This is a genomic window from Desulfotomaculum sp., assembly GCF_982386235.1.
Genome location: NZ_CEVWQM010000011.1, coordinates 1 through 109,845, shown reverse-complemented (window position 1 = coordinate 109,845; position 109,845 = coordinate 1). Strand labels below are relative to the sequence as shown.

Here is a 109,845-nt window from a genome sequence, read left to right as displayed (position 1 = left end):
AAAAAAGAAATTCATCGTATGGAATAAAAATTTTAAAGGATAGGAATATTGAGAAAAAGCCTCAAAAACACACATTAAAGGTGGTTTTTGGGGCTTTTCTATGGTGTTTGATCATGTATATAAGAAATTTGCCAAGGTAATAATTAACCTGTAAGGACAACAAAATCCATTACCACTGGTACTGCTGGTATTCGAAACAACGTTGGGGGGCCGATAAATGCTGGTCAACAAAGTCGAGATCTGTGGCGTTAACACATCTAAATTACCTGTGCTCAAAAACACTGAGATGAGAACTTTGTTTGAAGCAATGCAGCAAGGAAATAAAGATGCCAGAAGCCAGTTGATTAATGGCAATCTCAGGTTGGTATTAAGTGTTATTCAACGATTTACCAATCGTGGTGAATACGTGGATGATTTATTTCAGGTCGGCTGTATCGGCCTAATGAAAGCCATTGACAATTTTGATTTGGGTCAAAATGTTAAATTTTCCACCTATGCGGTGCCCATGATTATTGGTGAAATTAGAAGGTATCTCAGGGATAATAATCCCATTCGGGTAAGTCGTTCCCTCAGGGATGTTGCTTATAAGGCGTTGCAGGTAAGAGATAGCCTGGTTAATAAGTATTCCAGGGAACCTTCTATCAATGAAATTGCCGGCGAATTAAAAATGCCCCGGGAGGATATTGTTTTTGCCTTAGACGCCATTCAAGAACCCATATCATTATTTGAACCCATATACCATGATGGTGGGGACCCGATCTTTGTCATGGATCAAATCAGTGATGAAAAGAGCCTTGATTTGAGCTGGCTTGAAGAAATATCCATACGAGACGCCTTAAGAAGATTAAGCGATCGGGAAAAGCATATTTTAACCCTGAGATTCTTCGAAGGTAAGACCCAAATGGAAGTTGCCGAAGAGATTGGTATTTCCCAAGCCCAAGTATCACGTTTAGAGAAAGCAGCCTTAAATCACATGAAAAAATTTGTTTAATTACAAAGCAGCTGATCACAAAAAAAGAGCCGGAGAGGCTCTTTTTTTGTGCAGAAGTCAATGAACCCTGCATATAGATTAATAATAGGATAGGGGGTGGCAGGGGTGATTAAGATTTCTGACCTGCGGGTAAGAGAAGTTGTCAATGTAGTCGATGGCAGAAGACTAGGTTTAATTAAAGATTTTGATATTGATTTGGATGCGGGTCGTATTGCCGCCATTATTTTACCAGGACAAGGTCGATTCTTAGGACTCTTTGGTCGTGAGGATGAACTAATCGTGCCCTGGGATAAAATAAAAAAAATTGGCGTTGATATTATTTTGGTTGAAGTATCACCCTATCAAACCAATCGAGAAGATTCCTATCGTTACTAGATAAAGAAGCAATCTTAAAATTAAATTGTCAGAAGAAGGTGACTTGTCTATAAAAAGATTGCATTTTAATAAAAATTCTAATATACTTTCAGTATAGTTAAAAAATTTAAAAACGAGAAAGACGGAGTATTTGTTTTAGTATAGCTTATGGTTTTTCAGTTTAAATGGTCAGACCATCATGCCAAATTACCACAAAACATTTTAAGAGGTGTAATTATGAACGCCAAAACGTCTTACGATGCCTTATACAAAGAATTTAAAGAAAAGGCAGAGGCATTAGCTGCTGAGGTTTATCGCGTTTCGAACACAGCAGAGGCTCAACAACTAATCAGTAAGTTAATCAATGATCTGAACGTAGCTAAAGCTGTCTACGCCCCGTCGGAATTAGTGAACGCTGTTAATATGCAAGAGATTGGCACCACCACGGGTGCTGTTATGACCTCTGAGAATTTACGTCAAAATGCGGCTGATGCAGGATTAGGTATTTCCCAGTTGGACTATGCAGTGGCAGAGATAGGGGCTTTGGCAGGCAATGCCACTGGCATCGAGAGTAGAATGGTATCTATTTTGCCGCCTGTTCACCTGGCGTTGGTACCTACAGCTAATCTTTTACCCAATCTAGTAGCAACCATCGCCACCTATAACAAGAACCTGGGAGAACTGCCCCGTTATTTAACCTTTGTCAGTGGCCCAAGCCGTACCTCTGATATTGAACGTGTATTGACCATTGGTGTGCACGGGCCAGGCCGATTAATTATTGTATTTATTGACTAAGGGGGCTTTAAAAGTGTCGACAGGAAATTTAAAAAAAGACATACAATCAGCACTTAATAATGATAACCTGACTGGTGCCCTTGGTCGCTTTGGCGAGGCATATATACCAGCCAGGGAAAAGGCCTATGAAGGTAAGGATTTTGAAGAATTACGTCAAAAAATAAGCAATTGTAAACGCAATGCTGCTGAAAATATGGACCGATTGGCGGAAAAATTTATTGCCCAGGCTGAAAAAAATGGTGCCATTGTATTTCGGGCCAAAACGGGTGATGAAGCAAAGGAATACATTGCCCAAGTTGTCAAAAAACATCAAGTAGAAACCATTATTAAGTCCAAATCAATGGCTTCCGAAGAAATTCACCTAAATGATTACCTACTAAAAAATACGGATGTGGCGGAAGTTACTGAAACGGACCTGGGTGAATGGATTATTCAACTTTGTGGCCAGCGTCCTTCCCATATGGTCATGCCAGCAATCCATATGACCCGCGGCGAAGTGGCAGATATCTTTGCCAAAGAAACCAACCAGAATTTAGAACCGGACATTGCTAAATTGGTTAAAGTGGCCAGGGAAAACCTGCGCGACAAGTTCCTCAAAGCGGATCTGGGTATTTCTGGAGCTAATATTGCCGTTGCCGAAACGGGTACCCTGGTTATGTGTACCAACGAAGGGAATGGCCGCTTAACAACAACCGTGCCGCCTGTCCATGTGGTACTGGTGGGCCTAGAAAAACTGGTAGAAAAGTTTGAAGATGTAGGTCCCATTTTAGAGGCATTGCCTCGCAGTGCCACCGCTCAAAAACTGACCACTTATGTAACCATGATGACGGGTCCCGCAGCAGCCATTGATCGGACTGGCAATTTAATCGAGCAGAAGGAAATGCATATTGTCTTGATGGATAACGGTCGTACCGAAATGCGTAATGACCCGATGTTTAAGCAAGCTTTACAGTGTATTCGCTGTGCCTCCTGCTTGAATGTTTGCCCTGTCTTCCAGCAGGTTGGCGGTCACGTCTACGGTGACGTTTACACAGGTGGTATTGGCACGATTTTGACTGCCTTTTTAAACAGCTTTGAAAAGGCCGGGGAACTGCAGAACCTTTGCCTGCGCTGTGAACGCTGCAAGGCTTTTTGTCCTGGTAAAATTGACATTCCAGCATTGATTGCCGAACTACGACGACGTACCGTGAAAAAAGAAGGTTTGCCCATGGGTCAAAAACTCATTTTAGAGAAGGTATTGACCAATCGTAAATTGTTTCACTCTTTAATTCGAACGGCTTCTTTAGCCCAGAAACCCTTTGTCAAAGGAAATGTGATTCGTCACCTGCCGCTTTTCTTCTCTGGCTTAACGGAGGGGCGCAGTTTACCGGCTGTTGCTGCCACACCACTCAGAGATAGGATTAGCCGCTCCGTTCCCACGGGTAAGCCTAAGGCCAAGGTTGGGTATTATGCTGGCTGCCTGGGTGACTTTGTATATCCTGAGCAGGGTGAGGCTGCCTATAAGGTTCTCAATAAAATGGGTATGGAGGTTGTCTTCCCCATGGAGCAAACCTGCTGCGGTATCCCCGCAACCCAAATGGGGGCGCCGGAGGTAGCTTTGACATTGGCTAAACAAAACATTGAAGCCTTTGAAAAAGAAGGTTTAGACTATATTGTTTCTCTTTGCCCCACTTGCGTTGAGGTATTAAAACATCACTTTGTTGATCAGTTAAAAGGTGATCCAAATTGGCAAGCCAGGGCTGAGAAATTTGCCGCTAAAGTGATCGACTTTTCATCCTTTGTGGCCAATCACGGTCAGGATTTGCAATTTAATAAACTTGGCACCAAGGTAACCTACCATGATTCCTGTCACATGAAACGGTCCTTAAAGGTATGGCAAGAACCCCGCGCACTGCTGAACAAAGCGGGAGTTGAATTAATAGAAATGAAGGGCTGCGATGATTGCTGTGGCTTCGGTGGTTCTTACTCAGTAAAAATGCCCGAAATATCCAAGGCCATCCTAGAGAAGAAGATTAACAATACCACTGCCACCGCTGCAGAAGTACTGGCCCTAGACTGTCCCGGCTGTAAAATGCAAATTGCTGGCGGCTTAGATGCAAAATCTAGCAATATCCAGGTAAAACACACGGCAGAGCTATTGGCAGAAGCCATAAAATAAGCACCAAAGCACCAACGGGGTCCGGCTTGCAAGGATTGCAAGCCGGACCCCGTTATCACGCTTTGTCTGTTTTATTTTCGTACTCAAAACGTAGCTTCTGTTCCGTACAGGGTTTGTGTGCGTCTTGACAATCACCGTAGATACAGGTGGTACCCACACAGATAAGGCATTGGGATTCATTGGGACATTTCATACAGACGTTACCTCCTTTTATCTTTATACTAAATACTCTACCTTAGCAGAAGGAAAGTATCGATCCACCATACCCTGCATAAATTCTTTAACCTCTGCCAGGTTCTCTTTGGGATAAACATACTTGCCATAGCCGAATTGGCCATATTTAAATTGCCTTGTTTCTTCGTTCATATCCAGTTGAGATTTTGGAAAGATATTTTCAATATTGCTTTTGGCCCGTTGGGTGAAGCGGTGGGTAATAAACTCAAAGGTTAGATCCTGGCGGGACAGGGGACCCAACACGCTGTTTAGTTCCTCAAAAAGCTCCAGATACCCCTGCTGCCAGCCTTCATACAGGACAATGGGTGCTACTAGAAAGCCCAGTGGATAACCAGCCTGAGCTGCCTTCCCGGCGGCCTCAACACGCTCGAACAGGGTGGGGGTATGATGCTCAAATTGCTTAATGACATAAGCTGCATTAAGGCTGAATCGAAAGCGGGTATGTCCATTATGTTTGGCATCCAACAAAGAATCTATATCCACAAATTTTGTTACAAAACGAAAACGACCCTGCTCTTGTTTGCCAAAGAATTCAATGGCTTGTTTTAGTGCACCTGTATATCTTTCCACAGGGATGGGATCCGATGTTGCTGCCCCTTCAAAAATCGTTTCCCGGGGTCGATACTGGTCAATATAGTCCTTGGCCCGTTGCAATATTTCTTCGATGTTAACGTATGCCCGGATATATGGCTTCTGCCCGAGATTTGTTAAGAGATAACAATATTCACATTTACCAGGACAACTGGTTACCAGGGGAAGCTGATAATGGGCAGAGGGCTTGCAGGTTTGAAATTCCCTGCCTTTTCGTACACCCAGCACCAGGGTTCGTTTTGATTCTAGATAGGCCTCCTGGGGTGTCTTGCCCGGTATACCTGTTACACGATTGTGAGAACCAGTTGTAGTTATGGGGATGCCCTCAGACCTAAATTGCTCCATCAGGCGTTGGCCTAATTGATACGTCAGGGTGGCTGGCTCAATAAAAACTCTTTTTGGAATAAAAATGTGACGGTCAGTTGGTTTTTCTAACAATATCTGTGTCATTTAGTGTCTTCCTTTAATATTTTTTTAGCTATTTTTGAATTTTTAATAGTATCTCCCAACCCAAGCAGCCAGTCTAAGATAAAAATTTTCCTATCCATACAGAAATCGGAGAAAAAGAAAGTTATGGACAAATCTTTCCGTGTGGATAGTCATTATAACAGATAAATGGAAATTGACTCTCAACATATGGTATTTTATAATTGTTTTCACCACAACATCCTGTATGTCGGGGTGGATTTGGTGGAAGAACCAATGTCTAAGGGGTGACGAAATGAACTGTCCCTTCTGCAATTTTCCGGAAAGCCGGGTTCTGGATTCCAGGCCAGCCGACGAAGGTAATAGCATCCGCCGCCGCAGGGAATGTGGTGAATGTGGCAAAAGGTTTACCACCTATGAGAGGGTGGATGAACGCCCACTGGTTGTGGTGAAGAAGGATGGACGACGGGAGGTTTTTGATCGAACCAAATTATTGGCAGGATTTATGAAGGCCTGTGAGAAAAGATCTGTGCCAGTCCAGAAAATTGAGGATACCGTCCATCATATTGAAAGGGAATTGCGAAGCCAGGGAGAGTTGGAGATTCCGAGCCATGCGGTGGGTGAATTAGTGATGAGCAGTTTACTGGAATTAGACCAGGTGGCATATATTCGCTTTGCTTCGGTTTATCGACAGTTTGGTGATATTTACAGTTTTCTTCATGAAGTAGAGAAGTTGTTGAAAAGTAAGGAAGGTAAAAAGGGGGCCCAATAGATGTTTACAAAGATTAAGAAAAGGGACGGCCGTGAGGTTATATTTAACGAAACTAAAATTACGGAGGCAATTTTTAGGGCGGCTAAGGCGGTGGGCGGGGAGGACCGTCAAACAGCCATGGAACTGACCCTTGAAGTCTTAAAAATGCTGAAGAAAAAATACAATGGCAATGTTTTTGGCGTTGAAGAAGTACAGGATATGGTGGAAAAGGTGCTCATTGAGTCTGGCCATGCCCGCACGGCCAAGGCCTATATCCTCTACCGTCATAAAAGAACACGTCTGCGGGACGCGAGAAGTGATTTAATGGATGCAGTGGAGGAAATCCTAGGGGAAACCAACAGGGAAAATGCCAATGTATCGAATTCCCCCTCCGCTAAGATGCTGCAAATCGCCAGTGCCGCCAGTAAAAAATATTATCTAACAAGATTAATCCCCGAAGAAATGTCCCAGGCCCACGCCCGAGGGGATTTACATATTCATGATTTGGATTTTTATGGAAAAACCCTCACTTGTATCCAAATCCCCTTAGGCAGACTGCTCAAGGAAGGTTTTAATACCGGACACGGCTATATCCGGCCGCCGAAGCGGCCCACCTCAGCCACTGCCCTGGCCGCTATTATTTTGCAGAGTTCCCAAAATGATATGCATGGCGGCCAATCCTTTGCCTTCTTTGACCGGGATATTGCTCCCTTTGTGGAAAATGCCTCCGATGAAGAGACCTATCAGGCGATGGAAGCATTGATCTATAATCTGAACAGCATGCACAGTCGGGCCGGTGCCCAGGTACCCTTTTCCAGCCTTAACCTGGGTACGGAAACCTCCGAAGAGGCCCGTAGGGTAACGAAAAACATCCTGTTGGCCTATGAGGCTGGTTTAGGCCGGGGTGAAAATCCAATTTTTCCGAACATCATCTTTAAATTGCAGGAAGGCATTAACCTAAACCCAGGTGATCCCAATTACGATTTATTCCAGTTAGCTATTCGGGTATCATCCAAACGCTTGAATCCCACTTTCAGTTTTATGGATTCCTCCTTTAACAAGGAGTATGGTGATCAGGTGGGTTATATGGGTTGTCGGACCAGGGTCATGGCCAATCGTAAAGGCCCAGCGGTCACGGATGGCAGGGGCAACCTATCCTTTACGACGCTTAACCTGCCCCGGATAGCCATCAAGGCAGAACGCAACCTGGAAAGATTTTATAGAATGTTGGACGAAACCTTAGATTTAAGCTTCCGTCAACTGTATCATCGTTTTACCGTGCAGGCGAAGCTAAAGGTCAAGGATATGCCCTTTGTAATGGGTCAGGGGCTATACCTGGGCTCCCAGGGTTTAAATCCCTGCGATACCCTTGATGAGGTCATTAAGCATGGCACGTTGTCACCTGGTTTCATTGGTTTAGCAGAGGCGTTGGTAGCCCTAACAGGGAAGCATCATGGACAAAGCGAAGAATCCCAGGCTTTGGGCTTAGAAATAATCTCCTACCTGCGGCAGAAGGTGGATGAAGCTTCTGAGAAGTATGATTTGAACTATACCCTGCTGGCTACTCCGGCGGAAAGTGTCTCCGGTAGATTTGCCAAACTGGATCGCAAGGAGTTTGGTATTATTCCCGGTGTAACAGATAAAGATTATTATACAAATTCCTTCCATCTTCCCGTGGGTCACCCCATTGGTATCTTTGAAAAGATTTCCTTGGAAGGCCCTTATCACAAATATTGCAATGCCGGCCACATCAGCTACATTGAAATGGCTTCACCGCCGCAGCATAACCCACAGGCTGTGGAGGCCATCATTAAGCATATGAAAGCCAGCGACATGGGCTATGCAGCCATTAACTTCCCGGTGGATTACTGCACTTCCTGCAGTGTAACCGGAATTATTAACGAGGATCATTGCCCACGCTGTGACTCACCGAATATCCGTCGGGTTCGCCGTATCACGGGATATCTGAGCACCGTTGATCGGTTCAATGATGCCAAGGTGGCTGAACTAAATGACAGAACAACCCACGGGGGCTTTGATCCCAGGGGTTAGATAAATTTAAGTGTTATGGGGGCGGTTCTTTTGACAGAGTGTGGATTTGTCAAGGAACCGTCCCTATGACACAAATACCGATTACCCACAAGGGCATGTCGGGGTATCGATAGCACCTTGCAAATTGGATGGGTTTATGTTTCAATCAAAGGCTTACGAAATTATTTTTGTACTACAGGTGGTGGGAAAATGAGTATAAAACTGCGTCTGGGTGGGATTACTGCCAATAGCGTGGTGGATGGTCCTGGGTTGAGAACGGTGGTCTTTCTGCAAGGCTGCCCTCGTTACTGTGCGGGTTGTCATAATGAAGAACTTCTAAAGCCCGAAGGTGGCAGGGAAGTAACCATCGAAGAGGCTGTGGAAGAAATAAAGGCTACGATTTCCCCTTTGACCCAGGGGGTTACCTTCAGCGGTGGTGACCCGCTGCTGCAGCCGGAAGCCTTAGCTTGTTTGGTTAAAGAACTAAAGGGGTACTTTCCTAGACTGGATATCTGGGTTTATACAGGCTATTGCTACGAGGAGGTAAAGGCTCTGTCCGTGTTTGAGCAAGTGGATGTGCTGGTGGATGGTCCCTTTGTTCAGGAACAAAAGGATTTGGACTTGGTCTTTCGGGGTTCTGCGAACCAGAGGCTGATTGATGTGCCCAAGACGAGGCAGACCGATCAAGTGGTAGAGTGGCAACTGCCAGGGTGGTTAAGAAGCAAGTAATGGGAAATTATAAAATATAAGATTAAGCCATCAGCCTTTGGCTCTTTATCCATGATTTGTTCAGGAGTTGCCTTAGGCTTGGTTGGCGAAAGGCTAACAGGAATGGCTTACAAGGGTAAATATGTCAATTTGAAGCAGGAATATATTTTTTTTAATTGAATATGGTATACCAGTATACCAAAATGGGAAAGGAGGGGTACTTATTCTAAGAGATCATCCTTTGCAACCGGTGGCAAGTGAGGCTTACCCTCAGATTAGGGACAAGGTCTACGAGCAGCTCCGTCAGGCTATGCTGAAGGGTTCACTGAAACCAGGGGAACGTTTGGTAGAGCGCAAACTGGCCGAACAACTTGGCGTAAGCAGGACACCCGTGAGGGAAGCCATTCGGATGTTGCAGTTAGAGGGCTTGGTGGTTCATCTACCGAGGGTAGGTTCTGTGGTGGCCCAGGTTACCGACGATGAAGTAGTGGATATTTATAGAATAAGGGCAGTCTTAGAAGGATTAGCTGCACGAATGGCGGCGGAAAAAATAAACCCGACACAACGGCAGCAATTAACAAATTTGGTGGAGACAATTGAGGAACTGGCAAAGGAGAGGGACTTCGATCGCCTGGAAAAGGTTCATCAGGAATATAACGATTTAATTTACCAGGTAGCGGGTAGTATGCGCCTTTATGGAATGATTACTACCCTGGTGGACCATATCACCCGATATGCAAGGGTTGGCTACTGTCATCCCGGGCGCATGGAGGAGGCCACCCGGGAACACAGACAATTAGTAGAAGCCATAACCATGCGGGACGGTGCCTTGGCGGAAAGGGTTGCCAGGGAACATATTGATCATTCCAGACGAGCTTATTTTAGTGAAGTTGCCATTAGAAGTAAAGTCTAGTGTTGATAGGTTGTGCAAGAGTAGTAAAAATTATAAATAGCCTAAAACCAAGATTATCTTTGGCTGACGGCGAATGATTAGTACCGGAGGTAATGCAATGACAACGAATATACTGATTGGTTTGGCAGCGGGTTTTTTTGGCGGACTGGTTGGGCTGGGCGGCGGCGTGATTATGATTCCACTGATGGTGGGGGTCCTAAAAATGAATCAGCATATGGCCCATGGTACCAGTCTTGTGGCATTGATTTTCACAGGGCTGGCAGGTGCCGTCACCTATGGTTTAAATGGCTCAGTTGATATCATGGCGGCCGTGCTTTTGGCTTCCACCGCTGTCTTTACTGCCAGGGCAGGGGCGCGTTATGCCAATGCCTTGCCTGAATGGAAGTTGAAGAAAGCCTTTGGCGGGTTTTTGATTTTTGTCACCATGATGTTACTGATCAAGCCTTACCTGCCTCATCTCTCAGCCACTACAGCGGAATGGGTAAAAATAGCGATCTTGCTCATGACAGGGTGTTTTACCGGTTTCCTCTCCGGCATGATGGGGGTGGGTGGGGGTACCATCATGGTGCCTTCAATGGTGTTATTGCTTGGTTTCACTCAATACATGGCCCAGGGCTGTTCCCTTTTGGCCATGGTCCCTGTGGGAGCAGTTGGGGCTTATACCCATTGGCGGTTAGGGAATGTTAGTACCAGTATCCTATCCGGATTGGTGCCAGGTATTCTTATTGGCACATATCTCGGTGGGTCCCTGGCCCATATCCTACCGGAGGTGGCTTTACGCATTATCTTTGCCATTGTGATGATCCGCACCGGGATAAAATATTTAAGAACACCTAAGCCTCAACCTGATGTGGCCTAGCGCAACAAACCCCTTGGCTTTCTGTCTGCCAAGGGGTTTTTAATTTGTGATAATTCTTTGCGGGGAATTTTATATTTTTTGCAAGGTTGTATTTGTCACCATGTATTTGTCATTATGGTTAAGTTGCTATAACATGTATGGTTTATATGCAATTAAATGATTTTAAGGTATAAATTTGTCGCTACATATATTGGCCTAAAGGTTTCGGTATCATTGATTAATGTTGGTTAATAGGTGTTGGGGCAATGTTGTTTATTATAAATATTAGGTGTATGATGATGGTGTTGATTGCTTTGTTTGTATTTTTCAACTTTAATGGGAGGACTTATCATGTTCGGTGACATACAAGGGGATTTAATGGTTGCAATTATGTTGCTTTACCTAATTGGAGCATTCATACCATTTTTATATAAAGGTAATGTAAGGTTATCCCTTGTTACAGGATGTATCACTGGGGTTATTGCTAGTTTGTTGGGGTTAGGTTTAGGGATTGAAGCTCTCTTTAGCATGGAAGCAGCTAAAGTAAGCTTTGGCCAAGTTTTACCCGGGGTAGAGCTTACGGTTCAAATTGATCGCTTAAGTGGTTTCTTTTTAACCACCATCTGTCTTGTAACTTTCCTAGTTGGTTTTTATTCTTTGGGTTATATGAAAATCTACCGTCATGAGAATATCGCTTGGTGGAATTTCTGTTATAACATTTTTATACTATCCATGATCCTGGTAGTGACTGTAAACAACGCCATCGTTTTTCTTGTTTTCTGGGAGGTAATGACTTTAGCCTCTTATTTTTTAGTTACCTTTGAGTATCGTTCGCAACAGGTTCGTAAAGCGGGTTTTATTTACATCGCCATGACCCACCTGGGTACGGTTTTTATTATCGGTGCCTTTTTAGTCATGGCCAAGGGATTTGGCGGTTGGGGTTACGAAACGCTGGCAAGCAATAGTGCCAGTCTGAGTACGATCGATAAAAGCATCGTCTTTCTTTTGGCACTGGTTGGTTTTGGTACCAAAGCGGGAGTAGTTCCCCTTAATGTATGGTTGCCCTTGGCTCACCCCGCTGCACCCAGCAATGTCTCTGCTGTTATGAGTGGAGTAATGATTAAGATGGCTATTTACGGTATGATCCGTGTAATTATTGATATACTAGGTCCCGGACCTGCTTGGTGGGGCGGTTTAGTTTTAACGATTGGAATTATCTCGGCAGTTATTGGTGTGATTTATGCTCTGATGGAGCATGACTTAAAGCGGCTGCTGGCCTTCCATAGTGTAGAAAATATAGGAATTATCTTGATGGGTATCGGGACAAGTCTTGTGCTTTATGCTTGGTCAATGCCTGTTCTTGCCGCCATTGCCTTGGCAGCGGGGCTTTTTCACGTATTGAATCATGCCATATTTAAGAGTCTGTTGTTTCTTGCCACTGGCTCCATTTATTACGCCACCCACACCAGGGATATTGAAAAATTAGGCGGCTTAATTAAAAAAATGCCACAAACGGCACTACTATTTTTAATCGGGGCAATTTCAATATCTGCTATTCCTCCCTTCAATGGTTTTGCCAGTGAATATCAAATTTATCAATCCTTATTAAATATCTCTTACCTTAATGTGTCAGGATTTTGGAGCATTGCCGGTATCCTTGCTTGTGTTGCCTTAGCCCTAACCGGTGCCTTAGCTGCGGCTTGCTTTGTTAAAGCCTTTGGGATATCTTTTCTTGCCTTACCTAGAACAAAAAAATCCGCTAGGGCCAGAGAGGTTCCACTTAGTATGAGGCTTAGTATGGCTCCCCTGGCGGCATTATGTTTAGTACTGGGAATCTTCCCCCAAGTGGCTATGAATGCCCTCACAGGAGTTGCCAGTCAATTGGTTCCTGGTTCGCAAGTACCTGAGATCACAACCTATAACTTTACTTTAGCCTTGGTACTGATCGTCACGGTGCTAATGTTGGTAGGTTTGAGTAGATTGTTCGGTGCGCAACGGGTAAGAAAGTCTGAAACCTGGGGCTGTGGTATTGAGACGGATGCTACGATGGAGTATTCCGCAGCATCCTACTCCCAACCAATCAGACGTGTTTACCGTGGTTTACTACAGCCACGGCGCAAGATAAAAATAAGAGGGAAGGCTTTGCCTTATTTTGGTTACAATATTTATTTTGAGGAACATGTCAAGTCGATGATCAGGGAGTGTTTGTATAGTCCTTTAAGAAGATTAACCATCACTACTTCAAAAAAATGGCGTTGTATTCAAAGTGGTAACATTAATTTATATTTGAGTTATGTTTTTCTAACTTTGGTAGTTCTTTTAGTTTGGGTTAGGTAGGTGGTTAAAAGATGGCGGTTAAAATATTAATTACGCTGGGGCAATTTGGTTTTTTAATACTGATTGCTCCTTTAGTCAATGGAATAATAAAAAAAATCAAAGCCTTTACTCAGTGCCGGAGGGGGCCAGCCCTTCTACAACCCTATTTTGACATCATTAAGTTTCTGCAGCGGGAACCGGTTGTATCGGATCATACTTCTTGGGTAACTCAGCTAACACCGATTATATGCCTTAGTGCCTATCTAGTGGCCGGGAGCCTGGTTCCCCTATGGGAGCATGAAAGCCTAGGCACAGGTGACATCATTGCACTGATCTATCTTTTTGCCTTGGCCAGATTCTTTCTGGCCTTGGCAGCTTTGGAACCAGCCAGTGCCTTTGGGGGTATGGGTTCCAGCCGTGAAATGATGATTACCTCCCTCGTGGAACCGGTTATGGTGGCAGGGTTATTTGGTTTAGCAGTGGTTGCCGGAACCACTGATCTAAACGGGATCAAGGGTTCAGGACAGCAGCCTGCGGGATTGCTGATGTTCATCGGTTTACTGATTGTAGCGGTGGCTGAAACCGGGCGCATACCTGTGGATAATCCGGATACTCATTTGGAGTTAACGATGGTACATGAGGGAATGTTACTGGAATATGCAGGAAAACAGGTCGGCTTGCTGCATCTGGCGGCAATGATAAAACAGGTGATTTTACTCATTCTCCTGGTACATCTGTTCTGGCCTCAAAGCACAGGTACCCCAGCTTATTTGGCATTGGTTTTTATGGTTGGTAAAGTCATAGGACTAGGTTTGGTACTGGCTATGGTTGAAAGTGTTTTGGCAAAAATGAGGTTGTTTAAATTACCGGAACTCATGGCAGGGGGTATGGCCTTTTGCCTACTGGCAATCGTAAGCACATATTTAATCTAGGGAGGTGTGTCAATGCTTGATTTTTTTGTCATTCTTTTTCTTATTGTTTCATTATTAATGCTGGCTGGGAGAAGCATTACCAATCATATTACCTTGCTTTGTGCCCAGGCCCTAGCCCTTTGTGTGATGGCGTTTTACCTAGGGCTAGCCACCGAGGAGATAAACTGGCACATGGTTATCGTTGGCGGACTAACCTTCGTGGTCAAGGTTATTGTTCTCCCGGGGGTACTTTACAAACTGGTGCATAAGGTAAAAGGACACCGTGAAGTTGTACTTTCAGTAGGCGTGGTTTCCTCTCTATTAATAGGGATTTTGTTAATTGGACTGACCTACGGTTATATCGTTCCTGTGTTATTAAAGGATATTCAAGTGGGGGGGCATCTACTTTCGGTAGCTTTATCAAGCATTTTGCTTGGCTGTTTTTTTATGATCAGCAGGCCCTCCGTGATTAGTCAACTAATTGGGGTTGTAGCAATGGAGAATGGCTTGTTCCTCTGTGCCTTAGCGATTACCGGAGGAATGCCCCTGATCATCGAATTGGGTATTTTTTTTGATATCCTTGTGGGGGCCTTGGTAATGGCGATCATAACTTATCAAATCAATGGAACCTTTGCTTCCATCGATACAAAACTCTTAAATAAACTGAAGGGGTAAAAAAATGCTGTATGTTCTGCTCATCGTTCCGATTATAACTGGTATTTTATGTTGCCTACCGATCAAACCTAGGTGCTCGGAAGTAATCAATATGATTGGTTCTGTGCTGACGGGAATTACGGCAATTTATTGTTCGATCAAACTTTTCATGAGCGGCCCAGTTGAAAATATTAACAGGTTATTAATTATTGATGAGCTGTCTGCGGTACTTGTTTTTATCATCGGGGTGGTGGGAACCTCCTGTTGCCTGTATGGAGTTGCTTACCTGCGTCAAGATTTAAAAAACGGTGCAATAACAGAAGATCGCATGGGCCTTTTTTGGGGTTTGCTGCAATTTTTCGTAGCAACCATGTATCTAGCGGTTCTTGCAGATAACCTTGGGGTTATGTGGGTGGCCATTGAGGGAACGACCATCGTTTCTGCCCTATTGGTTGCCTTTCAAGGCCATAAGGCCGCCTTAGAAGCAGCTTGGAAATACATCATAATTTGTACGGTTGGCATTGCCTTTGCAATGCTTGGGATCATTCTAACCTTTTATGCAGCCAGAGGGGTACTGGGTAGTAGCGAACTAAGTCTTAGTTGGCGACAGCTTTATCCTGTGGCGACACAATTAGATCCTTCTTTGATGAAATTAGCCTTTATTTTTATACTAGTGGGGTATGGGACCAAAGCAGGTTTGTTCCCATTACACACCTGGCTTCCGGATGCCCATAGCCAGGCATCTTCACCGGTGAGTGCATTATTGTCCGGTGTGTTGTTAAATTGTGCGATCTATGCCATTATTCGTTTTCATCTGCTGACGACGATGGCTGTGGGTGAAGGTTTTTCGGCAAAGCTGTTAATCATTTTTGGTTTGATGTCAATGGTTGGTGCTTTGCCTTTTATCCTGGTGCAAAAGGATATTAAAAGATTATTGGCCTATTCCAGTGTTGAACACGTAGGTATCATCATCCTAGGTGTAGGAATAGGCGGCGTATTGGGCTACACGGGTGCCGTGTTGCATCTCATTAACCATGCTCTGGGCAAGTCGGTTTTATTTCTTAGTGCGGGCACGTTGACGCAAAATTATAGAAGTAAGTTAATTCCCAAAATGCAAGGAATTGGTCAACTACTACCCATTACTTCGGCAATCTTTATGGCCGGTCTGCTTGCCATTGGAGGGGCACCACCTTTCGGGTTGTTTTTTAGCGAATTAAATGTTGCCGCCCAGGTTTTTCAAACCCTTGGTACAGGAGTGGGCTTGGTTTTTCTAATGGTTATAGCGGTTGTTTTTACGGGGTTAATTTATTTCGCAGGTAAAATGTATTTCAGTAATCTGCCAACTCGCTTTCCCAGGGGGGAGCAGTTTTCGGTAAGCCATTTACTCGTTCTGTTACCCATTTGTTTGTTGCTTATCCAAGGAATATATATGCCAGATGTGGTTCAACAGTGGTTAGGCAGGGTAGTGAATTTTATGTCCAATGGAGGTATACCAAGTGTATAGTCAATCATTTTGGAAGGTAATTAACGATCACCAGGAATATGATCTGATTAAGGTAACTTCACATTTTGCAGTCCAAAGGATTAAACTGGGTGTAGCAGCGGAAAAATTTCCCGAAGTGGTAGCCACTTTAAAAAAACGTGGGGCTTTTTTATTAACGATGACAGCCACAGATAAAAGAAAACTTTTTGGAAATTTTGCGGTATATTCGGTTTTTGCCCTTCCCGCTGAAAAGATCATCGTTGAAATAAAGATCGTGTTGGAGGCTAAGAACCCAACCTACCCATCCATTACTCCCATTATGCCTGCAGCACACTGGTTGGAAAGAGAAATGAAGGATCTGTTCGGCATTATCCCAGAGGGACATCCGGATATGCGTAGGTTAGCTGTTCATCCGGACTGGCCGGCGAATGTTTACCCCTTGCGCAAGGATTTCATTTCAAACACAAAGGTTCCGAGAGTTGCGGGGGAAATGGAATTTTGTTCTGTCAAGGGAGAAGGGATTTATCAGGTTCCAGTAGGACCCATTCATGCAGGGATTATTGAGCCGGGGCATTTTAGATTTTTTGCCTTCGGTGAAGACGTAATAAATTTACAAGCACAACTATTTTATACCCACCGGGGGATCGAAAAGGCAGCGGAAGGAAAGTCCTATTATGATGCAACACTGGTTGCAGAAAGGGTTTGTGGTGTTTGCTCCGCGTCTCATGTAGTAGCCTATGCCCAAGCTATCGAAACCTTGGCAGGAGTAGATGCCCCTAAGAGGGCATTGTATAGCCGGACGATCCTATTGGAGTTGGAACGGCTTTACAATCATATTGGGGATATTGGCAATATTTGTGCCGGGGTGGGCTTTTCCTTTGGTATTAGCCGTGGGGCTATTCTAAAGGAACGGCTGATGAGAATAAATATGCGCCTAACGGGTCACCGGTATCTCAGGGGAATGGTCATTCCCGGTGGCTTAAGAAAAGATTTAAGGATTACCCCAAAAACTAGTTTGGAATTAATCGAACTGGAGCAAGAATTGAATAATCTTACCGCTACCATACTTTCATCTCAGTCAATACTTGATCGTCTTCAAACAACCGGAATTTTAGACACGGAAACAGCATTAACACTGGGAGCAGTTGGTCCGGCAGCCAGGGCTTCGGGGGTTGACAAGGATTTGCGCAGGGATTTACCCTATGGAGCCTATCGAAAATTAGACTTTCGGGTGCCGGTTCAAATGGGGGGAGATGTTTATTGTCGATTAAAGCAACGGATTGAAGAATGTCAGCAATCCTTTGCTATTTTGCAGCAGGCCCTTAAGCAAATGCCACAGGGCAAAGTAGTTGTTGAGATTCCTTATTTACCACCGTACCGGACGTCCGTCGGTTATACCGAATCAGCCCGGGGTGCCAATGTGCATTGGGTGATGAGTGGGCCTAACAATACAATTTACCGTTATATGGTTCGTTCTGCCTCCCATTGCAATTGGCCGGTCCTGCCCCTATGTGTACCTGGTAATATTATCCCTGACTTTCCTTTAATTAATAAAAGTTTTGAATTATGTTATGCATGCTTAGATCGATAAAGTGGTGGTGAACCCATAATGCTAAAATTGCTAAAAGGTTTAATGAATACCCGGATCGTTACGGAAGATATAAATACGCGGGATCAAGGCTGCGGGAGAGGTCTGCCAATTATTAATCAAGAAGTTTGTCAAACCGGTTGCCAGAGATGCACACAAATATGTCCTACTGGGGCGATGATAAATAAGCTTGTTGACCCCAGAGTTTGTATTTTCTGTCATGCCTGTCGCCAGGTTTGCCCTGTAAGTGCCATCGATGAGACAGATATCCCCATTATTACCCATAACCCCTCAGAAGAGCAATTAGGGCAAGATTTACGAAACAAAATCAGAAAAATTTGTCGTAGATCCCTTCATATCCGCTATGTTGATGCGGGTGCCTGTAATGGATGTGATTTTGAAATTAATTCCACCACCAACCCCGTGTATGATATACAACAGTATGGAGTGGATTTTGTGGCATCACCCCGCCATGCTGATCTGTTGCTGGTTACCGGATCAGTAACCAGAAATCTTGAAATCGCACTGCAAAAGACCTATCAGGCATGCCCTAAACCTACTTTAGTTGTGGCAGTTGGGGCTTGTGCCTGCGGCGGGGGCATATTTAAAGAAGCTTACGCCGCTGGCGGTGGTGTTGCAAGGCATCTGCCGGTAGATGTATATGTTCCCGGTTGTCCACCTACACCTGCTTTAATTATAAAAGGAATTTTAGCAGCAGTTGCACAAAGGGAAACCGCACGGTAATGGGATTATCATACCCATGCAGTGCGGTTTCTTTTTGTGCCGACCAAAGGGCTGAAATTTTGATAAAGGATTATTTTATTTAAAATTCGTAACAATTACCCAAATATAGAATATTAAAAATACCAATGTGAAATAGTAACAAAAATAAAAAGGAGGCTAAAATATGACTGCTCAATATGGAGCGCACGAAGTAATGGAATTGCACGAAGTTCTTACAGGGACCATCGATGGTATCAATCAATTTGAACTTTATAGACCCTATATTACAGATCAGAGTTTATCTTTAATCATTGACAAACAAATAAACTTTTTGACCCAGGAATACAATAATATGGTTAGTGCATTCACTCAAAAGGGAATGACTCAGATAAGACCGTACGACGCCCCCATCAACAGTCAGCCGATTTACGGTTTAGACAACCCAAAAGCACAAAGCCCGAATTCTCCTCAGCAAAGGCTAGATAACAAGGATATAGCCAGTGGTATGCTTGGCTACCATAAATCCTCTGCTATTTTAAAATCAATGGCTTCCCTAGAATGTGCGGACCTTACCCTAAGAAGAATGGTCCAACAAGGGTCCATTAACTGCTCGGAAATGGCTTACGAGGTTTGGCAGTATATGAATCAAAACGGTTATTACCAGGTTCCCACCATGAAGCAGATGACAACAGAAACGATGATGCGTACTTATACACCCATGTCTACTATGCCAAACATATCCAATGTGGAAAACATAGGGAACCAGGAAAACGCCTATAGCAATCATCTCAATACGATGACAGGCGGTATGGATTATACAGGCAGCCTCAATGGGATGGATGGTCCGAATATCAGCAATATTACTCCGGTGGGAAGTTACCAATAGGTTACATAATCCCTAGCGGTTTTGTACAAAATAAGCCGAGAATCGTATTAAATTAAAAGGAGGGATTTACTTTGAATCAGCACATCCATTGTATTGTTAGTGATTGTCACTACTGGAACCAAGGGAACAAATGTCATGCCAATGAGATATTGGTGGCCACAGACAAATTTGGTGCTTCCCAACCCGATAAGATAGATGCTAGCATGGCAACTCAGCTAACTCCCGAATCCGCTGGAACATGCATGGAAACCTGCTGTAAGTCCTTTGTTCCTAAGGGCTCCAATAAAGCTACTGCTGATAATATTTCTAAAATGTCGTAACCAGCAAGAAGGGGTTGTTGCTATGAACCAAATGGTTCTAGCGAACAACCCCTTAAAATTTAATTAAGAACACGGTTTGCCAAGTATAATATGCCACTTCACAGATTGCTATTTTTGTTATAACATTTACTTAGGTAGATTAAAAAAGGCCGATTTCTGTGGAAGCTGTACCTCCGTACAGCTTATTAATATTGGAGGGCTTCATTTTGAAAGAAGATTTGGCAACGGTCCAACAGGCCGCGGGTAAGTTGGCAGTGGGGCAAACAGTTTCCATTTGGACTAGAAATTTCATTTTACTCTGCATGGCCAACTTGACCTTATTTATGAGTATGCATGTACTTCTCCCCACACTACCCTTGTATCTATTGGAGATTGGTGGAGATCAAAGGGCGGTGGGCTATGTCATGGGTGCCTATACCATTAGTGCTACGTTCATTCGGCCCATCTCTGGTTGGTTAGTCGATTACTATGGCCGTAAAAAAATTTTGATCCTAGGGATGTCGATGGTACTGGCCTCCTCTGTCCTTTATAAACTTGCTTCGACTGTTTCCCTGCTGATGGTGGTACGTGCCTTTCACGGTTTAGCCTTCGGAGTGGTCAGCACAGCCATTGGCACCATCGTGGCGGATAGTTTGCCCACGGCTCGTTTAGGTGAGGGAATGGGCTATTTTGGGTTAACCTCATCTCTTTCAATGGCCCTGGCCCCTTTAGTCGGTCTGTGGTTGGTGGGTAAATCAGGTTACTCCCTGTTAATTCTAGCCGTATGTCTGTTGGCTTTGTTGTCCTTTTTCTGCAGTGTGCCTGTGAAAGATGCGAATACTCCCGGCAATGCTTCGGTTAACTCCTTTAGCGGCATTTGGGCTAGTCTACTGGAGAAGAATGCACTGCCGGCAGCAGGCGTGATATTTTTTTTGGCCGTTGTTTACGGGGCAGTGATTTCTTTTATTACCTTATATGCGGCTGAATGTGGCATTGCCAATATTGGCTTGTTTTTTACGGCCAATGCCATAACCATGCTCATTTCCCGACCTATATCCGGTCGCTGGACCGATAGAGGTGGTACCGATAGGGTGTTATTGATTGGCCATCTGGCCCTGTTTATCGCGATAACAGCCATTGGTTTTTCTCACACCATCGTAGGTTTCCTTATTGCCGGCGCAGTCTTTGGCCTTGGTTTTGGATTTTGCATTCCCACTTTACAGGCTTTAGCCGTGCGTTTTGTACCGGCCCACCGTAGGGGTGCTGCCACGGGTACCTTCTTTGCTGCCTTTGACCTGGGAATTGGTTTAGGAACCATTATCTGGGGCTATGTAGCAGTCATTACAGGTTTTCAGATTATGTTTTTCACAACCCTGCTTCCCTTAACGATGGCTGCGATGATTTACTTCCGGTATAGAGCTTCCCGGCAACCAAATTATTACCAGTTAAAAGCTTAAATACCAATGTAACATTTTCTGACCGCCTTCCATATTATGGGGTAACTCAATGAGGAAGGAGGATTTAATATGTGTGGAGGTTCTGGTAACAATTATTCCTTTATTTTGTTCTTAATCCTGATTCTACTGTTCTTTGGTAAAGGCTATGGTTTTTATGAGGCTTAAAGACGAATCACTTTAGGAAGGGACCCTGGCTCAAATTGAGCAAGGGTCCCTTCCCTTTGCAACACATTTTCCAGGTAGCCTCGTTTATCTTAGCATATTTAACACATATACTCCCACTGGGGTTCCGATTGTGAGGATAGCCAGCAGGTAAAGGCCCAGGGCACCCCTTAGGTTCCCTTGTTTACCGGACCAACGGCCATAGTTTACCAATTTAATGATAGCCACGAGCAAGATCAATAAACCAAGAATGATCGTAATCATAGCGGGTTATCTCCTTCATCAATGCCCTGTTCGGGTCTAAGCAGGGGCATGATGCGAAACAAGTTGCCGGTTCGCCTAAGTTTATAGTCCACTTCAATATTTACCTCAGCCTGTTCATAAAGTTGCCGCCACTTTAATTCTTGCCATTGCTTTTGGGTTAATACCAAGTGCCTGGCTTTGGTGCCAAAGCCCAGAATATCTGCTTTATATTCCTGCTGGGTCTTAATTATTAAATCCTCCGCCTGTTTTTTTATCATATCTGCAAAGACCTTTTCCAGGATAGGCCGGTACTTGGGTAAAGCATAATCAATGGTGCTGGTAGCCCCAAGCAGGTTGCCCTCCAAACTGATTTTGGCATCAATGACAGCCCCCTGATTGGTTAAACGGACTTTAATTTTGGGCTTTCTGGCCGACACGACGTCCATCGAAAGAATGTTTTTGGGTTTCAGGGGATCTTCCATGGAAAAGATCCCACGTTTAAATTTACCCCGCAGCATAGCCTGCACGGTGGTTTCATCCCCGTTTAGTTCCCCCACCATCTTACCGTCTCTAAAAGCCGCTGCACCCATGGCTTCCAAGGCTACACCACCCCTTTTCGCCATCTGTCCGGCAACATAGGCCCCTTCCCGGCGAAGAGTTCCCTTACCGTCCTCCGATGGTTTATTCTTAGAACTGGCAAACAAAATAGAAACCGGTGCGATGCCCTCTACCTTTGACTCATTATAAAACTCTTGCAACTGAATCGAAGGAATAAATCCAGTATATTGGCTAGTGGCTGCCAAAAGTTCAATATACTTAGCAGGATTAGCCTCTAACAGCGGCTTCATCTCATGCAATATTTTTTCAGGTTTATCTTTTGATACCGCCAGAAATGCGGTCCCTCTGGTTTCTCGATACTGGGTTAAGGCTGGGATAAAGATTGCCATGGAACCGTTCCGGGCCATTTTCTCGGAAAAGATAATACCCTTGGCATGCATCAGGGAAATTTTTCGCCCCACAAAGGTGTTTACCATATTCATGGCGGCATACAGACTGGGAGATTCCACCGTGGCTACCGGAGAAGCGGTACCCTTGACTTCATCACCACCTCCGGTACCGTTCTGGGCACCACTGCCACCTGCTAGCTCCTTAGGGTTGGCAATCATAAAGGAGATCCGCAGGTTATTCTGCGTGCCCTCATCAATGCCAATCAGCAGCACATAGGATAAGGCATCTGGTTCATAATGACTGCCGCAACCGGAAAACAGCAAAAGGAGACAAAAAAGTGCCAGTAGGGCTAGCCATCTTTTATTTTGCTTCATTTTCTGCCGGAACCCCTTTCCCCCGCAGGTGGGCGATCAGTAAAAGAAGGGCGGGAATACCAAAGATAAGGATAAAACTGTATTCCCGGTAAGTATAAATAGAAAATAATACAACATCGGGCAAACTGGCAGGAATAAAGGAAATGGCCAGGATCAAAATGGCGGTTGGTAAAATTAAGGGCCGATAATCCGGTAGTCTTAATAGATCACAAAGAATCTTGCAGAAACCATAGATCCCGATGGAAATCCAGAGATAGCCATTAATAACCCAAAAAAGCACGAAAACTGCCTCAATCCTTTGGAGAAATCGGCCCAAATATACACCACGGGCCATCATGTACAAAGGCAAATAAGGTTCTTCCCCCACCACAGCCGGAAAAGTTAGCAGATAGGTGATAATTACCACAAAAAAGATGAGCATGGTTAGCACAATACTTTTATAACCGATCCTTTTGATTTGTTGGGAATAAAAAATTAGAGGAATAGCATATAAAAGATTTAATTCGCCATAGTCGGAACTACGCAAGATGCCATACCGGAGAATCGGATCAAGCCCTTTACCCAATAGGGGAAAGAGCCAATCTAAATTCCAAGCCGGGTAGGTTAGAATGATGATAAATAATACCGCTCCCAAAGAAAGAGGGAAGGATAGATAAGCAGCCCTGGCGATGGTGTTCACTCCTAAATAAGCAACAATAGCAGAGGCAACGATAAAGGTAATCACCATTACACTAATGGGAGTCTCGGGTAGGGCGATAATCACCATCATTTCTGAAAATTTGCGCAGGGTCATGGCCACATCAATTAGCCAGGGCACCAGCACGGCTAACACAATCATCGTGCCTAGATAGGGACCGGCGATATTTTCTGCACTTTCTGGAAAACTATTCCCTCCAAACTTGTTGAGAAACCGCAGAATAAAGGAAAACAAAATCAATGCCAGGCAGCCAGAGAACAGAATAATCAGCCAACTGGCATTACCGCCATAACCGACCATGGTATTCGGAAAGGTTAGAAAGATTTTGCCGGTCATGACGGTGGTTAGTAAAACAATGGCCTCAGTCTCTCCGATTTTGTTTTCCTGCACCAGCAGATCCACCATCCTTCCTTTGGTCGGGGCTTTTCGTTAGCCAACGACGACTTTTGTTGACCTGACGCTGCCTATCCTTCGTTTGTAAGTAATCTGGCCGCTGCTCTTGACTCCATACCGGGTAACGTATCAAGATGTCAGCACTGCGGACAGTCTTTGGAGCCACCGGGGCCAGAAAGGGGACCCCAAAGGAATTCATGCTCAGTAAAAGACAAAAAACGATAAATAACCCTGTGGAAATGCCAAAAAAGCCTAGGGTTGCCGCCAAGAAGATAAAAATAAACCGCATAAAGCGAAGGCCAAAACCAGCAGAATAACTGGGTATGGCATAGGAGGATAACCCGGTTACGGCTACTACGATGATGAGGATAGGGCTGACCAGGGAGGCTGCCACAGCAGCCTGACCAAGAATTAGAGTTCCCACAATGCCCACAGTGGGTCCGATAATTCCCGGCACCCGAACCCCTGCCTCCCGAATTAATTCAAAGGAGAATTCCATTAGGAGAACCTCCACAATGGTGGGAAAGGGTACCCGCTCCTTGGCAGCAGCGATGGACAAGAGCAAATCCGTTGGAATCATTTCCTGGTGAAAGGTGGCCACCGCCACATATAAGGCAGGTAAGAGTACGGTTAAAAGGGCTGCCGCCAGACGGATAAATCGTAACCAAAAGCCATAGGGAAAGCGCACATAATGATCCTCGGGACTGTGCAGCAAGTCCCAAAGGGTTGTGGGCACAAGCATGACAAAGGGGTCGTTATCCACCACAATGGCCACCTTCCCCTCAATCAACATGGAAGCCACCCGGTCTGGCCGCTCGGTCTTAATAATCTGAGGGATCAGGGAAAAGGTATGATCCTCGATAAACTCTTCCAACGTACCGCTTTCTGGCAGGTAATCGGCATTAATGCCGGTAACACGGCTTTTAACCTCTTTCACTAAATTTGTGTTGGCCAGATCCTCTAGATACATAATGGCAACACTGGTTTTGTTACGCACTCCCACCTTTTCATATTCGGTTATTAGTTGCTCCGTCCGCAGGTGTTTCCGGATTAGTGAGGTGTTGTCCTGGATATTTTCGTTAAAACCTTCCTGGGGGCCTTGGACAACCTGCTCTGTTCTGGCCGCTTCGATATTGCGAAAGGCAAAACCTCTGGTTTCGGCAGCTAAGCCATAGGAGCAGCCATCAAAAAGGATCACGGTGGCCCCGCCAGTAACTTCCGTGATAACTTCATCGTAGATCGTTAGCTTTCGAACATGATTGCTGGGCAAATAGCTTTGCAAGATCCTTTGGTAGGTGGCTAAGTTGGCACCTTGGTTCGGGTTCAGATGACTAAGCAGCATGAGAGGTTGTAAAATGGAATGGTTAATGGCTTGTTTATCCACCATGTTTTCCAAATATAGCAGGACAGCACTTACCTCTGGAACGGTACTAATGGTAAAGGAACGAAAAATAACATCCTTATTTTTAGGCAGATGAAATTTCTCTTCCAAATACAAAATGTTTTCAGAAAGAGTGTGTCGTAATTCCCCTGTATATTGTTCATTGGCGGTTTGTTCATTCTGGCTGGTTTTTTTAGGCTTTTTCAACGAACGTCGGGGGTGTGCAGCATTGACAGTGTCCCCCTTGATGTCACCATCGGCAGCCAGTAACTTTTCTTCTTTTGTTTCCTCTAGGATAAATTTACGATCGGTTGGAGGCCCGTCATAGCCCAGAGCCTTTGATAAAAACTTACATAGTTTCATGTTTTCACCTTTTTTGGAAGTTAACAAATAATCTTCCAAAAAATATTCGTTTTATACTGTAATTGTATATAAACCCCAAATTACAGGAGATTTCGAGTATGTGTTGAATATAAAAGTATGTATAGGTCTTTTTTGGAAGGTTTTTTAATTGAGGAGATTTTTAACCTGGAGGGACAACCGATGAGTTTACAAAAAATAGAAGTATTGGGTGAGGTTCTGGAGCTTATTAGGGGTATTTTCCCAATGGATTGCATGATTGCTTTAACCGACCAGGAAAAGTTTATCAAGTATCTACCGGGTAAAAGGATTGATGTCAAGGTAAAACCGGGAGATAAAATTGCTCAAGGGGATGGCATAGCCGCTGCTTTGGCAACCGGTCAAAGGAATGAAACAATGGTTCCCAAGGAAGTGTTTGGCTATCCTTTTAAAGCCGTGGCCCTGCCAATTATTGAAGATGGTCAGATCATTGGTGCCATTGGGGTGGGCTTTGATATTTCTATGCAGGAAGAGGTGGCGAGCATTTCCGAAACCCTGGCCGCATCAACGGAGGAGATCAGCAGCAGCATAGAGGAGATGTCCGCAGCGTCCCAAGAGCTTACAGCCATGCTGGTTCAGTTAACCAATGTGGCGCAAGAAACTCAAAATCGGCTGCATAGGACCGATGAAATACTAAAATTCATTCGGGATATTGCGGGACAGACCAAACTATTGGGTTTAAATGCTGCCATAGAGGCAGCAAGGGCTGGTGAAGCCGGTCGGGGTTTTCATGTTGTTGCCGATGAAATAAGAAAACTCTCTGACAGAAGTGCGGTTTCCGTTAAGGACATTGCCAATATCGTCAAGGAAATACACGATAACACGGGTAATTTAATGGAATACATTGGAAAAACCAGTGAAATAAGTGAAGGTCAATCCGAAGCATCCCAATATATTGCCAAAGCAATTGAGAACAATGCCAAAATGTCTGAAAAATTGAGCATGGTGTCGAAGGAAATGCTATAATAGGATGGACCATCTTTGAAAAAATTGAGGGATAACCTACACGTAGGACTGTTACACGATGAACCCAGTGGTTCTTGGTGTAACAGTCCCTTTTTTATAACACAGGGGCTTCTTGCTTGCGAAAGGATGTCTGTTAACTTCATTTCTAATCAAATTCTAATCTTCTACTAATTATCCTCTAGTTAACCCGTCCTATAATAACGATAAGATAAATTATAAATGGAGGGATTCAAAATGACATTTAACTTAGACCATATTGATGAATTAAAGAGAAGGGCCAATGTAAGCTATGGGGATGCTAAGCAAGCCCTGGAACACTGCAACGGTGATTTACTGGAAGCATTAATTTATCTTGAAAAGGAGAATCGAATTAAACCGGAAAAAGAGCAGGACTGCTCTTCTAAAATGAAGAGTCTTTTTCATAAAGCAAACAATACAAGGTTTGTGATAAAGAAAAAGGATCGTACGGTACTTGATCTGTCTGTGACCCTTTCGATTATCCTAACGGTGTTTGCTTCCTATATTGTGATCCCAGTTCTCCTACTGGCACTGGTCACAGGTCATCGAATGAGGTTTAAGGGGAAAGGCGGGGAAGATATCAAGGTTAACCAAACCCTCAATAAAATATCCAACGCGGTGGATTTAGCGAAAAAGAAATTAACCGAGGAAGATCGAAACACCACAGCTTAATAAAATACCCATGAAAAATAACCTACATTAAAAAGTGTAGGTTATTTTTTCATAATCCCTTGCGGCTTGAAGGGTTATAATTATTTTAAGTATATATTTTTGGAGGAAAATTAATGGACGGACAAAAAATTCTATTGGTTGAGGACGAGGTAAAAATAGCAAGGTTTTTAGAGTTAGAGTTAACCCATGAAGGCTATGAGGTAGTAAAGGCCTATGATGGCAGAACCGGCTTAGAAAAGGCATTAGAAGAGGATTTTGATTTAATCATTTTAGATATTATGCTTCCTTCCGTAAATGGTCTGGAGGTATTAAGGAGAATTAGAAAAAACTCGGACATTCCTGTGATCATGCTGACAGCCAAAGATGAAACCATGGATAAGGTCATGGGGTTGGACATGGGTGCAGATGATTATGTAACGAAGCCCTTTGCCATTGAGGAGCTTTTAGCCAGAATCCGGGTAGCCTTAAAAAGAAAGGCTCATGCTGAACCGGATAAAGTTTTACAGGTTCACGACCTAAAGTTAGACGTAGCAAAATATTTGCTAACGTTTAAAAACGAACCCATTGACCTAACGAAGAGGGAGTTTGAATTGCTCAAATACCTTTTGAAAAATAAAAACATTGTGCTTACCAGGGATAAAATTCTGGAAGCGGTATGGGGCTATGATTATGTAGGAGATACAAACGTTGTGGATGTCTATATCCGATACCTGAGAAGCAAAATTGACGACCGATTGAATATCAAGTTTATTCATACGGTTCGAGGGGTGGGGTATCTCTTAAAAGATGAAGCATGAACGACCGTTTTTAAAAATAATGATTCAAATCGTAACGTTTATGTTGCGATTAGGCTTAGAAATTTTAAAAATCCTCCCGATGGTACTTGGTAAACTTTATAAATGGTTGGTTAAGAGGCTAAGATTCTCCATTACTTTCAAAATCACCACGGTATATGCGGTGATATTTTCTTTGCTGCTGCTGGTAATGAATACAGCTATTTGTATCACAGCCATTGCTTATCTAGGGGTCAATGTTGCCGAAAATATAAGGAAGGATCAGCAAATTGTTGCCGCTTACCTAAGAGAAAGCGATGAAATTCCCGCTGGAAACATTGAGAATTTGGCTAAACTTAGTCGGGCGGAAATAACCCTGTTTGACGAGGGCCAGAAAGTTCTATATAGCACGGCAGTAAATAAAGAACCAGTTTTCTTGGATAAAGAAAAAAACAAGATGCATTGGGGGAATTATTTCCTGACTAGTATTCAGACCAATTTCAGTGGTTCTTACAACGATACACTCAGTACTTCGGGCTTAGCTCTGGTTTCCAGCTATGCGATGTCCTGGGGTTCACAGCAGGGGTATATTCAAATTACTAATTATTTAGCTAAGGAGATTTCGAGTGTAATTTTATTGGCCGTTATCCTTTTTGGTCTAACCCTTATAGCGGTCAGCTTCGTGATGATCATTGGCTGGCACAAAAGCAAAAAAATGCTTAAGCCAGTGGCAACGATGACACGAACCGTAAAAAACATTACCATTAATGAGTTAGATACCAGGCTGGACGTTTCCGGTTCCCATGATGAATTAAAGGAACTGGCAGCAACCTTCAATGGTATGCTGGATCGCATACAGTCCTCCTACGAACAGCAAAATCAGTTTGTTTCGGATGCTTCCCATGAGCTGAGAACTCCCATTGCTGTCATTCAAGGTTATGCGAATTTGTTAGATCGGTGGGGTAAAAATGACCCATCCATCCTGGATGAATCCATTGCAGCAATGAAAACCGAGGCAGAGGATATGAAGGAGCTGGTGGAAAAGCTCTTGTTTTTAGCCAGGGGTGATAAGAATTATCAGAAGATCGATAAAAAACAATTCCCGCTCAATGATCTTATTGATGAAGTTATCAAAGAAACAAAGCTAATGGATCATTGCCATGAAATTATCAACTTGAGCAACTGCCAGGATACTCTATTTTATGCCGACCGCAAATTGATCAAGGAAGCACTCCGTATTTTTGTTGATAATAGTATCAAGTACACACCCGAGACCGGAAAAATCATGATAAATTGCCTTTCCCAAAAATCCAAGGTGGTGATTTCAATTGAAGATACCGGCTTAGGTATCCCCGAAAATGACTTGCCACATATATTTAATCGATTTTATCGCTCTGATAAATCCAGGACCAAACAAACCGGTGGCAGTGGCTTAGGCTTGGCCATAGCCAAGTGGATCATTGATAAGCACGGTGGTACCATTCGGGTAGAAAGTAAAATAAACGAAGGCACGCTCGTTCAGGTTTTTCTACCGATAGACAAGGAGAAAAGGGAGTGTTGCTAACCCTATTTTTTTAACCTGTGAGTCATATCACAGGGAGTTGGTTATATTTCTCACGGAGTGTTAAGAATAAAAGGAGTATCATGATCACAAGATCAAAGGCAACGCAGAAGCTTCTGGCCGGGAGACTTGCATAATTGGATAATCAGCCATAAATTGAGCAAACTATACGTATTTAGGAGGAATGATGAATGTCTAAGATTACCAGCGACATGACCATGGGATACATCGTAAAGGAATTTCCTCAAACGGTAGAAGTATTTCAGCGGTATGGCATGGGCTGCCTGAGCTGTCCCACTGCCCAACTGGAGTCTCTGGAAAAGGGGGCGATGCTGCATGGTTTGGATGTGCAGGCACTGCTGCAAGAACTTAACAAAGCCGTAAAGTAAGGGGCCTAAAATAATGCTTACCTTAACACAAATAGCCAGATTCTTTCATGATCTGGCCTTTACCACATGGATTGGCAGTATGATTTTCATGATGATAGTCCTGACACCGGCGGTGGGAGCGAAAGGGATACCACCGCAATTTTTGCGTCTAATGGGCATTGAGCGTTTTAAAAATTGGGCCTGGGCCAGTATTGCGGTGTTAGCTGTAACGGGTACTTATCGCATCTATGGACGTTTCTATATGTTTGACCTGTTTGTTATGACCAGCTATGGTAAACTAATGCTTCTAAAGATCAGCCTGTTCCTAATCATGGTCTTTCTTACGGCCATTGTTAGTTTAAACTATGCCAAGCGCATTCCAGCCGAGGCACCCCAAAGGCCCGGCGAGCAGCCGACGCCTGGTTTTACTGGGATGCAGAATCGATTTATTTGGTTTTCTGCAATCAACTTATTTCTAGGCATTTCGATCTTGTTTATTATGGCCATTATTCGCTAGCTGAAGGAAAAGAGGTTAAACATGCAACATAAAGAAAATAACCGTGGTCAGGTCGATACGAATATGTACCAAATCACGAGATGCCGTAACTGTCACCGTGCAATTATCGATTTGGATCGTATGGAGTCTGTTTTTAAAGAATTTTTTGAGCAAACAGACTTTACCAATAAACAGTTGGCTCGTCTTGGCAGTACCAGAGCCATGCCGCACCATATTTTTCGTGTGGCCATCGCGGGCTGTCCAAACTCCTGCAGTCAACCACAGATTAAAGATTTTGCCCTGCAGGGGCAGGCAGTACCAGTGGTAGGCGAGGGCTGCACAGACTGTGGCCGATGTGTTGCTGCTTGCCCGGATCAAGCCATTAGCTTGGCTGAACAAGGTCCTCACATTGATCGTTCATTGTGTTTAAATTGTGGTAAATGTGCTCAAAGTTGTCCCACGGGTGCCATTGCCACAGGCAACATTGGCTACAGGGTCCTACGGGGTGGCAAATTGGGACGCAGGCCGCAATTGGCCCAGGAAGTTTGCTCCCTAACTGATGAACAGGGCGTGTTACAGTGGCTGCAGCAAACCATTGATTTACTGCATAGGGAGGGTCAACCCAGGGAAAGGCTGGGTACTTTATTGGCTAGAATAGAAAAAAATGACGAAAAACACTCGACATAAGTCGAGTAGTGTCGTATAATCATTTTTGTGTAAAAGCATACCCCGCTTTTTTTATTACTCGGCTCAGCCGAGTTTTTTTTATACTATCAGGGCAGAAAGTATAAGAAAAGCTAAGGTTCACGCTATAGGCTGGCGTGAGCCTTAGCTTTTCTTATTGCTGGGAAGAGCATATAAATAGGCAACCCACGGCGGGGCCGCAGATTGCCTATACCTAAAGTTATTTAATTATTAAAAACAATAATCTTTTCTTCTGTCATTTCTTCAATGACATAACGGGGGCCTTCTTTACCAATACCACTTTGTTTCCAACCTCCATAGGGCATCATATCTGCCCGGAAGGTGGAGACATCATTGATAATTACGCCACCTGCTTCCAGTTCTGCGGCAGCACGCATGGCCAAATCAAGGGAGTTGGTAAAAATACCAGCCTGCAGTCCATAATCGGAATCATTGGCCAATCGAAAGGCTTCATCGATGTTTTCGTAGGATACGATGCTAAAGACTGGTGCAAAAACCTCATTGCAACTACATTTCATTTGGGGTTGAACCTTGGTTAAAATTGTGGGTGCCAGGAAGGGCCCGTTGCGATGACCACCTACCAGTACTTCAGCCCCTTCTGCCACTGCTTCCTTAATCCACTCTTCTGCCCGAATCGCTTCCTTTTCGCTGATCATGGGACCAACATCCGTGGTGGGGAGCAGGGGGTTATCCAGCTTTAAGGTTTTTGTTAGTGAAATGGCCTTTTCACAAAACTCTTCATAAACATCCTTGTGTACATAAACCCTTTGGACTGAAATACAAAGCTGACCAGCATTCGCAAAGGCGGCCCTGGTGCAAGCTTCTGCAGCCTTGGCGACATCGGCATCACGATGGACAATGGTTGGGGAGTTCGAACCTAATTCGAGGGAAACCCTCCTAAAACCTACGGAGTTCTTTAATCTCATACCCACAGCAGCACTTCCGGTAAAGCTGTAGAAGGCAATTCTTTCATCCTTAGCTAAAGCCTCACCCACTACAGAACCCGGTCCCATCACCATGTTTAAATATCCTGCGGGCAAACCTGCGTCAGCAAATATTTCACAGAGTTTTGCTCCAATGAGGGGAGTGGTACTGGCTGGTTTGTAAACAACAGCATTGCCGGCAGCAAGAGCCGGTCCTATTTTGTGGCAAGTTAGGTTTGCCGGTACGTTAAAGGGAGTAATGGCACAAACCACCCCAAGGGGTACTCGCATGGTCCAAGCACTACGGTTTTCATTCCCGGGAGAACCGTTAATAGCGATCACTTCACCCTGGATTCTTTTGCTTTCCTCGGCAGAAATCAAAATAGTTTGTGCTGCCCGGGCAATTTCACCCATCGCTTCCTTCAGGGTTTTTCCAACTTCCAGGGCGATGGTCAGGGCCAGATCCTCTTGGCGTTCCATCATTAATTGGCTGGCACGGTGCAAAATCTCATAACGACGATAAGGGGCAATTTTTTCCCTTTTATATGCTTCGGAAGCGGCGGTAATTGCTTGATCAATTTCAGCGGGACCGGCAACACATATTTCAGCGATCGGTTCGCCGGTTGCTTTGTTCAAAACCATTTCCTTTTGATTGGTTGTAATCCATTCACCATTAATAAATAAGCCTATTTGATTCATTAGTTTTATCCCTCCATAATTGTACTTATGCCTGATCAAAACTAGATTCCCGGATATTTCTTGGCAGTACAACACCTCCTGTAGGGTTACCCGGTTGGAGGAAAACCCAACCCCTAAAAACCCATAATAGTTTTTAGTTGTTAGGCTCTTGCCGTTTTACAGACAAAAAGGATAGTGGCGGCTTTTTGTCCGGAACGGAAAAACTAACTTAAATTATCCGCAAGGCTCTGTTGCCTATTTGGTAATCTTCTTTTTATAATTTTTATATTTATTGTTGGCATCCTTTAAAGCTGCTATCAATGATTTTTTAGGTAATGCCTGATAATATAAATCGATGTCTTGGATAATTTTTTCTATCCCCAGGATAAAGTTGTGACCTAGCAACAGGTTTCGGACAAACTGTCTGCCTAATTCCGTTACCAGGGTACAGGATGCCTCCACAATCTGGTCCGTTTCGATGTTTATTACCACCTCAACGGCAAAAACGTCCGTGACATTTCCTACGGTGGAGCGCTCTGAGGTTCGGGCATTACCCGTTACATAAACGCAATTGTCAAGACAAATTGTTTCCATATGATTTGTAATCCTCGCTCCATTAAGTATCAAAATATTTATGAAAATGCCTGAAACTTATTGATCGGGCATTTTTTTAAAAAAGACCCCAGTTATTATGGGGGAAACAGGCGCGACCCTGAATAAAATAGTAAAAGGGTTGGTTCGTACCCCTTAAAAAAGCAGCACGAACCAACCCTTAATAGAAGGCGGGTAAATGCTCTCCTTTCCAAAGAGGGAGGCTAAGCCGTTTCCAGATTAACCCTATCGTACAAAATACCATAGCTAGCCTTAGGCATGATGTATCGGAGAACGGAAGTAAATTTTAAAAAACCGCACCATGGTGCGGTTTAAGGTATAACAAATACACCTTACCATCCTTTCCGCACGGGAGGCACACCTGTTTCCAGGTGAACCCTATCGGCTAGGAAACCATAATCTTTATCGTAGGTTGCCCAGCTCGGAGGTAATTTATATGACTTAAATATATTTATTCGAGCTAAAGACAAAAATTCCTTTACGAATAAGACGAAAACTAAAATAATTCGTGTTGATTCTGTTTTTGCAGGGATTAAAAAAGAAAGAATTCGCTAGCTATACGATGTCCTTTAAATTCATGCAGTCCATGATTTTCCTGCGGCATTTATAGCAGGCTTAAGCACTTAATGAATCCGGCGCTTGCTTGATAGAAAAAGAGAAGCCGGGAGTCATTAAGGTTTTGTTATTTATTTACAGTGGATTTCTCCAATAGGTAAACCGAGTCAACCTTCTCAGATAACAAACTGACTGTTATTAATGCAACAGCAGAAAGTGGCAGACTGATCATAATGGGGTCTATGTAGACCCAGGGTATGCCAACGAGAGTCGTTTTACCAAAGAGTAGGTTGCTTAGGCCAAGGGCCGTCGATTCTTTAGCATGAACAAAGGCCATGAGCAGAATACTGGATGTCAGGCCTGCAATCATGCTTGCGATCACACCGGACTTTGTGGCCCGGGGCCAGAATAGAGCAGCGGTATAGGCAGGCAAAAAGGTGGCAGCGCATACGCCAAAGAAAATAGCTGTGGCCACTGCGATGATACTGCCAGGAAGTTTCAAGGCAAGATAGATGGAAGCAGCCAGGGCCACTAGGATGGAGAAACGGTTAGAAGAAAGAGTAGCGTTTTTATACAAGTCATTGCAAAGGGAAGTTCCGATTACGTGAAACTGACCGCTTAAGGTAGACATTGCCGCCGATAAAAGAGTCATCATAAATAAGTACCCAAACCAACTGGGCAGGGCAGAACGAACATAAAGTGGGATAATACTGTCGATGTTTGGTTTTCCTGTGGCGACATCCGTAACGGCAGCAATCGAGATTTTTCCTAGGGATTGCTGAAAATAAACATTAGAGAGTGCACCAACCGTAAAGGCTACACCTGTCATGACGAGGATAAATATACCGCCCACCACCACAGCTCGGTTTATTTCACGGGGACCCTTAAGCGTCATAAAACGAACAACTAACTGTGGTTGGGCTAACACTCCGATGCCAACGCCCATTACTAGGCTGGAAACGACGACCCACCAGTATTCTGAACCAAGTTTAGGCATGGAGGTCCAACCCAGGTGACCTTTGGCGGCCATGCTTTCTGGCACCAGGGAGGTCATATTCGTAAGTGCCTGGTGAGCAGAGGTAATGCCGCCCAGTTTGCTATAGGTCACAAAAAAAAGCAGGATCATGCCTAAAAACATGATGGAAGCTTGGAAGGCATCGTTATATAAGACACCCTTTATACCGCCGGTAATCACGTAGGCAGCCGTAATGATACCAAAAATAATAATTGCCAGATTGTAGTCTATATTCAGTAACTGTTCCAGAAAACGTCCCGAACCGATCATAACTGCAGCCGCATAGACGGGCATGCCGGCTATAATGACCAAGGCGGAAAACTTTTTTATGAATTCAGATTGGTATCTTAGTGCAATAAATTCCGGAAATGTACTAGCTCCTAATTTCTTTCCTATCAGGAGGGTTCTTTTGCCATAGACGACAAAGGCGATGAAGACACCAACAAATATCGTGCAAAAAGTTAGCCAGAGGAGACTCATGCCAAACATTGCCGCTGAGCCACCGAAACCTACAATGGCAGATGTGCTGACAAAAGTAGAACCGTAGGAAAGTGCCATTAATGAGGGATGTGTTTCACCACCCGCAAGCAGATAATCCTTTTTTGTTTTGGTATGTCGAAAAGCTAGCACAGATAGCAGAATCGTTATCCCTAGGTAAAGCAATATGCAGAGGATTAACACGTTATAATCCATATTTTACAGACCTCCTCCGGGGTCAGACCCCTTTTTCAATCGTTAACAATCTTTATTCCAGTTTTTTATTCCGTAGGCCACACATAAACCAGCGGAAAGAATGCAAAGTATATAAGCGAGAATGATTTGGGGGTCAGCAAACCCTAACATAGATAACCCTCCTTTCACAAAAAAATAAAAAACTCCCCATCCACAAAGGGACGGAGAGTTAATCCGCGGTACCACCCAAATTGGCCATACAGGCCCACCTCTACAAGGTACGGGACTTCACCCCACGGTAAATAAAAAAGCACTTCATCCACAAAGGGACGAAATGCTAGATTTCGCGGTACCACCCAAATTGCCAAAAGGCCGCTATTACCGGTACGGGATATAAGTCCGATACCTGTTCCCTTTTAACGGCGGGAAATCCCGGCTGTACCTACTACTCTTCAGTATAGCAACTCCGGAGAGAACTTCACTCAACCATGCCTTAAAGAAGCTTCCAGTCTCGACTTCTTCTCCCTGGAAGGCTGGGTTCGACCTACTTTTCTCCATCATTGTCGATGAATATGTAATTGTTAACAAATTTAACATAACCTACTGGTCCTAGTCAATAGCAATTTTTTCTTTATTTGACTAAAGTGCCAGGAACTTTAGTCAAATAAAGAAAAAACCTGCGGTGCTGCCGCAGGTCGCCTATGCTTAGGCTTAATACATGGAGTTGTTCAATTATGGAAGTTTTAGGGGTTGGAGATCCCTAAAGTTAATTTTAAATTTTACTAAAAACTGCTGGAAACTGGCCTTAACGGGCGGTCCTTCTAAAAGGGGGCCCCAATTTATGGGGGACAGATGCGACCCGGAATAAAATAGTAAAAGGGTTGGTTTGTACCCCTAAAAAGCAGCACAAACCAACCCTTAATAGAAGGCGGGTAAATGCTCTCCTTTCCAAAGGGGGAGGCTAAGCCGTTTCCAGATTAACCCTGTCGTACAAAACACCCTAGCCATAGCCTTAGGCATAATGTCTCGGAGAACGGAAATAAATTAAAAAAACCGCAACATAGTGCGGTTTAAGGTATAACAAACACACCTTACCATCCTTTCCGCACGGGAGGTGCACCTGTTTCCGGGTGAACCCTATCGGCTGGAACACCATAACCCTTGTCGTAGGTCACCCAGCTCGGAGGTAATTTAAAAGACGAATATAAATACTATTCTAGCTGAAGGAGAAAATTCCTGCACTAACTATCACAAAACTATCATAATTTGTAGCCATCATTTAAAGGGATTCTTATGTTGATTTGCGAACTTTCTTCAGTTAAAGAACCTTAGAGGTGGTGCATGATGACGAAGGACAAAGAGCTGTTGGAAAGAATAGAGGCATTAACTTCCGAAGTAGATAGATTAAAGGAACGGGTGGCTGTGCTGGAAGCCGGGGCCGGTGACCCAAAACAAGTGATGGGACAAAGCCCTGGGAACATTGCGCCGGATAACCAACTAAAAAACAGAATCAATGCAACCTCCCAGAGGATGAAAGGCACCTTGGTAAAGGAAGGCTTAGAAAGTCTCATCGGCGGCAAGCTTTTGAACCGACTGGGGATCCTAATATTGCTCTTTGGCTTGGCTTATTTTCTTAAATATTCCTTTGATAATCAGTGGATTGGTGAACTGGGTAGAATGGTTATTGGCTATCTGGCCGGTGTAGTTTTCTTGGTTAGTGGGGATATCTTGATGCGGCGAAATTACCGCTATTTTTCCCAGGGCTTTACCGGGGGCGGCATTGGCATTATCTATTTAACCACCTTTGCAGCAGCTAATTTTTATCACCTAATAGGTTCTGGAACGGCCTTTGCACTATTGATTTTAACAACCGTGGCTGGTGGTAGCCTGGCCGTCAGGCAGCAGGCCTTTGGTGTTGCGGTGTTGTCGACCATTGCCGGGTTTTTGGCACCTTTCTTAATTGGCAGCGAGGAAGCCAATCCGGCGGCACTATTGGGTTATGTGGCGGTGCTGGATTTAGCGATTCTCTATCTGGCCTTTTATAAACAGTGGCGCAGTCTAAATCAACTAGCTTTTGTGGGTACTGCTCTTGTTTATGCCATTAGCCAGGGAATGAGCAATCAAGATACCAATATCTGGTTAAATCAAAGTTATTTAACACTCTATTTCGTTGTATTTGGCATCCTTGTTTTTTTATACAACATTCGCCACCAGAAGCCAACCGAAGTTAGGGATGTTTTATTGTTGGTTATCAATGCTGCTTTCTTTTTTATGGCCAGTGCAAATAATTTAGATAGTCGGTATGAAGCTTGGCTTGGTTTATTTGCGATCATTTTGGCGTTGCTTTATCTAATGGTAGCTTTGGGCCTAAAAAGGAGGCTGCAGGGTGATGATTTACTCTTCCTTTCATTACTGGGTACAGGATTAGCCTTTGTCACCATTGCAATACCTTTGCAACTGGAGGAACAGTGGGTCACGGAGCTGGCCTGGACAGTAGAAGCTTTGGCTTTATTCTATGGCGGTCTAAAGGGGAAAAACATTTGGGTCCGTCGGGCTGCTATCGCCCTGTTGGTCTACGTAATACTGGTACTTCACTTGGATGGTTATCCCTATCTGGAGACCGATCCGTTACCCTTGGTCAATGCCTATTCTTTGGCGGCTAACCTATCTGTGCTTGGCTGTTTCTTGATCGCCCATTTTCTTTATAATGTGAAAGAACTTTCAGAGCAAGAACGCAAAGGAGTGTGGCCAGCGGCAGTGCTGGGAAGCATTTTGGCAGTGAAACAAATAACCTGGGAAGTTGAGCAGGCCCTTTCCTACTTTAAGCTAAGTTACTCTTTGGATTTTTCTGTTTCCTTGGCCTGGGTTGCCTTTGCACTATTTCTTATGATAGTGGGTTTAAGCCGTGATCTTAAAGGCTTTCGGTATATCTCCCTGGTTCTTTTTGGTCTTACCACCTTTAAAATAGTATTTTTTGATTTGAGCGGTTTAGACATGATTTTCCGCATTCTTATTCTTATCATTGTGGGAAGCATCCTGGTGGGGGTTTCTTTCGTTTACCAACGGCGGGAAAAGGGGGGGCAGGTATGAAGAAAGGTTTATTACTAATCGTAGCCCTGTTGTTGTTAGCTGTACCTGCCTATGCCGATTTTCAAGAAAAAAACTGGCAGTATAAAAAGAACTTGAGGGCAGAAAAGGAAGGAATGCATGTAATACAGTTGGATACCGACATATTGGCCCATACCAAATCTGGGTTTGAGGATCTAAGGGTCATCGATGCCCAGGGGAAGGAGCTGTCTTACCAGCTGTTGCTGCCCACCTCTGAAACCTACTATAGCCAGGAAAGTATCGATGGGGTTAACTCCGGGGCGGGGACCTTAAATAACGTGATCCAGGAAAACCAATATTCCAGCATTACCTTTGACCTGCATCAACCTACCCCCAATAATATGATCTGGTTATCCCTGGATACAGACCAGGACTACCTGCGCCAAATCAAGGTGGAAGGCAGCAGTGACAATAGGAACTGGAACTTGATCCACAAAGATAAGATCTATTCGGTGGGGAAAGAACTAGAAAATAATAAAATCATCTATCCAACGGCAGATTATCGCTTGATTCGGGTTACCGTTGATGCGGCAGAACAGAAGGCGCTAAGGATAACAGAAGCAAAAATCGGCTATACACCTGTAGAAGAGAAAGATTTCTTCGTCCTGCCAGGAAAAATCAGTAAAATTGAACAGATTGAAAAGGATACGGTATTGATAATTGATTTGGGAGTAAAGGGGTATTTTGTTGATCATCTAACCCTAGAAGTTTCGGGGAGGAACTATAACCGAGTGCTGGAAACCTTGCACAGCAATGATGGGGACACCTGGAGCAGTCTGTCCAATGGGCGGATCTATCATTATCAATGGTTGGATTATGCTGCCTTAGAGAATAACCTGCCCCTTAGACAAGCCTGTGCTAGATATATCAAGCTAATCATTCACAATCAAGATAGCCCACCGTTAGATATTAAAGGGGTTACCCTCTGGGGAGAGGTGCCTAAGATTTTAGTAGACCTTCCCATCGGTATCAACAAGCTTTGGTACGGTAACCCAGAGAGTGAAGCACCAAAATATGATGTGGCCCAATTTTCACATCTGGTGCAGCAAAAGGATTTGCCTCTATTACAACCAAGTTCCGAAGAGGTTAATCCAGATTTTGTACCCATTGAACAACCCTGGACAGAGAGAAACCGCTGGCTGCTTAATGGAGTCATTGCCGGGGCGGCGGTTGTTTTGGGGTTTATCCTCATTCGCAATATGAAAACCTAAGTTAAAACACCGTGCGCCGGGCACGGTGTTTTTTAACGCAATAAATCCTCTAACTTTAACCTATTTAATACCACAATTTGCTGCCGCTCCACATCGATGGCACCGGCCCGCTTAAAGCTGTTTAACATGCGGTTGATGGTTTCCCGGGAACTGCCGGTTAGGTTGGCCAGTTCCTGGTTTGTTAGGTTCATGTTAATTTTGGTACCCTGATCCTTTTTTATGCCATGTTCTTCGGACATTTTCAGCAAAGTAAAGGCTAGGCGGCGGGCGGTATCATGCAGGGCCAAATTCATTACCTTTTCCTGGGCAGTACGTAGTCGTCGGGACATAATACGCAGCATACTTACGGCCATGTTGGGGTTTTGACTGATAAGTCTTTCGATATCGGTGTTGCGCAGTACGCCCACTACACAATCCTCCTGGCATTCTGAGGTGGCTGGATAATTGCCCCCTTCAAATAGCACGACCTCTGCAAAAACTTCACCGGGGTTCACGAAGTGCAGGATATGCTCACGGCCATCTTCCAGCCTTTTGGTTAACTTAATGAGTCCAGATTTTAAAAGATAAAGTGCTTCTCCTGGCTCATCCTCCATAAAAATAATTCGCCCCTTTTGATAACTGCGTTCCAATAGAAGGCTGGACAATTCATGTAATTGTTCTTCGGATAAATCGAAAAAGAGGGGCACCTTCTGTAAATATTTTATAGTAGCTTCCATGATCCATCTCCTATTTGTGCTAACTTAATTTGCAGGACCTTCTGCGGAAGGTTTGTATCACCGTTGCCTGGCTATCCCAACCGTGGGATTTACGGCTAAAGCTGCCAAAAACTTGGGTATCCTCAAAACCTACGGCTTGCATCAGTTTTTCCAGCTCTAAGCGGGTTAAAGGACGCAAAGGAACCTGAGCGGAACCTAAACAATGTTGGCTGCCGTTCGGTTCGTTTTTAATCAGGGTTGTTTTAAAGTCAATCAGTCCATTGGCACGAAAATCGTAGTGACGGGTAAAAATGATGCCAGCTTGCTTGTTAACAATATCCGGCAACTCAGTAATATTGCCCTTCAGGATTCGATCGTAGTTTACAGTTTGGATAATGAGGGTTCCCCCGCGATAGAGCTTTTCTTTCATTTGTGTGAGTGAGGTGGTTAGGTCTTTGTCAGTCAAGAGATGGGGCAAAGAATTGCCGATACAAATCACGGCATCAAACTTACCTTCAATATCTTCAAGCTTTCTCATATCACCGGTTATAAAGTCCACACGTAGGCCAAGTTTTCTGGCCTTTTCCCGAGCCAAGCGAATCATTTCCCGTTCGTAGTCCAAACCAACCACGGCAAGGCCCCACTTAGCAAATTCCAAAGAATAATTTCCCGAGCCACAGCCCAAATCCAATACCCTGCTAACCCCTAAATCTCCAAACACCTGCTTAAAAAACGTTAACTGCTCTTGGCCTGCCGGGAAAATGTAGTCGTAATAGGGACTTAATTCTTTATACATACCACACCTCAATAAATTATTTTTCAATATAGTTTGTCCTGCATGATTTTATATCATTGTAATGGAGCAAGAAAAATATAGCAATAATCTTGGGGAAACAGTATAAATAAGTAAAATCATGGAAAATCTAATGTCAGTTTTGAATAACGGAATATTCTACAAGGAAATTGTGGAGGTCGTATGAAAAGGGTCTGGCAGATATTGCTGGTGCTGGCTGTAGTAGGGTTGGGTAGTATCCTGGCAATTAAAATTCCGTTTATATCAAAACAGCTGGACGGACCAAAATTCTGTGGCAGCTGTCATATAATGAATCCCTGGGTTGATACCTATCAGGCATCGGCGCATCGGGAACATGCTACCTGTGGGGATTGTCATATTCCCCATCGTTTTATTCCCGGAGCCTTTTATAAAGCCTTTACAGGGACAAGGGATGGCTTGGAAATGGTCCTGGGACTCATACCAAACAGGATTGAAATAAGTGGTCACGGTTCCCAGGTGGTAAATGATAACTGCCTCCGCTGTCACACGAAATTGATGGAAGTCGTTGGGTATCCCAAGAATGATCGTGGCAAGAACTGTTACGATTGCCATCAAAACGAACCACACAGCCGATACTGGTATATACAAAGGGAGAGTGAATAATTAGTCATGAGAAACAGAGGACTGATCATAGCACTGTCTGTGGTAGTGGCCGCAATGATTCTTGGGGCAGTATATACCGCATTTTCCATTAATAACAGAACCTTAAGCGAAGCGGCCAGAAAGATTAACCCCCAGGAAATACAAGATCATTACGAAGCCAGTGAAGTGTGGGGTGAATACTACCCCAAGCACTGGGAGAGTTTTAATGAAGGCAGTAAATATGAAACGAAGACAAAGTATGGCGGTAACAACCGAACCAGTAAATTGGAGATACAGCCCTATTTGAAAGTGCTTTATGCAGGTACCGGCTATGGCGAGGAGTTTTATGAGCCCAGGAGTCATTTCTACGCTGTGCAGGATGTTGGTGCCATTAACCCAAAGAGAACCAAGACCGGCGGTGCCTGTATGACCTGTAAAGGAACTGAGGTTCCCAGATTGATTGAAACCTATGGGGATGCTTTTTATAGTAAACCCTTCAGCGAGATATATAAGGAGGTAAAACACCCCATCGGTTGTTCTGATTGCCATGATCCGAAGACCAATGATTTGAGAATCAGCCGTCCGGCTTTGATTGAAGCCTTTGAGCGTCAGGGTAAAGATATTACCAAAGCCACCAAGCAGGAAATGCGGTCTCTCGTGTGTGCTCAATGTCACGTAACCTACTATTTCCAAAATGATACCAAGAAGACCACCTTCCCCTGGGATAATGGCTTAAAGGCCAATGAGGTTTTGGCTTACTTTGAAAAATTGAATTTTACCGAATGGGTGCATCCAGAGTCACAGACACCCATGCTGAAGGCAAGGCACCCAGATTACGAATTATTTCAGGGTAGTGTACATCAGTCGGCGGGTGTAGCCTGTGCCGATTGCCATATGCCTTATGTTAAACAGGGTGATACCAAAATTTCTTCTCATTGGTTTACCAGTCCGGTGCATACCATGGATAAAAGCTGTACCCAATGTCACAGGGAGGGTACGGAACAACTGAAGAACATGGTTTATAAGATTCAGGACCAGCATCACGAGATTTTGGATCTTGCCGGCAATACCAATGTGAAAGCCATCCATGCCATCAAAGAAGCAGCGGCTGCACCGGGTGCTGATCAGAAGTTAATCGAAGAAGCCAGGAAGTTAAATCGTCAGTCCCAGTGGATGTGGGATTGGGTTGCTACCGCCAACAGCATGGGTTTTCATAATCGTCAGGAAGCAGCAGTATTTCTAGGCAAATCCATTGATTTGGCGCACCAGGCCATTCAAACAGCCGAAAAAGCACGGGGGTCTGCGAGATAATGAATAAAATAGCTTCTGCCATTGCAGGGACATGGAGGTTTCTTACCTCCATGTCCCTGGGGTTGGCTCTTTTGTGTTTGTTAATCATTTTTTCCGTCATGGGAACCTTTCAGATGGGGATTTTTGTCTCCCCCTGGTTCCTGGGTTTAAGTGCCCTATTGACTCTGAATATGCTTGGCTGTACGGTCAGGCGGGTCAAGGGACTGTTAAAACGAGGCCAGGGTGTACCGGTGGCATTAACGCATCGAGGCCACCATAGAACTCTCAGCCTGGAAAATTGCCTACCCGAAAAAGCAATTCAAGAGGCAACCTCTGAACTTCGTCACTTGGGTTTTCGGGTTGCAGAGGAAAAGGTTGAGCAAGGGAAACTTCTCATTGGAAAAAGCAAGAGTTGGGCTAAGCTAGCCTCTCCGTTACTGCATTTGGCCATGGTTTTTGTTATTGCCGGCGGTGTGGTGGGTGCTGTTTGGGGTCAGGAGCTATATGTGAAGGTTCCTGCTCCGGGTCAGTCAGAACTTAGCAAGCAAGGTTTTCCTTTTGATGTTAACGTAAAGAAATTTATCATTGACCAACATGAGGATGGAACACCCAAGCAATATACCTCCTTAATTGAAGTTTCATTAGCCAACGAAAAAAAGCTGGAAAAAGCTGTTTCTGTAAACAATCCCCTTCATTATCAGGGGGTCAAAATTTACCAAACATCCTACGGCTATCAATTGCAGGGTGCCATCAGGGATGAGAAGTATACCTTTAATTTTAATATTGAGGAAGGGGAAAGGATTTTATTAGGAGGGCCTGCCCGGCTAGAGTTGGAAGTTCGCTGGCCTAGATATGTGGTTTACAGCAATGGAATGCCCTTTTCAATGGGGATTGCAGAACTCCAGGAACCGATCAATTTAATGGAAAACCAAGTGGTCTTTACCAATCGCATTGCCTATACCGGACTGCGTGTTAAGAAAGATCCTGGGTTGCCCCTCATCTGGCTTGGCTTTATCCTGTTCCTGCTGGCCTTGCCCGTACGTCTCTATGTAAAACCCAATCAAATTTGGTTGCTGATCTCCCCAAAGACCACAGGCACAGAGATACGGCTGGCTGCCCGGCACCGACTAAGGGGTAGGGAACAGGAAGAAGTACTTATTGAAAAATTAAGCGGAATTATCCGAGAGGAGCGTTCTCTTCATACATGATACCCATAACCGAACAACTTGCCTTTGATCTCACCCTTGGTCTTTATGCCCTGGGGGCACTGATATTTCTGGTCTATGCCGTTACGGAAAAAGCATCGCTGGTCAAATGGGCTACACGAATGGTGGGGACAGGCTTTTTAGCGCATACAGCAGGTCTTGTTATACGAACCATAACCGCTCAGCGTTTACCCTTTGCCAATATGTATGAATTTATCATTTTCTTTGCCTGGGGTGTGATACTGGCCTATTTGCTTACCCAACGTAAGCATCCTGTGCCGCTGCTGGGTACGGTAGTTGTGCCGGTGGCTGTGCTGCTGCTGGCGGCTGCCAGTATGCTAAATGGTACAGTGAGGCCCCTGATGCCTGCGCTGCAAAGTTATTGGCTGCACTCCCACGTGGCCACAGCCGTGCTGGCCTACGGTGCCTTTGGGGTATCCTTTGGGGTAGGTGTGCTCTATTTGATCCGTGATGCTCAACCAGTGGCACTCGGTTCCAGTGGATCTGGCAGCACAGCCCTTGCCCAGGGAGTTTCTTTGTTGCCCAGTACAGCCACCTTAGATAAACTATTGTACCGGGTGGTTGCCGTTGGTTTTGTTTTCTTAACGCTGGTGTTAATCACTGGAGCTGTTTGGGCGGAACAGGCCTGGGGTACCTGGTGGAGTTGGGACCCCAAGGAAACCTGGGCTTTAATCACCTGGCTGATCTATGCCATTTTTTTGCATGGTCGTTTTACCAGGGGCTGGCAGGGGAGACGGACTGCTTGGTTGTCAATCGTGGGCTTTGCAGCGGTGATCTTTACGCTGTTTGGGGTTACCTGGCTGATGCCGGGGATGCATAGCTATAGCTAGTCTTTAGGCTATGAGCCATTAGCTGTGAGCTGTAGGGAATGGTCCTGACCATTCCGTTGTTGTCAGTGTTGCGTTTAACGCAACAGTCAAGAACGTTTCTTACATTATTCGTTTTTTCGGCTTAATGTTTGCGACAGGCTGTAAACCTAGGCCATGGGCCCTTCTGGGAGATAAAGCCCACCGAATTAGCAGGTGCTATCGTTATCCCCCATGAGTGACTTTGGCGGAGCGCCGTTAATAACTCTTGACGAGTGCAGGGCGAAATCGGGGGGGCGCGCTCAGGACGAGCGCGCAGCCTTAGCTGAGACAGGACGTCGAATCTAAGGCGACCCCCGATTTCGCCCGGAACGAGTCTTAGAGTTATCGGCGTGGAGTTCTAGGAGCGAATGGGGGATAACGATAGCACACCCCCTTCGCAGATGCAATATGCCATGCACAAAAACCCCCCATGGCCCATTTAGCTCACAGCTAACGGCTAACAAGCTCACAGCACACTTCCCTTCATTTTTGCATAGGATGTGTTAAAGACTTATGCCGAAAGGAAGGGACAGTTTATGGCAGTATATATTGTGCAACCGGGGGATACTTTCGCAAGGATCGCACAGCAACATGGCATTTCCATCTCAGAACTTGAGCAGCTTAATCCCCAAGTCACGAATATCAACCAGATTGATGTCGGACAGCAATTAACCGTGCCCGATGCAGGGGGAGAAATTTCTAACAATGAGGGTAATCAAATTGAGAACAATCAAATTGAGAACAATCAGAATGAAGTAGCTGAAACAGCACCACTAACTACTGCCCAGTTAGGTAATCAAAATGAGGCCCAAGTGGCAAGTCAGTATAGCTCAACCATTAATACCATCTTACGGGTGCAAGGCATTAGTGGTTCTCAATATACCACCAGGCAGGTAAATGGGTTGTTATATATCCTGGTGATTGGCACTGGCGATTTCCGCCGGGGGGAAAGGGTGCCCATCACTTTATATAAAGTCAATGTCACCAATCGTGCGATCACTTTACGTTATAACACGGGTCAAAGGTTCGAACTGGTTATACGCAGGGCTGCGGACCAGGTTGAGGTGTGGCGTTATTCCAGGGGAAGATTCTTTACCCAACAGTCTGGCACGGTAACCATTCGACCCAATCAATATGCCATTTACCGCTATACCTGGGATCAAAGAAATAATGCAGGAAACCAGGTTGCAGCGGGCAACTTCATTTTAGAGGCCTTTAATGTGGCCCAGGGGTTAAGGAACCAAGGAATAAGGGGTACCTTTAGAATTAGAGCAGGTGTTACTCCAACACCAACACCAACACCCGGGCCTACCAGACCGCCGGGCCCCGGAGCCTGCACGGGTCAAAATCTGCTTACCAATAGCAGTTTTGAAAGCTGGCGCACAGCTACTCAGCCAGCGGGCTGGAATGCTACCAATGTTCGCCGTTCGAATATTGCCTTTAGTGGCCGTTATTCGGTAGAAATGGGTAACATCCCCACTGAGCAATCGACCCTAGCGCAAACCTTCCCCATCACACCGGGTAGTAATAACCGGGTTAGCTTCCGGATTGCCGAGGATGTGGAGGGTTCCCGGATGGGCAATTTCCAATTTGGTATTCAGGTACTTTTCCGTGACCGTTCCGGCAGGGTGGTTGGTGTAGCTCCCCAAGGTCCCTTTTCACCGGCCATTATTGAGGATGAAAGATTCGAGCTATTCACTTTTACCACCGGTAGGGTTCCCGGTACAGCGGTCAACGCGGAACTGGTCTTCACCTTTAATCCCCGTGCCAGCAACAGAAGCCGCATTCGCCTGGATATGGCTGAGGTACGCTGCTTAAATCTATAAGGAAAATAAAAAAAATCCCCGGGGGAATTAATTTTAATTCCCCTGGGGATTAATTTCTACAGCCTTCGCAATTGCTGGAGGTACACCCGCGACAACTGTCACCACGGCTGCCGACCAATGCACCTGGATTATTAAGGGTAAATCCGGACATCACTCTCTTGGGATTAGCCGTTTTGCATGAGGGACAAGTAATATTTTCTCCATTTTCACCCAGAGAACAGAGCTTCTGAAACCGATGCTCACAGTGTTGGCAACGAAACTCATAGATAGGCATAAGAACACCTCCGTGTTAAACATAAAAAATATGACCATACTTAGAGTAAAATTATCTGACGGTTTTGTCAAGTTTGTTACCCTGAAAATGGCATCAAATACCTTTGTCAGCCTGAGCGACAGCAAGGGATTTCTAACATTGAAAGACCAGCCTTAAGACCCTTGTCGCTCGGGGGAAAACGATAGCACACTTCTCCAGCAGATGCAATATACCATGCAGCCAAACCCCATGGCCCGCTTAGTTTGCAGCAATGACAAACACGAAGCATAAAGACTAAAAGAAAATGAAGGTTTTTGTTATATTTTCAAGAAATAATGTAGGAGGAGATTGAACGGGGAGGTTAGAAAATGTACATTCAATTTTTAGGGGCAGCCCAAACCGTTACTGGTTCATGTTTTTTAGTGGATACTGGTTCCACACGTCTATTGGTGGATTGTGGTTTATTTCAAGGCTCTAAGGAAATTAAAGAGCGTAACTATCGAAATTTCCCTTTGTCACCTTCTAGCATAGACTATATTTTATTAACCCATTCCCACATCGACCATAGCGGTCTCATTCCGAAATTTATTAAACACGGTTTTAAAGGAAAAGTCATTGCCACCTCTGCTGCTGTGGATTTATGCGAAATATTACTGCCAGACTGTGGGCATATCCAAGAGATGGAGGTTGAACGTAAAAACCGTAAATACCGTCGGCAAGGGCGCAAATTGATTGAGCCTATTTATACCGCGGAAGACGGTGCCCGGGCTTTAAACTTTTTTGAAAGAGTTCAGTATAATGAAATAATTCCCATTAGCCCAGAAATAAGGGTTTGTTACAGGGATGCCGGGCATATTTTGGGATCTGCCATGATTGAAATGTGGGTCAAGGAAAATGGCAAAGAAACAAAGGTTGTTTTTTCCGGGGACATTGGTAATATAAACCAACCCTTTATTAAGGACCCTTCCTTTATTACGGAGGCAGACTATGTGGTGATGGAGTCTACCTATGGCAATAGGGTGCATGAAGATCTTGATAATAAATTGGAGCTTTTACAAAAGGCCATTATTGATACCTATCAACGGGGCGGTAAATTAATTATTCCTGCCTTCGCCGCTGGCCGAACCCAGGATGTGCTGTATAGCATCAATCAATTGCGTATGAAAAATGCTATCCCAGAGATGCCCATTTATATCGATAGCCCAATGGCCATCCGGGCCACGGAAATTTTCCGTAATAATACGCAATTTTATGACCGGGAAACGAAAGAACTAATTGCCCAGGGGCACAACCCTCTGGAAATGTCTAACATTCGAACGACTTTATCCACGGAAGAATCAATACAACTTAACCTATTCAACGGCCGGGCTATCATTATTTCTGCCAGTGGCATGTGTGATGCTGGTAGAATTAAACACCACCTGCGCCATAACCTATGGCGTTCGGAATGTACAATTTTATTTGTGGGTTATCAGGCAGAGGGAACCCTGGGACGGCGTATTCTATCGGGTGAGAAAACAGTCCGTATTCATGGTGAGGAAATTGCGGTGAAGGCAGATATTCGCCGCATCGATGGTTTTTCAGCCCATGCTGACCAAGCTGCATTATTAAATTGGGTAAAACAGTTTGCCAATCTAAAAAAGGTATATCTGGTGCATGGTGAGGCGAAGGCTTCGGATCAATTGATGGGCTTAATCAATGCTGCGGGCATTCGTGCCCACGTTCCCGGTTTATTAGAGAAGGTTGATCTCACACCGGATGTGTCAAAACAGGCCATGCCCGAAATTTTTGTTGACACCTGGAAGAGTATTAACGAAAAGATGGCAGGAATTATGCAAGGAAATCTGTCACCATCCCAGTATTCTGTGTTGCTCCGCCAATTGGCCCAATTTGAGGCACAGGTAAATGAGGTTGCCCAGGAGAATGTGGGAGAGAATATTAGCTAAGGAGCGAAGAAGCTAAATGCAGGGAATAACGGTTGCCAATAAAGATCATTGCCAGTTTATCCAGTTTGCTGCTTTTAAGCAGGACAATCGGATTGTACATGGTTTTACCACCCGAGTAGGGGGCATCAGTCAGCAGCCCTATGCTGAATTAAATATGGCCTTACATGTGGGTGACAATCCAGGGCATGTTCAGGCCAATCGTCGGATCGCCTGCCAGGCTTTGGGTATGCCACACCAAGATCTTGTTGCAGCCGTGCAGGTCCATGGTAACCGTGTACAGGTTGTTGGTCCAGAACATCGAGGTAGGGGGGCCGTAGATTATTCTACGGCTTTGCCCGATACCGACGCTTTAATTACAAATTCACCCGGTGTACCCTTATCCAGCTATTATGCTGACTGTGTACCAATCCTTTATTATGATCCGGTGAAAAAATGTGTGGGGTTGGCCCATGCTGGTTGGCGGGGTACGGTCCAGCGAATCGCCTCAGAGACGGTACGGCAAATGGAACTGGCCTTTGGTTGCAATCCCGGTGATATTTTAGTGGGAATTGGGCCTTCCATTGGTCCCTGTTGTTACCAGGTGGATGAACCCGTTCAACAAGTGGTGGTTAGTCGGTTTAAACAATGGAGGGAACTTCTTAAACCAGCAGGCGTTGGACACTGGAAACTTCACCTGTGGGAGACCAATCGCCAGGCTCTCTTGGAGGCAGCAATAAAGCCGGAAAATATTACTTTGGCTGGCCTGTGTACCGTTTGCCATAATGATATGTTTTTTTCCCATCGTGCAGAAAAAGGGAAGACGGGTCGTATGGCATCCTTAATTATGATTAAGTAACCGAAAGAAAGAGGGATCGATCATGCCCAAGGTACTTGTGGTGGATGATGAGCAACCCATTCGCGAATTAATTAAGTATAATTTGGAGCGGGAGGATTATCAGGTATTGCAGGCAGGCGATGGGGATACCGCTCTGGAAATGGCCAGGGCAGAAATGCCAGATATTATTTTACTGGATGTGATGCTGCCAGGTCAGGATGGTTTGTCTGTTTGCCGGACACTAAATCAGCAAACCAACACCCGTGCGATCCCCATTATCATGCTTAGTGCCAAGGGCGAAGAACTGGATAAGGTGTTGGGCTTGGAAATGGGGGCAGACGATTATATTACCAAGCCCTTTAGCCCACGGGAACTTCTGGCTCGTATAAAGGCTCGTCTAAGGCGGCAAACTGTGGATAATCAGCTTTCCGATGAAACGGGCAGAATTATTATTGACAAGCTGGTGATTGATCAGGAACGTTTTATCGTATCTTATAAAGGCATTAAACAAGATTTTACCCCCAAGGAATTTGAGCTATTAAGGTATCTAGCCAGAAACCCTGGCAAGGTGTTTACGCGTGATTTTCTTTTGGAGCAAATATGGGGTTATGATTTTAGTGGTGACTCGAGAACGGTTGATGTTCATATCCGTCATATTCGGCAAAAATTAGAGCAAATCCCAGAGGCACCGCAATTTATCGAGACAGTCAGGGGAGTAGGTTATCGTTTCAAGGAGGTCTAGTTTAAAGTGCTAAAGGGGATGAGGCAGCGTACTTTAGGAAGCTATGCTTGCCTTTTTTTTATCTACTTTCTTCTTGCCATACTTTTTTATATTGGCTCAGCGAACCTTCTCACCGTGCTGCTGGGCTCTTTTTGGGCCACAGTTTTTATGGCTTGGTTAACCATCCGACGGTTAATTAGACCGGTTGAGCAAATTACTTCTGTTGCCCAGGAGATGGCGGGAGGTTTTTTAGATACAGAAATTCGGGTAGAAGGTGAAGAGGAACTGGATGACCTGGCCTGGAGCATTAACTATATGGCTCGGGAACTGAGAAAAAATTTAATTGTAATCACGGAAGAAAGGAACCGTGCCCAGGCTATTTTAAACAGTATGGCCGACGGTGTGATTGCCCTGGACAAGCATGGCCGGGTCATTCTAATCAACCCGGTGGTAGAAGAGATATTTAAAATTAAAGAGGCTAATTGGCTTGGTGATGAACTGATTAAAGTAATTCGCAACCATGAGTTAGAAGAACTTTTTATCAAAGCACTGCATGAAATGCAGCCGGTGGACCATGGTGAAGTACAAGTAATAACACCACAGCCTAAATTATTTCGCGTTCAGGTTACTCCCCTTAAGGGAAAGAATGATGAAAAAATTGGGGTAGTTGGTCTGTTAACAGACGTAACCGAAAGGCGTAAACTGGAAAGGATGAAGACTGAGTTTGTGGCCAATGTTTCCCATGAGTTGAGGACTCCCCTCACATCCATTAACGGTTTTGTGGAAACCTTGCTGGATGGGGCCATTGAGGAACCAACCGTAGCACAAAAATTTTTGGGTATTATTAGTGCCGAAGGAAAGCGCTTAGAGAATCTTATTGATGATCTTTTAAAATTATCCCATTTGGAGGATCGGAGTACTAAACTAAACAAACAACCGGTTGATTTGGTGAATGTTATTCGCAATACAATGGAGATGTTCGAGGGACGGGCCAGGGAAAAGGATATTGCGATAACAGCGGAGATACAGGATGATCTGCCCACCGTACCGGGTGATCAGGGCTTTTTAGCCCAGGTCATGATTAATCTATTGGACAACGCCATAAAATATACAATGTCTGGGGGCAAGGTGAATATTTCGGTTGTTTTTAATCAAGAAAAGGTTGAGACCTCTGTGTCTGATACCGGCATTGGTATTCCTGAAGAAAATCTACCGCGGGTATTTGAAAGATTTTATCGGGTTGATAAGGCCAGAAGTAGATCAATGGGTGGTACGGGCCTGGGTCTTTCCATATGTAAGCATATCATAGAAGCCCATAGTGGAAGAATCTATGTAAAAAGCAATCATCGAGGCAGCACCTTTACCTTTACCTTGCCATTAAATCCAAAGAAGCATCGAAGGTTGATTTAACTTGCACGATCTGAAAGTATAAAAATTCTAAGGATGATCGTAGATGACTTTCATGCCGCTGGTCAGTACCATCCGAACAAGGAGAATAGAAAGCGATTATCAGGCTAGAAGAACTTGGCTTCCGTTTGCGTCTAAAGACTTTGCGCAAGCCAAGTTCTTCTAGTAAAATAAGAAAAAACGCCCTTATGGGTGTTTTTTTTACAAAGGAATTCCTAACGGACCTGTCGAAATCTTTAAACTGGCATATTTAGGCAGGTGATGTTATTGGCAAGGAGATTTGCTAGCAAACCGAAAACAAGACGTCCCAGAAAAAAGCTAGCGGCGAGGATTATGTTTTTTTGCCTAGGTTTGCTCCTCCTATTTTGGTGCTTTTTAAGTTTAAAGGATGTTGTTTATAGAAATATTGCAAGGGTTGAAACACTTCAGCCGGGGCAATTGACAGAGAAAATTGCCGTCTCAGCCCTATTGATTAAGCAGGAATACCTAATCAATGCTCCTCTCAAAGGGGTTATGAAATACTCCGTTTCAGATGGCCAAAAGGTGAAAGCCGGTACTAGCTTGGGAGTATTGGAAGCCCCCAGCATGGACACCGTATCGGGACTAAAACAGTATGCAGTGACTACTCCTGCTGGTGGTATGTTCTGTAACCATATTGATGGCTTGGAAGCTATTTTAGTACCGGGACAATTAGATGTTGTTGAAATGCCGCCTTTGGATAAAATAGATAATAATATTCCTTTGAGCCCAGGGGGCAATGTTGAAAAGGGTGCCCCCATCGCCAAGGTCATTGATAATCTGACGCCAATATTTATAGCCGGAGAGCTTGAGACTGAGAATTTTAAGCAGCTTCAAGAGCTAAAGGATGCTGAAATAAAACTAGAGTGGCAAAACCAATTGGTCAGGGTAAAAATTGATAAGTTAGAGAACAAGGGAGAAAAGAAGGCCTTTGTTTTGGTCATGAAGAATTACCCCGATGAAATCCTCCATCACCGAACAATTGATTTTCAGATTATCACAGAGGAAATTAATGGGTTGCTGATAAAGGAAGCAGCCCTGGTAAGCAAAGATAACAAAGAAGGTTTATATATCATTTGGAAAGGCCTGGTTCGCTGGATGCCAGTTAAAATAATTAAAACGTTAAATGGACAAGCAGCCATAGAAGGTGCGGATATTCAACCGGGTATGTCCTATGTAGTCAATCCAAGGTTTGTCCGGGAGGGAGACAAGCTATAGAAAAGGCGGGAATGACATTGCGTATTGCTGATAACCTTTCAACAATAAAACAACAAATTTTGGACAGTGCCTTAAAAGCTGGGAGAAATCCCGTAGAGGTTTCCTTAATTGCGGTAACCAAGAATGTGTCCGCGGCTAGGGCCAATGAATGTATTGCCGCAGGGATCTTTGATTTAGGGGAAAACAGAGTTCAAGAATTACAAAATAAATTACCAGAGGTACCGGAGGCCCGCTGGCATCTAATCGGACACCTGCAAACCAATAAAGTAAAGCACATAATCGGTCGGGTAGCATTGGTACACTCCTTGGATCGCTGGACACTGGCTGAAGAGATTGACAAAAAATCTCAGGCCGCGGGCATTGTAACACCTGTACTGGTTCAGGTCAATGTGGCCGGGGAGGAAACAAAGTTTGGCTTGGAGCTTCAGGAGGCACGTGATTTTGTTGCCGAGGCCGCTGGTTTATCCGGTATTGCAATTCAAGGTCTGATGACCATTGCCCCTTTTGTGACGAACCCGGAGGAGGTTCGACCCGTCTTTAGGCAATTAAAGGGACTGGCCCATGATTTGCAAGATATTCCCGGAGTAAGGATGGATCAATTGTCTATGGGTATGACCAATGATTACAAGGTAGCGATAGAAGAAGGGGCCACTCTGATAAGAATAGGAACGGCTATTTTTGGCAGTAGATATTAAAGGGGGGGAATTGGATGGCGATGGGTATGTTTGATAAGTTTTTGGGGTTTATTGGTTTTGACGAAACAGAAGAACAACAGGAAGAAAAGGAAGCTGTAGATAAAAGGGAGAATTTGCAGCAGGTCAAAAAGAAAACCGCGCCGGTGGTAAGTATTCACTCAGGTCGCCAACTTAGAGTGGTTGTTTGTGAACCTGCTTCCTTTGATGAGGCACATCAGATAGCGGAAAACCTAAAAAACCGGCGGGCAGTAGTGGTGAATTTAGAAAAGGCTGGGCCAGAGCAGGCAAGGAGAATTGTTGATTTCATTAGTGGTGCAACCTTTGCCTTAAATGGTGACATGCAGAAAGTAGGGCAAAACATTTTTCTCTTTGTTCCCAGTAATGTTGATATAGCCAATGAGTTAAGAAAAGACACCAAGGAGAAAAGTATCTTTGCCTGGGCAAAATCATAAAAAGTTATAATATGACGGGGTGAACCATGTACACTTTATTATCTTTTATTGAAGTAGCTTTTTGGGTCTATGAAATGATGTTGTTAGCAAGAATTTTATTATCTTGGTTTCCGCACAGCCCACACAATCCAATTATCCGGTTTCTTTACGAAACAACGGACCCTTACTTAAATATTTTTAGGCGAGTCATCCCACCCCTTGGCATGGTGGATATATCTCCTATCGTAGCTTTTCTTGTACTAAGGATGATTCAAAGCTTTATTTTTAACATGGTAAGATAATGAGACTAGATCGTAAGGCCCTGGTGGGTCATCTAAATAGTCCCGATGAAAAAGCTGTGTTAACGAAGGTTTTAGACTCAGTGGAAACCGTGTTAAAAAATCATTCTCCTCAGTTAACACATTTTTATGACCCGTATCATACGGGTCTCATCCTTTCCATGTTGGAACGAATTCATGCGTTGGATTTTGCCACCCAGGGTGGTTACGAAATGGCAGAAAGGACCAGAACTGCCATTTTCCCTGATTATCTGGCTGGTACAGATATCGATTATGAAATTACTCTTTTAGCTGTGGAGGGTAATTTTAAAATGGTACAGGTTAATCACAGGGATTTTCTAGGGTCTTTATTGGGATTAGGCATCCGAAGGGAAATGGTAGGGGATTTAATCGTTACCCCGAAGGGTTGCCAGGTCATGGTAGCCAAGGAGATTGTTTCTTACCTAATGACGAACCTAACCAAGGTACATAAAGTTGGAGTGGAAGTAAGAGAGATTAACTCCGGGGAGTTAGTGCTGCCTGAGTTAAAGGTGAAAGAAATCAAAACAACCGTTGCTTCCCTCCGTTTGGATGCTGTGGCCGCTGCTGGGTTTGGTACCTCCAGAAGCCGCATTGCCCGGGAAATACAGGCGGAAAGACTAAACATAAATTGGCATACTTGTTCCAATGTAGCTGCCCCGATTCAAGAGGGCGATATGCTCTCCATGCGGGGAAGAGGCAGGGTGGAAATATCCGAGATTAAAGGAAACACCAAAAGTGGCCGAATAGGTATAGTGTTAAAACGTTATTTATAACTGGGATAAAAAAGCAGCGGAGGTGTTTCAGGTGAGTTATTTAACGCCAATGGAAATTCAGGCCAAAGGGTTTGATAAAGCCATTAGGGGCTATGATACCAAACAGGTAGACGCCTGGATGCTTAAAATAAAAGATAACTATGAAAAAATGTATGTAGAAAACCATGAGTTAAAGGAACAGCTTAGTCAGAGCCAAGAAAGTATTGTCCACTACCGTGATTTGGAGGATGCTTTACAACGCACCCTGGTGATGGCTCAAAAAAGTGCTGAGGATATGAAAAAAAATGCTGAACGGGAAGCCAAGATTCTGTTGGAACAAGCAGAATTCTCGGCCCGCACCATGACCCAGCAGGCCGAAGCAGAATCTGAACGCATTGTTAAGGAAGCCTCCCACAGGGCCGAAGAAATGCTAAAGTTGGCCGAAACAAGGGTTGAGGCCATTTTATTAGAATATCGTCAGTTGGAAAAACAAGCCAAGGTATTTAGGGCCAAGTTTAGAGCCCTGTTAGAAGCCCAAATGGAGCTGATGGAGGGGAAGGTTCAGGCGGTGGAGGAGGAGAGCGTGAGCTGATAATTTAGCCGCCGCCCAGCATCCCTTTGATCTTGGGTCAGGGACGTATCATTTCCAATTACTACCCCATAAGCTGATGGCTATTAGGAGAGTGGACTGGATGCTGGACATAAAAGAGGATCAAAATGGTGTGGTAATAAAAGTGCGGGTTCAGCCCAGGGCTGCCAAAAATAGCCTGGCCGGTGAGATGGAGGGGGCTCTAAAGGTTCGCCTCACGGCACCCCCAGTGGACGGTGCCGCCAACGAAGCCTGCTGTAAGTTTTTTGGGGAAGTTTTTGGCATTGCTAAATCCAATGTAGAGATTGTCTCTGGGCATACCGGTCGGAATAAGCTAGTGCGTATACGGGGGGTCAGTGAAGCAAAGGCAAGGGCTTTGCTTCGTCGTTAGCCATGAGCTATGAAGCCCAAGGCCGATGGCCGTTATTTTCAGGCTAGCTAAAAGCTAACTCAACGACAATAAACCGCAAATGTTGACCTTCCGAACGGTTTTGGTTATAATAGTTCTGTTTATAAATATTCTCAGAACCTTTGAACGGGGTAGTAGATGGTTGGAGGCTGTACAGAGAGTTCGGTACTTGGTGGAATCCGAATCAGTGCCATCCTTTGAAGATCACCCGGGAGGTGCCTGCTGAAACCTGAACAACGGGGAGTAGGCTTGGTCGGCTGCGCTGCCGTTATCAGTGTATCGAGTGTTCAGGTTTTTCCTGTTCATGAGGGTGGTACCGCGGGTAAAGTAGCTCGTCCCTTTAGGGGCGGGCTTTTCTATTTTCTCAATCAAATGCAAAGGTCAGGAGTGAAATATTAGGTGGATTACGGAAAAACACTAAATTTACCTCAAACAGATTTCCCCATGCGGGGCAATTTACCCCAGAGGGAACCAGAAACACAAAAGTATTGGGAAGAAATTGATGTCTACAATAAAGTACAGGAAAAAAATAAGGGCAGAAGAAAATTTATTTTGCATGATGGCCCACCCTATGCCAATGGACATATTCACTTGGGACATACCTTAAATAAAGTGTTAAAGGACATCATTGTTAAATACCGTTCCATGAGTGGTTACGATTCCCCCTATATACCGGGTTGGGATACCCACGGTCTGCCCATTGAGCAGCAAGCAATTAAGCAACTTGGATTGAATCGCCACCAGGTTAATCCGGTGGAATTTCGGGCTAAATGTAAGGATTACGCTCTAAAGTGGGTTAACACCCAAAGAGAGGAATTCCAACGCCTGGGTGTTCGGGGTAACTGGCAAAACCCTTATATAACCCTACTGCCCAAATATGAAGCTACCCAGGTTCGGGTCTTTGGTGAGATGGCCAAAAAAGGCTATATTTACAAGGGCTTAAAACCTGTTTATTGGTGTGCCAGCTGTGAAACTGCTCTGGCCGAAGCAGAAGTAGAATATGCCGATAAAACCTCTCCCTCAATTTATGTGAAATTCCCTGTGAAAGACGGGAAGGGTGTTTTACCCCAGGATGCAGCGGTGGTAATTTGGACCACTACCCCTTGGACCCTGCCAGCTAACGTGGCCATCAGTGTGCACCCGGAATTTGAGTATGTCCTGGCTGTTGTCCAGGGCCAGAAGATTGTTGTGGCCAAAGAATTGTTGGAGTCCTTCAAGCAAGCGGTGGGTGCCGAAGAGGCTGAGGTCCTGGCTACCTATTCAGGAGAACAACTGGAGCGAGTAATTTGTCAGCATCCCTTTATTGAAGAAAGGGAATCACTGGTTATTTTAGGTGAACACGTTACCCTGGAGGCTGGCACCGGTGCGGTGCATACAGCACCGGGCCATGGTGAAGATGACTTTCTGGTTGGTAAAAAGTACAAACTGCCGGTGTTAGCTCCGGTTGACAACCGAGGAAAATTTACCGCCGAGGGCGGCAAGTTTCAGGGGCAGTTTATTATGGATGCCAACAAGAGCATCGTAGAGGAATTAAAGGAACAGGACTCTTTAATGGGTCACGTTCATATTAAGCACCAGTACCCTCACTGCTGGCGCTGTAAGCAACCTATTTTTTTCCGGGCCACCGAGCAGTGGTTTGCATCGGTGGATGGCTTCCGTCAGGCGACACTGCAGGCTATCCGCAATGTCAAATGGGTTCCCTCTTGGGGTGAGGAGCGCATTTACAACATGGTGGAGGGTCGTGGTGACTGGTGTGTTTCCCGTCAGCGGACCTGGGGGGTGCCGATTCCCATTTTCTATTGCAATGATTGTGGCAAAGAAATCATCACGGAGGAGACCATTGCCCACGTTGAAAAACTGTTCAGGGAGCATGGCTCCGACATTTGGTTTGCTAAGGAAGCCAATGAACTGGTGCCAACTGGCTTGACTTGTCCCCACTGTGGTCAGGGTAAGGATTTCCGTAAAGAGACGGACACCATGGATGTTTGGTTTGACTCTGGCTCCAGTCACCTGGCTGTATTAAATCAGCCAGAGTTATGGCCAGAACTGCAGTGGCCGGCAGACCTTTATCTGGAGGGCAGTGACCAGCACAGAGGTTGGTTTAACTCCTCTTTATCCACTTCTGTGGCTGTGACAGGAAAGCCACCCTATCGAGCGGTCTTAACCCACGGTTTTACAGTGGATGAAAAGGGACGTAAAATGTCCAAGTCCCTGGGCAATGTTGTGGACCCCTTAAAGATCTGCGGCCAGATGGGTGCGGATATCCTTCGCCTGTGGGTTTCCTCTGCCGATTACCGAACGGATTTAGCCTTATCTCAGAATATTTTAAAGCAAATGACTGAGTCCTACCGCAAGATTAGAAATACTGCCCGCTTCCTGCTGGGTAATATTTACGACTTTAATCCGGCCAAGGATAAGGTAGCCTATGAAAAGATGTCGGAGTTAGATCGCGTGGCCTTGATGGAACTGCACAAGTTGAATAAGCAAGTACGTAATGCCTATGAAAACTATGAGTTCCACGTTGTTTACCACGCCATCCACAATTATTGTGTGGTGGAACTCAGTGCATTCTACTTAGATATTATCAAGGACCGTCTCTATACCGCAGTTCCAGATTCCTTGGAGCGTCGGTCGGCTCAGACTGTTCTTTACGAAGCACTGGATGCTTTGGTTCGGCTGTTGACACCAATCCTGGCCTTTACCACCGAAGAGATTTATAAATATATGCCGGTGGAGGGAGAACGCCTGGCCAGTGTACAATTATTGGATATGCCAGAAGTAAATGTTGAGTACATGGACATTGAACTGGAAAAGAAATGGGATAAAATCCATGAAATTCGCAAAGAAGTATTAAAGGCCTTAGAAGTGGCCCGTCAGAACAAGGCGATTGGCAATGCCCTGGAAGCCCAAGTTGATCTTTATGTTGCCGGGGAAGTGGCGAAATTGCTCAAACCAATGGCAGGGGAGCTAACCACTCTCTTCATTGTCTCGAAAGTAAACCTACACCCATTGGCAGAGGCTCCGGCAAATGCCATGAAAGCAGAGGAACTGGAACTGGCCGTCCAGGTGGTTGCAGCCACAGGTGCCAAGTGTGAGCGCTGTTGGATGTACCACGAAGAAGTGGGCAGCCATGCCGAGCACACCACCCTTTGCCCCCGCTGTGCTGGTGTGGTGACAAATACCACCCGCTAAGTAACCACCCGCTTTATTGCATGGATTGCTTAAGGATTATTTTTTGGCCATGGCCCACGGCTCTGGCTAAGTAAGAAAAGAGTTACCTCGTTTTGAGGTAACTCTTTTTACTCCTTCGCCCTTAATGCATTTAAATCAATGATACCCTTTTTGGCCCGTTGGGTGATGATGCCACCGATGCGTCCTGACTCGGCGGAGGTCAAACCGCCCCAGCCATCCTGCTTAACCTTGTGGTCTAGACCTAATTCGGTGGCAATTTCCAATTTCAACAAATCCATTGGGGTAGGTTTTTTGGGTGGTTTTGTTCGTTCCTTGCGTTCCCTGGCTTCTTTTTTCTGCTTGATGGAATGGTTTAAATGTTGAACCACTGAGTCCATAGTAACCTCCTAAAACGCTTAGAAAACTTGATAGCATAAACGCCCGCAGCCAAATTAAAGCGGGCGTTTATGATCCTATCGATGCAGTTTCTTAATAGCTACTTGGTTTTGGGTTGGATTCGGTTACCGATATCCTCTATTTCATTTGTAAAGCTTGAGACCGGCCGGCCCTGGGTAATTCCCTGTGCCACATTTTTAATTCTTGTCACCGTATCAGCATCAGAGGAAACCATGACCGTGTAATTAGGTGCTGCATTTTTCACTTGATCAAGCACCCTTCTTTCTACCTCTGCCGATCTGTTTTTTTCTAAATTGGCATTTAGATCCAAGCCCAGATAAATATTACTGCCGGCAATTACCGCTGTAGAACCCCGTACACCTTCCACTCCATTTGCCTCGTCAACCACCCGATCTGCAACTTCCCTGGGGTAATTTTGGTTCTGGTTGTTATTAGGATTTGCTGGGTTTGTTGGATTTGTGGGTGCTGTAGGAGCTGGTGGGGTTGGTTCCATTGGCTTTTTGGCCGGAGTACAACCACCAAAGAGCAATGCGGTTCCAAGTAATAGAGTTGCGGGCAATACTAGAAATTTTTTTGTTTTATCCAAATTTAGCACCTCCAAAATTATCGTTAATTGTATTATTTCTTAACAGCTATAGATTATGCCGCCTATTTATAGGTATACTTTGACTACTCTGTTTTAAAGCACCAGTAAAAAATGAATACCGACAAAAAATATATTTTTCTCAAGAAAGAAGGAACTTTTTGAAATATCAAGAAATAATAAAAAAGTTTTATATATTTTGGATGATGGCTGTGGGAGAGACCCTCGGGGGCGCCGAAGGAGCAAGCCGGTTTGTTGTGCTGTAAAACAGGCGAAACTTTCAGGCAAAAGGACTGTGGCCGGACTGGGCTCTGGAGAGTTCCTGCTAGATTAGCGGACACCCAAGGGGAAGCTTCATCGGAAGTCATCTCTCAGGTTATAGGGACAGAGTTATACCAGCAAAGGAGGTATAGCTATGTCCTTTTTATTTTTCTTAAAAATATCAGGACAGAGACATAATACTACGGGAGGTGGAGATATGCAGGAAGTAAAACGGACACCCTTGTACCAGGTGCATGTTGCGGCGGGTGCCAAGATGGTGGAATTTGGTGGCTGGCAAATGCCGGTACAGTATGAGGGGATTATCAAGGAACATCAAGCCGTCCGCTCTGCCGCAGGTTTATTTGATGTTTCCCACATGGGGGAAATCGAAATTTCCGGTCCGGCGGCCAGGGAGTTTGTTCAGAAGCTAATAACCAATGACCTAACACGACTAGAACCAGGTAAGGCCATTTATTCACCCATGTGCAATCCCCAGGGTGGTACCATTGATGATTTATTGGTATACCAATTGGAAGATCAACAGTATTTGTTGGTGGTAAATGCTTCGAACACAGATAAGGATTTTAACTGGCTTAAAGATAACCAGATCCCCGGTGTGGATATAAAAAATGTATCAGACGCAACTTGCCAGTTGGCCCTGCAGGGACCAAAGGGGGAAAAGATTTTACAAAAATTAACTGCGGTTAAGCTTGCTGAAATTAAGCCCTTTTCCTTTGTTTACGGCATTGTTGAAGGAATAAATTGTCTAATTTCCCGTACGGGTTACACCGGTGAAGCAGGCTTCGAGTTGTATTTTCCGGCAGCCCATGCAGAAATGCTATGGCATACGATCATGGAGGCCGGAGCCCCAGAGGGCATCACAGCTGCGGGCCTGGGGGCCAGGGATACTCTGCGGTTTGAAGCGTGCTTGGCACTTTATGGCCATGAATTAACCGATGCTATTTCCCCTCTGATGGCGGGGCTAGGCTGGACTGTAAAATTTAACAAGCCGGAGTTTATTGGCAAAGAAGCACTGCTGCGGCAAAAGGAGGCAGGGCCGGCTTATAAACTAGTGGGCATTGAAATGATTGACCGGGGGATACCCCGTCAGGGTTATGTCCTTGTAAAAGAGGACCAGGAGATTGGTTGGTTTACCTCTGGTACCTTTGCACCAACCATCGGCAAGAACCTAGGCCTGGCCTATGTATTGGTGGAACATGCAGCGATAGGCAGTGAATTGGCTGTTATGATTCGCAACAAACCACTAAAGGCAAAAATTGTGGAAAAACCATTCTATAAACGGGAGGTATAAAGGATGAATTTACAGGCTGATTTAAAGTACACCAAAGATCATGAATGGGTAAAGGTTGAAGGTAATCGGGCCATCATTGGGATTACGGATTATGCCCAGGATTCACTGGGAGATATCGTATTTGTTGAGCTCCCCTCGGTGGGGGAAGAAGTTGAGGCGGCAGAGTCCTTTGGTGTGGTGGAATCTGTTAAGACCGCCAGCGATCTATACTCTCCGATAAGTGGCAAGGTACTTGAGGTCAATGAAGGACTGGCCGATGCACCAGAACTGGTGAACCAGGAACCCTATGGCAAGGGCTGGATGATTATTGTTGAATTAGACAACCCAGCTGAGTTGGACGATCTAATGGATGCCGAGCAATATCAGTCGATGGTAGAAAAAGCCTAAAGGGGAAAAGAGGTAGGTAATTTTGAAATTCATTCCTCATACGGATAATGAACTTCGCCAGATGCTACAGGCCATCGGTATTGAAAACACGGATCAGTTGTTTCAGGATATTCCTCCCCAGGTTCGGTTAAACCGTGAACTGGCTGTGGCGGATGGACTGACGGAAATGGAATTGCAGCACCACATGGCTGCCTTAGCCGGACAAAATCAAGGAGTGGATCAAACCATTTGTTTTCTAGGGGCCGGGGCCTATGATCATTACGTCCCCAGTGCCGTGAAACATGTTTTGTCCCGGGCAGAGTTTTATACGGCCTATACACCCTATCAGCCGGAAATCAGTCAGGGAGTGCTGCAAAGTATCTTTGAATATCAGAGCATGGTTTGTCTCTTGACTGGCATGGATGCCGCCAATGCATCGATGTACGACGGGGCCAGTGCTTTGGCCGAGGCGGCTTTGATGGCTTGTGCAGCTACCCGGCGTGAACGGGTGCTGGTGGCTAAGACCGTACACCCGGAATACCGTGAGGTAGTAAAAACCTACTTGCACGGGCCAGCTATTGATATTTCGGAAATAGCCTTTGAACAGGGCGTAACCCAATTGACGGATCTTGATAACAAATTGGATAAAAATACCGCTGCCATCTTAGTTCAGTATCCCAACTTTTTTGGTTGTATTGAGGATCTGGTGCAAATGGCGGACAAGGCCCATGCTGTAGGGGCACTGCTGGTGGTTTGCGCTGACCCCATTGCCTTGGGCCTGCTCAAATCCCCTGGCCAATGTGGTGCCGATATCGTTGTAGGGGAAGGACAACCTTTGGGTATTCCCCTGTCCTACGGGGGTCCCTATCTGGGCTTTATGGCCTGCAAGGAAAAACTAGTCCGCAAAATGCCCGGTCGGATTGTGGGCCAAACCGTTGATGTGGATGGCAAAAGGGGCTATGTACTGACCCTCCAGGCCCGGGAACAACATATTCGCCGGGATAAGGCAACCTCTAATATCTGCTCCAATCAGGCCCTGTGTGCCCTGGCAGCCACCGTTTACTTAAGTTTGGTAGGACGGCGGGGTTTAAGACAGGTGGCTGAACGATGCCTGCAAAAGACAGCCTATGCTAAAAAGTTACTGTCCTCACTGCCTGGCTATCAGTTGCCTTGGCCAACACCGGTTTTTAAGGAGTTTGTCCTAAAAACAAAGGTGTCACCGGAAAAAATTAACCAGGAACTGCTTAAAGACAATATTTTAGGTGGCCTTGACCTTGGAATTTACTATCCGGAACTGGCGGGACATATGTTGTTTTGTGTAACAGAAAAAAGGAATCGCCAAGAGATCGAATTGTTGGCGCAGCGATTGGGGGTAATATCATGACGGAAAAGTTAATTTTTGAACTAAGTTCACCGGGTCGCCCGGGGATTGTATTTCCGGCCAATGATGTACCAGAAGTTTCCCCCCAAGACTTATTACCATCTGAATATATCAGGGAACAAGAAGTCCCCCTGCCCGAAGTCAGTGAGGGTGACGTGGTAAGGCACTTTGTCAGGCTTTCCCGGCTAAACTTTGGTGTGGATGTGGGGTTTTACCCCCTGGGGTCCTGTACCATGAAATATAGCCCCAAAATCGCTGAGGATGCAGCGGTTCTAAGCGGTTTTGCTAAGTTGCACCCTTACCAGGCAGAAGAACTTTGCCAGGGGGCACTGCAGCTGATGGCTGAAACCCAGCGGGACTTGGCTGAGATCACCGGCATGGATGCCTTTACCCTCCAACCAGCTGCTGGTGCCCATGGCGAAATGGCGGGCATGCTTCTTATTAAAGCCTATCTGGAAAGCAAAGGGGAGACAGGACGCACCAAGGTCATTGTGCCTGACTCAGCCCATGGTACAAATCCGGCTACGGCAACCCTATGTGGTTTTCAAGTGGTGGAAGTGAAGTCTGACCAGCGGGGCGGCGTTGATCTGGAGGCTTTAAAACAAGTGCTGGGGCCGGATGTGGCGGCACTGATGCTAACCAACCCCAGTACCCTGGGACTCTTTGAAGATAACATTAAGGAAATTGCCGACCTCGTACACCAGTCCGGCGGGCTTTTGTATTACGATGGGGCAAACCTCAATGCCATTATGGGCTATGCTCGACCCGGTGACATGGGTTTTGATGTGGTGCACCTAAACTTGCACAAGACCTTTGGTACACCCCATGGCGGCGGCGGTCCAGGTGCCGGGCCAGTTGGCGTCAAGGCAGCCTTGGAACCCTTTCTGCCAAAACCAGTGATTAGGCAGCAGGACGGCAAATATCTGCTTGATTACCAACGTCCCCAATCCATTGGCCGGGTGAAAGCCTTCTTTGGTAATTTTGGTGTTGTGGTAAAGGCTTATACCTATATCAAGGCCTTGGGAGGTAAGGGATTAAAAGAGGCTTCGGAGTATGCTGTGCTCAATGCAAATTATCTCATGAAGCGGCTCTCTAAGGAACTCCGGGTTCCCTTCCCAAGGACTTGTATGCACGAGTTTGTGGCTGTACCTCCGGCGGATATGAAGGAGCGGGGGATTAGAACTCTGGATATTGCCAAGAGACTTTTGGATTATGGTTATCATCCACCAACGGTATATTTCCCCCTCATTGTAGAGGAATCCATCATGATCGAGCCTACGGAAACAGAAAGCAAGGAAACGCTGGATGAGTTTGCCGCCAATTTAATCAAGGTATTGGAAGAAGCAAGAGAAAACCCAGATACCCTGAAAAACGCACCCTATACGACCCCCGTGCGCAGACTGGATGAAGTAACAGCAGCCCGTAAGCCGATCTTGAAGAGTCAATTGCCCGGTTGATCGTGAATATTTGTGGGACTTCATCTTGAAACTAGAAGATGGAGTCCCTTTCTTAGCCATCAGCTGCTAGCTCGTGACTCACGGGGACGGTTCTTTTGAGCCTAGAGAGCCGTCCCCGTGAGTCTAAAAGGGGGATTTTTCGTGGACGCGATCCAACAGAAGAAAATAAAGGTGGCCCGACTCGCCATTCTCTCCAACTCCCTATTGACGATTGGCAAATTATTGGTGGGTCTTAGAATGGGTTCCATTGGAGTTATATCGGAAGCCATTCACTCCGGGTTGGATTTAATTGCCTCCCTAATTGCCTTTATGGCAGTACGGCAATCTGGCAAGCCAGCGGATGCTGAACACCAATATGGGCATGGGAAGTATGAGAATTTGGCCAGTATTATTGAAGCAATCTTAATAATAGTAGCAGCCGTGGGTATTTTTGTTCAGGCTGTGCCAAAGCTGTGGCAGGGTGAACAGGAAATCGAATCGCTGGGTTGGGGTGCGGCGGTTATGGTTATTTCTGCGGCAGTTAACTTTGTTATTTCCAGAAGACTGATGGCTGTGGGCAAAGAAACCGATTCGCCGGCCCTCGTGGCGGATGGGTGGCACCTAAAAACAGATGTCTATACCTCCCTGGGAGTATTTGTCGGACTGGGTGCCATCTACCTGACAGGGTTTACCCTCTTGGACCCAATCGTTGGGATCATTGTGGGGATGATGATTGTAAGGGCAGGCTTTGATTTAATTCGGGAATCCATGGGTGTGATGTTGGATGTCAGCTTACCATCGGAGGAAGAGAAAGTAATAAAAGAAGTATTGGCCAAGCATTCGGATCAATACATTGAGTATCATGGTTTGCGAACCCGAAAATCTGGTCCCTACCGTTATGTAGACCTTCATTTAGTTGTACCACGACACCTACCCATTGGTACCGTACATCAGCTATGTGATCATATAGAGGAAGAGATTGAAGGGGAACTACCCAGGGTGCAGGTCTTAATTCATTGTGAACCCTGTGAGGAGGCAAAGGAAGCCTTAGCGAGAGGTTGTTCAGCGGCTGCCTGCCAGGCGGAGGAATGTCCGGTAGGCCCCGAAGAAAAGAATTAGAAAATAAAAAGAGACAGATGAACTGTCCGAAATCACTGAAAATGCTTTTTCATCCTGAGTGGTAGCGAGGGATCTTAAGGCCAGACCATAAGATCCTTCGCTATCGCTCAGGATGATGTGTATTATAATCATTCGTGGTTTCGAGCGTGGTTTCGAGCTGTCCCTTTGCTGTCACAAGTAGTTAACGTAAGGCTTCCTTATGAAAGGATAATTTTTGATTCCCTGCAGGTAAAATTGCATAAGGGGAGATGGTACCTGACACGCTAACTAGGTTTGGCGCTTTAAAATCAATTTTTACTGAATAAATTCGTTTGATATGGGAACGGAAATTTTTTAAACTATAAAAGGGCTGATTATCCTGGGTATGCATTTTTAAATTTTGTGGTAGTTCTATAACTAGAACCACTGGTTTAAAACGACGGTTTAAACCAACCGAATTGCGTGCATCAATCATTGCTTCCAGCAATGTACAACGGATCATGTGTTTCGGCTGAAGACCCTCTCTCATAACTTCTCGAATCTCATCAAGGGATCCCCCTAGAAAAACGTTAGCCATAGGGTTAAACTCCTTTCAGTCAAAGTTTAAGCGTTTTGTTAGCAACCTAATAATGCAAGAATGATGCCAGGTCATCTAGCTGAAAGCAAAGCCGATGGTTGTTCTATTTTACACAAGGTACAATAATCGAACATATCTGAATGTTCTAAAAGAACACATAACCGTTCTGAAATCGAACATTAAAAGGGAGTGTGGCAAACTACTTTGTAGTAATTTGCCACACTCCCCTTTAATGGGGCCTTACATTTCCTTTGCTTCCTTAGGGATGGCTTCTGTTGTTAGGCTGTCCTTAAGTTCAGCAATTAGCATACCGACCAGAATCAAAAGGCAACCGACCCATTGACGGGGGGACAATACCTCTCCGGCCCAAAGCCAGTCGGTTGCTGCAGCAAAAACCGGTTCCGTGATAAAAATAATAGCCGTATGGGTAGCAGAGGTAAATCTCTGAACGGAGTTTTGGATTAAAAAGGCTAGGGCAGTTGCTGGTATTGCTGTAATTAAAAGGCCGGTCCAGACTGGGCGAGTAAATTCAGCGGGCAAGGTCTCCCGAGCAAGTCCAAAGCTAAGACTGATGACGGCGACCACTCCCACCTGAAGAATGGCCAACAATACTGGGTCATGTTTGGGTGCGTATTTTCCTACCAGGATAATATGTGCTGCGTAGCAAATGGCGCAGAAAAAGCACAATATATCGCCAAAACGGATAGACAGGTTATTTCCTATTGACAATAATCCCAACCCCAGAGTGGCACTGGTGACACCGAAAATAAGTACCAGGCTAGGAATTTTTTTTGTGATGAGGGCTGTGAACAGCGGTACTAAAACCACGGCCAAACCAGTTATAAAGCCGGCATTAGAAGCAGTGGTATATTTTAGACCAACCGTTTGAAAGGCATAACCCATAAATAAAAAAACGCCAATAAATGAGCCGGCCTTTAATGTCGCTCTATCGATGTTTCGGAAACGCTTGCTATATATTAAAGCCAGAAAAGCAAAGGCTATGGCAAAACGAATCCCTATGAAATAGTAGGGACCAATACCAGAAAGGGCATCCTGCACCACCACAAAGGTAACACCCCAAACAAAGCTAACCGCTAATAGAGCTAAATCTGCCTGCATTTGCAGTGCTTTTGTCATTAAATCGCCTCCAGAGGAACATTCCAATATATTCTCTCACTCCAAAATCAAGCTGTCAATTTAATTTAAAAGGCCAGCCAGGAGCACAGGGGGACGGTTCTTTTGTGTTGTTCTATAGAACAACACAAAAGAACCGTCCCCCTGTGCTCCTTGTGCTCCGATAGTATAAAAAAAGCTTAACAAAAAGAAGGAATTTGACGAATGATGCAGAAACACATTTTTATGAAAACAAACAAATAAATATTCAATGTTGCGCGGGACTAATTTTAGGAGGGAACCATAATGAAAAAGTCTATTAAGTTTATCGGTTTGCTGGCATTAATGTTAGCACTGGCAGTTTCTGCTGTAGGTTGTGGTGGCAGTGATAAAGAACCTGCTAAGGATGTCGCCGCTAAACCCAAGCTCATTGCAGCGGCAGATGCCACCTTTGCCCCCTTTGAATTTACGGATACCAGTACCGGGAAATATGTTGGTTTTGATGTAGAACTAATTCAAGCCATTTGTGATGAAATTGGTTACGAAATGGAATTCCGCAGTATGGGTTTTGATGGTTTGATTGCTGCTCTGCAGGCCAACCAAATCGATGCTGTTGTTTCGGCCATGACCATTACAGAAAAACGTAAAGCGGAAGTTGATTTTTCAGATCCCTATTACAAGTCTGGTCTGATTGTTGCTGTACAAGCCAAGAACAATGAAATTAAAGGCTTTGATGACCTCAAGGGTAAGAAGATTGCTGTCCAAAGTGGTACCACTGGTGCCCTGCAGGCTGAAAAAATCACGGATAAAAATAAAATTACTTATTTCACCAGCTCAGACCAAGCCCTGATGGAACTTAAGAATGGTGCTGTTGACGCAGTGGTAAATGATTATCCAGTTAGTGCTTATTTTATTCAACAGGGTAATAAGGAAGTTAAGTTAGTCGGTGAAATTCTTTCCGCTGAGGAATATGGTATCGCAGTTCCCAAAGGAAAAACGGAGACCGTTGAAAAGTTAAATGCCGGCTTGAAAGCCATCAAAGAAAACGGAAAATATGCTGAAATTTACAAGAAGTGGTTTGGCGAAGAACCAAAATAAAGGTCGACGGACAACCGGATATCATGTACAATAGTGTATGCGTAACAATTCTGTTACGCATATATTTATGCAACGGAGAAAGAGGTAGGTGATGTTATGGATCTTTTACTGATTTGGCAAGATGCTTTGCCAATATTAATGATAGGTCTAAAAATGACGATCCAGCTAACTACTTTGGCTGTATTATTTGGCAGTATTATTGGTTTGTTTGTTGGGCTAGGTAAGATGAGCCGAATTTCTTTGATTAAGATCCCCTCTGTGATTTATATAGAATTTTTCCGTGGCTCCCCTTTGTTAGTGCAATTATTCTTAATTTACTTTGGCCTACCCCAAGTGGTTGGGCACCCCATTGATAAATTTTGGTCCGCAGTAATTGTTCTTAGCTTGAACAGTGGTGCATACTGTGCTGAAATATTCCGTGCCGGAATCCAATCCATTGAAAAAGGACAAATGGAAGCAGCCAGATCTTTGGGCATGTCCCATGTCCAGGCTATGCGTTACATTATTCTGCCCCAGGCCTTTAAACGGGTTATCCCGCCCTTGGGCAATGAATTTATTGCCATGCTGAAAGATACCTCACTGGTTTCGGTCATTGGTCTGGCAGAGCTTGCCCGCAGCGGTCAGCTCTATATTTCGACCACTTATAAAGCCTTTCAGATTTGGTTCTTGGTGGCTATCTTCTATATTATTATGACCTTGCTAATATCCGAGTTCTTCGTCAACCGCATGGAAAGGAGGCTGAAGACCGGTGATCATAGCTAAAAATGTAACCAAAAATTTTGGCAAACTTGAGGTTCTCCGAGGTATTGGTTTGCATGTCAAAGAACAGGAAGTGGTCGTGATTATTGGCCCGTCCGGTTCCGGTAAAAGTACCTTCCTGCGTTGCCTTAATCTCCTGGAGGAACCAACTTCCGGTGAAATTACCATTGATAACGTCAGTTTAACCGATAAGAGTGCAGATATAAATAAAATTCGCCAAAATGTGGGGATGGTTTTTCAAAGGTTTAATTTGTTTCCCCATAAAACAGCCCTGCAAAATATTACCATCGCCCCCATGAAAGTAAAGGGTATGACAGAAAAAGAAGCCAATGATATAGCCAGGGATTTACTAGCCAAGGTAGGATTACGTGACAAAGAAGATGCCTATCCGGACCAACTTTCCGGTGGTCAACAACAAAGGGTAGCCATAGCCAGGGCGTTGGCTATGAAGCCAAAGGTCATGTTATTTGATGAACCCACTTCAGCCCTGGACCCCGAAATGGTTGGTGAGGTTTTGGGTGTAATGAAGGATTTGGCCCGGGAAGGAATGACCATGGTGGTTGTCACACACGAGATGGGTTTTGCCCGAGAAGTGGGAGACCGGGTTTTGTTTATTGATGAAGGTAAAGTGATTGAACAGGGAACTCCTGAAGAAATTTTTATCAATGCGAAGCATGAACGAACAAAGGCCTTTCTTAATAAAATTCTTTAATAAAGACAATCAGGGAAGCCTCATCACAGTGGCTTCCCTGATTTGTGTTTCTAATTACTTAGATAGCTTCCCGCATAAGCTCTAGGTATTCCTCACCTAGCTTGGTTAAGGAGCAAATTTTGCTTTTTCCCTCGGAGGTAACTTCAACGAGACCGAGGGCAAATAATTGCATAACTACATGATCTAATACTGCTCTTTTTACTTTAGAGGTTAAGGAAAGTTCTTCCTTATTCATTTTGCCTTCATCAAAAAGGGCCCTCATAACCCTTTCTGCTTCCACAGGCAGTCTGTTGTTTACTTCCTTAAAATATTGTGACATGGTAAGTTCAGTCATTGCCTTGCAACCCCTTTACTAACAGTTAGTTAATGTTATCTAATTAGAGTATTGACATAGATCAACAAATTTATTCGTTAGTTTAGGAAAAAATTATTTTTGCACGATCAGACCAACATGCCGCTGGTCGGCACCATCCGAACAATGATAAACAATGAAATAGAAAGCTATTATTAGGATAGAAAAACTAAGGCTTGCTTGCCTGTGACCTTTAGGTTATGCCCTAAAGGTCACAGGCAAGCAAAATCTCTCTAATAATTTTAGGTAGAAATGCTTTTCCTTTACCTGACTGGTTGACTGCTTTATAATTTATACTATAATTTACTGAAATTTACGGGGGCTGTCATGCGAAGACAAAAAAAGTGGCACGTGAGAACACCGAATCCTGCGTTGCAACAAATTCTCTCAATGGAATTAGGTATTTCAAAAATCCTTGCTCAGTTATTAATTAACCGAGGAATATATACTGTTGACCAGGCCAAGGCCTTTCTAGGCAGCGAATTGGATCAAATGTTTAGTCCCTGGCTCATGCAGGATATGGAAAAGGCTGTTGAACGAATCCTTACTGCCAGGGAAAAGGGCGAACCCATTTTGGTATATGGTGATTACGACGTGGATGGCATCACAGGGACCACCGTTTTGGTACTGGCCCTGCGTCGACTTGGCTGCCAGGTGGAGTATTTTATTCCCCATCGTTTGGAAGAGGGCTACGGCCTTAATAAAGAAGCCCTGGAACGAGCCGCTGAACGGGGTATTGGCCTGGTAGTGACCGTTGATTGTGGCATTAGCGGCGTAGAAGAGGTGGCAGTGGCCCAGGCTTTAGGAGTGGATATCGTTATTACGGATCACCATGAACCACCGCTGCAATTGCCCGCTGCCTTGGCTGTTCTGGACCCTAAAAGAGAGGATTGCAGCTATCCCTTTAAGGAATTAGCCGGCGTAGGTGTGGCTTTAAAACTAATCCAAGGGCTTTTTGAACAGGCTGGACTTGGTCAGCAGGACTGGGAAAAATACATAGATTTGGTATGTTTAGGTACCGTGGCAGATATTGTTCCGTTACAGGGTGAAAACCGTATCCTGGTTAAGTATGGCTTACCGCAAATTAGCAGCGGCAAAAGACCTGGTTTACAGGCTTTAATTAAAGTCAGTGGTATTCGGTCAGAGGTATTGGGAACCAGGGAATTGGGTTTTGGTTTGGCTCCCCGTTTAAATGCCGCAGGCAGAATGGGGGATGCGGGTCTTGGTGTAGAGCTTTTGCTGGCAGAAGATTCCTTAATGGCAGATAACATAGCAGAGGAGTTAAATCGGGGCAACCAAGAGAGACAGCAGGTGGAGTCTAAGGTCTTAGCAGAGGCCTTGGCTTTACTGGAAGCAGACCCGGAGCTGGCCCAGAGTAAGGTATTGGTACTAGCCTCGGAAAACTGGCATCCGGGTGTGATCGGGATTGTAGCCTCCAGATTGGTGGATCGCTTTTATCGGCCAACCTTTATGATTAGTCTGGAAGCGGGCAGGGGAAAGGGCTCTGCCAGAAGTATAGCCGGGTTTAATTTGTATCAGGCTATGGTTAAATGCCAGGATCATTTAGAGCAATTTGGCGGACACGCCATGGCCGCTGGCTTTAGCATTCAGGAAGAAAAAATTGCTGATTTTCGTGAGGCGGTTAATCGGTTTGCGGATGAAGCCCTAACGGAAGAACATTTAACCCCCAACCTTGATTTGGATGCCTTAATTAATCTTACGGAATTATCGATGGATACGGTTCAGGAACTTAATCAGTTATCTCCCCTGGGACATTGTAATCCGGGGCCGATGTTAGGCTGCTGTCAGGCTACGGTTGTTAACTGCCGGGAAGTAGGTAAAAATGGTGGTCACCTAAAAATGAGAGTAAGGGAGAAGCAAACCATTTTTGATGGGATTGGTTTCAACCTAGCTTCCTATAGTGAAATGTTGGCGGCCAATGATACCGTGGATATGGCCTTTGTCCCTTCGATTAATGTTTGGAATGGCCGTTCTTCGGTTCAGTTAGAAGTAAAGGAATTAAAGGAAACGGGTGAAGTGCCTCCTTTGGTACAGAAAATGGTAACCGGGGAGAGGGAATTAAAAACGATATTAAGTAAATTCTTGTGTTTGCCCGAGGAAAAAATTGCCAAGGGTTTAATTCCCTTAGGCCTATTGCAGCTCTTAACACCTAAGTATCAAGAATATACGAGGGTAGCATGCAAACAGGGAGATTTTCAAATCCTAGATTACAGGAATTGTCCCGATCGATTGGCCCAGCTTGTGCAGTTAGTGAATTCGGAGGAAACGAGTTTGGTTGTGGTAGAAAGTACAGCCCAAGCCATTCAAATAGCAACCTTTCTTAGTGAAGGTGAAAGGAATGTTGGCGTTTATCACCCGGGCTTAAACGACAGTGAAGCGGAGCAATTAAAAACCTTAATCCATTCTGGAAGAATAAGTCTTCTGGTGGCAACGGCATTTAGCAACCTGTCGGAGCTTCATTTTGAACAGGTGATCCTATACTATTTACCCTATCAACCAGCAGAGTGCCAACTTTATTGTGCAACCGCCGGTAAGGTTGCCTTGCTTGGGGGGGAAAACCAAGTTTCAGAGGCCCAAGAACAAATTTATGCCCTGGCCCCAGAAAGGAATGCTCTGGCAGAGGTGTTTAAGCTAATTCGCCAAAGGCTAAATCAGCAGGGCCATGGTGAGGTTACCGCCGAAGAACTCTATGGTTGTCTAAGAAGTTTTTATCCCAAGGCATCTATACACACGGTGGAAATTTGCCTAAATGCCTTTCAAGAGATGGGACTGTTAACGTTTAAGAAGCAAGGAAATACTTATCATTATCAACTAAACCTGCAGGCTAGAGGAGATTTAGAAAGTTCGCCAACCTTTAACTGGACACATCAAATGAAGGAAGATTGTCAGCGTTTTCAAAGACAATATCTAGCAGCAACCGGGCAGGAATTAAAAGGTTTATTTCTCAGCAGCTTATAGGGGGAGTGAAGATGGATTTTGCCAGCAAAATTCGCTTGATTAAGGATTTTCCTAAGCCGGGCATAAATTTTAGGGATATTACAACCTTACTAACCGATCCTGCTGCCTTTAAACAGGCAGTGGATGCCATGGCGGCGTTGTGTCAGGATCTTGAGGTGGATATCATTGCTTGTCCCGAAGCCAGGGGATTTGTTCTGGGTGCGCCTCTGGCCTATACCATGGGCAAGGGTTTAGTCTTATTAAGAAAACCTGGTAAATTACCCGGTAAAACAGTATCCCACCGTTATCAATTGGAATACGGCATGGACTCTTTGGAAGTGCACGAAGGGGCTATTTTACCGGGCCAAAAAGTTTTACTGGTGGATGATGTGCTGGCCACAGGAGGAACCATGGTGGCTGGTGTGGAATTGATTAAGAAATCCGGTGGTCAAGTGGCAGGTATTGCCTTTCTGATTGAGCTAGTGGGGCTAAATGCCCGGGAAAAATTCGGGAACTACCCCGTTGTAACATTACTGCAGCTCGAGGCCTGATTATTATATTTTGTGTGGAGGTGAAGCATGTCTTCACTGTTTGAATTGGAACAAAAGGTATTGCTGTATAATCCTTCGGCGGACATCGCTTTTCTCCGGGGGGCCTATAATTTTGCTGAAAATGCCCACAGGGGTCAAAAAAGAATCTCCGGCGAAGAGTATATTGTTCACCCCTTGGCCATTGCCGTTATTTTGGCGGAGCTTCAACTGGATGTGCCAACCGTTGCAGCCGGACTGTTGCATGATGTTGTTGAAGATACTGGTATAACCCTAGAAGATATTGAGAATGATTTTGGACCGGAAATCGCCACCATGGTGGATGGGGTCACGAAACTGGGTAAATTGCAGTTTCAAACAAAGGAAGAACGGCAAGCTGAAAACCTACGCAAGATGTTTCTGGCCATGGCCAAGGATATCCGAGTGATCTTAATTAAGCTAGCTGATCGGCTGCATAATTTACGTACCTTACAGTTTCAATCCGAGCGAAAGCAAAAGGAAGTGGCAAAGGAAACCCTGCATTTTTTTGCTCCCATGGCACACCGTCTGGGGATTTACAGAATTAAATGGGAACTGGAGGATTTGTCCTTTCGTTATCTGGAGCCAGAGCAGTACCAACGGATGAAGATTCAGATTGCCAAATCCAGAGCCAAACGTGAGGAATACATCCAGGAAGTTATTAAGGAATTGGCTGCCAAACTTTCAGCGGTAAATATTAAGGCAGAAATACAGGGCAGACCGAAAAATCTATACTCCATCTATCAAAAGATGGTGGATCAGCAAAAGGAATTAAAGGATATTTTTGATGTACAAGCGGTACGTGTTTTGGTAAGTTCTGTTAAGGATTGCTATGGTTCCCTGGGTATTGCTCACACCCTTTGGAAGCCCATACCGGGTCGCTTTAAAGACTATATTGCCATGCCCAAGTCCAATATGTATCAGTCTTTGCATACCACCGTCATTGGGCCTAATGGAGAGCCAGTGGAAATTCAAATTCGCACTTGGGATATGCATAAAGTGGCTGAATACGGTATTGCCGCCCATTGGAAGTATAAGGAAGACGCCAAAGAGGAGAAGGATTTTGATAAAAAACTGGCCTGGCTGCGGCAGATGTTGGATGCCCAACATGAAACCAGAGATGCCAGGGAGTTTATGGAGAACCTTAAGGTAGACCTATTTTCCCAATCTGTTTTTGTCTTTACTCCCAAGGGGGATGTTATGGAACTGCCCGCCGGGGCAGTCCCCTTGGACTTTGCCTACAGAATTCACACGGATGTAGGGCATCGTACGGTAGGTGCTAAAATAAACGGCAGGATTGTCCCGTTGGATTACCGCCTTAAGAATGGTAATATTCTTGAGATCATTACTTCTAAAGTCAGCGGCGGTCCCAGTCGGGATTGGCTCAATATTGTAAAAACTCCCCAGGCTAAAAACCGTATTCGGTCCTGGTTTAAGAAGGAACGGCGGGAAGAAAATATTAACCGCGGTCGGGATGCACTGGAACGGGAAGCCCGTAAACAGGGGTTAGAACTGGAATTGGTGCGGGGGGAAAGACTGCAGGAATATGCCAAGAAATTGGTTCAAGCTTCGGTTGATGAGTTATATGCCGCCATTGGTGATGGACAGATTATTCCCAGTCAGATAGTCACCAAGCTGCGGGATGAACATCGTGCCGAAAAGGAACGCCGTCCCTTGGCAGAAGAAATGATGAAGAAGGCCGAAGCAAAAGCGGCAGAATGGGGCAAACCAACCCAGGGTATTCGTGTCAAAGGGGTCGATAATTTACTGATTCGCCTGGCTCACTGCTGTAACCCTGTGCCCGGTGATCCCATTGTAGGTTATATTACACGGGGCAGAGGGGTTTCCATCCATCGGGATGACTGTATTAATATTCAACCGATTCAAAATGATGAACCGGAACGAATTGTCGAAGTAGGCTGGGATAAGGAATTTCAATCACCTTTTCAGGTAAAACTGGAGATTACAGGGCTGGATAGGGCCGGTTTTCTAAATGATGTGCTAAATGTGCTGCTTGATTTAAAGATCAATGCCAGCAGAGTAAATGCCCGTTCCAGGAAGGATCAAATGGCCACGGTTGAATTGTCCCTTCAGGTACGCAATACTGAACAACTGGAGTATTTAATGAATAAGATGAAAAGGGTTAAGGATAATTACGGGGTTCGTAGGGTATCCCCGGGTTAGCCCGGTGCTTTGATTTGGAGGTTTGGGCACATGCGTGCAGTGGTACAACGGGTCCAACGGGGCTCGGTGACAGTAAACAACGAGGTTGTTGGCAAAATTGAGCAGGGTTTGGTGGTTTTGCTGGGTGTAGGGCAGGGGGATACCGCCGATGATGCCCGCTACCTGGCAGATAAGATCAGTCAGCTAAGAATCTTTAATGATGAACAGGGAAAATTAAATCTTTCTCTGCAGGATGTCGGAGGAAGTGTGCTGGCCATATCTCAGTTTACCCTCTACGGCGATTGCAGAAAAGGGCGCAGACCCAGCTATATCGAGGCAGCAGCACCAGATGCGGCCAGGGAACTGTATGAAAGCTTTGTCCAAAGGCTGGTATGCAATGGTTTGACCACCGCCACTGGCGTTTTTCAGGAACATATGATTGTAGAAATTATCAACGATGGGCCTGTCACACTGCTCTTGGATAGTCGAAAAAGTTTTTAGGATGGGGGATGGTATTGGTGATCATTGAAACATTACCGGTGGGTAATATGGAGGCGAATTGCTATATTATTGGTTGTACAGAAACCCGTAAGGCTGTGGTAGTGGACCCAGGCGACGAAGCGGACCGCATCCAGTCAAGATTAAACAAGCTAAATTTGCAGACAGAGGCCATTGTACTGACCCACGGCCATGTGGACCATATTGGTGCCCTGGGTGAGCTTAAAGAGATTACGGGGGCAAAGGTGATGATCCACACCCAGGATGGGGAGATGCTCACCAATCCAGCCAAGAATCTCTCAGCCTGGATGGGCTATCAAATGTCCTTTCAGCCAGCGGAAAGGTTATTGGAGGATGGAGATACCATTCAGGTGGGTAAGCTAACCTTAGAAGTACTTCACACTCCCGGACACACCCCCGGTGGCATTTGTCTCCTCGTTGGGAAGAATGTGATTAGCGGGGATACCCTCTTTGCCCAGTCCATCGGCAGAAGCGATTTTCCGGGCGGCAGTCATGCCATCCTTATTCAATCGATCAAGAATAGGCTGCTTGTGCTGCCCGATGATACAAAGGTTTATCCAGGACATGGCCCAGCTACAACCATTGGCCGGGAGAAAAGACATAATCCTTTCTTTTAACAACAACGCCACGGTTATCTGTGGCGTTGTTTTAATACCGTTCGCGATTAGCCAGTTTACCCAAAGTAAGCGGCCAAAAGCGAATCAAGGAGGTGATTTTATGTTACCCCGCAGTAAAACCAGTGAGGATGTGGAGTTAATTGTTGATTTATACGAAAGGGATAAGGCTGCTTTAACAGCCATATTGGTTAATATCCGGGAAATTATTTTGCTCAATCAGGCGGATGATCATAGTACGGTGGTGAAGCTAAAGGAGTATCTTAAGCAACAGGGGATTCATATTTAAAAGAAATATTTGAGAGTGCAAGGAGGGTGATCAATGAAAATTCTGATTACCGGTGGCACCGGTTTTGTGGGTTCGGCCTTGGTTCGACATCTTACCGAACAGAATTATTCGGTTGTTATTGCCTCTCGAAAGGAGCAAGCCCCTAGCGAGGGTATTGCTTATATCAAGCTTCCTAACCCGGGTGAAAGGTTTCCCCAAGAACTCATTGAGCAACTTCATGGGGTGATTAATCTGGGAGGACACAATATATCCCAGGGACGCTGGAGTAAGTCAGTAAAAAAACAGATCTTAGCAAGCCGTCTACAACTAACGAAACAAATCGTAGACAGTATAGGAAGGAATAAAAGCGAGGGACTTTCTTACCCCAGGGAACTGATCAATGCATCGGCAGTGGGGTATTATGGTACCCATCTACAACAGGTTTTTCATGAGGAAAGTCCCAGGGGTAAAGGATTTCTAGCTGAAGTCTGTCAAGCCTGGGAACAAGAAGCAAGGGAAGCGGAAAAATTCGGCCTAAGGGTGGTCTTGCTACGGCTGGGAATGGTACTGGGGCCTGGCGGGGCCTTGCAGAAAATGATTTTACCCTACAAGTTTGGTTTTGGCGGTTTGATCGGCAGCGGTCAGCAGTGGTGTTCCTGGATTCATCGGGATGATGTGGTAAATGTTGTTACTTTGGCACTGGAGAAGAGAGCCTGGGAAGGGGTATATAACCTATGCAGTCCCAATGCTGTTACGATGAAAGAGTTGGACAGAGCGATTGCTGATGTCTTGGGTAAAAGATCCTGGACCCGCCTGCCCGCCTTTATGGCAAGGCTGGTATTGGGAGAAATGGCCGAAGAACTTTTAATAAATGGTCAAATCGTACTGCCCCAGCGGTTGATGGCCATGAATTATCAGTACAAGTTCTCAGAAATTCTGCCAGCCATTAAGGATGTATTAGGGAAAAATAGCCATCCACCATCCGCTTAGTATGCTAAACACCCAAGTATGAGACCCCGGGTTGCCCCGGGGTCTCATACTTGGGTTTAGTGGGTTTCATCGTAGGATAATCTGGTAACCTTGGTAAATTCACCTTCCTTAATTTGTTCAGGTGCGGCAGATTTTTCGAGGAAGTCACTCATACCAGCAGCAACTACGAGTTCTTGTTGTTTTTTATTTTTTCTAGCCATCAAAATTCAGCCCTTTCCGTAAATTGACTTATTATATTGTTTCCTTTCATATCGAAATATATGAAAGGAAACTGCACGGACCTATTTTGCCAGTGCATTTTGATAGAGGTATTTATAAGAATTAAGGGTAGGTTTTACCCAAATGTTCATGTTTTCGTAATCCCCGGCAATATGGCAGTTGTTAATCAGTCTGCCCTGGACCTCATAACCAAGACGGTGAAGAACCAGGTTCATGCCATAGGAAGATGCACGGGATAGGCTAAATAGGCAATGGATACCCTTTGCTTGACAATTCCCTTCCAACCTTTTTAATAGGATGGTATTTAAACCCATGCCACGGTAGTCTGGATGAGTAGCACAATTGGTTAATTCTGCGTGCCTTTGGTTCCAATCGATTTCCGCAGTTGACACACCGACTAAGGTATTACCTTCATAGCAAACCACATAGATGTCACCTTTTTGAATTGCTTCTCTCAGATAACTTGGGTCATAGACCGGGGTAGGGTAGCTGCTAAATACGGTATTAAACAATTCGGCCATATCTTTAGTATGTTCACCCGTTGCAAGCTTTAGTGAAAACCCCTTTGGTAGGACCGATTGATACTCCCTAGGTTGCCCCAGGATCTTTTCCAACAGTTGCTTTTCCTGAAGAAGGGAACCGGAACGACAGCGTTTCTCCGAAAGATAGAATGTTAAAAAATATGCGTCGGCACCTTGAAAATAGCCTTTTATTACTCCTTCCAAGCGAAATTCTTCACCCCGTAGGAAGTGTAAATCTGCTTCCTTGACTGGAAAAATAATTTTTTCAAGGTTTTGTGCCTTGGCCAAGTCCAAGAGAAAGAAATGTAAAGCAGTTGCATGATTAACCCTATAATCATGAATCCAAATACGTCTGTTATATTCATCCAAGTTAGCCTGCAGAAAAAATTCAGGTCTGTTTATTGTAAGGATAGGCATGTATTAATTACTTCCTTCTGCTGCATACATTTTTTCTTCTGTATCTAGGGTTATTCTACCGCTTTGCATTAAACCTGCAATACCTATTTTGGAGGTTTTCTTTTTTTCTTCTTCTGCCCCTGGCTCGGTATAAAGATATACTTTTCCCTCAAAATTTCTTAATACCGTTTTCCCTTTACCCTGGGATAACAAATAATTTGGTCCTATGGGAATTTTACCTCCACCACCGGGAGCATCAATAACATAAGTGGGAACGGCTAGGCCTGAGGTATGGCCCCGTAAACTTTCCATCATTTCAATACCTGTGCTAACCGAAGTTCTAAAATGCCCAATGCCTTCCGAAAGATCACATTGATAGAGGTAATAGGGTCGAACACGAATATTTAAAAGGTTTTGCACCAATTTTTTCATAATGTGAGTTTGGTCATTTATGCCGCGGAGTAAAACAGATTGATTATTTATAGGTATACCGGCTTTGGCTAAGCGGGCAACAGCGGCTGTAGCTTCCGGTGTTATTTCGTGGGGATGGTTAAAGTGTGTGTTAATCCAAACGGGGTGATATTTTTCCAGCATATTACATAGTTCCTCCGTAATTCGCTGTGGCAAGACAACGGGGGTGCGCGTACCGAAACGGATAATTTCAACATGTTTAATTGCACGTAATTTCTTGAGGATATATTCTAATCTTTCATCGGATAAAGTAAAAGGATCTCCGCCAGAGATAACGACATCCCTGATGGCGGTGTTACTACGAATATAAGAGAAGGCAAGGTCCAATAGAGACTTGGGCATCGAGCGATCATTTTGTCCAGCTATCCGGCGGCGTGTACAATGACGGCAATACATGGAACAGCAATCTGTAACCAACAGCAAAACTCGGTCCGGATAGCGATGAGTTAAACCCGGCACAGGAGAATCCACATCTTCATGTAGGGGATCTTTCATATCTCCCTTAGTAAAGACTAGCTCCTTGGTATTTGGTACAGCTTGTAGTCTCACAGGGCATTGGCGATCGTCAAATTTAATTAGGCTGGCATAGTAAGGGGTTATGGCCATTCTGAATTTTCTTAGGCAGGCAGAGATACCATCCTTTTCCTTCGGAGTTAAGTTTACAAACTCTGAAAGTTTATCTACCCCTGTGATCCGGTTGCTGATTTGCCAGTGCCAATCATTCCATTGTTCTTCAGTAGCACACCATTTTTCTAACAACTCTTTTTTACAATCCATAGAGTACCCCCTTGTATTTTTATACTGTCACCTCAAATTGACAACTTATTATAACACAATGAGTTGCTAGTACACAAAAACCCAAACCTTTAAATCACAGGTTATCTAGTCGTGAGTTTTGGAATATAGTTAAAATTTTAAATTAAGCTATAAATTACTTACATTTACTATCATATTTTCTAGATAAATACAAAATGAGATAGATATAAGAAAATCCCCCTACCTGAGTAAGGGGATTGAGATTTCTAGGAAGCCGTGGTGTTTTCTCTTAATGTTTGCCACATATCCGGTGTAACCAGACCCAGGCGCCAAATGGCAATACCCTTTAGGCGATGCTGTTTGGCAATATTCAGTTTGTCCACCAGGCTGGAGGAGGTTTCGTTGGGAATGGATATCCCTAAATAAAGTTTACCGGCCGGAACCTCTTTTAGGGCAGCCTGCACAGCCCCATTAACGAGTTCCTTTGGTTCTGGCTTAGAACCGTAATCGTAAGCCATGATAATAATGGAGTCAGCTAATTTTCCTAGACTTGCATAGTCATACCCTTTATAGGCACTGTTGGGAGCGTGCAGAGAAAGGGAAAGTTTTATGCCATTATTTTTTAGTTCTTTAGCCAATAAAGCTACGAAATTGGTAAAACGATTTTGCACCAGCGTTAATTGTTCATTTGTTTCACTAAGCCCCAGGCCTTCAAAGTCGAGATTTACACTTTGATAGTTTACAGCTTCTCCAGCAATAGCTTGCACCGCCTGTTCAGTTGCTGATTTGCTAGCTAATAAATCCGTTAGGGAGTTATCCTCATCGGCCATATGTATAACCATTTGGGTTTTTAGATCATATTGGTCGGCCGCAGCCAATACCTTTTCGTAGTCCTCGGGTCTTTGCCAGCCAGTACGACTTTTCGTCAAAAGGTTGCCGTCACGATCAAGACTATACCAGCCTAGAGCAACATCATTTACAACATCGGTATTAGCACTGCTATGGTCAGGAAAGGGTTGTCCAAATAGATTTGTCCAACTGCTGGTTTGCAGGTCTCCCAAGGCATAGTAACCAACCACGTCCAAGTTCCAGGGGATTTGCCTTGGGGCAGATAGGATGTGGATAGTATTTTCTGAAGCATTCCAGGATACTTGGCAATCAAAGGCCTCACTAAAGAAACGTAAGGGGATCAAGGTTCTCCCATTAATTATTTGTGGGGGCACATCCAGGGTAATGTCGGAATCGTTATGATTGGCAGTTTTATTACCAATCTGCAGTACGATGTAGGTGACAGCATCCTTGGCACGAATGGTTTGGCTGGCACCATCCCAGGTAACCTCCACCTGAAGGGCTTCGGCTAAAGCACGAAAGGGAACCAAGGTGCGATTTTCCTGAACCATAGGCGGCACATCAAACTTTACCGCTGCACCATTGACAAACACAGACATTGGCTGGGCAGTGTTGGCAAAGCCGGCCGGCACAGAAAAAAGGGTAAACAAAATAAGGGTTATCAAACATAAAAAGCGTTTCATTTCTGCTACCTCCGAAAATAGTTTTATCCCTAGTTTATTAGACGATAAACTTACCTAAAATGTAACGAGAAATAACGACCTCTTTAGATAGCAAGGTGATGACGCTAATTCATAGCGAAAGCCACTTTTCCCACCTGTTTATATGTGGTACAATAAGTCATATTAATAAAATACGAGGTGTGAAATGAGGAAAGTGTTTTTAAACTAATCAAATTTAATAATTTCTTATAAAGTGCATACCGATGGCAAGGAGTTAGTCTGCACTTTTTTAAGAGATGATAGTTTAAAAACACTTACAGTAAAATTGAGTTTTAGATTAAAGCTTGTATAATTATACAGCTTTATTTATTTGTATGCTTGACTGCAGTATAACACATAAGTGTTTTACTGCAGTTTTGTTTTTTTCTATCATCTCTTGGCTGAGCGATGTGACAAGGAGATGATTGTATGAACCTATATTTTAATGATCTTAGTAAAGGCTATCAGGGAAAAACCGTATTTGATCATATTTGCGGCGCAATCCACGGTGGAGATAAAATTGGCTTGATTGGTGCAAATGGTAAGGGGAAAACAACCTTGGCCAGGATTTTGGCGGGTCAGGAAGTCGCTGATGCAGGTGAAATTAGACGGTCACCTGCCTATGGCAGAATTTTTTATGTAGAACAGTACCCCCTGTTTAACGCCAATGTTTCTGTTTACGAAGAAATATTCAGGATGGCCTCAAGGGACCAGAATCATGGTAAAGATTATCCGACCATGGTCAAAAAAACCCTTAACAAAGTAGGTTTAGGTGAGGAAAGATGGGATCAGAGAGCCGCCAGCTTAAGTGGTGGGGAAAAAACAAAATTGGCCCTTGGCAAGGCCATGGTTTGTGATTTCGATTTACTGATCCTGGATGAACCCACGAACCATCTCGATATGAATAGCTATCTCTGGCTGGAGGAATTTGTGCAAAACCTCGGTCAGCCCCTGCTGGTGATTTCCCATGATCGTTTTTTTCTTGAGCGTGTGGTCAACCGGATTTGGCACTTGACCGACCAGGGATTAAAGGTCTATGAAGGAAATTACTCTGCCTACAAAATGCAAAGGGAATTGGAACGAGTCAGTATTACCAAGGAGTATGAAAAGCAGCAGAACCAGATCCAACAATTAAAACAAATGATCCACCAAAGGAAAAATTGGTATAAAAATGCCCATCAAGCAGCGGGTCAAAGTGACTTTTATCGATCCAAGGCTAAAAAACATGCCAGCGTTTTAAAGGCAAAGGAACGGGAACTTGCCAGAATAGAAAAGGACAAAATTGAAAAGCCGAAAAAAGCCTTATCCCCTGCCTTTGAGGTGATTAACAAAAGTATCATCGGCAAGAAATTTCCTAGGTTTCTTGTTCAAGTGGAGAAGCTTTGTAAAAACTATGGGAATAAGGTACTCTTTCAAGATATTTCCTTTAACCTTGGGCGGCAAGACAAGATTGCCCTAATTGGACAAAACGGTGTGGGCAAGACAAGCCTCCTTAAAACAATTTGCCATTTAGATCAGGACTACCGTGGTACCATCACCGTTAACCCCTCGGTGAAAATTGGATATTTTGCCCAGGAACTTGACAATCTCCATAGTGAGTTCACCATACTAGACGAAGTTTTAATCGAAGGAAGTACGGTTGAGGAAACCAGGCTGCTTTTGGCTTGTTTACTATTTAGAGGAGATGCTGTTTATAAAAAGATAGCCAATCTAAGCATGGGAGAAAGGGGCAGGGTTGCCTTTGCCAAACTGATCTTATCCGGTGCCAATTTGCTTGTCTTGGATGAACCGACAAACTACATGGATATTGAATCGAAAGAAAAAATAGAGGAAGTATTGGAGGAATTTGAGGGAGTGGTGCTTTTTGTTTCCCACGATCAGTATTTTATCCAGAGATTAGCCAACCGGATTTTTCAAATAGAGAACCGAAAATTGTACTGTTATGATGGGGACTATGCGTACTATTTGTCTAAATGCAAGGAACAAAAGGAAAAAGAGGAGAGCGGCCTAGACTACACTCAATTAACGGACAATATTAGACGCTTAGAATGTGAACTGGCCTTTTTAAGTGGTAAACTAAATGAACCCTTGGAGCAGGAAGAAAAGGCCAGGCTTAATGAAAGATTTTTGGCAACTGCCAAGGAGCTAAGGTCAAATAAGGACCTACTCAAGGGACATAAATAGGGAGTCTAACAAAATAACCCACTGCTTCTTTAGGGCAGGGGGTTATTTTTCCTTAAATATCTTGTTTTTCTGAAATGACCAGGGCGGTTATTAAAAAAATGAAAAATACCGGAACTAATAACTCCCAGGTATAGGGGATGCCACGGATGCCAGTTGGATACCAGCCAATTTCTTGTAAGATCACATAATAGGGTAAAGCAGGAAATAAAAACGGTCCGACGCTAGGCATGGCCAGGGAAATGAAATCGATCATGATAAAGGCCCCAGCCGTAATCAGTGGGGGAACAAAATGTCGGGTCCAAAGGCCAATACAAATAAATATGGGCATTAGAGAAAACTGCATAAAACATGTCTTTAAAGCCAGTGGAAAAAATCGAACAAAGGCCGCCCAGGGACTGGCAGCTATGAAAACTTTGCCAACAAATATAGTTAAAACGTATGATAACAGGTTTAATACCATTAAGGTAAGCAAAAGGGTAATGGTTTTGGCTAAGATGATCGATTTACGACTTACCGGTAAGGTGAACAGATTAATGACCGCTCCTGTTTGGTATTCTTGGACAAAAATGAAAGCGGCCAAGGCGCTGAAGGTCAGTGGGAATACAAACAAATGGTTTACCTGCATACAAAGGGCGATGATATCTACCCACTCTGCCTGAATCCCTAGATTACTTGTCTTTAAGGAGGTAGATACCAGCGTAATAAAGGGAGCTACGAAGGCGGCGATGACGGCAGAAAGCAATATCTTGGAACGTTTCCATTTCATTAATTCTAAACCAATGGCGCTAAGCATTATTTTTCACCCCCGGTAATGCGCATAAAGCGATCTTCTAGGGTTTCCTGATGTAAGGTGATATGGGAGACCTCAATGCCAGACTCAATTAGTACACGATTCACCCGTTCAGGCCTGTTTAATTGGCCAGAGGCCTGAATAAAGCCGTTGTTCAGTAAGTCAACTTTTTGCATCCCTAATCTATTTTTTAAAAGCTGGATCGCTGTCTGGGGGTCATTAACTTTCAGTTCCAAATACCGCTTGCCCTTTGCGTGTATTTCCTCCAAAGAAATTTCATCGGCCAAAGTTCCCTTGTGAATAATACCAACTCGCGTGGCCATTTGCTCCACTTCCGGCAGGATATGACTGGATATTAAGATGGTCTTATGCTGTTCTTGATTTAATCGCTGGATGGTTTCCCGAATTTCCTTGATACCTGCCGGATCCAGACCGTTGGTTGGTTCATCAAGAATAATGAAATCTGGATTATGCAAAAGGGCCCTGGCCAAACCAAGCCGTTGTTTCATACCCAGGGAAAAGCCTTTGACAACCCGGTTGGCAGCTTCACGCAACCCCATAAAATTTAATACTTCGTTAATTCGTGTTTCCTTGATCCCAAACATTTTTGCATTGTAATAAAGGTTCTCTTTGGCTGTTAAATTAGGGTAAAAACCAGGGTATTCAATGGTTGCGCCAATACGGCGAAATAGGTCTTTGCCGAATTTGGCTTTGGGTAAGCCAAAAAGTTGAATGTCACCTTGGGTGGGTTTAATCAAATCCACGATCATGCGAATGGTGGTGGTTTTACCAGCGCCGTTTCGCCCCAGAAAACCATAGATTTCCCCCCTATGCACGGTCAGGGTTAAATCCTTGACGGCCCATTGATCATGATATTGTTTACTCAGTTTTGATAGCTTTAAGATTGGTTCATTTAGCATTTGAATTCTCCTTCTTGTGATCTGGTAATGCGGCTAAAGGGGTAGTTTAATGATAAACTCATAATAATTATCTTTACGCGCCAGCCAGATTTTGCCATTGTGCAGTTCCACTATATTTTTAGCAATGGACAAGCCTAAACCGGTGCTGCTGGGCATTGCTCCACTGTCCAGTGTGCTATTGATATTAAAAAAGCGTTCAAATACTTCGCCTTCTTGTTCTTTGGTCATGGCCAGACCTTTATTAGCCACCGCTATAAATACCCATTTGCCATCCGTTTTTAGCGTTATCCTGATTGCTCCTGGCTTAACACTAAATTTTAATGCGTTAATCAGTAAATTATCCAAAGTGCGGGCTAGCTTGTCAGGGTCAACAGCTGCTTGTACAGGGTCTTTGCCTATTTCACACTGGATCAAAATGCCTTGTTGGTCGGCCAGGGGATCAAACTCTACCACCATTTGTTCCAGCATTTCCCGCAAATCAATGGATTGTTTGTCCAGATTAATATTACCATCGCTAAGACGGGTGTACTCAAATAGATCATCGATTAATTTTTTTAGCTGGTTGGCCTTGTTGTGGCCACTGGCAATAAAATGCTCTAGTTCGCCTGAATCTTGATAGTTTTTTTCTTTAAGCAGTGTTAAATATCCAATAATACTGGTCAGTGGTGTTCGTAAATCATGAGAAATATTGGTGATCAAATCGAGCTTAGACTTTTCAACTGCTTTTTCCCGAGCTATTTTTTCCTGTAGCTGTTGAGCCATAAAGTTAATATTGTGCGACAGATTGCCAAGTTCGTCCTGACTGGATAAGGGTAAACGTACCTGTAGATTACCATTTGCCACTTCCTGTAAACTATTATTGATGGCCTGTATTTGCCGTATTTTATTTCGGGTAAACCAGTAAAAGAGTAGGAGGAAAATAGCTACAAAAATTGTGCTGTTCAGCAGGGGATTGAATTTATAATTTACACCAGGTTCAGCATATAAGGTACCTGCAACCACCAAAAATGAGTCCAGACCATTTAAAATTACGGGTTTAACCACCGCATAGGGTTTACCGGGGGCAGGTTCCTGGAGAGATTTTTGAGTGGTGTAAAGTATCCGGTGAATGTTCAGGGTACTCTCAGAAGTGCCGGTGGAATGATACAAGACCTTTCCGTGCACGTCCGTAAGATATATCCTTAGCCTCGGCTCCCGGTCACCAACCTCCTCTAAAAATAAGGCTATCTTCTGATGTTCATTCAAATGGGGAAGTCTCTTCTGGATCAACTCTGCCTGGCCATTAACGACAGCTTTACTAGATACGTAGCTTGGGTAGTATTCCGCCCGGAGATCACGGGTAATGTAGTCCAGAATATAGAAAAAAACAAAGCTTAAAAATAAACAAATGGCGAAAGTAGCCAGCAGTTTTAGACGTAGAGAGGTGTGCGGTTTAGACAATTTTATAACCAACCCCCCATACGGTTTTGATGTATTGGGGTTCCCTGGGATTTACCTCAATTTTATCCCGAATATTTCTGATGTGTACCATTACCGTACTTTCGGATTGTAGGGCTTCTTCTCCCCAAACAGATTCATAGATTTGCTTGGCACTAAATACTTGCCCGCGATGACTTGCCATGAGTAGGAGAATTTTAAATTCTAAAGGAGTTAAGGCTATTTCCTGTTCCCGTAGCTTCACCACATGACGGTCCGGTAGAATCAGTAAATCACCGATTGCAATTGCATTTTCTCCTGTTTGCTGATGCAGTAATTTGTTTCTTCTTAATTGTGCTTTGACCCGCGCCACCAGTTCTAACGGATTAAAGGGTTTGATCATATAATCGTCAGCGCCTGAGGTTAAACCCATAATTTTATCCATATCCTCGCCCTTGGCCGAAAGCATGATAATGGGGATCTGCATGATCTGACGTATTTTCAGACAGGCCTGAATACCATCCAAGTGAGGCATCATAACATCCAAAATAATTAAATCCACCGGATTTTGTTTTAGTATGGTAAGGGCCTGGAGACCGTTCTCAACCTGTAAGACCCGGTAACCTTCATTTCTAAGAAATGCCTGGATAACCTCACGAATTTCTGCATCATCATCAACCACCAGGATCTGTATTTTTTCTGTCACATAGTCACCTTCTTTTTATTTACCCTAAAAGGACTCTTCCCTAGTTTGTGATAGGTATAATCATAAAGATACTTTCTTTAGAGCCTGTTGTGGAAATTCTAAAGATTTTCTTAAGAAATTCATAACTGTATTTCATCAAGCCGACCCCAAATATTCGAATATTTTTTGGTGGGAGCGGACAAAAGTATAAGAAGTGCTACGGGAAGTTAGGCTTGCTTTCAGGGTAATCGAGTTGGAGGCGTTTTTATGGCACAAACAACTAAAAAGGCACTGGCCGCATCGCTAAAAAAATTACTAAGGGAAAAACCCCTTGATAAAATCACGGTCGTTGATATCGTTGAAGATTGCGAAGTGAACAGGCAGACATTCTATTACCATTTTAAGGACATATTTAACCTCATTGAATGGATTTATTCAAGTGAAGCTGCCAAGGCACTGGCTGGAAAAAGGACTTATGATACATGGCAACAGGGTTTTTTACAGGTTTTCACATATGTACTGGAAAACAAAGCCTTTGTAATGAACACGTATCATTCCATTAGTAGAGAACACCTGGAATACTACCTTTATAAAGAAGTATATGCGCTTTTAATTGGGGTGGTGGAAGAAAAGGCATCTGGTATGGCTGTGAGGAACGAGGATAAGTCGTTTATCGCACATTTTTATAAATATGCCTTTGTGGGACTTATGCTGGAATGGATTGGCACGGGGATGAAGGAAGAACCAGCCGCTATTATTGACCGATTAAGCACCCTTATGCATGGAGATATTACTGGGGCACTGAAGAAATTTGGAGCCAAGCGTCACATTTAAACAAACAGAAGCTGTTGTATAGTTTTTTTACAATATCAGCCTTGTGTTGAAAGTTTCGACACAGGGCTGATATTGTTTATTGTGAGCCTTTCAAATATTTTCTATGATGTAAATGCAAGATAGAATTTAAAATTTAATCAGGAGGTAGCCGCAATGTACTATAGCAATGGGAATTATGAAGCATTTGCTCGTCCTCAAAAACCAGTGGGTGTAGATGAAAAATCCGCATATCTGGTTGGAGCTGGTTTAGCCTCCCTTGCAGCAGCATGTTTTTTGATCCGGGATGGCCAGATGAAGGGTGAGCGCATTCACATTTTGGAAGAAATGGGTATAGCCGGCGGGGCCTGTGATGGCATACACGATAATGAAAAGGGATTTATTATTCGAGGCGGTCGTGAAATGGAAAACCATTTTGAGTGCCTATGGGATTTATTTCATTCCATTCCTTCACTTGAAATAGAAGGTGCCTCTGTTTTGGATGAGTTTTATTGGTTGAATAAAAAGGATCCCAACTATTCACGGATGAGAGCAACCGTAAATAACGGTCAGGATGCCCACACAGATGGAAAATTCAAGCTAAGTGATAAGGCAGCAATGGAAATGGTAAAGCTATTCTTTACCCGTGATGAAGATTTAGATGATAAAAAGATTACAGATGTATTTACAGAGGAATTCTTCACTTCTAACTTCTGGTTATATTGGAGAACCATGTTTGCCTTTGAGGATTGGCATAGTGCCTTGGAAATGAAACTATATATTCAAAGATTTATTCACCATATTGGAGGTTTGCCTGATTTTTCGGCTTTAAAATTTACCAAGTACAATCAGTATGAGTCACTCATTCTGCCGATGATAAAATATCTGGATGCGCATGGCGTGCAGATTCAATATGATACCAAGGTAACCAATGTTATTTTTGCTATTCAGAAGGACAAAAAGGTTGCCACTAAAATTGTTTATCAGCGTGGTGGCAAGGCAGAATACATCGACCTCACAGAAAATGATTTAGTCTTTGTTACTAACGGCAGTTGCACAGAAAACTCTACCTTGGGTGATGATCATCATGCTCCGGCATTTAATGATGCTGTGGGAGGCTGCTGGGAACTATGGAGAAACATTGCCAAGCAGGATCCATCCTTTGGTCAGCCTGATAAATTCTGCACCAATACAAAATTAACAAATTGGGAGTCCGCTACGATTACCACCCTTGATAACAGAATTCCACCATATATTGAGAAGGTTTGCCAAAGGGATCCCTTTAGCGGCAAGGTAGTTACAGGCGGGATTGTTTCTGTAAAAGACTCAAACTGGCTGATGAGTTATACCTTAAATCGCCAGCCGCATTTTAAAGCGCAGCCCAAAGACCAACTGGTAGTCTGGCTATATGGCTTATTCACCGATGTTCCCGGCAATTATATTAAAAAGCCGATGAGGGAGTGTACCGGCAGGGAGATTACAGAGGAATGGTTATACCACCTGGGAGTGCCCCAGTCTGAAATCCCTGACATGGCCAAATCCGCTCGCTGTATTCCATGTATGATGCCATATATCACGGCATTCTTTATGCCCAGGGCCAAGGGTGATCGACCCAAGGTTGTTCCCGATGGTTGTGTAAACTTTGCCTTTATCGGGCAGTTTGCCGACACAGTAAGGGATACGGTATTCACCACCGAATATTCAGTAAGAACAGCAATGGAGGCTGTTTACACCTTACTGGACGTAGATCGTGGCGTACCGGAGGTTTTTGCTTCTTGTTACGATATTCGGGTACTGCTGGACGCCACTTCAAAGATGATGGACGGCAAAAAACTTATCGATAGGAAGATGCCATTTATCATAAACCTGCTGGAAAAGAGGGCTTTGAAAAAGATTTCAGGAACGGTAATTGAAGATTTACTCAAACGCTATCATGTAATTTAAGGGATAAAAGGGTGTCAAGTGGACGGTTCAAGACCACTTGACACCCTTTTCTGTTTATTTTATAGAAAATTAGTGGTTCTTTTATTTTTGAGGATAGCAGGCCTGCTATTCTCAAAAATTTACGGTAACGCAAGCGGGGACATGCTTTTAGGCCGTACCTTGCTACGGGCTTATGGAAAGGTCCCCATCCTGGTTGAAAATACTATGCCTTCACACCAGTATAGATTAATACGGCATCCCTTAAAAATACTGCTGTATCCGGTTGCTGCTTATCATAGTAAGCAGTAAATCTTGGGTCATCTACATACATCTGGGCGACCCCGGCATGGGCTTCTTTGGTATAGCTAGGCCAAAAATAGCTTAACCATTGCCGGTGCAAGTAGGCTGCCTTTTGAGCCAGCTCCCCGGCTGGATCATTGGTTTTCATGGCAGCATGAAGTGTAGCGAAAAATTCTTTTTCTAATCTGGTAACCTCCTCATATGCTGCCTGTGACATACCCATCACCTGGGCATTTGACTTGTCAACAACCTCATCGCCATATTTGGCTCGGATTTCCTGGCCATACTTCCTTTCATTATCATCAACTAATTTTTGCTTAAAGCCTGCAAATTTTTCCTTATCACCCATGGTAGTTCTCCCCTCAGTTAAGGCAATTGTTTTATCAACATTGGCAATCAATAGATCTAATTGCACTCTTTTTTCGATAAGCTTCTCACGGTGGTCCCTTAGAGCCTGCACTTCATCAAAGGAAGGCGAAGTTAAAATATCTTTAATGCTTTCCAAATTTACTCCAAGTTCCCGGTAGAAAAGAATCTGCTGCAACCTGTTTACCTCAGCCTGGCCATAGATACGATAACCCGAAGAGTTGACTCTTGCCGGCTTAAGAAGGTCAATCTCATCATAATACCGCAGTGTACGAGTACTGATACCTGCCAGTTGACCTAGCTTTTGTATGGTGTATTCCATGTCATCACCTCCTGACAAGACAACTATACAGGTTTACGTAACGTCAATGTCAATGGTCAGAGGCTTCCTAGTACAGAAGTTTGCCCATGAGTCTTACAAAGGAAACTATCCATGGATGATAGGAGTCGTTAATTCTCCCCTAGTAATTTTCGCTGTAACTCCCCAAAAAAATAAATTTATCATGACTGCCTACCAATTCGCAAAGTAAATTTACCGTTTCAGTTGAATAGATAGGAGCCTCAAAATCAAAGTAAAACATGAATTCGAAATCCTTTCCGGTGATGGGGCGGCTTTCCAGCTTGGTCAGGTTGAAACCCAGTGAGGAGAACTTTCCAAGCAAGGTACCAAGTGATCCGGGCTTATGCTCAAGGGAAAGTATCAGGCTAATTTTATTTGCCCCGGGATAGATTTTCAGATCCTTTGAGATACAGATAAAACGGGTGTAATTATTTTCCCTGTTTTGAATATTGTCGGTTAAAATGTCAAGATTATATAGTTGTGCACAGGTTTCCGAGGATATTGCTGCAAGATCGGTTCGACCAGAATCGGCTACATACTTTGCCGCTGCTGCGGTGTTGCTAAATAGTGTGACCTTTATTTGTGGATGGTTGCTGATAAATTGGCTGCATTGCTTGATTGCCTGTTCTTGGGAAATTATTTCTCTAATATCAGCTAAAGCAACGCCTTTCTTGGCCAGGAGAGTATGATTTATTTTTAGTCTAGTACTGCGCACAATATAGAACTTATATTTTTCCATGAGGTCATATATCGGTAAAACCGTACCTGTTAAACTATTTTCAACCGGTAAAATACCGTATTCACACAAACCTTTTTCAACTGCCTGAAAAACAGATTCAAAATCTTTAAAAAATGCCAGCCTTGGCGATGAAAAAAGTTTATCACAGGCTTGTTGTGAATAAGAACCCTCGGTACCCTGGCAAGCAACACTTGCTTTTAATGGAAAGTGCTTTGTCATCTCACAGGTTGCTGTATTAATTTGCTCTGCAAGTTGACATTTATTGGCGAAAAGCTGATTTTGATAGGCTCTGCTCAGGTCGAACAGGGTGTTAAACAGCCTCTTAGAATAGGATTCCATTTTTTCTCCGGCAAGTTCGGCAACGAGGTTTAATACCTCTCGTTCTCTGGCATGATCTAAAACAGGCAGATTATTTTCGATTTTATACTTGGCAATTTCCGCCGCCAGGTTCATCCGTTTTATAAACAATTGGATTAATTGTACATCGATTTCATGGATGTCTTTTCTTAGTTCGTTTAAATTCATTGTTTTGTCTCCTTATCTATATTAATAGGTCAAGCAAAGTTATGGCCATGGCCGCCTCGACACAGGGAACTGCCCGCGGCACGATACAGGGATCATGTCTTCCTTTGATAGAAATCGTCGTATTGGTTTTTTGGGAGAGACAAATGGAGCTTTGCTGCAGACCAATAGACGGTGTTGGTTTAAAGGCAATGCGCATAAGGATAGGCATCCCGGAGGCAATGCCCCCTAAAATACCGCCATGATGATTGGTCCTTGTTTTTACCAGACCATTGTCATCATAGTAAAACGCGTCATTATTTTGTGAACCCCGTAGTTTAGAAGAGGCAAAGCCAGTGCCGAATTCCACTCCTTTGACAGCGGGAATTGCGAAAACAGCAGCAGCCAGTTTATTTTCCAGGCCGCAGAATATCGGTTCGCCAAGCCCGACGGGAACACCCACAGCGCAGCATTCAATGACGCCGCCAATGGAATCAGCCTGGCCTTTGACAAGCTCGATTTGTTCAAGCATCTGTTGGCCAATGGTATCGTCAAGCACGGCAAGGTGCTTATTTGCAACGGCTGTCAGCTCCGCTGCCTCAACCAACACAGGGTCGAAGGATTTATCTGCTATTTCGCCGATTGATTGAATATGTGCCCCAATAAAGATGCCGCGACGCTCTAAAATCTGCAGGCAAAGGGCACCTGCAAAGCAGAGGGGAGCGGTTAGACGTCCGGAAAAATGGCCCCCGCCACGGATGTCATTGGCTCCCTCATACTTCATATAGGCGCAATAATCGGCATGGGAGGGCCGGGGGACATCGAAGATATTTGCATAATCGGCTGATTTACAATCCGTATTTTCAATGATGGCACAAAGGGGGGAGCCACAGGTCTTACCGGCTAAGAGACCACTGATGACTTTTACTCTGTCAGGTTCCCGTCGTGCGGTTGAAAATGTATTTTGGCCGGGTGCACGGCGTAACATAAAGCTTTGTACCCGTGCCAGGTCTATTTCTTCACCTGGCGGTAAGCCGTCCAGCACAACGCCTATGGCCTCAGAATGTGATTGTCCAAATACCGAAATCCTCACATTGGTTCCAAAATTAAATGACATCGACGATTCCTCCGAGCATTTTATAGTGATCAAAGAATTGCGGGTAGGATTTTTCAACTGCCTCTGCACCTGTAATGATCAGTTCCCTTTGACAAAGTTTGGCGGCGATAGCCATTGACATGACGATTCTGTGGTCGCCAAAACCATTGACACTGCCACCCCGGAGGGGTTTGCCGCCACGGATGATCAGTCCGTCCTCCTTTTCGGTAACATCTGCGCCAAGCCGTACTAGATTTTCAGCCATTGCTGCCAGGCGATCACTTTCTTTGATCCGTAGTCGTTTGGCATTATATATTTCTGTTGTCCCCTGGGCCGCTGCAGCGACCACTGAAATAATGGGGATCAAATCGGGAATTTCAGCAGCGTCAATGCATTGGCCCCGTAGGGTTTTGCCAATGGAGTGGGCGGTGTCTTTTAGTAAAGAAACGTTGGCAGCAAAACCCTTTAGTAGGTTGATGATCTCTTTATCACCTTGAACGGATGCTTGGTTAAGGCCGCTGCAGAGGATCTCACTACCCTGCAGGGCCCCTGCGCAGATCCAAAAAGCAGCGTTGGACCAGTCACCCTCAACACGAAGTTGTTGTGGTGAGAGATATTTTTGTCTGCCTTTGATGTGATATCCAGCGGCAAGTTCTTCGACCTCAACTCCAAACTTTTTTAGAGTCGACATTGTCATTTTGGCATATCCCTTTGATTCCAACTGCGAGGTGAGAACAATAAGGCTGTCTTTTGCTAGCAGCGGCAATGCGAACAGCAAGCCGGAGATAAACTGTGAACTGACATCACCGGGCAAAGTATAATGCCCTCCGGTTATTTTCCCCTGAACGGTGAAGGGAAGCTTGGTCTGATCAAATTGACAACCGTGACTTTGGAGCTGGTCAATAAGTTGTTGAATTGGGCGTTCCGGCAGTCTGCCATGTCCAGTGAAAGTGGCAGTTACACCCAGTGCTGCCGCCAGTGGAAGCAGGAAACGGAAGGTTGAGCCACTTTCACCGCAATCAAGATCCGCGGCCCCAACCCGGTTGGGCCAAAGGGGTGTAATGTGCAAAAGGTCGGGTGCATCAGCATCTATCTTTGCTCCCAGGGACCTTAGACAGTTCATTGTTACATGGATATCCTTGGAGTAGGAACTAAGCTTGACAAGGGTCGGCTGATTTGCCAGAGCAGCCGAAATCAATATGCGATGGGCGTCTGATTTGGAGGGAGTTACTGCAACCCTACCCTTTAAGTCTGTTGGTGTGATACGAAGATCCATGTTATGCCTCCTCAAGAATTCCTTGATTAATGAAATAATACAGAGAAGAAAGCGGTATTTTATGTAGGACACATTGCCCTATTTTTATGGGAATAACCAGTGTAATATTGTCCCGGCGGCGCTTTTTATCAAGGAGGGCTGCCAGTGCCAGCTGCTCAGCGGTAAAAGGGGACGAAAACGGCAGGTTATTTGCTAACAACGCTGCTTTAATCGGTTCAGAACAGTCTTGGGCTGAAAGTCCCAAGTGCCAAGCTGCTTTACTAATGATCACCATGCCCATTGCAACAGCATGGCCATGGGTGATTCGATAGCCGCTGCAATGCTCAATAGCGTGACCGATGGTGTGTCCGAAATTAAGCAATTGGCGATCACCATTATCAAATTCATCCCTCATTACCAAATCACGCTTAATCTTTACACATTGTTCAATAATGTTTACCAGGTCAAGCTGTGCCTGGCCCTGGGCCAGTTTGTCAAACAGCTTAGGAGCCGCTAAAACGCCGTATTTGATAGCCTCGGCTGTGCCGTCGGCAAAAACTTTTTCCGGTAAAGTGGCAAAACTGTCAGGGTCGCAAAGCACCAGGCTGGGTTGATAAAATGTACCGGCAAGATTTTTCCCTAAAGCCAGGTCGATGGCTGTTTTACCCCCAACCGATGAGTCAATGGCTGCCAAATAGGTGGTAGGAATTTGCATAAACCGTATGCCGCGCAAATAAACAGAAGCGGCAAAGCCGGCTATATCTCCGGTCACCCCACCTCCCAAAGCCACCACAAGGTCTGATTTAGTCAATTGTTTTTGGACAAAAAATTCAAGAATTTGACCGAAGACGGTAAGGTTTTTGGAACCTTCTCCATGAGTAAAGACAAATTTACAAACAGAAAAGCCGTTTTCTTGTAAAGATTTACAGACCACATCTGCGTAAAGTGAATCTACAAGATTATCGGTGACAATTGCAGCAGTGCAAGCGGAGATTCTTTTGGCTGTCTCCTGACCTGCCTTAGCCAAAATTCCCTGTTCAATGATGATTTCATAGCTCTTAGATGCGTTAACGGTAACTAGCTTCATAGAAAATCCCCGTTTCTTCAATTTACCCTGGACTCCTTGCTTATTTTTCCAGCGGTGCTTCGGTGTTAGTTTGCTCCCAACATCGTTATTTGAAACGACATGGGCCCAATTAGATCAAGACCGGCCATAACGGTTTATTGCTTAAATCCCCTCATCAACTGTAAAACATTGTGTGCATCACCGGCCAAATGATCGAAGGCCTCAGGGGTTAGGGATTGTGGTCCATCACAAAGAGCTTGACTCGGATCGTTATGAACCTCAATTATTAATCCATCTGCTCCGGCGGCGATGGCAGCCATTGAAAGAGGTCTGACCAGACTGGAGATCCCTGCGGCATGACTTGGATCAACAATGACAGGTAAATGTGTCTTATTGTGCAGTATAGGAATCGCTGATATATCAAGGGTATTTCTAGTTGCTGTTTCAAAGGTGCGAATACCTCTTTCACATAAAATAACATTTTCATTGCCGCCCGCCATAATGTACTCCACACTCATCAGCAGCTCTTCCAAGGTATTGGCTAAACCCCGCTTAAGTAAGATTGGCTTTTTGATCATGCCAAGCTCCTTCAGCAGTTCGAAATTTTGCATGTTTCTGGCACCGACCTGAATCACATCTACCTCCTCAAATAGCGGTAAGTGTGAGATGTTCATAAGTTCTGACACAATGGGCAGACCCGTTAGTCTTTTTGCTTCAAGCAAGAGTTCAATTCCCTCGGCCTGCATTCCTTGGAAAGAGTATGGTGAGGTACGGGGCTTAAATGCACCGCCGCGCAGCATGGTTGCTCCGGCCGCTTTAACGCTTTGGGCAATTGAACAAATTTGTTCACGGGATTCAACAGAGCAGGGGCCGGCAATGATTTGAAAGTTACCTCCTCCTAGTTTAATGCCATTTATATCAATGACTGTGTCATCGGTGTGAAACTTGCGGTTTGCTTTTTTATAGGGTTCTTGAATTCGCTGAACATTTTGCACGATGTCCAGCGAATTGATCAGATCAATATCAACAACACTGGTATCACCAATCAGACCGATGACGGTCTGGTGCTGGCCAACGATAAAATGTGTACGGATAGCCAAGCCTTCCAGCCAAGTAGTAAGAAGTTCAACTTTTTTTGGATCTGGATTATTTCCCTTAAGTGTTACAATCATTTTTTAACCTCCTGTTTTTAAAATAAAAAAACTCCCCATCCCGACAAAGGGACGGAGAGTTATATCCGCGTTACCACCCAAATTGGCTAACAAAGCCCACCTCAATTAGGTACGGGAAAAACAGGTTGCCGGTAAAATAAAAAAGACCTCCTATCCTCAAGGGACGGAGAATCATTATCCGCGGTACCATCCTAATTGCGTTGGCCACTTTTACCGGTACGGGACTGTTCATCCGATACCTCTTCCTTGATAACGGCGGAAAACCCGTCTGTCCCTACTGAAAATTCAGAACAGCAACTCCGGAGGGAACTTCAATCAACCATGCCATAAAGAAGCTTCCAGTCTCGACTTCTTCTCCCTGTAAGGTTGGAATTGATCTACTTTTCTCCATCATCGTTTTTGAATTATTCTGTTGAAATTGATATTAACATAATGGGCCGGCACCCGTCAATCTTTATTATCTTGATATATTGACATTAGGCATGAAAAGTATTATTATAAATCAGTAATTTAGTAAAACACTAATTAACTAGTTTAGTAAAATGAAAATGGAGGGAAAAAATGAAAATACCAACGAATCTAAAACATAAACCCGTCATCGTATCTGACAATTATGAAAACGTTGATGGCAGATATGCCTATAACACCGATGCCAAGGGACTTTCCCTAGGGTTAGCCCAGTGGAATGACCGCGGCAAGGTTGATATTTCTGCTAAGGTATGGCGGCATACCGGAGGAAAATGGTCCAGACAATCGGAGGAATTACCTTTGCACCGGGTCCTTGATCTGGCAATTCTGGTTTGTAGGGCAAAGCTTCATTTCCGTGAATCCTACCGCTATGAAAAATTATATGATTCTGAAAAACCCGTCATCGATAGAGTCGGTTTACAGGGGGATGCCATGACCGTGGCAGTTTGTACCGACAATGAAAAAATTGATGAAGATATTAAATTATTTAGCCAGGCTCTCAGTGATGATGACGAGCTTATCGGTGAGCGTTTAAAAACACTATCTAGAATATTAAAAGAAATGGGATATTAGAAAGCAAGGTGTAATTGAATGGACAGAAAAAAGGAATTGAAAGAACAATATCGGCAAATGAAACCACCCATGGGGATTATCATTATTCGTTGTCATGCCAATAATAAATGTTATCTTGAGGCAACGCCAAATTTAAAAGGCAAAATAAACAGTACCACCTTTCAATTAAAAAATGGTTCCCACCGCAACCGGGAATTACAAAGGGCCTGGCAGGATCTGGGCGAAGGGGCCTTTACCCTTGAGGTACTGGAAAACCTTGAATATGACAAGGATGAAACGAAAACCGATTACACAGAGGAATTAGCTTTACTGAAAATGATTTGGGAAGATAAATTGACCCAAGCAGGTATGGCGTTTTATAAAAAATAAGTTTATTTAATAAAGGGAGTTATTTTACAACAATGGATAAATCGCCAGCAATCATTGAGAAACCGCCGGAAACAGACGGGGAAGCAGCCCTTTCCCACCACAAACAAAATTTTGGCGGTCAACCGGTATGGCACTCAATGCTTATTTTTCTCGTACCACTAATCCTTAGTAATATATTACAATCGGTGGGCCAACTGGCTGGCAGCATTGTTGTCGGCAGGTGGCTTGGGGTTAACGCTTTGGCCGCTATTTCAGCCTTCTTTCCGCTCTTCTTTTTGTTAATGTCTTTTGTCATTGGTATTGGGGCGGGCAGCTCAATTTTAATTGGTCAGGCCTATGGTGCACGGAATGAGGAAAAGATGAAGGTAATCGTCGGGACGACACTTTCCTTCACTTTTCTTTTGGGCCTCGTCCTTTCTTTATGCACCGGCATATTCACCAGGGATATCCTGAGTTTGCTGGGAACTCCGTCCAATATCATTGACAGCAGTGTCCATTATGCCCGGATCTTGTTTTGGTCTATGCCAGTCATGTTTTTATATTTTGCTTACACTACCTTTTTGCGCGGTACAGGAGATTCTAAAACGCCCTTCTATACCCTGGTAGTTAGCACGGTACTAAACCTGATCTTGTTGCCGATTTTGGTTTTTGGCTGGTTAGGTGTGCCCAAGTTTGGCCTCTATGGGGCAGCCTACGCATCCGTGATATCGACGGTTGTTACCTTTATTTTGATGGTCATATACCTTGGTAAAGTCAACCACCCATTGCAATTTGATGCCTCCGTAAGGCAGCACCTGCGGATTGACTTTAGTATATTAAAATTGTTGTTGCGCCTGGGCATTCCATCTAGTATCAACATGATCTTGGTATCACTTGCTGAAATTGCTGTTATTACATTTGTCAACCGATTTGGTTCGGATGCCACAGCAGCCTATGGTGCTGTAAACCAGGTTGTCAGTTATGTACAGATGCCAGCGGTCAGTCTGGGTATAGCCGTCTCCATATTCGCCTCGCAATCCATCGGGGCCAATCAGCTTAATCGCCTCAAAGACGTGATTCGCGCAGGGATTTTGCTCAATTATGTTATCGGTGGCGTTATTATTGTATTGATTTATCTATTTTCCCAAAATATTTTATCCTGGTTCCTAACCGATGAGAACACTCTGCAGATTGCCCATAGTCTCCTCATGATCACCCTGTGGAGCTACTTGATTTTTGGCCACGCTCAGATTATTACCGCCACCATGCGGGCCAGTGGGACGGTCCTGTGGCCCACACTGTTTAGTATTGCTTCAATCTGGTGTGTCGAAGTTCCAGTTGCCTATTATTTGTCCACCTTTACGACCCTTGGCATCCAAGGCATTTGGGTCGGTTATCCCGCAGCATTCCTGGTTAGTTTAGTTTTGCAATATGCCTATTACCACTGGTCCTGGAAGAAGAAGAGCATCACGCGACTGATCAATTAACCTCTCTAATCCTATAAAAATAGCTAAGTTAACGGGCGTGTTGTTATTGCAACACTCCCGTTGACTTAGGAAACGGTTTGCGGGGCAAAGCTTCATTTCCGTGAGTCCTACCGCTATGAAAAATTATATGATCCTGAAAAACCCGTCATCGATAGAGTCGGTTTACAGGGGGATGCCATGACCGTAGCAGTTTGTACCGACAATGAAAAAATTGATCAAGATATTAAATTATTTAGCCAGGCTCTCAGTGATGATGACGAGCTTATCGGTGAGCGTTTAAAAACACTGTCTAGAATATTAAAAGAAATGGGATATTGGAAAATAAAATACAAGGTGATAGTTGATGGAAAGAAAAAAGGAATTAAAGGAACAATACAAGCAAATGAAACCCCCGATGGGTGTGGTCATTATTCGATTAAAGGATGGTAAGCAATGTCTTATTGAAGAAACGCCAAATTTGAAGGGCAAGATTAACAGTGCCGGATTTCAATTAAGGAATGGTTCTCACCGTAACCGAGAATTACAAAGGGCCTGGCAGGATCTTGGTGAAGATGCCTTTACCATCGAGGTTCTGGAAAACCTTGAATATGATAAAGATGAAACAAAAACAGATTATAAAGATGATTTGACTCTGCTAAAAATGATCTGGGAAGAAAAATTGGCCAAGGAAGGCATGGCCTTTTTTAGGGGATGAAAAGATGAAAATTGTTGTCATAAATGGAAGTCCGAAGGGTAGAAAAGGCAATACAAATGTGATTGTAAGTTCACTATTAAAGGGTGCGGAGGAAGCAGGAGCGCAAACTACAAATGTTTTCTTAACAGAAAAAAGCATTCATCCCTGTACGGGTTGCACGACCTGTTGGTTTGCAGAAAAGCCAGGACAATGTGTTATTAAAGACGATATGTTTGAGATTATTGCACAATTGGGAGATGCAAATGTTATTATACTGGCTACCCCTGTGTATTGCGAAAATATGACCAGCCTGTTAAAAATGTTTATCGATAGATTGACGATGGTAGCTAACCCATATTCATACAGTAAGGCAACACCAAAGGACGTGTCTACCCAACAGCAGCAAATGCCTCCATCACCAAAGCTGATGATGATCTCCACCTGTGGTTTTCCGAACAAGGAAACCTTTGAGGTTCTAGCACATTGGTATCAAAGATTTTCACATAATATGGGAATGGAATCACTGGGGGAGATTTATGTAACCCGTGGTAAGTATTTAATGGATCCCCCCCAAGAAATAAGTGCAGCGGTAGCTGAATACTTGCTTGTTGTAGAAAATGCAGGCAGAGAAATTGCAGCAAAAGGTCAGATTACGGAAAAAACTAAAAAACTGCTGGATACTCCTTTTGCCACAGCATAGATTCTTATTAGCGAAGAACCCAGCCCATCCGGGAGGGTTCTTCGGGATATAGAATGACAGTACAAGGATAAAAGGGATAGGATAAATGCCCAAGGCTTGATTCATAAAGCAACTCCCTAGGGTTCATGGCCTACACCCGGGGAGTTGCTTAGGACGAACTTATTATTTTACTTTCGGTAATTGTTTGGCAAAATTCATAAAATCCTCAAGTCGACCCTCGAAATCAGCCTCGTAGTCTTTTTGACCGTGGTCAATTAGGTTATCTTTAACTAAATAAGTATCAATGCCTAATTTTCCCGCCACCAAATCCTCTTTTACATCGTTTCCCACCATCAGAGTTTCTTCCGCTTTGGCACCGACCCGCTGCAAAATTTCCTTATAGTAATTGGGGTTGGGTTTGCAAAAATGGCAATGTTCATAGGTGGTTACCAGGGCCCAGGAAATGTCGTCGATACCAGCCCAGCGCATCCGATGGGCGGTGGCCGCATCGGGGAAGATCGGATTGGTAGCTAGTACCAACTGATAGCCTTTGGCCACAAGTTCCTGGCAAATCTGTCTGGCAAGAGGAGTGGGGCTGGTACACTGGATCAGTTCCGTAAACTCACTGGCGTAAAATTGGTCAAACAAAGGCATAATTGCTTCCTCTGGCAGATTAAACCGGGGCATAAAATCTTCCATAAAAACCTTCTGATTTGTTTTATCGGCACGGTTGTCACGGATCATTGCCTCGGTTGCTGCCCAGATATTTTGATGCAACTGCTGGGGATCGAGTAAATGGGAGCAGGCTTTCATCAACCGTCCAAAATAATTAGTTAAAAAAGAATCTAAATCCATTGGCAGTAAGGTGCCATCCAAATCAAAGAGTATTGTTTTATACATTTTTCCTCCGCCCTTGGTTTTCTTCTAGTGTAAGTGATCTTTGTCATCGTGATGGTTGCCACAACCGCAGCCACCCTTTTTATGATTATCTTTGTGGTGGTGTCCGCCACAGCCACAGCTGCTGTTCGGGTTGTTTTCATCCTCGACATATTTAATTCTTGAGAGTTGGTCTATGACTTGTCCACGGATTCCAGCCAGGTACTGTTGGCGTAGCTGATGCTGTTCCTCTTTTTCTGCTGGGGTTAGACCTTCGGCCTTTTGTTTACGGGCCAATACGTTGATTCGATCGACTAATTCTTTCGTAATAATGGAAATCACCTCAAATTTAGTATATCATGTCCGAGTGAGCAGGAACAAGTTGGCAACGATTTGTCCTCAACTAATAATATTATGACACATCTCGCCATCTTTCAACCCGGTAACATTGACAAAGTTTCTTCAATTGAATAAAATAATTCTCAGGTTTATAAGTGTAGAAATCGATGATCGGGAGAGTAGGCATTGAGATAGCTTACACAGGGAGGAAGGGCCCTAGACTGAAAGCTCTTCTATAAGGACTCATTGCTGAAGAACACCCGGGAGTGACCACCGAAAGGGTAATATCCGATTAGGCTGGTACGGAGCGACACCGTTAACAGTCGACTTGAGAGGAACATTTTTTTGTTCAATCAGGGTGGCACCACGGGAATAAACCCGTCCCTGGCCATGCGTCGGCATGCCAAGGACGGGTTTTTGTTTTTTTCGAATACGATCAGGCTTTTCTAACTTGTTACAAGGAGGTTTTACATCAGTGCTAATAACAAGGCCCAGAGGAACCAATGACATTTTACCAGGGGAAGTGGAAAAATGGCAGTTCCTTGAACAACTAACAGGGCAGGTTTGCAGGGAATACGGCTATGGAGAAATTCGCACGCCGATATTTGAGCATACAGAGCTATTTTCCCGAGGGGTTGGCGAAACCACCGACATAGTGGAAAAGGAAATGTATACTTTTACCGATCGAGGGGACCGCAGCATTACCTTGAGGCCCGAAGGTACTGCCTCCACTGTAAGGGCCTATGTGGAGAACAAGCTTTATGCCTTGCCACAACCAGTGAAAGTATATTATACCGGTCCCATGTTTCGTTATGACCGGCCCCAGGCAGGGAGGTATCGCCAGTTTCACCAATTCGGCGTAGAGGTCTTTGGCTCCAACGATCCTGCCATCGATGCAGAGGTAATTGCCATGGCGATGGATATTTATCAACGCATCGGATTAAAAAATTTGGAACTGCATCTTAACAGTGTTGGTTGTCCGGCATGTCGTCCCGTTTTAAGACAAAGACTACAGGAATATTTTAAACCCCATTTAGAAAATCTTTGCCTCAATTGTCAGGGGCGTTATGAAAGAAACCCCCTGCGCATTTTGGACTGTAAAAGTGAAAAATGTCAAGAATTTGGCCAAGATGCCCCCACAACACTGGATGTACTATGTCCTGACTGTGCAGATCATTTTGCTGCTGTGAAGGGATACTTAGATGAAGTGGGAGTTTCCTATACCGTCAATAATCGTTTGGTCCGGGGGTTGGATTATTACACCCGCACGGCCTTTGAAATTATGACCCGGGATATTGGTGCCCAGAGCTCCATCGGAGGTGGTGGCCGCTACAATGGCTTAATTGAGGAATGCGGCGGCCCGGCAACTCCCGGTATTGGTTTTGCCCTAGGTTTGGAGCGTATTCTGCTGACAGCGGAGCGTCAGGGTATTGTCTTCCCTATCGCTCGGGGGCCGCAGGTGTTTATAGCAATTGCCGGCGGTGGAGTAGCCAAAAAAGCCTTTGGCTTATTACAGAGTCTCAGACAACAGGGTATTGCAGCCGAGCAGGATTTTCTAGGCCGCAGTTTGAAGGCCCAGATGAAATATGCCGGCAAACTGGCTGCCCGCCTGGTAATCATCCTGGGCGAAGAGGAATACAACCGCGGCGTAGCCGTGGTACGGGATATGCGGGTTGGCGAACAACAGGAAGTAGCCCTGGGGGACTTGGTAGCGTTTATTCAAGAAAGAAGATAGCCATGGGCGATGGGCCTTGGGCCAGCGAATGGCTAAGGCTAGTCAAATAATTCATATACCAAAGAAGCATTGGAGGAAATACAGATGTCCGCTGAAACGATGAATGGTCTTAAGCGCACGTTATATTGCGGTGAGTTACAAAGGCAGCATGAAGGTCAAGAAGTTGTATTAATGGGTTGGGTACAGAGACGCCGGGATCACGGTGGTTTAATCTTTGTTGATTTAAGGGACCGTTCTGGTATTGTGCAAGTGGTTTTTAGTCCGGATGTTAACCAGGAAGCCTTTGAAAAGGCCGAGGCGGTCAGAAATGAATATGTCCTGGCGGTGGTTGGCAAGGTAAACAGCCGCCCCGAGGGAACAGTTAACCCGAATATGTCCACCGGGGAAGTGGAGGTATATGCTCATACCTTACGTTTGCTAAACCGGGCCAAAACACCACCCTTTTATATCGAAGATAATATTGATGTGGATGAGAACCTGCGTTTGCGCTATCGCTACCTTGATTTGCGCCGTCCAGATATGCAAAGATCGATGATCCTGCGGCACAGGGCCGCCAAGAGTATTCGGGATTTCCTTGACCAAAACGGCTTTTTAGAAATTGAAACTCCCATGTTGACCAAAAGTACACCCGAGGGTGCCAGGGACTACTTAGTTCCCAGCCGGGTTAACCCCGGTAAATTTTATGCTTTGCCCCAATCACCCCAGCTATTTAAGCAGATTTTAATGTTAGCTGGTATGGAACGTTATTTCCAGATCGTACGTTGTTTCCGGGATGAAGACCTACGGGCAGATCGCCAGCCGGAATTTACCCAGATCGACCTGGAGATGTCCTTTGTGGAAGCGGAAGATGTGATGGGCCTAATGGAGAAAATGATTGCCCAGGTATGCAAAGACACCCTTGACCTGGATGTCCGTGCGGCTTTCCCACGCCTTAGCTATCAGGATGCCATGGATCGTTACGGTTCCGATAAGCCGGACACTCGCTTTGGTCTAGAGCTAAGGGATATCACACCCATTGCTGCCAAATGTGGTTTTAAGGTATTTAACAGCACGGCCGAGGCCGGCGGCCAAGTCAAAGGGATAAATGCCAAGGGCTGTGCTGCCTTCTCACGGAAAGATATTGATGACTTGACTGCCTATGTGGCTGTGTATAAAGCAAAGGGTTTGGCCTACTTTATTATGAATGAGGATGGCTCTGTAAAATCACCCATCACCAAGTTCTTTACGGCAGAAGAGGTAGCTGCTATCAAAGATAAATTGGAAGCAAAACCAGGTGACCTGCTCTTATTTGTAGCGGATAAACCAGCGGTGGTGGCTGCAGCATTAGGAGCACTGCGGGTTCATCTGGCAGAACGTCTCAAGCTAATTCCAGAAGGCATGTGGAATTTCCTTTGGGTAACCGATTTCCCCTTGCTGGAGTATGATGCGGAAGCAGGACGTTTCTTTGCCATGCACCACCCCTTTACCTCACCGGTGGAAGAGGATCTGTCTCTGCTGGAGAGTGATCCCGGCAAGGTACGGGCCCGGGCCTATGATATGGTATTAAATGGTGTTGAGATCGGTGGCGGCAGTATTCGTATCCACCGCAGGGAAGTCCAGGAACTTATGTTTAAAGCCCTGGGACTTAGCCAGGAAGAAGCCAGAGAAAAATTTGGCTTTATGCTGGAGGCCTTTGAATATGGTGCTCCCCCCCATGGTGGCCTTGCCTTTGGCCTGGATCGTCTCGTTATGTTATTGGCAGGAAAAGACAGCATCCGCGATGTCATTGCCTTCCCCAAAACCGCCAGTGCAACCTGTCTAATGACCCAGGCACCAGATGTGGTAGACCCCGCCCAATTGGCAGAGCTTCATATACGCAGCACCGCAACCGTTAAAAAAAGTAATTAGTTCATGCTGCTTATTCACCAATGGTGTCAGGCACCATTGGTGAATATCGGTGGTTTGTAATGTAGGTGATGGCTATTATTTAGCCATGAAGTCTTGCACAGACTTGCGAAACCACCCTTGTTGTGTTAACATAATAAACAAATAAGTTACTCTTTTTACAAGTCCTTTGCCCTGCTTTGTGCGTGGCTTATCTGGGGTTTTGAGCCAACATTTTGAAAAACGGGAGCTCGGTTTCACGCAAGGGAATGTAAACCTTACGTTGTATAAGGAAACAGGAAAATGCGGAAGGGCACCCACCTGTTCGTGAACAGGTTCAAAAAACCTTGGGTACGCATACGGCACGGCGGGGTTTTCATATTTGTTATTAAAACACCTTTTGAAGGTGTTTTTTATTGTTTAGGAAATGATGCTTTTCAAAAACTGTGGATAAATGCAGTATCCTGCTGTTATGTTCTGCCCCGAGATTGAAAATAGCTTTAGTCAACGATTTGTCATATCATTCTGCTGACGGTGATAAAATTTGCGCTTAGTATAGACTACTGTAATTTTTAAAGGCTAAGGGTATGTCCCCCCCCTTTAAAAAAACTATTCTGAAAATTACATTGGTTTTTCTGAATAAATAATGTAAAATAGAAAATAAGAAAGTATTACTTTCTTATTTTCTTACTAATGGAGGGGGATTCATGGAAGGTAAAATGACAGTTAACTCTTTTAGACCGAAAAAAGTACGGGTAAGGGGAAAGGGGCAGTTTACGATTCCTGCTGAATATAGAGATAGAATTGGCATTGAAGAAGATACTGTTTTGGAAGTATACCACTTTGGCAAAGTTATGATAGCAACTCCAGAAAAAAGTGTAGTTAAGGAACTGGCCCAAAGGGTCAATGAAGGGATGGGGGAATATAAGGTAGATATTAATGAGCTACTGGCAGACTTGCGAGAGGGAAAACATGCGTACATTAAAGAGGAGTAAAGTTTTTTTTGATAGTAGCGTGTTGATTGCTGGTTTGGCTTCTCCGGAAGGTGCTTCCAACATGCTTCTGTCTCTATGTGAAATGGGTCTGATAATTCCAGTGATTTCAGAAAAAGTAGTAACAGAGGTTGTCAGGAATATTGAAAAGAAACTACCATATTGTTTACCTCATTATCATAGTTTGTTTAAAATCTTACCCTTTGAGTTAGCAGATCCCACAGATGAACTGTTGAAAGAGGCAGAAAGGCTAATCAATAAAAAAGATGCGGATATTCTGGCAGCGGCTATAAATTCCAAAGTAGATTATCTAGTCAGTCTGGATAAACATTTTCTTGAGGCAGATTTTTCATCGTTAAATATAAAAGCATACTCTCCAGGAGAATTGTTAAAGAATATTGACGTTGTAACTTAGCTTTGTATAAGGAAACAGGAAAATGCGGAAGGGCACCCACCTGTTCGAGAACAGGTTCAAAAAACCTTGGGTACGCACACGGCACGGCGGGGTTTTCATATTTGTTATTAAAACACCTTTGAGGGTGTTTTTTTATTTCTCCCGTTTTTAAGGATCCATAGTTTTGCAGTTACCTTTTAATATACAGTGTCCTAAACCCAGTAATCACAGGTGTTTAGGGCTTTTTTATTTTGCAAATTAATGCAAATATATATAGCGCATTGGCGCGTATTGTGGTATAATAGGATATATTGTT

At 44.4% G+C, this 109,845-nt stretch carries 104 protein-coding genes, 1 other RNA gene, 1 pseudogene, 5 riboswitches and 4 other annotated features; of the genes and pseudogenes, 73 read left to right on the top strand and 33 right to left on the bottom strand.

Annotated features, from left to right (window positions below; all coding sequences use genetic code 11):
* The first annotated feature begins 217 nt into the window (after positions 1–217).
* From sigG to ldhH, 4 genes are all read left to right on the top strand, one after another.
* Positions 218–991, top strand: a complete 774-nt coding sequence (gene sigG / locus AC1U9Z_RS08650) for an RNA polymerase sporulation sigma factor SigG (protein ID WP_333530981.1) — start codon at positions 218–220, stop codon at positions 989–991.
* Between the two features lie 105 nt (positions 992–1,096).
* Positions 1,097–1,366 carry a YlmC/YmxH family sporulation protein gene (locus tag AC1U9Z_RS08645; protein WP_333530980.1) on the top strand — a complete coding sequence of 90 codons (270 nt, stop codon included), beginning with the start codon at positions 1,097–1,099 and terminating at the stop codon, positions 1,364–1,366.
* A 216-nt stretch (positions 1,367–1,582) separates the two neighbouring features.
* On the top strand, positions 1,583–2,140 hold the full coding sequence (locus AC1U9Z_RS08640) for a LutC/YkgG family protein (RefSeq protein WP_479957031.1): 558 nt from the start codon (positions 1,583–1,585) through the stop codon (positions 2,138–2,140).
* 13 nt (positions 2,141–2,153) lie between these two features.
* A complete protein-coding gene (gene ldhH, locus AC1U9Z_RS08635; protein ID WP_479957029.1) occupies positions 2,154–4,298 on the top strand; it encodes an L-lactate dehydrogenase (quinone) large subunit LdhH in 2,145 nt (714 codons plus the stop codon).
* Positions 4,299–4,514: 216 nt separating this feature from the next.
* On the opposite strand, the gene splB is transcribed toward ldhH, so the two are convergent.
* Positions 4,515–5,573 carry a spore photoproduct lyase gene (gene splB / locus AC1U9Z_RS08630; protein WP_479957027.1) on the bottom strand — a complete coding sequence of 353 codons (1,059 nt, stop codon included), beginning with the start codon at positions 5,571–5,573 and terminating at the stop codon, positions 4,515–4,517.
* Between the two features lie 271 nt (positions 5,574–5,844).
* Here splB and nrdR point away from each other — a divergent pair, with 271 nt between their 5' ends.
* The 14 genes from nrdR (at position 5,845) to AC1U9Z_RS08560 (ending at position 21,107) form a co-directional block, all read left to right on the top strand.
* The gene (nrdR, locus tag AC1U9Z_RS08625) at positions 5,845–6,321 is read left to right on the top strand and encodes a transcriptional regulator NrdR (protein WP_479957025.1); all 477 of its coding nucleotides are present in this window, start codon (positions 5,845–5,847) and stop codon (positions 6,319–6,321) included.
* The gene (nrdD, locus tag AC1U9Z_RS08620) at positions 6,322–8,352 is read left to right on the top strand and encodes an anaerobic ribonucleoside-triphosphate reductase (RefSeq protein ID WP_333530975.1); all 2,031 of its coding nucleotides are present in this window, start codon (positions 6,322–6,324) and stop codon (positions 8,350–8,352) included.
* A gap of 189 nt (positions 8,353–8,541) precedes the next feature.
* Complete coding sequence (gene nrdG, locus AC1U9Z_RS08615) at positions 8,542–9,060, top strand: anaerobic ribonucleoside-triphosphate reductase activating protein (protein WP_479957022.1); 519 nt, start codon at positions 8,542–8,544, stop codon at positions 9,058–9,060.
* A 229-nt stretch (positions 9,061–9,289) separates the two neighbouring features.
* On the top strand, positions 9,290–9,952 hold the full coding sequence (locus AC1U9Z_RS08610; protein ID WP_479957035.1) for a GntR family transcriptional regulator: 663 nt from the start codon (positions 9,290–9,292) through the stop codon (positions 9,950–9,952).
* A 97-nt stretch (positions 9,953–10,049) separates the two neighbouring features.
* A complete protein-coding gene (locus tag AC1U9Z_RS08605; protein WP_479957020.1) occupies positions 10,050–10,811 on the top strand; it encodes a sulfite exporter TauE/SafE family protein in 762 nt (253 codons plus the stop codon).
* A 330-nt stretch (positions 10,812–11,141) separates the two neighbouring features.
* On the top strand, positions 11,142–13,127 hold the full coding sequence (hyfB, locus tag AC1U9Z_RS08600) for a hydrogenase 4 subunit B (RefSeq protein ID WP_479957018.1): 1,986 nt from the start codon (positions 11,142–11,144) through the stop codon (positions 13,125–13,127).
* 11 nt (positions 13,128–13,138) lie between these two features.
* Positions 13,139–14,038: a respiratory chain complex I subunit 1 family protein gene (locus AC1U9Z_RS08595; RefSeq protein ID WP_479957016.1), complete on the top strand. Its 900-nt coding sequence runs from the start codon at positions 13,139–13,141 to the stop codon at positions 14,036–14,038.
* Positions 14,039–14,050: 12 nt separating this feature from the next.
* Positions 14,051–14,692 (top strand): hypothetical protein, encoded by a 642-nt coding sequence (locus AC1U9Z_RS08590; RefSeq protein ID WP_479957014.1) that lies wholly within the window; start codon positions 14,051–14,053, stop codon positions 14,690–14,692.
* Positions 14,693–14,696: 4 nt separating this feature from the next.
* Positions 14,697–16,175, top strand: a complete 1,479-nt coding sequence (locus AC1U9Z_RS08585; RefSeq protein ID WP_479957013.1) for a hydrogenase 4 subunit F — start codon at positions 14,697–14,699, stop codon at positions 16,173–16,175.
* Positions 16,168–17,745, top strand: a complete 1,578-nt coding sequence (locus AC1U9Z_RS08580; protein ID WP_479957011.1) for a hydrogenase large subunit — start codon at positions 16,168–16,170, stop codon at positions 17,743–17,745. Before AC1U9Z_RS08585 ends, AC1U9Z_RS08580 begins: the two co-directional genes overlap by 8 nt.
* An 18-nt stretch (positions 17,746–17,763) precedes the next feature.
* A complete protein-coding gene (gene nuoB, locus AC1U9Z_RS08575) occupies positions 17,764–18,486 on the top strand; it encodes an NADH-quinone oxidoreductase subunit NuoB (protein WP_479957009.1) in 723 nt (240 codons plus the stop codon).
* A gap of 163 nt (positions 18,487–18,649) precedes the next feature.
* The gene (locus AC1U9Z_RS08570) at positions 18,650–19,351 is read left to right on the top strand and encodes a spore coat protein (RefSeq protein ID WP_479957008.1); all 702 of its coding nucleotides are present in this window, start codon (positions 18,650–18,652) and stop codon (positions 19,349–19,351) included.
* A gap of 71 nt (positions 19,352–19,422) precedes the next feature.
* Positions 19,423–19,671, top strand: a complete 249-nt coding sequence (locus AC1U9Z_RS08565) for a DUF1540 domain-containing protein (protein ID WP_479957006.1) — start codon at positions 19,423–19,425, stop codon at positions 19,669–19,671.
* A 206-nt stretch (positions 19,672–19,877) separates the two neighbouring features.
* Positions 19,878–21,107 carry an MFS transporter gene (locus AC1U9Z_RS08560; RefSeq protein WP_479957004.1) on the top strand — a complete coding sequence of 410 codons (1,230 nt, stop codon included), beginning with the start codon at positions 19,878–19,880 and terminating at the stop codon, positions 21,105–21,107.
* A 249-nt stretch (positions 21,108–21,356) separates the two neighbouring features.
* On the opposite strand, the gene AC1U9Z_RS08555 is transcribed toward AC1U9Z_RS08560, so the two are convergent.
* Genes AC1U9Z_RS08555 through AC1U9Z_RS08540 form a run of 4 tightly spaced genes read right to left on the bottom strand, consistent with a single transcriptional unit; the run spans position 21,357 to position 25,668 of the window.
* Positions 21,357–21,533, bottom strand: coding sequence for a hypothetical protein (locus AC1U9Z_RS08555; RefSeq protein WP_479957002.1), 177 nt, complete (start codon positions 21,531–21,533; stop codon positions 21,357–21,359).
* The gene (locus AC1U9Z_RS08550; protein ID WP_479957000.1) at positions 21,530–22,834 is read right to left on the bottom strand and encodes a Ger(x)C family spore germination protein; all 1,305 of its coding nucleotides are present in this window, start codon (positions 22,832–22,834) and stop codon (positions 21,530–21,532) included. The genes AC1U9Z_RS08555 and AC1U9Z_RS08550 overlap by 4 nt, the downstream gene beginning before the upstream one ends.
* Entirely contained in the window at positions 22,821–23,921 is a 1,101-nt protein-coding gene (locus AC1U9Z_RS08545; RefSeq protein WP_479956998.1) for a GerAB/ArcD/ProY family transporter, read from the bottom strand. Before AC1U9Z_RS08545 ends, AC1U9Z_RS08550 begins: the two co-directional genes overlap by 14 nt.
* A complete protein-coding gene (locus AC1U9Z_RS08540; RefSeq protein ID WP_479956996.1) occupies positions 23,893–25,668 on the bottom strand; it encodes a spore germination protein in 1,776 nt (591 codons plus the stop codon). Before AC1U9Z_RS08540 ends, AC1U9Z_RS08545 begins: the two co-directional genes overlap by 29 nt.
* A 180-nt stretch (positions 25,669–25,848) precedes the next feature.
* On the opposite strand from AC1U9Z_RS08540, the gene AC1U9Z_RS08535 reads away from it, so the two are divergent.
* The 7 genes from AC1U9Z_RS08535 (at position 25,849) to AC1U9Z_RS08505 (ending at position 31,245) form a co-directional block, all read left to right on the top strand.
* Complete coding sequence (locus tag AC1U9Z_RS08535; RefSeq protein ID WP_333530959.1) at positions 25,849–26,670, top strand: methyl-accepting chemotaxis protein; 822 nt, start codon at positions 25,849–25,851, stop codon at positions 26,668–26,670.
* A 234-nt stretch (positions 26,671–26,904) separates the two neighbouring features.
* Positions 26,905–27,360 (top strand): DUF4342 domain-containing protein, encoded by a 456-nt coding sequence (locus tag AC1U9Z_RS08530; RefSeq protein ID WP_479956993.1) that lies wholly within the window; start codon positions 26,905–26,907, stop codon positions 27,358–27,360.
* Positions 27,361–27,473: 113 nt separating this feature from the next.
* A complete protein-coding gene (locus AC1U9Z_RS08525) occupies positions 27,474–28,157 on the top strand; it encodes a response regulator transcription factor (RefSeq protein WP_479956990.1) in 684 nt (227 codons plus the stop codon).
* A complete protein-coding gene (locus AC1U9Z_RS08520; RefSeq protein WP_479956988.1) occupies positions 28,147–29,697 on the top strand; it encodes a HAMP domain-containing sensor histidine kinase in 1,551 nt (516 codons plus the stop codon). Before AC1U9Z_RS08525 ends, AC1U9Z_RS08520 begins: the two co-directional genes overlap by 11 nt.
* Before the next feature lie 188 nt (positions 29,698–29,885).
* A complete protein-coding gene (locus AC1U9Z_RS08515; protein ID WP_333530955.1) occupies positions 29,886–30,083 on the top strand; it encodes a DUF1858 domain-containing protein in 198 nt (65 codons plus the stop codon).
* A 13-nt stretch (positions 30,084–30,096) separates the two neighbouring features.
* Positions 30,097–30,579, top strand: a complete 483-nt coding sequence (locus AC1U9Z_RS08510) for a CopD family protein (protein WP_479956986.1) — start codon at positions 30,097–30,099, stop codon at positions 30,577–30,579.
* Positions 30,580–30,600: 21 nt separating this feature from the next.
* The gene (locus tag AC1U9Z_RS08505; protein WP_479956983.1) at positions 30,601–31,245 is read left to right on the top strand and encodes a 4Fe-4S binding protein; all 645 of its coding nucleotides are present in this window, start codon (positions 30,601–30,603) and stop codon (positions 31,243–31,245) included.
* Positions 31,246–31,466: 221 nt separating this feature from the next.
* On the opposite strand, the gene AC1U9Z_RS08500 is transcribed toward AC1U9Z_RS08505, so the two are convergent.
* From AC1U9Z_RS08500 to AC1U9Z_RS08485, 4 genes are all read right to left on the bottom strand, one after another.
* The gene (locus AC1U9Z_RS08500; RefSeq protein ID WP_479956981.1) at positions 31,467–32,885 is read right to left on the bottom strand and encodes an aldehyde dehydrogenase family protein; all 1,419 of its coding nucleotides are present in this window, start codon (positions 32,883–32,885) and stop codon (positions 31,467–31,469) included.
* Between the two features lie 234 nt (positions 32,886–33,119).
* Positions 33,120–33,458 carry a DUF3870 domain-containing protein gene (locus tag AC1U9Z_RS08495; protein WP_479956979.1) on the bottom strand — a complete coding sequence of 113 codons (339 nt, stop codon included), beginning with the start codon at positions 33,456–33,458 and terminating at the stop codon, positions 33,120–33,122.
* Between the two features lie 185 nt (positions 33,459–33,643).
* A riboswitch (molybdenum cofactor riboswitch) is annotated at positions 33,644–33,760 on the bottom strand.
* A gap of 36 nt (positions 33,761–33,796) precedes the next feature.
* A riboswitch (molybdenum cofactor riboswitch) is annotated at positions 33,797–33,915 on the bottom strand.
* Positions 33,916–34,158: 243 nt separating this feature from the next.
* Positions 34,159–35,739, bottom strand: a complete 1,581-nt coding sequence (locus tag AC1U9Z_RS08490; RefSeq protein ID WP_479956977.1) for a sodium:solute symporter family protein — start codon at positions 35,737–35,739, stop codon at positions 34,159–34,161.
* A 42-nt stretch (positions 35,740–35,781) separates the two neighbouring features.
* On the bottom strand, positions 35,782–35,889 hold the full coding sequence (locus tag AC1U9Z_RS08485) for a symporter small accessory protein (RefSeq protein WP_333530949.1): 108 nt from the start codon (positions 35,887–35,889) through the stop codon (positions 35,782–35,784).
* Between the two features lie 151 nt (positions 35,890–36,040).
* Positions 36,041–36,288 (bottom strand) — a binding site (T-box leader).
* A 355-nt stretch (positions 36,289–36,643) separates the two neighbouring features.
* A riboswitch (molybdenum cofactor riboswitch) is annotated at positions 36,644–36,762 on the bottom strand.
* 35 nt (positions 36,763–36,797) lie between these two features.
* A riboswitch (molybdenum cofactor riboswitch) is annotated at positions 36,798–36,916 on the bottom strand.
* A gap of 146 nt (positions 36,917–37,062) precedes the next feature.
* Between AC1U9Z_RS08485 and AC1U9Z_RS08480 the strand changes: the two genes are divergently transcribed.
* On the top strand, positions 37,063–38,808 hold the full coding sequence (locus tag AC1U9Z_RS08480; protein WP_479956974.1) for a DUF2339 domain-containing protein: 1,746 nt from the start codon (positions 37,063–37,065) through the stop codon (positions 38,806–38,808).
* Positions 38,805–40,037, top strand: coding sequence for a hypothetical protein (locus AC1U9Z_RS08475; protein WP_479956971.1), 1,233 nt, complete (start codon positions 38,805–38,807; stop codon positions 40,035–40,037). The genes AC1U9Z_RS08480 and AC1U9Z_RS08475 overlap by 4 nt, the downstream gene beginning before the upstream one ends.
* 32 nt (positions 40,038–40,069) lie before the next feature.
* Here the strand turns inward: AC1U9Z_RS08475 and AC1U9Z_RS08470 are convergent, their stop codons facing one another.
* Positions 40,070–40,753, bottom strand: coding sequence for a Crp/Fnr family transcriptional regulator (locus tag AC1U9Z_RS08470; protein ID WP_333530946.1), 684 nt, complete (start codon positions 40,751–40,753; stop codon positions 40,070–40,072).
* A 19-nt stretch (positions 40,754–40,772) separates the two neighbouring features.
* The gene (locus AC1U9Z_RS08465) at positions 40,773–41,528 is read right to left on the bottom strand and encodes a class I SAM-dependent methyltransferase (protein WP_479956969.1); all 756 of its coding nucleotides are present in this window, start codon (positions 41,526–41,528) and stop codon (positions 40,773–40,775) included.
* A 180-nt stretch (positions 41,529–41,708) separates the two neighbouring features.
* On the opposite strand from AC1U9Z_RS08465, the gene AC1U9Z_RS08460 reads away from it, so the two are divergent.
* The 5 genes from AC1U9Z_RS08460 to AC1U9Z_RS08440 all read left to right on the top strand — a co-directional run bounded on the left by AC1U9Z_RS08460 (position 41,709) and on the right by AC1U9Z_RS08440 (position 47,339).
* Complete coding sequence (locus tag AC1U9Z_RS08460; RefSeq protein ID WP_333530944.1) at positions 41,709–42,170, top strand: NapC/NirT family cytochrome c; 462 nt, start codon at positions 41,709–41,711, stop codon at positions 42,168–42,170.
* Between the two features lie 6 nt (positions 42,171–42,176).
* The gene (locus tag AC1U9Z_RS08455; RefSeq protein ID WP_479956967.1) at positions 42,177–43,460 is read left to right on the top strand and encodes an ammonia-forming cytochrome c nitrite reductase subunit c552; all 1,284 of its coding nucleotides are present in this window, start codon (positions 42,177–42,179) and stop codon (positions 43,458–43,460) included.
* Positions 43,460–44,647, top strand: coding sequence for a cytochrome c biogenesis ResB family protein (locus AC1U9Z_RS08450; RefSeq protein WP_479956965.1), 1,188 nt, complete (start codon positions 43,460–43,462; stop codon positions 44,645–44,647). The genes AC1U9Z_RS08455 and AC1U9Z_RS08450 overlap by 1 nt, the downstream gene beginning before the upstream one ends.
* Positions 44,644–45,495, top strand: coding sequence for a c-type cytochrome biogenesis protein CcsB (gene ccsB / locus AC1U9Z_RS08445; protein WP_479956963.1), 852 nt, complete (start codon positions 44,644–44,646; stop codon positions 45,493–45,495). Before AC1U9Z_RS08450 ends, ccsB begins: the two co-directional genes overlap by 4 nt.
* Positions 45,496–46,049: 554 nt before the next feature.
* Complete coding sequence (locus AC1U9Z_RS08440) at positions 46,050–47,339, top strand: BsuPI-related putative proteinase inhibitor (protein WP_479956961.1); 1,290 nt, start codon at positions 46,050–46,052, stop codon at positions 47,337–47,339.
* Between the two features lie 49 nt (positions 47,340–47,388).
* Here AC1U9Z_RS08440 and AC1U9Z_RS08435 read toward each other — a convergent pair whose 3' ends face one another.
* Positions 47,389–47,613 (bottom strand): FmdB family zinc ribbon protein, encoded by a 225-nt coding sequence (locus AC1U9Z_RS08435; RefSeq protein WP_479956959.1) that lies wholly within the window; start codon positions 47,611–47,613, stop codon positions 47,389–47,391.
* Positions 47,614–47,960: 347 nt separating this feature from the next.
* On the opposite strand from AC1U9Z_RS08435, the gene AC1U9Z_RS08430 reads away from it, so the two are divergent.
* The 12 genes from AC1U9Z_RS08430 (at position 47,961) to ileS (ending at position 60,104) form a co-directional block, all read left to right on the top strand.
* Entirely contained in the window at positions 47,961–49,538 is a 1,578-nt protein-coding gene (locus AC1U9Z_RS08430) for an MBL fold metallo-hydrolase RNA specificity domain-containing protein (protein ID WP_479956957.1), read from the top strand.
* Between the two features lie 16 nt (positions 49,539–49,554).
* Positions 49,555–50,373, top strand: coding sequence for a peptidoglycan editing factor PgeF (gene pgeF, locus AC1U9Z_RS08425; protein WP_479956955.1), 819 nt, complete (start codon positions 49,555–49,557; stop codon positions 50,371–50,373).
* Between the two features lie 22 nt (positions 50,374–50,395).
* Complete coding sequence (locus AC1U9Z_RS08420) at positions 50,396–51,094, top strand: response regulator (protein ID WP_479956953.1); 699 nt, start codon at positions 50,396–50,398, stop codon at positions 51,092–51,094.
* Between the two features lie 6 nt (positions 51,095–51,100).
* Positions 51,101–52,483, top strand: coding sequence for a two-component system histidine kinase PnpS (pnpS, locus tag AC1U9Z_RS08415; RefSeq protein ID WP_479956951.1), 1,383 nt, complete (start codon positions 51,101–51,103; stop codon positions 52,481–52,483).
* Positions 52,484–52,918: 435 nt separating this feature from the next.
* Positions 52,919–53,716: a biotin/lipoyl attachment domain-containing protein gene (locus AC1U9Z_RS08410; RefSeq protein ID WP_479956949.1), complete on the top strand. Its 798-nt coding sequence runs from the start codon at positions 52,919–52,921 to the stop codon at positions 53,714–53,716.
* A 17-nt stretch (positions 53,717–53,733) separates the two neighbouring features.
* Positions 53,734–54,411, top strand: coding sequence for a YggS family pyridoxal phosphate-dependent enzyme (locus AC1U9Z_RS08405; RefSeq protein WP_479956947.1), 678 nt, complete (start codon positions 53,734–53,736; stop codon positions 54,409–54,411).
* Between the two features lie 14 nt (positions 54,412–54,425).
* Positions 54,426–54,863: a cell division protein SepF gene (locus AC1U9Z_RS08400; protein ID WP_479956945.1), complete on the top strand. Its 438-nt coding sequence runs from the start codon at positions 54,426–54,428 to the stop codon at positions 54,861–54,863.
* Between the two features lie 26 nt (positions 54,864–54,889).
* Complete coding sequence (locus AC1U9Z_RS08395) at positions 54,890–55,144, top strand: YggT family protein (RefSeq protein WP_333530931.1); 255 nt, start codon at positions 54,890–54,892, stop codon at positions 55,142–55,144.
* The gene (locus AC1U9Z_RS08390; protein WP_479956943.1) at positions 55,144–55,935 is read left to right on the top strand and encodes a YlmH family RNA-binding protein; all 792 of its coding nucleotides are present in this window, start codon (positions 55,144–55,146) and stop codon (positions 55,933–55,935) included. The genes AC1U9Z_RS08395 and AC1U9Z_RS08390 overlap by 1 nt, the downstream gene beginning before the upstream one ends.
* Positions 55,936–55,966: 31 nt before the next feature.
* Complete coding sequence (locus tag AC1U9Z_RS08385; RefSeq protein WP_479956941.1) at positions 55,967–56,506, top strand: DivIVA domain-containing protein; 540 nt, start codon at positions 55,967–55,969, stop codon at positions 56,504–56,506.
* Between the two features lie 100 nt (positions 56,507–56,606).
* Positions 56,607–56,894 carry a DUF167 domain-containing protein gene (locus AC1U9Z_RS08380; protein ID WP_479956939.1) on the top strand — a complete coding sequence of 96 codons (288 nt, stop codon included), beginning with the start codon at positions 56,607–56,609 and terminating at the stop codon, positions 56,892–56,894.
* A gap of 131 nt (positions 56,895–57,025) precedes the next feature.
* Positions 57,026–57,255, top strand: a binding site (T-box leader).
* A gap of 56 nt (positions 57,256–57,311) precedes the next feature.
* Complete coding sequence (gene ileS, locus AC1U9Z_RS08375) at positions 57,312–60,104, top strand: isoleucine--tRNA ligase (RefSeq protein WP_479956937.1); 2,793 nt, start codon at positions 57,312–57,314, stop codon at positions 60,102–60,104.
* A gap of 107 nt (positions 60,105–60,211) precedes the next feature.
* On the opposite strand, the gene AC1U9Z_RS08370 is transcribed toward ileS, so the two are convergent.
* Together AC1U9Z_RS08370 and AC1U9Z_RS08365 are read right to left on the bottom strand one after the other, a co-directional pair.
* Positions 60,212–60,481 carry an alpha/beta-type small acid-soluble spore protein gene (locus AC1U9Z_RS08370; protein ID WP_479956935.1) on the bottom strand — a complete coding sequence of 90 codons (270 nt, stop codon included), beginning with the start codon at positions 60,479–60,481 and terminating at the stop codon, positions 60,212–60,214.
* Positions 60,482–60,579: 98 nt separating this feature from the next.
* Complete coding sequence (locus AC1U9Z_RS08365; RefSeq protein WP_479956933.1) at positions 60,580–61,095, bottom strand: YhcN/YlaJ family sporulation lipoprotein; 516 nt, start codon at positions 61,093–61,095, stop codon at positions 60,580–60,582.
* A 191-nt stretch (positions 61,096–61,286) separates the two neighbouring features.
* Positions 61,287–61,389, top strand: a riboswitch (glycine riboswitch).
* A 172-nt stretch (positions 61,390–61,561) separates the two neighbouring features.
* On the opposite strand from AC1U9Z_RS08365, the gene gcvT reads away from it, so the two are divergent.
* The 5 genes from gcvT (at position 61,562) to AC1U9Z_RS08340 (ending at position 66,958) form a co-directional block, all read left to right on the top strand.
* Positions 61,562–62,656, top strand: a complete 1,095-nt coding sequence (gene gcvT / locus AC1U9Z_RS08360) for a glycine cleavage system aminomethyltransferase GcvT (RefSeq protein WP_479957033.1) — start codon at positions 61,562–61,564, stop codon at positions 62,654–62,656.
* Between the two features lie 3 nt (positions 62,657–62,659).
* Positions 62,660–63,043, top strand: a complete 384-nt coding sequence (gcvH, locus tag AC1U9Z_RS08355; RefSeq protein ID WP_479956931.1) for a glycine cleavage system protein GcvH — start codon at positions 62,660–62,662, stop codon at positions 63,041–63,043.
* 22 nt (positions 63,044–63,065) lie between these two features.
* Entirely contained in the window at positions 63,066–64,406 is a 1,341-nt protein-coding gene (gene gcvPA / locus AC1U9Z_RS08350) for an aminomethyl-transferring glycine dehydrogenase subunit GcvPA (protein ID WP_479956929.1), read from the top strand.
* The gene (gene gcvPB / locus AC1U9Z_RS08345; protein WP_479956927.1) at positions 64,403–65,860 is read left to right on the top strand and encodes an aminomethyl-transferring glycine dehydrogenase subunit GcvPB; all 1,458 of its coding nucleotides are present in this window, start codon (positions 64,403–64,405) and stop codon (positions 65,858–65,860) included. The genes gcvPA and gcvPB overlap by 4 nt, the downstream gene beginning before the upstream one ends.
* 141 nt (positions 65,861–66,001) lie before the next feature.
* On the top strand, positions 66,002–66,958 hold the full coding sequence (locus AC1U9Z_RS08340) for a cation diffusion facilitator family transporter (RefSeq protein ID WP_479956925.1): 957 nt from the start codon (positions 66,002–66,004) through the stop codon (positions 66,956–66,958).
* Between the two features lie 181 nt (positions 66,959–67,139).
* Here AC1U9Z_RS08340 and AC1U9Z_RS08335 read toward each other — a convergent pair whose 3' ends face one another.
* Both AC1U9Z_RS08335 and AC1U9Z_RS08330 read right to left on the bottom strand, forming a co-directional pair.
* Positions 67,140–67,514, bottom strand: a complete 375-nt coding sequence (locus AC1U9Z_RS08335) for a hypothetical protein (protein ID WP_333530995.1) — start codon at positions 67,512–67,514, stop codon at positions 67,140–67,142.
* Positions 67,515–67,754: 240 nt separating this feature from the next.
* Positions 67,755–68,651 carry a DMT family transporter gene (locus AC1U9Z_RS08330; RefSeq protein ID WP_479956923.1) on the bottom strand — a complete coding sequence of 299 codons (897 nt, stop codon included), beginning with the start codon at positions 68,649–68,651 and terminating at the stop codon, positions 67,755–67,757.
* A gap of 282 nt (positions 68,652–68,933) precedes the next feature.
* On the opposite strand from AC1U9Z_RS08330, the gene AC1U9Z_RS08325 reads away from it, so the two are divergent.
* The 3 genes from AC1U9Z_RS08325 to AC1U9Z_RS08315 all read left to right on the top strand — a co-directional run bounded on the left by AC1U9Z_RS08325 (position 68,934) and on the right by AC1U9Z_RS08315 (position 71,196).
* Positions 68,934–69,725, top strand: a complete 792-nt coding sequence (locus AC1U9Z_RS08325) for a basic amino acid ABC transporter substrate-binding protein (protein WP_479956921.1) — start codon at positions 68,934–68,936, stop codon at positions 69,723–69,725.
* A 96-nt stretch (positions 69,726–69,821) separates the two neighbouring features.
* On the top strand, positions 69,822–70,487 hold the full coding sequence (locus AC1U9Z_RS08320) for an amino acid ABC transporter permease (protein ID WP_333530998.1): 666 nt from the start codon (positions 69,822–69,824) through the stop codon (positions 70,485–70,487).
* Positions 70,474–71,196 carry an amino acid ABC transporter ATP-binding protein gene (locus tag AC1U9Z_RS08315; protein WP_333530999.1) on the top strand — a complete coding sequence of 241 codons (723 nt, stop codon included), beginning with the start codon at positions 70,474–70,476 and terminating at the stop codon, positions 71,194–71,196. The genes AC1U9Z_RS08320 and AC1U9Z_RS08315 overlap by 14 nt, the downstream gene beginning before the upstream one ends.
* A 58-nt stretch (positions 71,197–71,254) precedes the next feature.
* Here the strand turns inward: AC1U9Z_RS08315 and AC1U9Z_RS08310 are convergent, their stop codons facing one another.
* Positions 71,255–71,530, bottom strand: a complete 276-nt coding sequence (locus tag AC1U9Z_RS08310; RefSeq protein WP_333531000.1) for a transcriptional regulator — start codon at positions 71,528–71,530, stop codon at positions 71,255–71,257.
* A gap of 345 nt (positions 71,531–71,875) precedes the next feature.
* On the opposite strand from AC1U9Z_RS08310, the gene recJ reads away from it, so the two are divergent.
* From recJ to AC1U9Z_RS08275, 7 genes are all read left to right on the top strand, one after another.
* Positions 71,876–74,527 (top strand): single-stranded-DNA-specific exonuclease RecJ, encoded by a 2,652-nt coding sequence (recJ, locus tag AC1U9Z_RS08305; RefSeq protein WP_479956919.1) that lies wholly within the window; start codon positions 71,876–71,878, stop codon positions 74,525–74,527.
* A gap of 11 nt (positions 74,528–74,538) precedes the next feature.
* A complete protein-coding gene (locus AC1U9Z_RS08300) occupies positions 74,539–75,057 on the top strand; it encodes an adenine phosphoribosyltransferase (RefSeq protein WP_479956916.1) in 519 nt (172 codons plus the stop codon).
* Between the two features lie 27 nt (positions 75,058–75,084).
* Complete coding sequence (locus AC1U9Z_RS08295; protein WP_479956914.1) at positions 75,085–77,256, top strand: RelA/SpoT family protein; 2,172 nt, start codon at positions 75,085–75,087, stop codon at positions 77,254–77,256.
* A gap of 30 nt (positions 77,257–77,286) precedes the next feature.
* A complete protein-coding gene (dtd, locus tag AC1U9Z_RS08290; RefSeq protein ID WP_479956912.1) occupies positions 77,287–77,736 on the top strand; it encodes a D-aminoacyl-tRNA deacylase in 450 nt (149 codons plus the stop codon).
* Positions 77,737–77,753: 17 nt separating this feature from the next.
* On the top strand, positions 77,754–78,371 hold the full coding sequence (locus AC1U9Z_RS08285; RefSeq protein WP_479956910.1) for an MBL fold metallo-hydrolase: 618 nt from the start codon (positions 77,754–77,756) through the stop codon (positions 78,369–78,371).
* A gap of 100 nt (positions 78,372–78,471) precedes the next feature.
* Entirely contained in the window at positions 78,472–78,657 is a 186-nt protein-coding gene (locus AC1U9Z_RS08280; protein WP_333531006.1) for a peptidase, read from the top strand.
* Positions 78,658–78,690: 33 nt separating this feature from the next.
* The gene (locus AC1U9Z_RS08275) at positions 78,691–79,626 is read left to right on the top strand and encodes a TIGR01777 family oxidoreductase (protein WP_479956908.1); all 936 of its coding nucleotides are present in this window, start codon (positions 78,691–78,693) and stop codon (positions 79,624–79,626) included.
* A gap of 56 nt (positions 79,627–79,682) precedes the next feature.
* Here the strand turns inward: AC1U9Z_RS08275 and AC1U9Z_RS08270 are convergent, their stop codons facing one another.
* The 4 genes from AC1U9Z_RS08270 to AC1U9Z_RS08255 form a co-directional block, all read right to left on the bottom strand.
* Positions 79,683–79,826: a hypothetical protein gene (locus AC1U9Z_RS08270; RefSeq protein WP_479956906.1), complete on the bottom strand. Its 144-nt coding sequence runs from the start codon at positions 79,824–79,826 to the stop codon at positions 79,683–79,685.
* Positions 79,827–79,907: 81 nt separating this feature from the next.
* Entirely contained in the window at positions 79,908–80,783 is an 876-nt protein-coding gene (gene ablB, locus AC1U9Z_RS08265; RefSeq protein ID WP_479956904.1) for a putative beta-lysine N-acetyltransferase, read from the bottom strand.
* Positions 80,784–80,786: 3 nt separating this feature from the next.
* The gene (kamA, locus tag AC1U9Z_RS08260) at positions 80,787–82,010 is read right to left on the bottom strand and encodes a lysine 2,3-aminomutase (RefSeq protein ID WP_479956902.1); all 1,224 of its coding nucleotides are present in this window, start codon (positions 82,008–82,010) and stop codon (positions 80,787–80,789) included.
* Between the two features lie 245 nt (positions 82,011–82,255).
* The gene (locus AC1U9Z_RS08255) at positions 82,256–83,521 is read right to left on the bottom strand and encodes a stalk domain-containing protein (protein WP_479956900.1); all 1,266 of its coding nucleotides are present in this window, start codon (positions 83,519–83,521) and stop codon (positions 82,256–82,258) included.
* A gap of 447 nt (positions 83,522–83,968) precedes the next feature.
* Between AC1U9Z_RS08255 and abc-f the strand changes: the two genes are divergently transcribed.
* Positions 83,969–85,723, top strand: a complete 1,755-nt coding sequence (gene abc-f / locus AC1U9Z_RS08250) for a ribosomal protection-like ABC-F family protein (RefSeq protein WP_479956898.1) — start codon at positions 83,969–83,971, stop codon at positions 85,721–85,723.
* Between the two features lie 52 nt (positions 85,724–85,775).
* On the opposite strand, the gene AC1U9Z_RS08245 is transcribed toward abc-f, so the two are convergent.
* From AC1U9Z_RS08245 to AC1U9Z_RS08230, 4 genes are read right to left on the bottom strand one after another with little or no spacing between them, the layout of a single operon-like run.
* Positions 85,776–86,516, bottom strand: coding sequence for an ABC transporter permease (locus AC1U9Z_RS08245; RefSeq protein WP_333531183.1), 741 nt, complete (start codon positions 86,514–86,516; stop codon positions 85,776–85,778).
* On the bottom strand, positions 86,516–87,433 hold the full coding sequence (locus AC1U9Z_RS08240) for an ABC transporter ATP-binding protein (protein ID WP_333531184.1): 918 nt from the start codon (positions 87,431–87,433) through the stop codon (positions 86,516–86,518). The genes AC1U9Z_RS08245 and AC1U9Z_RS08240 overlap by 1 nt, the downstream gene beginning before the upstream one ends.
* Positions 87,434–87,466: 33 nt before the next feature.
* Positions 87,467–88,873, bottom strand: a complete 1,407-nt coding sequence (locus AC1U9Z_RS08235; RefSeq protein WP_479956895.1) for a HAMP domain-containing sensor histidine kinase — start codon at positions 88,871–88,873, stop codon at positions 87,467–87,469.
* A complete protein-coding gene (locus AC1U9Z_RS08230; protein WP_479956894.1) occupies positions 88,866–89,555 on the bottom strand; it encodes a response regulator in 690 nt (229 codons plus the stop codon). The genes AC1U9Z_RS08235 and AC1U9Z_RS08230 overlap by 8 nt, the downstream gene beginning before the upstream one ends.
* A 246-nt stretch (positions 89,556–89,801) precedes the next feature.
* On the opposite strand from AC1U9Z_RS08230, the gene AC1U9Z_RS08225 reads away from it, so the two are divergent.
* Together AC1U9Z_RS08225 and AC1U9Z_RS08220 are read left to right on the top strand one after the other, a co-directional pair.
* A complete protein-coding gene (locus AC1U9Z_RS08225; RefSeq protein ID WP_479956892.1) occupies positions 89,802–90,368 on the top strand; it encodes a TetR-like C-terminal domain-containing protein in 567 nt (188 codons plus the stop codon).
* A gap of 153 nt (positions 90,369–90,521) precedes the next feature.
* Positions 90,522–92,288: an oleate hydratase gene (locus AC1U9Z_RS08220; RefSeq protein WP_479956890.1), complete on the top strand. Its 1,767-nt coding sequence runs from the start codon at positions 90,522–90,524 to the stop codon at positions 92,286–92,288.
* Between the two features lie 202 nt (positions 92,289–92,490).
* Here AC1U9Z_RS08220 and AC1U9Z_RS08215 read toward each other — a convergent pair whose 3' ends face one another.
* The 6 genes from AC1U9Z_RS08215 to aroF form a co-directional block, all read right to left on the bottom strand.
* The gene (locus tag AC1U9Z_RS08215; RefSeq protein ID WP_479956888.1) at positions 92,491–93,255 is read right to left on the bottom strand and encodes a MerR family transcriptional regulator; all 765 of its coding nucleotides are present in this window, start codon (positions 93,253–93,255) and stop codon (positions 92,491–92,493) included.
* A gap of 139 nt (positions 93,256–93,394) precedes the next feature.
* Positions 93,395–94,537: a bifunctional chorismate mutase/prephenate dehydratase gene (locus AC1U9Z_RS08210; protein WP_479956886.1), complete on the bottom strand. Its 1,143-nt coding sequence runs from the start codon at positions 94,535–94,537 to the stop codon at positions 93,395–93,397.
* Between the two features lie 16 nt (positions 94,538–94,553).
* A complete protein-coding gene (gene aroC / locus AC1U9Z_RS08205) occupies positions 94,554–95,630 on the bottom strand; it encodes a chorismate synthase (RefSeq protein WP_479956884.1) in 1,077 nt (358 codons plus the stop codon).
* A complete protein-coding gene (gene aroA, locus AC1U9Z_RS08200; protein ID WP_479956882.1) occupies positions 95,620–96,885 on the bottom strand; it encodes a 3-phosphoshikimate 1-carboxyvinyltransferase in 1,266 nt (421 codons plus the stop codon). The genes aroC and aroA overlap by 11 nt, the downstream gene beginning before the upstream one ends.
* A 1-nt stretch (position 96,886) precedes the next feature.
* Positions 96,887–97,951, bottom strand: a complete 1,065-nt coding sequence (gene aroB, locus AC1U9Z_RS08195; RefSeq protein ID WP_479956878.1) for a 3-dehydroquinate synthase — start codon at positions 97,949–97,951, stop codon at positions 96,887–96,889.
* A 134-nt stretch (positions 97,952–98,085) separates the two neighbouring features.
* Positions 98,086–99,102 carry a 3-deoxy-7-phosphoheptulonate synthase gene (gene aroF, locus AC1U9Z_RS08190; protein ID WP_479956876.1) on the bottom strand — a complete coding sequence of 339 codons (1,017 nt, stop codon included), beginning with the start codon at positions 99,100–99,102 and terminating at the stop codon, positions 98,086–98,088.
* 156 nt (positions 99,103–99,258) lie between these two features.
* Positions 99,259–99,505, bottom strand: a binding site (T-box leader).
* 158 nt (positions 99,506–99,663) lie between these two features.
* On the opposite strand from aroF, the gene AC1U9Z_RS08185 reads away from it, so the two are divergent.
* The 6 genes and pseudogenes from AC1U9Z_RS08185 to AC1U9Z_RS08160 all read left to right on the top strand — a co-directional run bounded on the left by AC1U9Z_RS08185 (position 99,664) and on the right by AC1U9Z_RS08160 (position 103,351).
* Positions 99,664–100,143, top strand: a complete 480-nt coding sequence (locus tag AC1U9Z_RS08185) for a DUF6530 family protein (protein WP_479956874.1) — start codon at positions 99,664–99,666, stop codon at positions 100,141–100,143.
* An 18-nt stretch (positions 100,144–100,161) separates the two neighbouring features.
* The gene (locus AC1U9Z_RS08180) at positions 100,162–100,512 is read left to right on the top strand and encodes a GIY-YIG nuclease family protein (protein WP_479956872.1); all 351 of its coding nucleotides are present in this window, start codon (positions 100,162–100,164) and stop codon (positions 100,510–100,512) included.
* Between the two features lie 32 nt (positions 100,513–100,544).
* The gene (locus AC1U9Z_RS08175) at positions 100,545–101,978 is read left to right on the top strand and encodes an MATE family efflux transporter (RefSeq protein ID WP_479956870.1); all 1,434 of its coding nucleotides are present in this window, start codon (positions 100,545–100,547) and stop codon (positions 101,976–101,978) included.
* A gap of 75 nt (positions 101,979–102,053) precedes the next feature.
* Positions 102,054–102,293, top strand: a pseudogene (locus AC1U9Z_RS08170) (DUF6530 family protein); the annotation flags it as partial.
* Positions 102,294–102,321: 28 nt separating this feature from the next.
* Positions 102,322–102,672: a GIY-YIG nuclease family protein gene (locus AC1U9Z_RS08165; RefSeq protein WP_479956868.1), complete on the top strand. Its 351-nt coding sequence runs from the start codon at positions 102,322–102,324 to the stop codon at positions 102,670–102,672.
* 4 nt (positions 102,673–102,676) lie between these two features.
* Positions 102,677–103,351, top strand: a complete 675-nt coding sequence (locus AC1U9Z_RS08160; protein WP_479956866.1) for a flavodoxin family protein — start codon at positions 102,677–102,679, stop codon at positions 103,349–103,351.
* 162 nt (positions 103,352–103,513) lie between these two features.
* On the opposite strand, the gene AC1U9Z_RS08155 is transcribed toward AC1U9Z_RS08160, so the two are convergent.
* Positions 103,514–104,230 (bottom strand): HAD family hydrolase, encoded by a 717-nt coding sequence (locus AC1U9Z_RS08155; RefSeq protein WP_479956864.1) that lies wholly within the window; start codon positions 104,228–104,230, stop codon positions 103,514–103,516.
* 24 nt (positions 104,231–104,254) lie between these two features.
* The gene (locus AC1U9Z_RS08150; RefSeq protein WP_333531199.1) at positions 104,255–104,548 is read right to left on the bottom strand and encodes a DUF896 domain-containing protein; all 294 of its coding nucleotides are present in this window, start codon (positions 104,546–104,548) and stop codon (positions 104,255–104,257) included.
* A gap of 155 nt (positions 104,549–104,703) precedes the next feature.
* Positions 104,704–104,934: a binding site (T-box leader), on the top strand.
* 86 nt (positions 104,935–105,020) lie between these two features.
* Here AC1U9Z_RS08150 and hisS point away from each other — a divergent pair.
* From hisS to AC1U9Z_RS08125, 5 genes are all read left to right on the top strand, one after another.
* Positions 105,021–106,280, top strand: a complete 1,260-nt coding sequence (gene hisS, locus AC1U9Z_RS08145) for a histidine--tRNA ligase (protein WP_479956862.1) — start codon at positions 105,021–105,023, stop codon at positions 106,278–106,280.
* An 84-nt stretch (positions 106,281–106,364) separates the two neighbouring features.
* Positions 106,365–108,167 (top strand): aspartate--tRNA ligase, encoded by a 1,803-nt coding sequence (gene aspS / locus AC1U9Z_RS08140; RefSeq protein ID WP_479956860.1) that lies wholly within the window; start codon positions 106,365–106,367, stop codon positions 108,165–108,167.
* A 165-nt stretch (positions 108,168–108,332) separates the two neighbouring features.
* A non-coding RNA gene (gene ssrS / locus AC1U9Z_RS08135) (6S RNA) lies at positions 108,333–108,521 on the top strand.
* 329 nt (positions 108,522–108,850) lie between these two features.
* Positions 108,851–109,138: an AbrB/MazE/SpoVT family DNA-binding domain-containing protein gene (locus AC1U9Z_RS08130; protein ID WP_479956858.1), complete on the top strand. Its 288-nt coding sequence runs from the start codon at positions 108,851–108,853 to the stop codon at positions 109,136–109,138.
* Positions 109,116–109,550, top strand: coding sequence for a putative toxin-antitoxin system toxin component, PIN family (locus AC1U9Z_RS08125; RefSeq protein ID WP_479956856.1), 435 nt, complete (start codon positions 109,116–109,118; stop codon positions 109,548–109,550). The genes AC1U9Z_RS08130 and AC1U9Z_RS08125 overlap by 23 nt, the downstream gene beginning before the upstream one ends.
* The last annotated feature ends 295 nt before the right edge of the window (positions 109,551–109,845 follow it).

What these genes read in the sequence shown, in the direction of transcription:
- AC1U9Z_RS08420 (WP_479956953.1), top strand. Translation starts at nt 50,396, where the DNA reads ATGCCCAAGGTACTTGTGGTGGATGATGAGCAACCCATTCGCGAATTA.
- AC1U9Z_RS08160 (WP_479956866.1), top strand. Translation starts at nt 102,677, where the DNA reads ATGAAAATTGTTGTCATAAATGGAAGTCCGAAGGGTAGAAAAGGCAAT.
- AC1U9Z_RS08485 (WP_333530949.1), bottom strand. Translation starts at nt 35,889, where the DNA reads ATGTTAGGGTTTGCTGACCCCCAAATCATTCTCGCTTATATACTTTGC.
- ablB (WP_479956904.1), bottom strand. Translation starts at nt 80,783, where the DNA reads ATGCCTATCCTTACAATAAACAGACCTGAATTTTTTCTGCAGGCTAAC.
- AC1U9Z_RS08130 (WP_479956858.1), top strand. Translation starts at nt 108,851, where the DNA reads ATGGAAGGTAAAATGACAGTTAACTCTTTTAGACCGAAAAAAGTACGG.
- AC1U9Z_RS08555 (WP_479957002.1), bottom strand. Translation starts at nt 21,533, where the DNA reads ATGATTACGATCATTCTTGGTTTATTGATCTTGCTCGTGGCTATCATT.
- AC1U9Z_RS08320 (WP_333530998.1), top strand. Translation starts at nt 69,822, where the DNA reads ATGGATCTTTTACTGATTTGGCAAGATGCTTTGCCAATATTAATGATA.
- AC1U9Z_RS08510 (WP_479956986.1), top strand. Translation starts at nt 30,097, where the DNA reads ATGCTTACCTTAACACAAATAGCCAGATTCTTTCATGATCTGGCCTTT.
- AC1U9Z_RS08270 (WP_479956906.1), bottom strand. Translation starts at nt 79,826, where the DNA reads ATGGCTAGAAAAAATAAAAAACAACAAGAACTCGTAGTTGCTGCTGGT.
- AC1U9Z_RS08125 (WP_479956856.1), top strand. Translation starts at nt 109,116, where the DNA reads ATGCGTACATTAAAGAGGAGTAAAGTTTTTTTTGATAGTAGCGTGTTG.
- aspS (WP_479956860.1), top strand. Translation starts at nt 106,365, where the DNA reads ATGTCCGCTGAAACGATGAATGGTCTTAAGCGCACGTTATATTGCGGT.
- AC1U9Z_RS08225 (WP_479956892.1), top strand. Translation starts at nt 89,802, where the DNA reads ATGGCACAAACAACTAAAAAGGCACTGGCCGCATCGCTAAAAAAATTA.
- AC1U9Z_RS08310 (WP_333531000.1), bottom strand. Translation starts at nt 71,530, where the DNA reads ATGACTGAACTTACCATGTCACAATATTTTAAGGAAGTAAACAACAGA.
- nuoB (WP_479957009.1), top strand. Translation starts at nt 17,764, where the DNA reads ATGCTAAAATTGCTAAAAGGTTTAATGAATACCCGGATCGTTACGGAA.
- hyfB (WP_479957018.1), top strand. Translation starts at nt 11,142, where the DNA reads ATGTTCGGTGACATACAAGGGGATTTAATGGTTGCAATTATGTTGCTT.
- AC1U9Z_RS08585 (WP_479957013.1), top strand. Translation starts at nt 14,697, where the DNA reads ATGCTGTATGTTCTGCTCATCGTTCCGATTATAACTGGTATTTTATGT.
- AC1U9Z_RS08180 (WP_479956872.1), top strand. Translation starts at nt 100,162, where the DNA reads ATGGACAGAAAAAAGGAATTGAAAGAACAATATCGGCAAATGAAACCA.
- AC1U9Z_RS08280 (WP_333531006.1), top strand. Translation starts at nt 78,472, where the DNA reads ATGTTACCCCGCAGTAAAACCAGTGAGGATGTGGAGTTAATTGTTGAT.
- AC1U9Z_RS08530 (WP_479956993.1), top strand. Translation starts at nt 26,905, where the DNA reads ATGACATTTAACTTAGACCATATTGATGAATTAAAGAGAAGGGCCAAT.
- AC1U9Z_RS08215 (WP_479956888.1), bottom strand. Translation starts at nt 93,255, where the DNA reads ATGGAATACACCATACAAAAGCTAGGTCAACTGGCAGGTATCAGTACT.
- sigG (WP_333530981.1), top strand. Translation starts at nt 218, where the DNA reads ATGCTGGTCAACAAAGTCGAGATCTGTGGCGTTAACACATCTAAATTA.
- AC1U9Z_RS08490 (WP_479956977.1), bottom strand. Translation starts at nt 35,739, where the DNA reads ATGGATTATAACGTGTTAATCCTCTGCATATTGCTTTACCTAGGGATA.
- AC1U9Z_RS08590 (WP_479957014.1), top strand. Translation starts at nt 14,051, where the DNA reads ATGCTTGATTTTTTTGTCATTCTTTTTCTTATTGTTTCATTATTAATG.
- AC1U9Z_RS08495 (WP_479956979.1), bottom strand. Translation starts at nt 33,458, where the DNA reads ATGGAAACAATTTGTCTTGACAATTGCGTTTATGTAACGGGTAATGCC.
- AC1U9Z_RS08455 (WP_479956967.1), top strand. Translation starts at nt 42,177, where the DNA reads ATGAGAAACAGAGGACTGATCATAGCACTGTCTGTGGTAGTGGCCGCA.
- aroA (WP_479956882.1), bottom strand. Translation starts at nt 96,885, where the DNA reads ATGGATCTTCGTATCACACCAACAGACTTAAAGGGTAGGGTTGCAGTA.
- AC1U9Z_RS08570 (WP_479957008.1), top strand. Translation starts at nt 18,650, where the DNA reads ATGACTGCTCAATATGGAGCGCACGAAGTAATGGAATTGCACGAAGTT.
- AC1U9Z_RS08605 (WP_479957020.1), top strand. Translation starts at nt 10,050, where the DNA reads ATGACAACGAATATACTGATTGGTTTGGCAGCGGGTTTTTTTGGCGGA.
- AC1U9Z_RS08400 (WP_479956945.1), top strand. Translation starts at nt 54,426, where the DNA reads ATGGCGATGGGTATGTTTGATAAGTTTTTGGGGTTTATTGGTTTTGAC.
- abc-f (WP_479956898.1), top strand. Translation starts at nt 83,969, where the DNA reads ATGAACCTATATTTTAATGATCTTAGTAAAGGCTATCAGGGAAAAACC.
- AC1U9Z_RS08330 (WP_479956923.1), bottom strand. Translation starts at nt 68,651, where the DNA reads ATGACAAAAGCACTGCAAATGCAGGCAGATTTAGCTCTATTAGCGGTT.
- gcvPB (WP_479956927.1), top strand. Translation starts at nt 64,403, where the DNA reads ATGACGGAAAAGTTAATTTTTGAACTAAGTTCACCGGGTCGCCCGGGG.
- AC1U9Z_RS08640 (WP_479957031.1), top strand. Translation starts at nt 1,583, where the DNA reads ATGAACGCCAAAACGTCTTACGATGCCTTATACAAAGAATTTAAAGAA.
- gcvT (WP_479957033.1), top strand. Translation starts at nt 61,562, where the DNA reads ATGCAGGAAGTAAAACGGACACCCTTGTACCAGGTGCATGTTGCGGCG.
- dtd (WP_479956912.1), top strand. Translation starts at nt 77,287, where the DNA reads ATGCGTGCAGTGGTACAACGGGTCCAACGGGGCTCGGTGACAGTAAAC.
- AC1U9Z_RS08505 (WP_479956983.1), top strand. Translation starts at nt 30,601, where the DNA reads ATGCAACATAAAGAAAATAACCGTGGTCAGGTCGATACGAATATGTAC.
- nrdR (WP_479957025.1), top strand. Translation starts at nt 5,845, where the DNA reads ATGAACTGTCCCTTCTGCAATTTTCCGGAAAGCCGGGTTCTGGATTCC.
- AC1U9Z_RS08480 (WP_479956974.1), top strand. Translation starts at nt 37,063, where the DNA reads ATGACGAAGGACAAAGAGCTGTTGGAAAGAATAGAGGCATTAACTTCC.
- AC1U9Z_RS08185 (WP_479956874.1), top strand. Translation starts at nt 99,664, where the DNA reads ATGAAAATACCAACGAATCTAAAACATAAACCCGTCATCGTATCTGAC.
- AC1U9Z_RS08275 (WP_479956908.1), top strand. Translation starts at nt 78,691, where the DNA reads ATGAAAATTCTGATTACCGGTGGCACCGGTTTTGTGGGTTCGGCCTTG.
- AC1U9Z_RS08470 (WP_333530946.1), bottom strand. Translation starts at nt 40,753, where the DNA reads ATGGAAGCTACTATAAAATATTTACAGAAGGTGCCCCTCTTTTTCGAT.
- pgeF (WP_479956955.1), top strand. Translation starts at nt 49,555, where the DNA reads ATGCAGGGAATAACGGTTGCCAATAAAGATCATTGCCAGTTTATCCAG.
- kamA (WP_479956902.1), bottom strand. Translation starts at nt 82,010, where the DNA reads ATGGATTGTAAAAAAGAGTTGTTAGAAAAATGGTGTGCTACTGAAGAA.
- AC1U9Z_RS08435 (WP_479956959.1), bottom strand. Translation starts at nt 47,613, where the DNA reads ATGCCTATCTATGAGTTTCGTTGCCAACACTGTGAGCATCGGTTTCAG.
- AC1U9Z_RS08595 (WP_479957016.1), top strand. Translation starts at nt 13,139, where the DNA reads ATGGCGGTTAAAATATTAATTACGCTGGGGCAATTTGGTTTTTTAATA.
- AC1U9Z_RS08500 (WP_479956981.1), bottom strand. Translation starts at nt 32,885, where the DNA reads ATGAATCAAATAGGCTTATTTATTAATGGTGAATGGATTACAACCAAT.
- nrdD (WP_333530975.1), top strand. Translation starts at nt 6,322, where the DNA reads ATGTTTACAAAGATTAAGAAAAGGGACGGCCGTGAGGTTATATTTAAC.
- AC1U9Z_RS08255 (WP_479956900.1), bottom strand. Translation starts at nt 83,521, where the DNA reads ATGAAACGCTTTTTATGTTTGATAACCCTTATTTTGTTTACCCTTTTT.
- AC1U9Z_RS08540 (WP_479956996.1), bottom strand. Translation starts at nt 25,668, where the DNA reads ATGAAACTATGTAAGTTTTTATCAAAGGCTCTGGGCTATGACGGGCCT.
- nrdG (WP_479957022.1), top strand. Translation starts at nt 8,542, where the DNA reads ATGAGTATAAAACTGCGTCTGGGTGGGATTACTGCCAATAGCGTGGTG.
- AC1U9Z_RS08395 (WP_333530931.1), top strand. Translation starts at nt 54,890, where the DNA reads ATGTACACTTTATTATCTTTTATTGAAGTAGCTTTTTGGGTCTATGAA.
- AC1U9Z_RS08515 (WP_333530955.1), top strand. Translation starts at nt 29,886, where the DNA reads ATGTCTAAGATTACCAGCGACATGACCATGGGATACATCGTAAAGGAA.
- AC1U9Z_RS08240 (WP_333531184.1), bottom strand. Translation starts at nt 87,433, where the DNA reads ATGCTAAATGAACCAATCTTAAAGCTATCAAAACTGAGTAAACAATAT.
- AC1U9Z_RS08300 (WP_479956916.1), top strand. Translation starts at nt 74,539, where the DNA reads ATGGATTTTGCCAGCAAAATTCGCTTGATTAAGGATTTTCCTAAGCCG.
- AC1U9Z_RS08465 (WP_479956969.1), bottom strand. Translation starts at nt 41,528, where the DNA reads ATGTATAAAGAATTAAGTCCCTATTACGACTACATTTTCCCGGCAGGC.
- recJ (WP_479956919.1), top strand. Translation starts at nt 71,876, where the DNA reads ATGCGAAGACAAAAAAAGTGGCACGTGAGAACACCGAATCCTGCGTTG.
- aroC (WP_479956884.1), bottom strand. Translation starts at nt 95,630, where the DNA reads ATGTCATTTAATTTTGGAACCAATGTGAGGATTTCGGTATTTGGACAA.
- ccsB (WP_479956963.1), top strand. Translation starts at nt 44,644, where the DNA reads ATGATACCCATAACCGAACAACTTGCCTTTGATCTCACCCTTGGTCTT.
- AC1U9Z_RS08525 (WP_479956990.1), top strand. Translation starts at nt 27,474, where the DNA reads ATGGACGGACAAAAAATTCTATTGGTTGAGGACGAGGTAAAAATAGCA.
- AC1U9Z_RS08520 (WP_479956988.1), top strand. Translation starts at nt 28,147, where the DNA reads ATGAAGCATGAACGACCGTTTTTAAAAATAATGATTCAAATCGTAACG.
- AC1U9Z_RS08390 (WP_479956943.1), top strand. Translation starts at nt 55,144, where the DNA reads ATGAGACTAGATCGTAAGGCCCTGGTGGGTCATCTAAATAGTCCCGAT.
- AC1U9Z_RS08550 (WP_479957000.1), bottom strand. Translation starts at nt 22,834, where the DNA reads ATGAAGCAAAATAAAAGATGGCTAGCCCTACTGGCACTTTTTTGTCTC.
- AC1U9Z_RS08430 (WP_479956957.1), top strand. Translation starts at nt 47,961, where the DNA reads ATGTACATTCAATTTTTAGGGGCAGCCCAAACCGTTACTGGTTCATGT.
- aroB (WP_479956878.1), bottom strand. Translation starts at nt 97,951, where the DNA reads ATGAAGCTAGTTACCGTTAACGCATCTAAGAGCTATGAAATCATCATT.
- AC1U9Z_RS08245 (WP_333531183.1), bottom strand. Translation starts at nt 86,516, where the DNA reads ATGCTTAGCGCCATTGGTTTAGAATTAATGAAATGGAAACGTTCCAAG.
- AC1U9Z_RS08440 (WP_479956961.1), top strand. Translation starts at nt 46,050, where the DNA reads ATGGCAGTATATATTGTGCAACCGGGGGATACTTTCGCAAGGATCGCA.
- AC1U9Z_RS08475 (WP_479956971.1), top strand. Translation starts at nt 38,805, where the DNA reads ATGAAGAAAGGTTTATTACTAATCGTAGCCCTGTTGTTGTTAGCTGTA.
- AC1U9Z_RS08370 (WP_479956935.1), bottom strand. Translation starts at nt 60,481, where the DNA reads ATGGACTCAGTGGTTCAACATTTAAACCATTCCATCAAGCAGAAAAAA.
- AC1U9Z_RS08155 (WP_479956864.1), bottom strand. Translation starts at nt 104,230, where the DNA reads ATGTATAAAACAATACTCTTTGATTTGGATGGCACCTTACTGCCAATG.
- gcvH (WP_479956931.1), top strand. Translation starts at nt 62,660, where the DNA reads ATGAATTTACAGGCTGATTTAAAGTACACCAAAGATCATGAATGGGTA.
- splB (WP_479957027.1), bottom strand. Translation starts at nt 5,573, where the DNA reads ATGACACAGATATTGTTAGAAAAACCAACTGACCGTCACATTTTTATT.
- AC1U9Z_RS08325 (WP_479956921.1), top strand. Translation starts at nt 68,934, where the DNA reads ATGAAAAAGTCTATTAAGTTTATCGGTTTGCTGGCATTAATGTTAGCA.
- AC1U9Z_RS08295 (WP_479956914.1), top strand. Translation starts at nt 75,085, where the DNA reads ATGTCTTCACTGTTTGAATTGGAACAAAAGGTATTGCTGTATAATCCT.
- AC1U9Z_RS08460 (WP_333530944.1), top strand. Translation starts at nt 41,709, where the DNA reads ATGAAAAGGGTCTGGCAGATATTGCTGGTGCTGGCTGTAGTAGGGTTG.
- AC1U9Z_RS08210 (WP_479956886.1), bottom strand. Translation starts at nt 94,537, where the DNA reads ATGAATTTAAACGAACTAAGAAAAGACATCCATGAAATCGATGTACAA.
- AC1U9Z_RS08220 (WP_479956890.1), top strand. Translation starts at nt 90,522, where the DNA reads ATGTACTATAGCAATGGGAATTATGAAGCATTTGCTCGTCCTCAAAAA.
- AC1U9Z_RS08165 (WP_479956868.1), top strand. Translation starts at nt 102,322, where the DNA reads ATGGAAAGAAAAAAGGAATTAAAGGAACAATACAAGCAAATGAAACCC.
- aroF (WP_479956876.1), bottom strand. Translation starts at nt 99,102, where the DNA reads ATGATTGTAACACTTAAGGGAAATAATCCAGATCCAAAAAAAGTTGAA.
- AC1U9Z_RS08380 (WP_479956939.1), top strand. Translation starts at nt 56,607, where the DNA reads ATGCTGGACATAAAAGAGGATCAAAATGGTGTGGTAATAAAAGTGCGG.
- AC1U9Z_RS08175 (WP_479956870.1), top strand. Translation starts at nt 100,545, where the DNA reads ATGGATAAATCGCCAGCAATCATTGAGAAACCGCCGGAAACAGACGGG.
- AC1U9Z_RS08535 (WP_333530959.1), top strand. Translation starts at nt 25,849, where the DNA reads ATGAGTTTACAAAAAATAGAAGTATTGGGTGAGGTTCTGGAGCTTATT.
- AC1U9Z_RS08450 (WP_479956965.1), top strand. Translation starts at nt 43,460, where the DNA reads ATGAATAAAATAGCTTCTGCCATTGCAGGGACATGGAGGTTTCTTACC.
- AC1U9Z_RS08335 (WP_333530995.1), bottom strand. Translation starts at nt 67,514, where the DNA reads ATGGCTAACGTTTTTCTAGGGGGATCCCTTGATGAGATTCGAGAAGTT.